The organism is Devriesea agamarum, from assembly GCF_900070355.1.
Taxonomy (GTDB): domain Bacteria; phylum Actinomycetota; class Actinomycetes; order Actinomycetales; family Dermabacteraceae; genus Devriesea; species Devriesea agamarum.
Map to the genome: position 1 here is coordinate 980415 of NZ_LN849456.1, position 115343 is coordinate 1095757.

Consider the following 115343-nt stretch of genomic DNA (forward strand, 5'->3'; position numbering starts at 1 on the left):
CTCCTCCACCGGCGAGCGTATGAACCCCTACACGTCCTTGTTCACCGGCACCACCGACGGCGACGGCCCCCAGGAATTCCACCTGGTCCTGCTGGATAACGGCCGCACCTCTGTGCTGTCGGACCCCGAGGGGCGCAGTGCACTGCACTGCATCCGCTGCTCAGCTTGCCTGAACGTGTGCCCGGTGTACGAACGCGCGGGTGGACACGCCTACGGTTCCACCTACCCCGGCCCGATCGGCGCCATTTTGTCGCCTCAGCTGACCGGTATGGAAGGCAAAAACAATCCGAACGCCTCCCTGCCCTACGCATCCAGCCTGTGCGGTGCGTGCTACGACGTCTGCCCTGTAAAGATCAATATCCCCTCGATCCTGATTCATTTGCGGTCGAAGGAAGTCGATCAGCGACGCGAAACTCGCGGCATGTTCCACGGCACCTGGGACGTGGCGATGAAGAGCGTGGGCAAACTAATGAGCTCGCCTCACCTGTATGACACTGCCGTGCGCAGCTCCGGCCTCGCAGGCAAAATTACCCGCCGCGCGAATGTCGGTAAGCTGCCGCATTTACCGGTGATCTCGGGATGGACCGACCACCGCGACCTTCCCATGCCGCGCGAGTCCTTTAGATCATGGTGGTCAGCGCGAGAAAAGCAGCAAAAGAAGACCCAGCAGAAGGGTTCTCAGCAATGAGCAACTGGACCGAGACACGACCTACCAGAACCCCGGGTCTCAGCGCCAAAGAAGAAATACTCGGTCGTATCCGCACAGCCCTGGCTGCCGATCCGAATCGGGTGCCCAGCACCGAAGCGGATGTCCCCCGCGAATACTACCGAGCTGACCATCCGCAAGAGACCGACACGAACCCAGCCAAAATCCGCGACGTGCTCGTGGACCGCCTGATCGACTACAAAGCCGGAGTTCGGCGCTGCGCACCCGATGAGGTTGCGCAGATTATTGCTGAGCTGATTGGCGATGCTCGCACGGTTCTGCGTCCCACCGGTGTTCCCGAACAGTGGCTGGCAGAGATTCCCTCGGAGCGTCTACGTGAGGACAGTTCAGACGGTCACGCACTGACCGCACGTGAACTGGACGCCACCGACGTGGTGCTCACCGGCTGCCACACCGCCATCGCCCTGACCGGAACCATCGTGCTCGACGGTTCCGAATTGAGCGGTCGGCGTGCCCTGAGTTTGGTCCCTGACCATCACATTGTGGTGGTTGAGGCCGATCAGATTGTTCTGGGAGTCCCCAAAGCGATCGAACGGATGAATGCCACCCCCACCGTTCCGTGGACCTGGATTTCCGGACCGAGCGCAACCAGCGATATCGAGTTGAACAGGGTCGAAGGCGTGCACGGCCCGCGCCGCTTAGACGTGGTGATCATCGAAACCCCTGCCGCCGAAACAGTGGCTGCGAACACCGATGAGGCCCGGGCATGAGCACCGCAAACTCATCCCGCCGGCCTGGCCCGCGCGGCGCAGAATACCTGTTGGAAGCAGGGCCATACCGGGCCCTGATCACCGAAGTGGGGGCGACCCTCGCGTCACTGACTTACGATGGGCGCCCGCTCGTGCACGAGGGTCCGCGTAACCAGCCGATGATGCATCATCGGGGCGCGATTATCGCTCCCTGGCCCAACCGGGTCGGCGATGGCCGCTACACAGTTGAGGGCACGACCTACCAGCTGCCGTTGACAGAGCCTGCGCGCAGCAATGCTCTGCACGGACTGGTCTCGTTCCAGTCGTACGAACTGCTGGCACTCGAACCGTTGCCGTCAGCGGATGGGGTGGCCAGCGCGCAGCTGCGCACCATGTTGTACGCCACCCCGAGCTACCCGTTCACCCTCGCGATCACCGTGACTTACGAGTTGCACCCACTCAGCGGCCTACGCACCACGGTCCACGCTGAGAATCTGTCCCAGCGTGGAACACCAGCAGCCCCGTATGGCTGCTGCCCCCACCCGTACCTGGTGGCAGGCGAGGACAAACTCGAAGAATGGACCCTGCAGTTTGGTGCGCATCGGGTGCTGGAAGTGCGAGAAGACCGGCTGCTTCCCACCGGCATGCTCTCGGTGGACCCGGGAACCCGCTTCGATTTCAAAGACGGCAAGGTCATCGGGGACATGTTCTTAGACCATGCCCTGACCGACCTGGTGCGCGACGGCGATGGGATCGCCCGCGTGCGCCTGACTAGCCGTCTAGGAACCGGCGTTGAAATCGCCTTCGACCGCAAACTGCCCTGGGTACAAATCCATACCGCAGACCGCCCGGAACCAGAGTGGAACCGCAAGGGACTCGCTGTCGAACCGATGACCTGCCCACCGGATGCTTTCAACTCTGGAACAGATCTGGTGCGACTCTCACCCGGCCAGAGTCATGAGGTGTCGTGGACAATTAAGGCGCTTTAAGCGCTAAGACTGCATCCAATCTGACCGGACGGTCGGTTTGACCTGCCATTCGCTTTAATCTGCCGTCCGGTTTGAGCTGCCACGCGGTTTGACTTGCCATATGGTTTAATCTGCGCAGGATGCACAACAGTGGCCCGCTCCTAACACCAGGAGCGGGCCACTGTGTTGCTCACCAAGGTCTAGCTGTCTGCCGCCTTATCCAGGTGCTGACCACTCTGGGAAGGCATCTGGTTCGTACTGGGCACGGTAGGTGTCTCGGCCCTCGCAGCCAGCGCATACTCGGCCTCAATCGCACGCTCAGCTTCACGCTGACGGCGATCAGCCCGCAGCAAAGCCCGAATCACAAACCAAAACAGCAGGCCCACCCCGATGGAGGGAACCAACGCCCCTAGTTCATACCAGATGTTCATAGTGCTTTCTCCTCAGCTCACGCCTCGTGCGGATCCTGCGCCGTCTCATCGTGCTCCGACATCCCGGCCGTGGGCTTCACCAGTGGGAAAAGAATCGTCTCGCGGATACCGAGACCAGTCAATGCCATGAGCAGCCGGTCCAGACCCATTCCCATACCGCCGCTGGGCGGCATCGCAAATTCCATGGCGGTCAGGAAATCTTCGTCCAGTTTCATAGCTTCATCGTCACCCTGCGCGGCGAGACGGGCCTGCATCTCAAAACGTTCACGCTGAACGACAGGGTCCACCAGCTCGGAGTAACCCGTCGCGAGTTCAAATCCACGCACATACAAATCCCACTTTTCCACCACGCCGGGCTTGCTGCGGTGTGCACGCACCAAAGGTGAGGTTTCAACCGGGAAATCGCGCACGAAGGTCGGCGCCCACAGTTGCTCCCCGAGCCGATGCTCAAACAGTTCCTCAACCAGTTTGCCGTGACCGTACTTCGGATGATCTAAATCCAGATCCAATCCGTGTGCGATCTGGCGCAAACGCTCCACCGAGGTGTCGGGGGTGATGTCCTCACCCAGTGATTCCGACAGCGACTCATACATCGACAACTGCGCCCATTCCCCGCCGAGGTCATATTCGCTGCCATCGGCAAGCGTCACCACCTGCCCGCCGGTGGCGCGCTGAGCCGCTTCCTGGATGATGTCTTGGGTCAGCCGAGCAATCGAGTTGTAGTCGCCGTACGCCTGGTAGGCCTCAAGCATTGCAAACTCGGGGGAATGCGTGGAGTCCGCGCCCTCGTTGCGGAAATTCCGGTTAATCTCAAAGACTCGCTCCACACCGCCTACAGCCGCCCGCTTCAAAAACAGTTCGGGGGCAATCCGCAGGAAAAGATCGAGATCAAACGCATTCATATGCGTTTTGAACGGGCGGGCAGCAGCTCCGGAGGGGATGGTCTGAAGCATCGGTGTTTCGACTTCGATGAATCCGCGGTCATCCAGAGAATCACGCAAGCTCTTGACCACCGTTGACCGCAGGCGCAGTGTATCCCTGGCCTGAGGCCGCACAATGAGATCGACATACCGCTGCCGGACCCGCGCCTCTTCGCTGAGTTCCGCATGCAAAACTGGCAGCGGACGTATCGCTTTGGCCGCCATCTGCCACGAGTCAGCAAAAACGCTCAGCTCACCCCGCTTCGACGTTCCTACCCGACCGTGGAAAAACACGTGGTCACCGAGGTCTACATCAGCTTTGTAATCAGCGAGCTGTTCTTGGCCGATCACTGCGAGACTCAGCATCACCTGCAACCGGACCCCGGCTCCGTCCTGAATGGTCGCGAAGCACAATTTTCCGGTATTGCGCTGGAAAACGACTCGGCCCGCTATGCCCACCTCATGATCGGTTTCTGTGGCAGCATCAAGATCACCGTACTTTTCACGGACCTCGGCGATGCTGGACGTGATCGGAAGCGATACGGGATACGCCTGTTCACCGCGTTCAAGCAGCCGCGCACGCTTAGCCTTACGCACTGCTATCTGGTCCGCAGTGTTGTCAACATCTAGGGCGTGGCGGTTTACGGTTTCGTTCATGCCTACGATTCTCTCATTCGTACCGGGCCGCGGCTGCATTGAGTGATCGTGATTGTGATCAGCCACAAGAACGGCAATCTAGCGACTTTTCATACACCCACACCTACGCGCGGTCGATCCTCACCACGGTGTTGTCAAGCAGACGCGTGGACCCCACCCTGGCCGCGATCATCACCAGGATCTCGCCGCGATCATCTCGCCCCGCCTCCCGCATCGTTAGCGGATCCAGCGCCGCGGCGTAATCCCAATCCACCTGGTCAGCGCTGCGACGTACGTGGTCCTCAACGGCGCGACGCACACCCCCGAGTGACGGTCCGGCCTGCTCGACCACCTCAATCAAAGCAGGTAGCACCAGCGCGCGCTCGCGTTCTTGTGGGGACAGATAAGCATTTCTGCTCGACAGGGCGAGACCGTCAACATCGCGTTGAATGGGAGCCGCTTCGATCTCGACCGGAAGATTAAGGTCAGCAACCATTCGTCGAATAATGGCGAGTTGCTGCGCATCTTTTTGCCCGAACACCGCAATATCGGGAGCCACCAGAGTAAAGAGTTTGGTGACCACTGTTGCCACCCCATCGAAATGGCCCGGCCTCTTCTCCCCCTCCCACACGGTGCCCATGTCTCCCGTGGTGACGCTGACCATAGGCGGTAACTGCGGGTACATCTCATCGACCGTGGGGCTAAAAACTAGATCGACCCCGCCGGCTTCACGGAGCATCGCCAGATCGGCGTCGAGATCGCGCGGATATCGCTCGTAATCCTCGCCGGGCCCAAATTGCAACGGGTTTACAAAGATCGACACCGCCACGTGGTCGGCGATCTCCCGGGCGCGCCGCACTAAGCTCAAGTGTCCGTCATGTAAGGCCCCCATGGTCGGGACGAAGGCCAGCGCACCGGTCAGTTTCCGCCGAGCGAGGCGCACATCCTTACACGTGTTCACGCAGATCATAAAGGGTTTCCTCCTTAAAGTTTGGGGTGGCACAGTACCCGTTTACACGGTGCGGGTTCACGAGGTGACCGTTTATGCGGTGCGGGTTCACAGGTTGTACGTCTATGCGTATGGGTTCACACTTCATGTGTTCTCTCGCGTTGGGGCATCGCATCATCTGTCCTCGACACCGCCGGGAGGTCGCTCGGTGACCGCACTCTCGTGTGGGCTACCCGTAAGCGTCTCGATGATTGCGGCGTGTGCTTGCGGTCCGATTCGACCATGTGCACGGGCAGCATCCGCTGCGGCACGGGCCATGGCGAGATAGGTCTCGGCGATGGCTTGAGGATCGTCGGTGCTGCCGGGTTCTGCCGGGTTCTGTGCTGCGAGTTCGGCTAGTGCAATGCGGTGTGCTGCGACAGTGCCCGCATCTCCGCGAGATATGGGACCGGTTAACGCATCAAAACCACGGCTTAACGCCTCGTCGAGCGCAGCGTGCATCAGGGGGGCGAGCATCGCTCCGGCATCTTCCACGCCGAGTCTCTGCAGCATGGCGCGGGCCTGGGCGACGAGGACGGTGAGGTGGTTCGCCCCGTGTCCAAGCGCGGCATGGTAGAGGGGGCGGTCTGCTTCAGCGATGGGCATCGGATTGCCGCCGATTTCCAGAGCGAGCGCCTGGGCAATCGGCAGGAAAGCGGTCCTCGCGGTCACGGCCATAGGACAGCCCTGTAAGCGGGGCAGGTCAATGCTGGTCCCGGTAAATGTCATGGCCGGATGCACTGCGAGCACCGCTGCCCCCGCGCGTTCAATTGGAGCAAGGACATCGATACCGTAGCGCCCACTGGTATGCACCACGATCTGTCCGCCGGGGACGAGTCCGGCTGCTGCTATGCCTTGCGCGAGGTCGGCGAGCTGGTCATCGGGCACCGCGAGCAGAACCACCTCGCTGCGTTCAACGATGGCGGGAACACCGAGGATGGGCACATTAGGTAGTAAGAGTTCGGCCCGTTCACGGCTAGCATCCGATACGGCGTATGCCCCGGTGATCGCATGTCCCTGGGCGCGAAGCGCAGAGCCCAGCACGGCGCCGACGCGTCCAGCCCCAATCACCCCGATCCCCATCCTGGCAGCACCGGGGCGGGCCCCGGTTGAGTTCTGGGGGTGGTTCAAGTCGGTGGATTCGTACGTCATCGGGGCACGTGGATCCGATATCTGGCTCGGCTGTTGAGGCTCGGGGGTGGACACCGTTCTAATCTAGCCGCCTCAGCCTGCGAGCACTTTCCTGAGGTCCTCTGACGCCGGTATTTAGGTGTGACCTTGAAAGCTAGCCGTCGGCCTGGGCCGCTGGACCTTCCTCAGACACGTGGTCTGTGGGCAGGGCTATAGCGGGCTGCTGCCAAGACTTTTGATCACCGTAGCGTCGTCCGTGCCGAGCCGAGGCGGCGAGCTGAGCCACGATGGGTTCAACACCTTGACACGGAAGTGCTTCACTGACGACGATGATCCCCGATCCCGCGATATTCACGTGCAAATCCACGACCCCGATCCGGTGAGCTATTGGCCCTTGTATGAGCTGGATACCTTGAGGCCGGTCACGGGGCACAATCGTCACTCTGCGGTGCCACACTCCAGACCGTATGACAAGCACAGAGTCCGTCATGGAGATTCCATGGCGCCGCCATCCCCACGGCGAGAAAAACCGTTCAATGCGCGGGGGCATTACCTGGCAAACATCGCGAGCGTCCTCGCGGAGGTGCCGCACCAAGTACTCATCGCTCTGGTGTGCCGCACTCAGATGGGTCTTATCTGAATCGTTGGGATTATCTGCATCATTGGACTCGTCTACATCACTGGGCTCATCTGCATCATTGGAGTCGTCTACATCACTGGGCTCATCTGCACCATTGGAGTCGTCTGCATCAACGGGCTCATCTGCATCATTGGATACTGGCACCAACGGGCACATGAGGTATTTGACCATGGTGAGCATTTCCTCGCGAGTTCCCACGGGCAGTACCACGGTGCGCTCAGACGTATCGATTCCGTAGCCAGCAATGGATGCTTTGACCCGGTACCAGTCTGGCCCCCGCCAGAAAAATGGCTGGGTGATCTGAAGCGCCTGAACCCGTTCGGGGATGATGTTGTTGTTATGGGTAGAGAATAGGCCGCGGCGAATTCGGATGCCGTGTGCGCTGGCCCGAGCGATAAAGCCCCACCCTGATTCCACACGCAAAAACAGCATGCTCGGCCCGGCATACAGCACACCTAGGATCACCGGAATGGACCACCAGCTCAAACCGTCCGACAACACATCGTGCACCCCGAATGCTGCTGCAACGGCCACCGTCACCACTACTCCGATGACCAAACTGATATCGCGCATGATGGAATGCAGAATGCGCTTCGAGGGAATATCCGCGATCAGCTGACCTTCGGTCACTCCATCGTGCAGCAACGAATACAGACGGCCTTTGCCCCCGGCTTTCGCAACATCCACGCTCTCAGACTCGTCGGCATAACCCAGACTCGGCGCTGCTGCCGACGCGCCTTCTGGCGCCACCGGGCCAAGGCCTGGTTCCGCATGGGTGGGCTCACCGGTGAGCCCTGCCGGTTGTTCTCCATAGGTGGCAACCGTTTTCCCACCATCGCCGTTAGCGAGAGCCTCGTGTTGAGCATTGTCGACGCTTACCGAAGCATTGGTGTCTCCGCGGGCGATCTGCATAATCTGGCGCCGGATGCGATCGGCATCAGAGCCCTTCACATAGGCGAGTTTGAGTTTGGAATCGATTCCACCCGCAACCTCAATCGTGACCGCAGCCAGCCCGAGGACCCTTGCCACAGCGGGCCGTTCTACATCCACGGCTTCAATTTTTTCGCGCGGCGCTGATTGTGTGGATCTGACCAGCATCCCTGAATGTATGCGTACCCCCGCCTGGTCAATGACGTACCGGGTGCGCCACCATGTCAAAGCAGACCATCCAGATGCCAGGATCAACCCGATGGCGAATACGCCCAGAATCCACAGCAGGCGCTGCACCGAAAACTCTGAAATCAGCTTTGTGATGCCCTGATATGCCGCCACAGCCCAGAACACGGCCAGAAGCCGCCACCCTGCCGCTGCAATCGTCAACGGGTGCAGACGCTGCCCGATAGCAGAGTCGACCGACGTGTCATTCGCGTTGCTGCTCATAGCGAGGCCATTGCGCTGACCCCGCGAGAGGTGAGCAGATCACGCACGCGCTCCGCCTCAGCTTTAGGCAGCCCTGACAAAGAGGCGGATGAATCCGAGGAGGCCGTGGTCAAAGCGACCGTCGCTAAACCGAATCGACGTTCAATGGGGCCTTCACTGACGGTTACCGTCTGGATTCGGCCGTACGGAATGATTTCAACCGAGCGAAACAAGATGCCGCTGGCCGTGACCAGATCATCCTCACGGGTGGCATAACCGAGCGCCCGCACACGCCTGGCCACAAAGATCACCGACTGAATAATCAGAAGCAAAAGTATCGCCGCAATCAGGTGCATCCACCACCAGTTTTGGCGCACCCCGAAGAAAATCAGAACCCCTGAACCCACGATAAAGAACCCCCACCACGGCAAGTTACCGATATACCGAGCCGGAATCAGACGTGGTGACACCGGGGTGAGCTCGCCGGGAGCAATATCAGGACGTCGCATGACTTCATGATGTCAGAGCCCACCGACAGACGAGAACACCTATTAGCGATAGAAGACTTCGACTAACGTCGGCGATCAGCGAGCTTAAGCTTCCGCCGTGTGCTGCTGCCCTTCCGGTCCATCCTGCGGTGGGAGCTTTCCCCAACGCTCAACAATCACGCCTACGGTCGCAAGGACGAGGCCCGCAACACCTGCACCGAGGCACGGCCAGAGCGCGGGCGGCATCCCTGAGCGCATCGCGAAGTACACCGCTTCCCCGATAAAAAATCCGCCAACGAGAACTCCCGTATATGCAGCGGCCTGAGCGAACACCACGGTGCGCCACGCAGTGATGAGGTCGAGGTTGTGCTTGCGCGGTTGGGAGGTCGGATGCTGTTTACGTTCTTCGCATTCCTGCATGTAACGCCGCATCGGCAGCCCGACGATAAACAACAGCACGGCGACGACCAGGAAAATGACCGTCGTCATCCATCCCGGCGCAGGCACCGCCTGTCCGAAGCTCGCAAAAAGCCCACTGACAGTGTTACCGAATACTGCGGCGAGGAATGCCAGCAGCACCAGCATAGGAATCGAGGTGGGTTTCATTGGGACCGTCCCTCTGCGGCGGCACCGGGCCAGTTGAGCGTACCGGCGGGCCGCACCCCGTCCCGGTCACAGGCACGCTTCACCAGGTCTGCCACAGCGCCGCCGAAAGCTCCGGGCACAACCGCCTCGGGGTTTAACGCCAGCCACGGAGACAGCACAAAGGCTCGTTCGTGGGCGCGCGGGTGCGGCAGGGTGAGCACCGGATCATCGGTGATCAGATCGCCCCACACAATGACATCTACGTCCAAGGTGCGCGGGCCCCACCGCACCAACCGTTCTCTGCGCGCATCTTGTTCCACGGCGTGGGCGAGGTCCAGCACAGCATCCGGTCCGAGCTCCGTCTCAATGGCGACCACGGCGTTAAGGAAGTCGTCTTGGTCCACACCGCCAACCGGGTCCGTTTCAAACACGGGCGAGACTCCGGTGACCCTGACCCCCGGCGCATCATCCAGAAGCTGCACCGCATGGTGTAGATGTGCGCGCCGATCCCCGAGATTTGACCCGAGTGCCAGCACCGCAGAAACCGGCGGAGCCTGTTTGCGATGCCTGACGACCACGTCGGCAAACGGCACTGGGATCGGGGCATGCGGTTTATGCACTGCCACCTCAACGCACCTAATCCGCGGGCGCCCGACAAGTACCGCGTCCGCTATCCGGTCGGCGAGAGTCTCAATCAAGTCCACGCTGCCATCGCTGACCACATCGTGCACAGTCTGAGCGACATCAGCGTAATTAACGGTCGCCGTCAGATCATCTCTGCGCGCGGCAGCCCGGATATCGACGTCCATTACCACATCGACCACGAATTCCTGGCCGTCCCGTTTTTCGTCTACCAGCACACCGTGGTACCCAAAAGCACGGACACCGAGCAACTCAATCCGGTCTGTCATCAGGTCTTTCATATGCCTACCCGTCGCCGTCAGGATATGTGGTATCCCGATGCCTTCAGCCTAGTGGCAACGGCTACCGCTGCAACAGAGCTGGGAACTTCGTGAACGCGCACCGCCCAGACCGGCCGGGATGCAACCAGCGTCGTGACCGCTGCGGTCGCCGCATCTCGATCGACGTCCAGCTGCGCCAAAAACCGTTTGCGAGAGGCACCGATCAAAATGGGAAGACCTAGTGCTTCAAGATGGTCGAGTCTGGCGAGGACATCCCAGGTTTGCTCTGTGGTTTTGGCGAAGCCCAGACCTGGATCAGTGACCACGTACTCCGTATCGACCCCGCTATCGCGCAGAATATTCAGACTTTCACTCAGTTCCTGGGCAACATCGGCAGCCACATCCTGATACTCGGTGAGTGAGGTCATGACGTCGCTATGTCCGCGCCAATGCATCGCCACGTAGACCGGTGGTTCACCGAGGCTCGTGCGGCAGGTGGCTACGGTGCGGCCCATCTGAGGATCAGCTCGGCCGCCGGACACGTCATTGACGATGAGCGCTCCGGCCCCTACAGCGTCCTCAGCGATGTCTGCGCGCATGGTGTCAATGCTGACCACAACGCCGTCCGCTGCCAGTGCCTTCACCACCGGCAGAACACGTCGGCGTTCTTCGTCCGGATCGACTCGGGCTGCACCTGGTCGCGTTGATTCACCGCCGACATCAATAATGTCTGCGCCTTCTTCTAGCAGTTCACGCGCGCGAGACAGAGCGATCTCGTGGTTAAGGTACCGCCCGCCGTCGGAGAAAGAGTCGGGGGTTATGTTCAGCACCCCCATCACCAGGGTTTTCTCCGGGTGGGTGAGAGCTTCCGGCAGCCCACGAGGACCTTTTGGCCTCCGACGCATTACAGGTAAATCCGCAGCCTGCTGTTGCAACTCTTCACGCGCGGTGTGGCCCACCAGCTTGCGTATCATCGGCGGAGGATGAGGCTCATAGCCTCTGCTCGGGTCGCAGGGTCCCGCAATTGTCCTCGGACAGCGGATGTCACAGTATTCGCGCCTGGGTTTTGCACACCACGCATCGACATACACATATGTTCGGCTTCGACTACTACGATCACGCCGGCGGCACCGAGCGCATGGGTCATGGCGTCGGCGATCTGCGAGGTGAGTCGCTCCTGGACCTGGGGGCGTCGAGCATATCCGCGCACGACCCGAGCAAGTTTGGACAATCCCGCGACCCGGCCTGCGCCACCGGGAATGTAGCCCACATGAGCTCGCCCGTGAAACGGCAGCAGGTGATGCTCGCACATGGAGAACACCGTGATGTCTCGAACCAGCACGAGTTCCTGGTGGGCAATGTCGAATGTTTTCGCCAGGTGATCGTGCGGATCTTCTGCTAGGCCGCCAAAGACCTCGGTGTACATCCGAGCGACCCGGGCCGGGGTTTCCCGCAAACCGTCGCGATCTGGGTCTTCACCAACCGCGATCAGAATTTCCCGGACGGCTGCCTGAATGCGTTCCTGGTCAACGGCCACCCTCTGATCAGCATCACCGTCGTCTCCCGCACCTGGTGCAAAGGACTGACCCTCGACCGTTGCGGGGGATCTATCGTGCGTATCTGTGCTCGGATCGCTGCTCACGCCTACTCCCCGTTCTGAGGACCCGGTGTTTGAGCGTCGGTCGCTGATCCGGGGTCGCTCGCCTCGCGCGATGAGGTGTCACGGGCGCCGGGGATGGAGGGACCGTCACCGCCGGGCTGTGGAAGCTCCGGGGGCGTCGGGGTCAGGGGATCTCCGGCGTCACCCATCTCGGTTCCGGTTTGTTCATGCGTGGTTCCGACCAGCGGTTCGTGGAAAACTGGCCGGTCGGAGGAGGACTGCCAGATTTCGCGGGGTGCGCGCTTCTTAATGTCCTTGAAAATATCGGCGAGCTCTTTTTCGCCGAGGGTTTCCTTATCTAAGAGTTCCAGCACCAAACGATCCAGGACGGCCCGGTTGTCCCTGATAACGGCCCAGGCTTCATCGAGTGCATTGTCCAATAGACGACGGACCTCTTCGTCGACGAGCCGAGCAGTCTCATCCGAGTATTGCTGGCCCTGGCCGGACTGCATTCCCACGAAGACTTCGTCCTGGCCCGAGCTGAGGGCAATTTGTCCGACCCGATCGCTCATACCGAGCTGGGTGACCATGGTCCGCGCAATCTTGGTGGCGTTTTGCAGATCTGAGCTCGGCCCGGTGGTGACGTCGTGGAAGATGCCTTCCTCTACCGCATAACCGCCCATCGCATAGGCGAGGCGATCCAGCAGTTCGTTGCGCGACTGATAGTTGCGGTCGGTGGTCGGCACCACCATGGTGTACCCGCCAGCGCGCCCGCGCGGCAAAATCGTTACCTTGGTAACCGGTGCCGAGTTCGGTAGGGCCGCCGCCACAATCGCGTGTCCACCTTCGTGGTACGCAGTCATCTGGCGGTCTCGTTCGCTCATCACTTTGGAGTACTTCTGCGGGCCCATTGAGACGCGGTCGATCGCTTCGTCCAGGGCACGGTTATCAATGATCTGGTTGCCTGATCGGGCGGTGAGCAGGGCTGCCTCGTTGAGAACATTGGCGAGGTCCGCACCGGACATCCCAATACTGCGCCGAGCAATATTTTCGAGGTCTACATCAGGGGCCAGTGGTTTGCCCTGCGCGTGCACCTGGAGGATCTTCAGTCGTCCCTTGAGATCGGGGGCGTCCACCGAGATCTGACGGTCGAACCGGCCCGGGCGCAGAAGAGCTGGATCCAAGATGTCGGGGCGGTTGGTGGCCGCGATCATGATGACGTTCTGGTGTTCTTCAAACCCGTCCATCTCGACGAGCATCTGGTTAAGCGTCTGCTCGCGTTCGTCGTGACCGCCGCCCATTCCTGCGCCACGATGGCGTCCGACGGCATCGATTTCATCAATGAAGATGATTGCCGGGGCGTTCTCTTTGGCCGTGTTGAACAGATCGCGCACACGCGAGGCACCCACGCCGACGAACATTTCGACGAAGTCGGAGCCGGAAATAGAGTAGAACGGCACGTTGGCCTCGCCGGCCACGGCCCGCGCAAGCAAGGTCTTACCGGTTCCGGGCGGGCCGTATAGAAGAACACCTTTGGGGATCTTGGCCCCAACCGCTTTGAAGCGATCGGCGTTTACCAGGAATTCCTTGATTTCTCCGAGTTCTTCGACGGCTTCATCAGCCCCGGCGACGTCTTTGAAGGTGACTTTCGGGGCTTCTTTGCTGAAGAGCTTCGCTTTGGACTTGCCGAACTGCATGGCTCGGCCACCGCCCTGTAGGCCCATCATCAAGAACCAGAACAGACCGATCAGGATCAGCAGCGGCAAAAATGTTGCGAGCAGGGATGACCACCAGGAGGGGACGGACAGCTCGTCCGTGTAGCCCTTGGGTAGTTTCGCGTCGTCGACCGCTTTGACCACGGCGGGGCCGCGCGGTGTCACGTAGGAGAACTGAACCTTTTTACCTTTGTTGTCCCCGCCGGACATGTAGTCCTTGTTCAGGACCAGATCGACGCGCTGCTGGTTGCCGTCGATGATCTTGGCCTGCTCAACCGTGTTGCCCTTGAGCAGTTCAAGACCCTGTTTGGTGTCGATCTCCTGGAAACCACTGCCCCCGAACAGGCTCGCGCCGATCAGGAATATCACGAGCAGTCCGATGATCCACACCAGGGGCCCGGTGAGGAAAGACTTCTTTTTCTTCATAAGGTTCGGGGGCCTTCGGCTCTTGAGGTCGGGTACCAAGTAGAAGCGAACCTACCTGGCTTTTCTGTGTCGCGCCTTTGTCATCGCTGCCAGCGAACGGATTAGGAGCTGTACACCGAGGGATCGAGGATACCGACGTACGGCAAGGAGCGATATTTCTCCGCGTAGTCCAGGCCGTATCCGATGACAAACTCGTTGGGGATGTCGAATCCGACGTACTTCACGTCGATGTCAACCTTGGCCGCCTCGGGCTTGCGCAGCAGGGTACAGATTTCGACGCTCTTAGGCTCACGCGACTGGAGGTTGGACAACAGCCACGACAGTGTCAGACCCGAATCGATGATGTCTTCGACGATCAGCACATCGCGGTTACTGATGTCTGTGGATAGGTCTTTCAGGATGCGAACGACGCCGCTGGATTTGGTGCCCGACCCGTAGGAGGACACGGCCATCCAATCCATTTCACAATCGAGGTCGATTGCCCGGGACAGGTCGGCCATCACCATCACGGCCCCTTTGAGAACACCGACCAAGATGGGGGGGTTATCGCGGTAATCCGCGGCGATCCGCTCGCCGAGCTCGGCAAGCCGGGACTGAATAGCGCTCTCATCGAGCAGAATTCGCGCGACATCGGGATGCGGAGTGGAACTGTCCACGCTCATAGTCCTTTGTGTGTCATGGGGATTACGTGACCGGTGCGAGGCCAAATGCGGTCGTCCCGGGTGAGAACTGGTCACGGTGTGCGCCGCCAGACAAGACGGTCACCGCACCGCAGCACCTCGATCTTACCGGGAAGGGGAACTGGTCCCTGCCCTCGCCAGGTGGTGAGAAGTGCGTCAATAGCCAAAATGTGCGAGCGGCCAAGGGTTTTACCGGGGTGGGAAGCTGCCGCTTGCCGTGAGGCGTCGCGTAAGACTCGGCGTCTGAGCGGCACTGGGGCGGCCATCAGAGTATGTGCGTCCAGGTAGAGAATGCCGCGGTCCACACGGTCGTGATCAGGTGTGGTTGGGGGGCTAGGTGATGCGGTGGCGGCTTCCAGCAGCTGCGCAGCCGAGTCTTCTAGGAAGTTGGAGTCTTCACGCAGCAGGTCAGCGCTGCGGCGTAAGTTGGCGCTGACGTGTGGGCCGAGCTGTTCATGTAAAACCGGCATCACCAGGTGCCGCACGCGAGCGCGCAGATAGGCAGGGTCTGCATTCATTGGGTCGTCCCACCACTGCACATCGTGCAGGCGACAGATTTCTTCGGTATCCGCGCGGGTGAGGGCCGTGTGTTCGTCACATCCGGTTCCAAGAAAGGGCCTTAAGAGAACCCCTCGGGTGCGGGGAATTCCCGCGAGCGCTAAGCCTCCCGATCCCCTGGCAAGTGCCAGTAAAACTTGTTCTGCCTGGTCATCTGCGGTGTGGGCGAGGAGCAGAGCGAGGGCGTCCCGCTCGTCGACAGTTCGGTTAAACGCTTCGTGCCGCGCCTGACGGGCGGCTTGTTCCACCCCGCCGGGATCATGGGTTGATACAGCCACGCTTCTCAGATGAACCGCATCGACCCCGAGGCGGTAGCAATTTTCCTCTGCGCGTGCCGCTACTGAAGCAGATCCCTCCTGCAACCCGTGGTCGATGATAATGGCCTCACAGCTCAGATCCATCCGATGCGCGACCCAGGCGGTGACGGCTGCTAGCGCTAGAGAATCGGCTCCCCCGCTGACCCCGACGAGAACCCGGGGTGCAAGTCCGGTGGGATCGGTGCGATCAGCGAGCTCAGATAGGCGGTGAGTGAGGGCAGCTCTCACCGCTAAACGGGCCCGGGCAATAACCCGCGGCGGTCCGGCGTTCACAGCGTTCCCGTGAGTTCTGCTGCCATCGCGTCCGCAACCTTCTTAGCTTCAATGCCGTCGCGTCCATCGAACCCGTACACGGCAATGGAGAAGGCCACCATCCGTCCGGAGGCCGTCATGGTGTATCCCGCCAGAGTGGTAGCCCCGCCCAAATATCCGGTTTTCCCACGGATCAGACCATCGGCCCCTTGGGCTGCCGGCTCGTGGAATCGGTCCTCTAAGGTCCCGGAAAGCCCAGCAATGGGGAGGTCATTGAGCATGGGGATGAGTCTGTGATCTTTTCCGTTGACAATGTCGGCCATTAACCCTGCAAGCAGTGCGGGAGCCACCCGGTTATCGACTCCGAGACCGCAGGTATCCACCAATGTCAGGCCGTCCGCCGGCAGGTTGTTGTCGCGGGCGAGCGCACGCACTTCAGCGGTGACCGCGTCGATTGCCCCTTGATAGGTCACGGGATGGCCGGTTTTCAGCGCGACAAGGCGGCCCATCACCTCAGCAATGGTGTTATCCGAGGTCAGCAACGTGTGACGGACAATTTCTGATAGCGGAGCTGAATGTATCTCGGTTCTCTGTCCGCCGTTTGGGGCCTTTGCTCGCGGGATTGCTTGACCGAGGGTGATGCCGCGCGCACGCAGCAACGTCGCAAAGGTTTTCGCTGCATCCATGGCGGGGTCCATGGATTTGGGGCCGTACTCCTGTGTGGTGAGGTTACCGCCGTTAATCCCCAGCGCCATGATCGGCGCTACCCAGCCGCGTTCTGGGGTGTTTCCCGCCCATCCGGGAGTGCGCGCTGAGCCTTGGAAGAAGGTGTCATCTAGGCGAAGCGACATGGCGCCAAGGCCTTGAGCGCGGACGATATCAGCTGTCTGATCGGCCAGCGTCGCCAACGATGCATGACCGACAGCTCCCGGTTGCGGTGGTCCGGCGGTGAGCAGCATATCCCCACCTCCGACCAGTGTGATCGTTCCATCCTTCACAACGGCGCTGGTCGTGAGGGTGTCACTGGAGGACCAGGTGCGCAATAGCGACACTGCGGTCAGCAGCTTGAGGGTTGAAGCCGGCGTTCGCGCGGTGCGATCGTCACGGGTTGCCAGTGGCTTGCCGCTGCGGGCGTCGAGAACCGCGAAGGCTACGTTCCCCTTGACCACTCTGCCGTCAGCCGGACGGCTCAGCCTGTCGGCGAGAGAGTGTGAATCCACGGCGGGTAGATCAGTGGGCGCGGGCTGAATGAAGGGCACCGGCGCGCTCGTGGCGTAGTCCTCCCCCACAGCGGGCGGCCGCCGATTGACCTCGGACTGTGTGGGTTTAAGCGTTAAAAATCCGGGGAAGGCATCGACCGCATCACCAAACGCATAAAAGCCGATGGGCATTGCTGCACACAAGCTCACCGCCACAGCTCTCAAAGCGCGATCCTTGCCTCGCACGTCAGCATCGTCCTTTCACGTCAATTCGTTTTCCCTGTGTGTGCCGCACGGCTACTACCGCACAGCAGATTCAGCTCGCCTCAAGCCTCAGCCAGTCCATCACGCACATATTCTGAATCAGCGTCCTTCTCACCCATCATCACTGCCATCTCTTACCCCGCCTTCAGACCCCATCCTCAGCGCCTATCCTTTATGGCCATCCTCAGTGGCCGCTGTTACCTAACCCTGAGCACTCCGCTCTCAGCCGTGCATTGACACCCCCACACGATAGGTCACCGGTACGACACACGACCCAACCGCCTCCCCCTCACCAGCGTCTTCATGAACCGTGCTGACCCGTTTTTCACCTCACATATGCAGGTCCTCCGGCGGCTGAGCGCTGCATATGTCATGATGATGGAGTCAGAGAACTTTCGTGCGCCCTACCAACACGTAGCGGCGCGGTCGGCAAGTAAGCTGCGCGGCAGCATGAGGGCAACGGAGTCAAATCAGTGGAATTCGACGTCACGATCGAGATCCCCAAGGGTAATCGCAACAAGTATGAGGTGGACCACCACAACGGTCGGATTCGACTGGATCGAATGCTATTTACAGCAACCCGCTATCCCGACGATTACGGGTTCATTGAGGGGACACTTGGTGAAGACGGCGACCCACTGGATTGCCTAGTCCTGCTTGAGGAACCCACCTTCCCGGGCTGCCTCGTCCGCTGCCGAGCTCTGGGCATGTTCCGAATGCGCGATGAATCCGGCGGCGACGACAAGATCATCGCGGTACCGGTCGGCGATAAGCGCCAGGTACGCAGGCAAGAACTCACCGATGTCTCCGAGTTTCACCGGCTCGAAATTCAGCACTTCTTCGAGGTGTACAAGGACCTAGAGCCCGGAAAGAGCGTTGAAGGCGCGCACTGGGAAGGCCGGGCCGATGCGGAGGCGGAAATTCGCCGCTCCTACGCTCGGGCGAAGGGAACTGAACACGAGAACGAGTTCACCCAGGACGTCTAATCCTCGATCCCAAAGCGGACGTGGACAATCGCCACACTGTACATACTTGAGGGCCCTTCCCGAATCCCGGGAAGGGCCCTCATTGCTATGCGCGATTGCTATGCGTGGCAGGTTGCGCTACGAGAGCGATCACATTCCTAGCCAATAGCTCATTTTGCCTCTGAGATAGTTCATCATGTCCACCACATAGCCTCTTTGTACGGGCGCAGACCCGTATGTCAGCTGCTTCCAGCTCAGACCTCAGCTCGGGTGATTCGTCTGCGAGCCATGCCCTGCCGATCCCTCCACAGCATTTCCATTGGAGACGACCTCTCCTTCAATGGTCTTCACGACGTGGCCAAATACCTCGCGCTCAGCATCGATCACGGATTTAGCGATCATGAAGTTACCCGCGCCACCAATTACGGCACCGATCCCAAATGGAATCATTCTGCCGGCCCAGACGCCACCCATGCGGGCTGCAACCCGACGCTTAATCCATTTCTTGACCTGCTTATTTACCGCGGTCATCACGAAGTCTGGAACAGTGCCAGCGAGCAGGCTGTTCCACTGCACGCCTTGTTTACCCAAGGCTTTTGTGATGATCTCCGCGCCTTTTTCGCCGCCCAGGATTGCCAGGGCTACGGTGCGTCGTTTTGCGGGATCACGCATATCGACCCCGTGCAGTTCAGCGGCAGCCAGCGTAAGGAAAGCACAGGCTTCAGCAAATGCCGCACCCTCACCCACTGTCATCGCCACTGCGGCCACCGTTCCCACTCCGGGAAGAGCCGCAGCCCCACCGATGCCAGCGCCGGTGGCGGTGAGCATTCCGCGGAACTTGCGTTCAATATTGCGCAGCAGTTCCTCTTCTGACTTCCCCGGGTTCTTTGCTCTCAGGCGGCGCACATAGGCGCGGGCCAGCGGTGCTTGCACCTGTAGTGCCCGATCGACGATCGTGAGGTGTCCATCAGTTATACCCTCGGGAGTTTGTGCGCTCTCCACCACGCTGCCGTTCCCTTCGTCTGCAGTCCGTGCGTTCACAGAGTTCTCCTCATCGGCTTGGTATCGGTCACCTACGGTCTCGACGATATCGCCGGGACGACGAGGAACCGTCAATGGTCTCGTCCTCACCTGCCACTGTAGCGGGCGTCACCGGCGACATTACCCGAGCTCTACCTGGCCCGGTTCCAGGCGGGTGATGTCGCCGTACAGGCCGAGTTGCCGCACCGCCTGGCTGAGGTCGCGGTAGCGATGCACATACCGGTTCATGATCGTCGAGCGCGGGACGGCTAAGTCGTGGCACAGTGCGCCCGCAAGGTGGTCGGTTTCGTGCTGGAAGATTCTGGCGGGCCAGCCTTCCCAGGTTCCGCTGGCGGGAGTTGCCGTTGCCTGCGCACTGTTCCAATGCAGCGCAGTCCAATCGATCTGGACGGCGCGGGGAACGATGCTCGAAAACCCTGCAACCGATAGGCAGCCTTCCCAGGCGTAGGCGCAGCGGGTGCCTCGAGCTCGGTACTCAGGGTTGAGGACAACCTGGAGGTCAAGTGGAGTACGACGCAGGAGGTTGTCGTCGGCTTCGGGCTCGAACGTGTCTTCTAGCACCGCCAGGCGCAGTGGAATCCCGACCTGTGGCGCGGCAAGTCCTACCCCGGGCGCGTCACGCATGGTGATCACCATGGCGTCGATGAGTTCGTCGAGCAGGGCCGCAGGGAGCTGCCCATTCCAGGTTTGAGCTCGCCGACGAAGAGCGGGATGTCCAGTCTGGACGATGGGAAGAGGGTCATCGCTTCCGGACCGACGTGCGAGAATTCTCTCCACAAGGGCGACGAGTTTCACATTCTTCCTTCCGCATCGCGGGTATAGTGGTATAGCCGGTGGCGTTGGCGACAAGATCGCTGCGTATCCCTTCGGGACCTGCGCACCTCATAGGTACGACATCCGGCACATCAAACAGTTCGCTACGGACTGACACTTCACAACGGATCGTCCGGCACGTACCTGCCGGTGAAGGGACAGTACGCCATCATGGCAACAGTAACTTTCGACAACGCCAGTCGCATCTACCCCGGCACCGAACGCCCCGCGGTAGATAGCCTCAACATCGAAATCGCCGACGGGGAATTCCTGGTTCTCGTGGGCCCCTCCGGCTGCGGTAAGTCAACCTCACTGCGCATGCTCGCCGGTCTGGAAGAAATTGACGCGGGCCGAATCCTGATCGGCGACCGGGATGTCACCGACGTTCCGCCGAAAGACCGTGACATTGCCATGGTGTTCCAGAACTACGCTCTGTACCCACACATGACCGTTGCGGACAACATGGGCTTCGCCCTGAAGATTGCAGGCGTCAACAAGGCTGAGATTCGCAAGCGCGTCGAAGAAGCAGCGAAGATCCTCGACCTCAGCGAATACCTCGACCGCAAGCCGAAGGCGCTGTCCGGTGGTCAGCGCCAGCGTGTGGCCATGGGTCGTGCCATCGTGCGTTCTCCCCAGGTGTTCCTGATGGATGAGCCGCTGTCGAACCTCGACGCCAAACTGCGTGTATCCACCCGTACCCAGATTGCGTCCCTGCAGCGTCGTCTCGGCGTCACCACCGTGTACGTCACCCACGACCAGACCGAGGCCATGACCATGGGTGACCGCGTAGCCGTTCTGAAGGATGGCGTTTTGCAGCAGGTCGATACCCCTCGCCGCATGTACGACCACCCGAACAATGTGTTCGTCGCAGGCTTTATTGGCTCGCCCGCTATGAACCTGATCGAACAGCCCCTCGGCCAGTCCGGTGTGCAGTTCGGCGGCGCAGTTCTTCCGGTTGATCGCAGCACTCTGTCCGACACCAATGAGTCCGCTGTCACGGTTGGCGTGCGTCCCGAGGACCTCGAACTCACCGCAGATGGCCAGGGCATCGCCGTGGAAGTTGACGTGGTCGAAGAGCTCGGCGCAGACGCCTACGTGTATGGACGCCTGGCGGGCCAGTCCGATACCACCAAGCCGATTATCGCGCGTGTCGATGGCCGCCGTCCTCCGATGAAGGGCGAGACCGTGCACTTCCGCCCCAAGCAGGGCCACGTTCACCTGTTCGACATCAAGAGCGGAGACCGTCTCGGCGACAGCACCCCTGATCGCGTCGAGGTTCAGACCGGTCGCCACGCTGCCACGGAAACCCCGCAGGCTTGATCGATTCCGCCGCCACCGTGCCGCTTGGCGACCTCTGTGTCACTCGGCACGGTGTGAGTGAAGGATTCACCTTAGCGGTGTGAAATTTCTTAGCAGATGCAGGGCACGTCACCATCTCGGTGACGTGCCCTGCGCGCTATTGAGCCGCAGATTTGCGCCCGTTCCCTTCTAGCGGGCCGCTCGAGGCCCCCCGATCATCCCCGCAAACCCCCTGATCAGACGCCCAGTCGCGCCGAAATGGGAGGCGTAAATCTCCGTCGTCAGCAATCTGGGAACGATCTGGGTTCTGTGACCATCGCGCGAAAAATCGTGGCGAACCAGATCGCGCATTCACATCGGTGCGATGCAAGAATATATACATGTCGGCTCTTGAGATCACCACGGCCCGCGCTGACCCCGCGCTGCTCGATCTGCCGTGGAACATCCCGCTAGAGGACTGGCCAGAGGACATCCTCGCAGCCCTTCCCCGTGGCATCTCCCGGCATGTCGTGCGCTTTATTCGGGTGTCGCATCGGGTACTCGCCTTAAAGGAAATAAATCATCGCCTGGCGAAGAACGAATATGATCTGCTACGCGTTCTGAACAAGCTGGAAATTCCCAGTGTGGAACCGTTCGGGGTGGTCTCTGGTCGGACCACTCCCACCGGGGAACCCTTAGATGCCGTACTGATTACCCGGCATTTGCAATTCTCTCTGCCATTTCGTGCGGTATTTGCCCAAATATCTCGGCCTGACACCGCGCGCCGCCTGATCGACGCACTCGCCGTATTGTTAGTGCGCCTGCATCTGGAAGGGTTTTTCTGGGGCGACGTCTCCCTATCAAACACGCTGTTCCGGCGGGATGCCGGGGCCTTTGCCGCCTACCTGGTGGACGCTGAAACTGGCACCTTCCACGAGAAACTGACTGACGGTCAGCGTGCCTACGATCTCGATATCGCCCGCACAAACATCATCGGCGACATGATGGACCTTCAGGCCGGTGAACTCGTCGACGAAGAGGTTGACGTGGTCGAGGTGGGAGACATGCTGGTTGAGCGCTACCGGGAACTGTGGGCGGCGCTCACCGAACGTGAGAGCTTTTCTTCCACGGAACGGTGGCGGGTCTCCGCCCGTATTGAACGTCTAAACGAACTCGGCTTTGATGTGGGCGAGTTGGAAATCACCACCGACCTGGGCGGAACAACGGTTTCTATCCAGCCGAAAGTTGTTGATGCGGGCCACCATTCGCGTCGGCTCATGCGCTTGACAGGGATTGACGCCCAGGAAAATCAGGCGCGTCGGCTGCTGAACGACCTTGACCACTACCGCGCAATTACTGATCAGCAGGCCGAGGACGAAGAGTTTGTCGCGCATGAATGGTTGCAGCGCCAATATGAGCCCGCCGTCCGGGCAATACCGCGCGATATGCGTGCCAAGTTAGAGGCCCCTGAGTTCTACCATGAGCTGCTTGAACACCGGTGGTATCTCTCGCAGCGCCGGGGCCATGATGTTCCGATGGCGGAAGCCGTGAAGTCTTATATCGCCGAGGTGCTCATGCACCGGCCTGACGAAAAATCGCTCATTACGTCGGAGACTTCAGCCATCCCTATCCTGGGCATTTAGTCGCAGGAAGGGATGTCACCGCGGATGATGTTCTCGCGGTGGCCTCGACGCACGGATTGACAAGGGCCACTGCACACATAGTCCGGGCGGACACCCATGTGGATGGGTACCCGCCCGGAATACTCCATGGACGTGATCAGCTGCGGTTTACTCGTCCGGATTCAGGCCGTCTCCCCACCACGCCATGAGGCCCCGTCGAGCTGCGCTCCATAGATCAGCCGCGACCCGCCTCAGCGCGCGCGGCGGCAAACTCGTACAACGCAATCCCTGCCGCCACCGACGCGTTCAGTGATTCGGTCGCCGCTTCAATCGGAATGGAGACAATCTCATCGCAGGTTTCGCGCACCAGACGGGACAGCCCCTTACCTTCTGATCCGATCACCAGACACACCGGCCCTGTGCTCAGGCTGCAGGAACGTACCGTGTGACTGCTCCCGGCATCCAAACCCACCACAAATACTCCGCGTGATTTCAGGTCTTGCAGAGCACGCGTCAGATTTACCACCTGGGCAACCGGAATCCGGCCTGCGGCGCCCGCCGCAACCTTCCACACTGCCGCGGTCATGCCGACGCTGCGGCGCTCAGGAATCACGACTCCGTGCGCACCGAACGCTCCTGCCGAACGCAACACAGCACCCAGGTTACGAGGATCAGTGATTCCGTCGAGGGCGATGAGTAACGGCTCATCAAATTCTTCCTGCGCACGAGTCAACAGATCGTCAGGATGCGCGTAACGGTACGGCGGAATCTTGAGCGCCACACCCTGGTGCACCGCTCCGTCCGAAAGCCGGTCCAGATCTGTGCGAGTCCCTTCCATCAGGGGAAGACGACGTTCTGCGGCAAGTCGCATAATCTCGCGCACCCGATCATCGACGTCAATGCGGTGTGCAAGGTGGAGTGAGACCACCGGAACATCGCCTCGCAGCGCCTCCAGCACCGCATTGCGACCGGCGATCACTTCGGTATCGCTGCCCGCTCTTCGGCTTCGTCCTGCGCCCGCGGAGGAGCCTCTCACCGACTCGGATGCGCGCTGAGAATCACGTCGGTCTGTGCGCCCAGCACCGGACCCGTCTGCGTTCCGATAGGCCTTGTGACCGGGGCGATTCTCTGCCTTTGGCGTCGGCCCTTTGCCTTCAAGGCCGCGCCGACGCACTCCCCCTGAGCCCACGCTGCGCGCTTTTTTAGTGCGACGAACCGCGCCGCGTCGTGAGGAGTTTCCTGCCATCATGGCTCCTTGGTTGACGTTCTTCGTGGGCACGCGCCGTACCGCCGTCTAGCGGGTGTGCTGCATAGCCCTGGATTAAGGGTACTGGGATATCTGGGCCCAGCAGCCGTGATCCCATAGGGGATCTGGCACAGTTCCCACGACACAACTGCGCAGTTCGCTAGTTCACATCGGGCTTAGCCGCGCAGGATGAGGACATCCGGATTTAGGACAGGCTCCAGCGTGCACCTTGCGGGCTATCCTCAATCTTGATCCCGACGGCGGTGAGTTCATCTCGAATAGCATCCGCGCGAGCCCAGTCTTTCTCCGCACGCGCCTGAGCCCGCTCTGCTAGACGTCCGCGAACCAGAGCATCCAAGGCGTCGTGGCTGCTATCGTCGCCGTGGTCGACTGCCCAGGTTGGATCGAGAGGATCGAGCCCGAAAACATCCAACATGGCCCGCAACCTGTGCAGTGTTCGGGCAATGTCTTCCGCCGGCGCCGACGTGTCCGCAATCAGCGCGTTGAGCGCACCTAGTTCTCGGTGAATCACCGCGAAAGCACCCGGGCTGCCTAGATCATCGTCCATAGCGGCGACAAAATCAGCGGGAAGCTCAGTCCCGCAAAGCGCCGAGGTCGGCAGCGGTTGCGTTATATCCCCCGTTGCGCCGGTCGCGACCCTCTCACCGCTGAGACGCTCGTAACCGCGCTGAACAGCCGCAGAAAAACGCGACCACACCGTCTGCGCCTCGCCAATGGCGTCGGTGTTGTATTCGACAACAGCCCGGTAATGACCGGTCACAAGGGCGAGTCGAACCACCGGTGCTGGATGGCTGCCCAGCGCATCACCGGCGGTCACAAAGTTATCGAGACTCTTACCCATTTTCAGGCCATCCACGGTGAGCACACCGGAATGCATCCATCGCTGTGCGAAGCCATACCCCGCCGCATGGGATTGTGCCTGTTCGTTTTCATGGTGAGGAAAGCGAAGGTCAAGACCGCCGCCGTGAATATCGAAGGACTCCCCCAGGTACTTCAGCGACATCGCTGAGCATTCCAGGTGCCATCCCGGACGCCCCCGTCCGAACGGGGTATCCCAGGACGCGTCCTCTGGCTCATCCACTTTCGCCTGTTTCCACAGTGCGAAGTCCAGGGCGTCCCGCTTGCCCGCTGCCGATTCTTCGCCGTTGTCCTGCATCGCCTCGACATCCTGCCGGGTGAGCTGACCGTAGGTCGGCAACGACCGCACATCAAAATAGACGCTGCCCTCACCGTCCGCATAGGCATGCCCCCGGTCAATCAGCCGCTGCATAAACGCGATCATTTCCGGGATATGCCCGGTGGCGCGCGGCTCATAATCGGGACGACGGCACCCCAAACGATCTAGCACGTCATAGAACTCCCGTTCATGCCGCAACGACCACGCCCACCAGCGGGCGTCATTTTCAGCGGCCTTGGCGAGGATCTTGTCATCAATATCCGTGACGTTGCGCACGTAGGTCACGCGGTAGCCGCTGCGTTCGAGCCAGCGCACCAGCACATCGAAGCTGAGCAGTGTCCTCAGGTGCCCCAGATGCGGGCTTCCCTGGGTGGTCGGACCGCAAACATACACGCTTGCTCGACCCTCGCGTAAGGGCGTGAAGGGGCTGGTCGTGCGCGTGGCAGAGTCATACAGGTGCAAGGTCACAGGCTAAGCCTAATCGACTCAGCCAGGGTGTTATCGGTGTGCGTCGGACAGCGCAGGATAGGCATCGGCGTATCAACACGTCGATACCTCAGCATGCGATGGCGCCCATCGCCTCATCGATGAGCTGAACCACCGCATGAGGACACTGTTCCGCTGGATAGTGCCCACCCGGCAATACCGTGGAGAGCTCGAGATAGTGCTCCGCCTCCGCTGCCCACACTTGCTGGTTTGTAGAATCATCATCGCCACCGCGGGGAACAAGCAGCGGGTCCTCCCGACCATACCCGCGGATCAGCGGTGGCGCGCCCGCTCGCCCTGCCCACACTGCCAACTCTTCACACACGCTGTTTGCTGTTCGGCTATAAAACGCCATCGGCGACGGCCAGGGCACGGAAAACCTCCTGAGCGAAGGCCCAGTCGCACCGTGCAGTGCACGAAAATACCTCCGTGCATACAGCATCGGGGCGCGCCCGCCATGGGGGCGCTGAAGCGCTGCCATGTACTCAGCATGCGCCGTGTTCCCAGCATCCGTCTTATGCTCAGCATGCGTCTTATGCTCAGCATGCGCCGTCACAGCTTCACATGATCCCTCACGATCACCTGCCCAGCCTCGCAGCAACCGCTCCCCCAAGTCTCCATATTCCAGCGCTGCACTGGGCCGACGCCACGGGGCAAGCAGCAGGTAATCCCAGGTTGCCCGGGGCCGAGCTTGCCCGCGCACACCAGGTCGCGGAGCAGCCAGACAGATCGCGCCACGCAGCGTCGGCACAGCGTGCGCCCATGCGGCATGAACCATCAATCCCCCGGCTCCGCTGCCGACATAAAGTGCCCCGTCAACCCCAATGCTCCGAACAATGGCATCGAGTTCAGTAACCAGGGCAGACCAGTGATAGCCGTTCGGTGGGCGGTCAGATTCCCCGCATCCCTTGAGGTCAACCGCCACTGCATGAACACCCCGATCATGCAGGGCACGCAAAACATGCCGCCAGGCATACCAGGTTTGCAGCGCATCGTGCAGCAACAAAACCACCGGTGCACGGTTGCCACAAGGGTCACATGGCCGAGCGACTTCCACTAGGTGAAAACCCACGCCGTGCGCGCTCACCCACCGGTGACGCCAGGGATACTCTAAGGCAGGGGAATACGCAGCCTGTTCAGATGCCACCGTATTCGCACAACCGACTCAACTATTTCGAGTTCGGAACCTGCTTACCGTAAAGATCCTCAAACACGTCGTCATAGGAGACGGAATTGGAGCTCCCGGTCCCCTTGAGCGCGTTCACGGCACTCTTGCCAGTGCGAATCGTGGTTTCCGGAGCCCGCACTGCCTTCACCCGGTTTAACCCGATGAGCGCTGCGATCAGCGACAACACAATGAACACACCAGCGATGATGAGGAACGCTGCCCAATGCGGCAACCCGAGTGCTACAAGGCCCCAGGCCGCAGCGAAGAGCAACATCACATAGGCGCTCAGGAGGAGGAACAAAGCAATCAGGAATCCTACGATTCCAATACCGGCTTTAATCGCCTGTGCTTTGAGTTCCTTCTTCGCAATGGCAATCTCTTGGTGAACAACGCCGACGAGCTCGTCGCGAATGGATCCAACCAGCTCACCAATGCTGCGCTGGGTTGAGGTCGGAGCCTTATGCCCGGGAGCAGACGTACTCCCCTGCGAAGTATCGATCATGATGAGAGCCTATCAGTCAATGTGAACCCGCTGACGGCGCGGAGCGGCTGGCCGCGGACCTGCCGAGGTTGAACGGCGGATCACCAGTTCCGGGGCAACCGCGACATCGCGCGGAGGTTCCGCAAATCCTCCGATCCGTTCCACAAGGAACTGCGCTGCTAGCGCACCAAGCCGATCCGAGTTCGGGTCAATGCTGGTGATATCCGTTGCTCCTGAGGCGGCCAGCGAGGTGTTGCCGTAGCCAGCTAGCGCCAGTTCACTGGGTACGTCGTATCCAGCATCCCTGGCCGCAGACAAAACACCCACCGCGGCCGGGTCATTGACGCAGGTGACCGCAGTCGGAACGGATGATCCACGAAGCAGCATGGAGCCTGCGGTCTGGCCCACCTGCTCGGTGAAGTCCGCGGGTTCGACCCGGGCATGATCGGTCAGTCCGTGCACTTCCATGGCTTTGCGGAATGCTTCAGCCCGTTCCTTAGCCACCTCGGAACCGACCCCACCCACATGGGCGATATCGCGATGCCCCAGGCTCACCAGGTGGGACACGATCAGGCCCTGGCCGGTTTCATCGTCAATGCGAACCGTGTCATAAGAACCGGTCCGCTCTTTCGACCCGCCAATGCTCACAATCGGGGTCGAACCAACGCAGTCCAAGATGGTGTCGATATCCGACAGCTCCGAGACCATCACAAAGCCGTCCACACCCAGTTTGCGGACTGCTTCAATAGCTTCGGTGTCCGCGGCAATGGGAAACTCGGGAAGCCGCCGACGGGTGGGAACCACCACCACCGAGCGGCCAGTTGCCGACAGTTCAATGCGAATAGCGCGCACCAGATCAGAAATCCAGGTATTGCGCATCGTGTTCACGAGGACGGCCACCACACCGTTGCGGTCCTCTTCCGCAGATACTTCCTCGAGCGGAAAGTTCAGTCGCTCAGCCTCATCGTGAACGCGACTAACCAGCTTATGGGTGATATCAGATTCCCCGCGCAGAGCACGCAGAGCCACCGCGGTGGAAATTCCTAAGCTAGCCGCCACGTCCTTCAACGTCGCTCGGCGCTGTCCGCTGGCAGTCTGTTCCGCAATTGTGCGCGCGACGGTATCGCCTTGTTCAATGATTTGGTTTGTGTGCTGAACAGAAGAGTGCTTCGTCGCGCTCTCGCTCCCCTGATCGGCATGAGCGGCAGCGTCGCCACTCAGATGCTCACGGCCCGGTTCAACACCCTCGGCGGAGGGATTCGTGTTCTCAGTCATGCGCTCCATTGTTCCTTACCCATGCGACGTGCGGGCGCACCCCGGGGAAACCCCCACGAAAAGACGGAGGCGGACCACGCGTCGAGACGGCTATGCGACCTCTAGGCTGGTGTCATGTCGCTGCCCAAGGCTCCTCGATTTGCGCCGCTTCCAGCCTGCGCAAATGTGGTGGCTTCGGGGCTGCTGTCCCTGGTCCTTCTGTGGTTATCACCCACGCTACTGATCGTCGGAATTAGCACCGTTCCAGCCCTGGGATCGGGAATATTCTTGATTCTGCTGTGGGTCCTCATGATGCGGGCAATCATTCCAGCGGAACGAATGCGGGCGGTTGCCGTCCACCGTTTAACGCTGCACGTTCCGCCGATGCAGCGATCCACCCTGACCGGGTTGCCTGGACTCGCCCATACCCTCGCACTGGATGTGATGTCGTGGTGGTTTTGGCGTGGGGTCCTCCACCACCACCTCAAGCTTATTCTCGGAGCCTTAGGTTCGGGCCTCAGCCTTTTTTGCCTGCTCGTGGCGTGGGAATTTGGTGATGCCGCCTGGCATCAGACGCATGTCAGCATATTTGGATACGGCATGGCCACCACGTCCCTTGCGCTCACCGCTATCGCGGCGATGCTGCTGTCAGTGATCTTTTTATGTATTGCTGCATTCGGTGATCGACAGCTTGACCGGGCGATGCTCCCCGGCACCGAAGCGGAGTGGTTGCGACACGAGGTTGCTGACCTGACCCGGCAGCGGCAAGGTGCGGTCGATGCCGCTGAAGAAGAACGTCTGCGCATCGAACGAGACCTTCACGACGGCGTGCAGCCGCGGCTTGTGGCCCTGGCCATGACGCTGGGAATGGCCACGGCCAAAATTGACACCGATCCAGCCGCAGCTAAGGCCCTGTTACAGGAGGGGCACCGGGAAGCGAAAGCAACCATCACGGACCTGCGGGAACTAGTTCGAGGAATACACCCGGCGGTGCTCACCGATCGCGGCCTCGACGCCGCACTGTCGGCGGTTGCGGCCCGCTCTCCCGTGCCGTGTGAGTTGGTCGTTGATCTTCCCACTCGTGTGGGGCGTGAACAAGAAGCGGTCGCGTATTTCGTGGTGTCTGAAGCGCTGACCAATATTGCTAAGCATTCCTCGGCCCAGCGAGCGCAGGTCTATGTCCGGTGGCTGCCTGACCCCGGACACAATCACGCGGACAATCAGCGAAACATGTCCGAAGCTAGGCGCAGGGCTGAAAACCCACAGGATTGTTTTCCCGGGCCGAGATACGGCACGGTCGAGGTCGTGGTGTGCGATGACGGACAAGGCGGAGCCCAGATGTATCCAGACGGTCCATCGACGGGGTTGCGCGGTCTGACCAGCCGAGTCGCCGCAGCTGGCGGAACCTTGCGCATTGATAGTCCTCCGGGTGGCCCCACCCGCCTGATCGCATTTGTGCCCGCCTCTATTTCTACAAGCCCTCGCGCCGAGTCGGCATCTCCCGCCCACACCGACGACGGCACCCACCACTCCCAGGAGCGTCCCGCATGAGAATCGTCATTGCCGAAGACTCGGTCCTGCTCCGCGCCGGCCTGGAACGTCTGCTCAGCGATGCCGGGCACGAAGTCGTTGCAGCCGTATCCGATGCCACCGGGCTCTTAGACGCGGTGTCGCGGCTGACGCCAGATCTTGCCATTGTGGATGTGCGCATGCCACCGACTTTCACCGATGAAGGAATTCGTGCCGCCCTGCTGATCCGTGCCCAGAATCCGGGCGTCGCCTTGCTGGTGCTGTCGCAGTATGTCGAAGAGCGATACGCCTCTGAACTCATCGCCGATTCTCCCGGCGCACTCGGGTACGTCTTAAAAGACCGGGTAGCCGACGTGGCCGATTTCCTCCAAATTCTCAACACCGTAGGAGCTGGGGGTACGTCGTTGGACCCCGAGGTCATCCACCAGATTTTGGTGCGTTCACGCCGGCGTTCCGGCCTCAATCAATTAACTCCGCGTGAACGCGAAGTCCTCCAGCTCATGGCTGAGGGTCGATCTAATGCCGCGATTGCCGGGGCACTGTTCATCTCCGAAGGGTCAGTTGAGAAACACATTTCATCACTGTTTGGAAAACTAGGCCTGATTCATGTGGAGGGCGAAAACCGTCGCGTCATGGCGGTTTTACGCTATCTGGAGTCCTGATGCCACGCACCCGGCCCCCTCATACCCCACTGAGAACGCAGCAGATTCCGGCACGAACCATATCGATTCCCACTCCGCAGGCAAAGGCAGTTCGCATCTCTCTGATCACAATTGCCGCCATGTGCCTAGCGACATTGGTGGGCCTGCTCAGCAGTGGATCGATACTCCAATCTGAGAACATGCGCGCCTTTCCGCAGGTCCCAGCGGTCACCAATCTTCCGGCGGGCACCGAGCAGCTGACTGTGCACTCCAATCACCGCGAAATAGCAGTACGCCCCTCCCCCGCGGTCAACCACCCGGTATTGGTTTTCATCCCGCACAATCGCTCGGCCGATGACATCCAGACTCCTCAAGACGGTGCACCGAACGCACGCGCCCACATCGAGGTCACCCAAAAGGGCCAGAAAGCAACCGTGACCGCCACCGTCCCTTACCAGCGAAGCGTTAACCTCATTGGGCTCAGCCGACAAACAGTCACCCGGGGAATCGTTCTGCTTATACCCACCCACCATCCCTCAAACATTCATCTGATCAGTGAAAATGGCGATATCAACGTGTCTGGATCATTCGAGAATCTTCAGGTAAGTTCGCAGAGCGGCGACATCGTTATCCGTCACGCAGACGCGGTGGGCGCTGTGAGCGCTGTATCGCTACTTGGCAATGTCACGGTGCAGCTCACAGATGCGTCGGGCCACGTGCCCGCCCAGGTCACCCTCGGCTCTCAAACGGGGGATCTCGCGGCGAAGCTGCCAGCCGGGCATGAGTACCGCGTCAAAACCACCACGTTCGGCGGGACGACCACCAATAGTGTGCCGTCCTCGCCGTCCGGGATCCCGGTCACCCTCAACACCAAAACAGGTGAGGTTTCGGTGTCCCTCGAGTGAGATCGGCGCACCGCACGGTGACATGCCAAGGCACCGTACGGCGCGCTCGCCCTTCCTGGTCTTTTAATTTCTTTACTTTTATTTCTTTGCTTTCAGGCCTTGCTGAATCAGGTCCATCACCGCGCTATCGGCGAGAGTCTGGGTATCACCAACCTGACGGTCTTCGGCCACATCGCGCAGCAGACGGCGCATGATCTTGCCGGACCTCGTCTTCGGCAATTCGCCCACCAGCAGCACTTTTTTCGGCTTCGCGATGGGACCGATATCGGCGCCGACGTGCTGACGCAAGGTCTCGGCCACCGCGTCGCTTCCACCCTCGTCCTCTAGGCGGTCAGTAGCATCTCCGCGCAAAATCACGAATGCGATCACCGCCTGACCTGTCGTGTCATCACTGGCGCCGACTACCGCAGCCTCAGCGACCCACGGGTGCGCCACTAGGGAAGATTCGATCTCCGTGGTCGAGAGGCGGTGGCCCGACACGTTCATCACGTCATCGACCCGGCCAAGCAGCCAGATATCGCCGTCCTCATCTTTCTTCGCCCCATCACCTGCAAAGTAGTATCCGGGAAAGCGCGACCAATACGTGTCCACAAACCGTTGCGGGTTACCCCAGATTCCGCGGAGCATTGACGGCCACGGCTCGGTGAGCACTAAATATCCCGCCTCGCCGTTTGCAACCGGCTCCCCGGCGTCGTCTACGACCTCCGCGCAGATTCCCGGGAGCGGAACCTGGGCCGAGCCCGGCTTGGTCGAGGTCACCCCCGGCAGAGGCGAGATCATGATGGAACCGGTTTCGGTCTGCCACCAGGTATCGACAATCGGGCACCGCTGGCCTCCGATCACCCGGTAAAACCACATCCAGGCCTCCGGGTTGATGGCTTCTCCGACGCTCCCCAGCAGCCTTAGGCTCGACAGATCGTACTGCGCAGGTATTTCTTCACCCCATTTCATGCAGGTGCGCACCGCTGTGGGCGAGGTGTATAGAACGCTCACCTTGTACTTCTCGACAACTTCCCACCAACGACCCTGGTGCGGAGTGTCCGGCGTGCCCTCATAAATCACCTGGGTTGCGCGGTTAGCTAACGGTCCGTACACCACATAGGTATGCCCGGTAATCCACCCGATGTCAGCCGTGCACCAGTAGATATCCTGCGACGGTTTTAGGTCGAACACATTGCGATGCGTGTAGGCCGCGCCGGTCAAATACCCGCCGGTGCTGTGCACGATTCCCTTCGGCTGCCCGGTCGTTCCCGACGTGTAGAGAATGAACAGCGGATGCTCGGCCTCAACCCAGACCGGCTCACACTCGGTGCTCACTGTCTCCCGGGCCTCATGCCACCAGACATCGCGTTCAGGATCCCAGTACACCTCGGTGTCTGTCCTGCGCACCACCAGCACCTTGCGCACCGACTTCCCACCTTCGTCCAGAGCCGTATCAACCGCGCTCTTCAACGGGAGGCTGCGCCCGCGCCGGAACTGACCATCCGCGGTGATCACTACCTTTGCCTGCGCATCGTCAATCCGCGAGCGCAACGCTGCAGCCGAAAACCCTCCGAATACCACCGAGTGCGGCGCGCCAAGACGAGCACAGGCCAGCATTGCGACGGTTGCTTCCGGAATCATCGGCATGTAGATCGCAACTCGGTCCCCGGTCTCTACTCCGAGATCGCGCAGAACATTGGCCATCCGACCAACCTCGTCCATGAGGTCCCGGTAGGTCAGCGTACGGGTATCCCCGCCTTCCCCCTCAAACAATAAAGCTGCCTGATCCCCGTATCCGGCTTCCACATGACGATCAACGCAGTTGTAGCAAGCGTTTAATGTTCCGTCGGCAAACCAGCGTGCATGCGGAGGATTCGACCAGTCCAGCACCTCCATCGGGGTTTTCTCCCAGCTCAACAGTGATGCCCGGTCTCGCCAGAACGCCAGCCGGTCGCGGGCGGCCTCGTCGTAGAGGTATGGCCTCGCATTCGCATTCTGCACAAACAGAGAGTTCGGGGCAAAGATCCTGCGTTCAGAGGAGAGCTGATCAGCTCCCGATGCGGCTGCGGACGCGCTGGTGGTGTCGGCCATGACAGTTCCTCTCAAGTCCTCAAAGATAGGCCTGGGCAGTCGGCGTGACCGGGCCGGGCGCCGCAAAGCGCACCCACCCCACACCTCACGTGCCCTGGGTCACAGAAGAGACTACAGGAGCTCCCTTTCAATTGCGTGATGGTCTCCACAATGCGTCGCGGTCCTCGCGATAAGCCACAGTCCTCACGACAGGTCAGGGTCCTCTTGACAGGTCAGAGTCCTCACGACAGATCAAGTTCTTACGACAGGTCAGGGTCCTTACGATGCACCACAGTCCGCACAATGGGTTGGGGTGTGCCCGAGACCAAACCCAGCCGCCCATGATTCACTGCTGATATGGCTCACAGTGAATTGTTCACCCCGTTAACCCTGCGCGGCCTGACCCTGCGCAACCGCATTGCACTCTCCCCTATGTGTCAGTATTCCGTCGACACCGAGGACGGCATACCCACACCCTGGCATCTTGTTCACCTAGGCGCGAGAGCCCAGGGCGGCTTCGGGCTTCTCATTGCCGAAGCCGCCGCCGTTGCCCCAGCCGGGCGTATCAGCCCTCGCGACGTCGGATTATGGAGCGATGCGCAAGCGCACGCCTGGGCCCAAATCGTAGACTTTTGCCACACGCAATCGGTTCCGGTCGGAATCCAGCTGGCACATGCTGGACGCAAAGCATCAACCTGGCCCTGGCTTCCCGCCTACGACAACGCGGACCACCCATCCGTACCCGAGTCAGAAGGCGGATGGCAACCGATCGGTCCCAGCGCCATTCCCGCCGAGGGACACCACACCCCTCGCACAATGAGCCTCGGAGAGATTTCCGGAACAGTCGCCGACTTCGCGGAGGCCGCCCGCCGCGCCGTCAACGCCGGATTCGACGTCATCGAACTGCACTGTGCCCACGGATACCTGGTCCACGAGTTTCTCTCGCCGTTATCCAACCAGCGCACCGACGAATACGGCGGCAGTCTCGATAAACGGATGCGACTTGCTTTAGAGATTGTCGAGGCCGTGCGCTCCGTTCTGCCCGATGCCATGCCGCTCCTGGCCCGGATTAGCGCAAGCGACTGGAATGCCGACGGCTGGAACATCGAAGATTCCATCATCCTGACCCGGGAGATGACCGACCGGGGCGTGGATCTCATTGACGTGTCCAGCGGAGGTAACGTTCCCGCCCCGATCCCTGCACGCCCCGGATACCAAGTTCCGTTCGCCCGCGACATTCGCCGCGCCACCGGGGCAGCAGTCGGTACGGTCGGGCTAATCACCGAACCTCACCAGGCAGAGCAAATCCTGATCGACGGGTCCGCTGACCTGATCTTCATTGGACGGGCCGCTCTGCGCGAACCGTCCTGGCCGCAAAAAGCAGCGTTTGCCCTGCGCGAACGCAATGCCAACCCTTATCCGCCGCAGTATGCGCGCGGGGCCTGGCGTTAAGCCATAACCCCGGCGCGCCCGAGCATGGGCGGGTGGTTTGTCGTCACTATGCGATGCCTTGTGATCGTGGAGTCGTGAGCTGTAGACGCTATGAGAAATAGCAGCGGTTTAACACCCCGCCGCGTTTAGCACTCCACGACATTCACGGGGAGCACGGTGACCGCGAGCCCGCCCATGGCGGTTTCCTTGTAGCGCTCGTTCATATCCTTACCGGTTTGACGCATCGTCTCAATCACGGTGTCGAGCGACACATGGTGTTCCCCGGTGCCGCGCAAAGCAAACCGGGCCGCCGTAATCGCTTTGACCGCCGCCATCGCATTGCGTTCAATGCACGGAATCTGCACCAGACCACCCACCGGATCACAGGTAAGTCCCAGATTGTGTTCCATCGCAATTTCAGCGGCGTTCTCCACCTGCGCCGGCTTGCCGCCCATCACTTCACACAATCCCGCCGCAGCCATCGAACACGCCGAACCGACTTCACCCTGACAACCGACCTCCGCACCCGAAATAGACGCACGTTCTTTGTACAGGGAGCCAATCGCACCGGCCGTGAGCAAGAAACGCACCGCCGCCTCGTCGGGATCAATCCCGTCGACATAGGTGGTCGCAAAATGCATCACCGCGGGAATCACACCCGCTGCACCGTTGGTGGGAGCGGTCACCACCCGGCCACCCGCCGCATTTTCTTCATTGACAGCCAGCGCAGCCAGTGACACCCACTCAAAAGCATTCATGGGCAAGCGCGCCGGATCCTCGATGCTGAGCGAGTCGTACCATGCGCTGGCGCGTCGTTCCACCCCGAGACCCCCGGGCAATATTCCACGGCTGCTGGTGCCCTGGTCGATGCACGCTTTCATGGTGTGCCAGATGCGCAGGGCACCCGCTCTGATCTCTTCATCGCTGCGCCACTGCCGTTCCCGGCGAAGCATGGCTTCCGAAATTGAAATACCCTCTTCGGCACACACCCGCAGCAGCTCACCCGCGGTGGTGAACACTGCCAGACCGTTATCTTCGGCGACCACCTGGGCCACGCTGAGCGCCGAATCCGCCTCATCCACGACGAACCCGCCGCCAATGGAGTACATGGTTCGCACCTGAAGCTCCTGGCCCTTGGAGTCCAGCGCGATAAAGCGCATTCCGTTCGGATGTGCAGGCAACACGGTCAGGGGGTGCAGCACCAGGTTGGATGGCCGGGTAGTAATCGGCACTTTCCCAGCGAGCATCGCCCCACCATCGGCTTCAATGGTGGCGATGCGATCTCTGCCAGCTGCGGGATCAATCGTCTCCGGGTCGGCACCCTCGAGCCCGAGGACCACTGCATCTAGGGTGCCGTGCCCTTTGCCCGTGGCTGCGAGCGAGCCGTACAGATGCACCACAACGTCGCTAACCTGCGGTCCTAGGCGCGGGTCGGCGAGAATATCCGTAGCAAATGTGGAGGCCGCACGCATGGGGCCCACCGTGTGCGACGACGACGGACCAATACCGATCTTAAATAGGTCAAATAGGCTAACGCTCATCCTTTACCCCGTCCCAGGTTGCGGCGGGAGCCTCGCGACGATCCGCCAGATCCGCGCCGGGAGGTCCCGGCATGTCCTTGACGCTGCACGCCCCCCCTTTGTGCTGCGCCGCGTTCCCTTGATTCCGAGTGCGTCCTGATGCGCCGCGTGCGCTGGTACGTGCACCGCCACGAGTAGCGCTTTGACCACCGCCACGGCCCGATCGAGACGTTTTAGGCTGGTCGGCGGCCTGCTCGTCCCAGGCGGCGCGCAGCTGTTCATTCATTCGCCGCTCGTCAGCAATGCGCGCATTCGCCCCCTTCTTGCGCGACAGATCCAGTTTGCGCGGCGCACCTTTGTACTTCGTGAGCGCCGGATCGTCTACCGGCTGACCTGACGGGGTCCGAGCGCCGACCTCACTCAAGGACTCATGCTGCTCGGTCACCTCATCCACCCATTCGGGTTCGACCTTCGCCCCAGCGAGAACTTTGCGCATGGGCTCGACCTGATGCGGAAGCACCAAGGTGGCAACCATTCCCTGCGCACCCGCCCTGGCAGTGCGACCAGACCTGTGGACGTATTCCTTAATGTCGGTAGCTGGATCGACATGAAGCACTAAAGACACGTCGTCAATATGCAGCCCGCGGGCCGCCACATCGGTAGCGACCAGCACGTCGTATCCCCCGTCATGCCCACCCTGCCGGAATCCCGCCAGCACATTGGTGCGTAGCCCCTGCTGTTTGCTGCCGTGCAGAGCAGCGGCCGCGATCCCCACTTCACACAATTCCTGAGCAACCCGCTCTGCTCCCAACTGAGTCCGGGTGAACAGAAGCGTCCGCCCCGAACGGGCCGCAATCTGAGCCGTGACCTGTCGTTTCCGCTTCGGGTCGATGGCAAACGCATAGTGCCGCATGGTTTGTACCGCCGCGGCAACCGGCACCATTTCGTGTGTGATGGGGTCCACTAAAAAACGATCCACGAGTTCATCCGCGGCGTCATCCAATGTCGCGGAGAACAGCATTTTCTGGGTGCCCATCGGGATGTGCTGCAAGATCTCCACCAGCACCGGGAAAAATCCGAGCTCGGTCATGTGATCTGCTTCGTCAATGACGGTCGTCTCGACCCGGTCCAACATGAGCGCATTGCGCTCAGCCAGGTCAACCAGCCGCCCGGGCGTAGCCACAATGATTTCACATCCGGCGCGCAAAGCCTCAGCCTGCTTATCGAGGTTCATCCCACCGGCCACCAGCTGGGCCTTAATTCCGCAGGCCCGGGCGAACGGGTGAATGGTGTCCACCACCTGTGAGGCGAGTTCACGGGTCGGCACCAACACCACGCCGAGCGGGCGGTGGCGGTGCGAGCTGCGGCCTCGGAACCTCGCGCACATGGCGAGGGTGAAGGCAAGAGTTTTACCCGAACCAGTTTCGGCACGCGCAAGGACGTCGCGTCCAGCCAGAGCGTCTGGAAGGATCGCCTCTTGAATCTCGAACGCGTGGGTTAACCCCTGCCGGGCGAGGACATCCAGAGCCTCCTGCGGCAGCGCCATGTCCTCAAATTTCGCGCTGTGGTGTCTCGCACGGCGACGGGCCTTGGGCATGGAATTCTCCTCGAAACGGGGACAGTCAGTGGCCCCGCGAGCGGTCAGGCATCCCGGGGTGTCCTTCTATCTTCTCGCATACCTGTCCGGCCCGGCGCCAACGCGGACGCTCAACGCCGCGGGAATCACGTCGGCTGCCGTGGATCACCGCCTAACCCGCGTGGAACAATGTGCCGTGATGATGCGTACTCTCATGACTTCAAAGATCCACCGCGCCACCGTGACCCAGGCCGACCTGCACTACGTCGGGTCCGTCACGGTGGATTCAGACCTGCTGGCTGCCGCGGGGATTCTGGAAAACGAACAGGTCACAATTGTCGATGTCACCAACGGAAGCCGGCTGGTGACCTATGCGATTAACGGCCCAGCCGGCTCCGGTCAGATCTGCATTAACGGCCCGGCAGCCCACCTGGTGGGTGTGGGCGATGTGGTGATTCTGATCGCGTACGGTCTCTTCACCGATGAGGAAGCACATCGGCACCGTCCTACCGTGGTCCATGTGGACGCGGACAATCGCATCACTGGGATTGGGCATGATCCCGCTGAAGCCCCTCCGGGCGATCCCACGCTGCATTCCAGTCGCTGATATTGCGACTGGAATGCAGCGTGAGGTCAGCCAAGCAGCCGGGGCCGCTGCCACGGCTCGCCGAGCACATGCTGGGCGAGGAACGCGAACACCGTCTCGTACCAGACCGCTGAATTATTCGGGCTGAGAACCCAATGGTTTTCGTCGGGGAAGTACAGGAACTTGTGCCTGCTTTCCCCCGGACCCGCATTTTCGTGGCTCAGCAGGTCGTACCACAGGCGCAGGCCTTCACCAATCGGGACCCGATAGTCCTTATCCCCGTGGATCACCAACATCGGCACCTCAATGTTTGAGGCGAACAGGTGCGGGCTGAACAGCTCATTGTGCTGGTCAGAGAGGTTCGCCGACCAGAAGTCTGCACAGTCCGTCGTCGCCCGCATCTGATCCAGTGCCCACAGTGAGGCATGGGTGATCACGCAGTTAAAGAACGTGCCCGTATGCCCGGCGATCCAGTTCGCCATATAGCCGCCGTAGGATCCGCCCATCGCGGCCTTGCGCGTGTCGTCAATGTCCTCACGGTCCAGGGCGACCCGGGTCAGGCGCATGATGTCATCAAACGGGGTGCCACCGAGCTGGCCCCAGCCGCGGTCGATCATGGCCTGACCGTACCCGGTGGAGATCGCCGGATCGGGAAGCAGCACAGCGTAGCCGCGGGCAGTTGCCGTCCACGGATTCCAGCGCCAGCTCCATCCATTCCACGACCCCATCGGGCCACCGTGAACCCACAGCAGGAATGGGGCCGGGGATTGCGGGCTGACGCCATCGGGTAGACACAGCCAGGCGCGCAGCGGCGTGCCGTCTTCTGCCGTGGTGGTGATCTCGGTCAGCTGCCCGGGCACCTGGACGGGTTCGATCGGCGTCGGGGTGGCCTCCGCTTGGATAGCCTGCCGGGGCCTCCCCGAGGCCGCAGCACCGCGCAACACCACCGGGAAGGGCGCGCGATCAATCGCATTGGCGAGGGCATGGACGTCACCGCTGGCCTCGTCGAGACTGATCGACGTGAACATGAACTTATCGTCGGTGAGCAGATACACCACGCCGCTGTCGAGGTCGCAGTAGTAAATAGCGCCGTATCCGAGCCGATCAGCGGTCAGCAGCACTCCCCGGGAGTCGGCGGTGGGGACCAGCTGCTCGGGCCAATCAGTGAACGGTTCTCCGTCGGGCGTATGCAGATCCAGTGATCGCAGCTGGCCCGAGTCGAGATCCACCACGCTCAATCCCACCGCAAGCGGGCGGTCTACCGAGGCGATGGTTTGACGAAGCAGAACTGCCCGCCGATCATCCGGGGTGATGACCGGCGCGATGAGGTCATACCCTTCCTCACTCGCCAGAATCGCGCTCATTCCGCTATTGACATCCACCGCGAGAATCTCTGACCGCCGCTGAACCCCGCGGACGGTCCGGGACACCTGCGCCACAAGTAGGGTCCCGTCGGAATTCACCGCGAATTCGCTGAGCTGTTGGTCTTGCTCCAGAGCCGTCACCCGATGCAGCGACAGCTGGGCGTCCGGATGGGCAGCATCGCGAGGATCAGCGAAGAACACCTGTGGCACGGCGGGGCCGAGGTCTTCATCCCAGGCCCGAACCGGGAACCCTTCATGCAAAATCGCGGAGGTTTTGGTCTCCCGACGATCTTTAGCGAAGTCCTCGTCGTCTGAGGCCGCGAGCGCCCGCGGGGAGGACGGAGCGATAAAGAACATGCGTCCGCCCGTGCGAGCTGGAAGCAGATGCTCAATGGAACCATCGCGGGTGAGCACCGGGAACGCTTCCCCACCGCTGCGAGGTAGAAGGTAGAGGGTCGTTTTCCCTTCGTCGTCGTTGTCCGCGCGTTTTCCGGTAAAGAGAATGTCACCTTCGGGAGTGAACCCAATCAGGCTCTCTCCCTCACGACCTCGGGTCAGCCGGACCGGGGCATCGACCGAACCGGGCCGTCCCGTCGGCAATTCCCACAGGGAAGACACGTAACTGTTCTTCTTCTCCCCGAGCTCGCTCACCACCGCGATCAGTCGGGTGCCATCGGGCGATAGCCTAAGGCCGTTGTGCCGGCGCAAGGCCACATAGTCGGACAGGGATGCGAAGCTTCCCGCCGATCCGGTGGCGGCATATCCCGGTCCTTCGGAATCCGGTCGGTTATGTGCATCCGTGCGCTGTGAATCATCCATCCCAGAAGTTCATCACACAGCGCGGGTTGATGCCTGCCTATTGAGTCCCTAGCGCGGCACAAGATGGGAACGATGCGCCACCGACTACGCCTGACGCGCACGGGATGCGGCAAGCTTTTCCTGCAGCATCGCCCGCAATTCGGGATCGTCCATCACCAGGCGCACGGTGGGACAGTCTTGTGGACCGGTCGCACCCGGTACACAGAGGGAGCACGGGTCTCCTGGACGCAGCGGACATTTAGGCATGGCTTTGCCCGACTGGTGGCGGCCACCCGTCACCGGACGGACTGAACGGGCATCGGTCCGGTTCTCCATGTCCCTGACAGTACGCCCGCTACCCGAGAGCTCACCGACAAGGTGCGCCATAAAAAAATTTTCACGTGGAGGTTGAGTGCCGCCATGACACCGCCATCACAGACCCATCACAACGATGTACCTATTTCACGTCCCGTCGGCGTGCCGAATCGTTCATGAGAGCCTCCATCGTTAGGGTTGACCTCCCGTTAAAAGGGATTTCTCTGTGTCAACGGGATCATTCATCTGCAGAGATGTGTCATTCGGAGGGATGCGAATGCCGTCACCATCCGCCACCGTGATCGATCCGCCTCGCACATCCGACTACACCCGGTCCCCTGACTTCACCCGTCTATGGTTTGCCCGCGCAGCCTCCGACGCCGCGACCGCCATTGCCATGGGAGCGATCCCTTTAATTGCGGTGCGTATCTTGGATGCATCTACTCTGATGATCTCGTTGATCACTGCGGTGTCGGGAATCGTCGGAGCCTTGTGCGCTCTCCCCCTGGGCCCTAGCGTCGATAGACGGCGTAAACGTCCGACGATGATCGCAATGGACATATCGCGTGCCATTTTGCTGATGTCGGTTCCCATCGCCTCGGGTTTTGGACTGTTGACATTCACCCACCTCCTCGTGGTTGCATCCGTGACCTCACTGGGCGCCATCCTGTTCAGCGGTGCATCCACCGCCCATCTCAAAGACCTCGTTCCATCCCGAGACCGCACCCATGCCATCGGCAAGCTTGAATCCACCTTCTGGGTTTTCAACATGGTCGGTCCAGCAGCGGGTGGAGCAGTGGTCCAAGTCCTCGGGGCAACCGCCACCCTCGCATTGCAAGCTATCGGCCTGCTGCTGTCCGCTCTAGGCGTATCACGCATACAAAAACCGGAGTCCACGCCACCCCGCACACCCACACACCACTTCTTCGCAGAGGCTGGAGCCGGATTCACAGAAATATTCCGACACCCCATTTTGCGGGCACTCTTTATCAACTCGACACTCTTTGCTGGCATGATCGCCTGGCTCAGCCCGCTAGAACTGGTGCTACTGCTGCGCGATCTTCACCTTCCGGCGTGGCAATATGGTCTCGCGTTAGCGCTTCCCAGCCTCGGCGGAGTCATCGGTTCCTGGATCGCCTCACGGTATGCGAGCCGGCACGGGCAGATACCCACTTTGATCACTAGCTCGGTTCTGCGCGGGTTGCCGGTTGTTGCCATCGCTTTTACTCCCACCGGCCTCATCGGCGTCCTCATCTATATTGTGGCGAATTCACTGCTCCTTACGGCGGCGGGGGTCTTTCGCCCCGTGTATTCGGCGGTGCGTCTGGACGCCACCCCCGACGCCTATCTCGCGCGGGTCACCACCGCATTTACCCTCGGCTCACGCGGCGCCGCTCCCATCTTCGCGCTGCTCGGCGGCATACTCGCCTCGATCCTCGGTATCCGCAGCGCACTCTTGATCGGGGCGATACTACTCATCGCATCCACCCTCATCCTTCCGTGGCGCCACCGAGCCGCCGCCTAAGGCGTCTTGTGAGCGCCCCCCTGTAATGGCTTCCGTTGATGCGTCGCACATCGACACTCCTTAGCTAAACCACCCCGTCCGCAGGTGTCCGTATGCGCTGATCCTCACGCTCTGATCCCTCCCGGTGATGCGTACACTGGGTGCATGGCCATGCTGCGACTCCTTCCGTAGCCGCGTCGAACAAAGCCCGTCCCGTTCGCCTCGCCGTCAGCTGCCGGTGGTTGATGTTCGTTATTGACACCGGCGACGCTCAGTCGGCAGAGCGCGACCCACGGTCAGTTGCGGGCATCGGCGCGGCCGACCCCTGTTCACACAGGGGTCTCTTTGTGCGATAACACTCGCCGCCAGTTAAGGACCCACCCGAGTTGAATTGCCGATGCGCGGCACGCATGGAGCCCGCCGGCGCCTGAGGACGAGGAAAAACATGACCGAGGTATCTCACCGCTACACCGCTGAGACAGCGGGCACCATCGAAGAGCACTGGCAGGAGGTGTGGGCCCGCACCGGTGCCTTCGAGGCTCCGAACCCCGTGGGTGATCTCGCCCCGTCCGATGGGTCCGCCATCCCTGGCGATAAAATGTTTATTATGGACATGTTCCCCTATCCTTCGGGTCGGGGCATGCACGTGGGCCACCCCCTGGGTTACATTGCGACCGATGTCGTCGCGCGATACCACCGAATGCTCGGCAAAAACGTGCTCTACACCATGGGCTATGACGCGTTTGGTTTGCCCGCTGAACAGTACGCGGTGCAGACCGGAACCCACCCCAGAGTCAGCACGGAACAAAACATTGAGACCATCCGCAAACAGCTGCGGCGCCTCGGACAGTCCCACGACCTGCGTCGTTCCTTCGCCACCATTGACGACGACTATGTGAAGTGGACCCAGTGGATCTTTTTGCAGATCTTCAACTCCTGGTACGACCCGGACGCAGTGCGCGAGGACGGCGGCACGGGTAAAGCGCGTCCGATTTCTGAGCTCAAAGGCGCAATTCAGGACCGCGATATCGACCCGTGGGCGCTTGCGGATCGTCTCGGCATCGAGCTGCCTAAGTACTGGCGGGGTCGTAAACCCGCCGAGGAACACTGGGATCCAGCGAAGAACACCCCGTTTGACTTCCTGGTGCAGTACGAACCGCATCACATGCGCGAATTGGTGGACTGTTTCCGATTGGCATACATCTCTGACACGCCGGTGAACTGGTGCCCGGGCCTTGGAACCGTGCTGGCTAATGAAGAGGTCACCGCCGAAGGACGCTCGGAGCGCGGCAACTTCCCGGTATTCCGCTCGACCCTGCGACAGTGGAATATGCGGATCACCGCCTACGCTGACCGCTTAATTGATGATCTAGAGAAGGTCAACTGGCCGGACGCCATTAAGTCTATGCAGCGGCATTGGATTGGTCGCAGCCACGGGGCCGAGGTGACGTTTGAGATCGCTGACACGGAGGAGAAAGCAGAGCAGAGCTCTCCTCGCGTTCAAGCCCAGGCCCGCGCACACTTTGACGTGTTCACCACTCGTATCGACACCCTGTTCGGCGCCACGTTCTGCGTCCTCGCGCCCGAGCATCCGTTGCTGGCTGACCCGGCGACGTTGCCTAAGCAGTGGCCGGCCGAGTGTCGGGATAGGTGGACCGGCGGCGCATCCAGTCCTCGCGAGGCGGTCGCGGCCTACCAGGCGCAGGCTGCGGCAAAGGACGACGACGAACGCACCACCGATGACAAAGCAAAAACCGGTGTGTTTACCGGCTTGTTCGCAATTAATCCGATGGACGGTCGCCATCTGCCCGTCTTTACTGCCGACTATGTGCTCACCGGTTACGGGACTGGGGCGATCATGGCGGTTCCCGCTGAGGACGAACGCGACTACGCCTTCGCTGAGGCGTATGACCTCGACGTGATCCGTACGGTGCAGCCTCCGGCTGACTTTGAGGGCGGCGCCTACACGGGTGACGGCGAAAAGATCAATTCCGCCAACGACGACCTAGATTTGAATGGCCTGTCAAAAGATGAAGCGAAGGCTCGCGCCACCGACTATGCGCAGGAGCGCGGTTTCGGACGTGCCCGGACCACGTTCCGGCTTCGAGACTGGCTGTTCTCGCGGCAGCGGTATTGGGGCGAACCCTTCCCGATTGTCTATGACCTGGACGACCCAGACGTCCCGATTGCTCTACCCGCTGATCAGCTGCCGTTGACTCTGCCGGAAGTGGACGACTTCTCCCCGCAGACCTTTGATCCGGAGGACGCAGATTCCGTTCCGGTCACTCCGCTCTCCCGCGCAACCGACTGGGCCGAGGTGACATTGGATCTCGGCAAAGGCCCTCGCCGCTACCGGCGCGAGACCAACACGATGCCCAACTGGGCAGGCTCGTCGTGGTACGAGATTCGATACATTGACCCCACGAACGCCGACTGCATCGTCGAACCCGCCAACGAAAAGTATTGGATGGGTCCGCGGCATGACGGCGATGTCGGCGGCGTGGATTTGTACGTCGGCGGCGTGGAACATGCCGTGCTTCACCTGCTGTATGCACGCTTTTGGCACAAGGTCCTGTTCGACCTTGGGCATTTGTCGAGCCAGGAGCCATTCCAGCAGCTGTTTAACCAGGGTTATGTACAGGCGTACGCCTACACGGATGCCCGGGGCGTGTATGTTCCCGCTGAGGAGGTGGTTGAGAGCTCCGATGGCCGCTTCACCTGGAACGGAGAAGAGGTCCAGCGCGAGTACGGCAAAATGGGCAAGTCGCTGAAGAACATGGTGGCGCCTGACCAAATTTATGCGGATTACGGTGCCGATACCTTCCGCGTGTACGAAATGAGCATGGGGCCGTTGGATATGTCCCGCCCGTGGGAAACGCGCGCCGTGGTCGGCTCCCAGCGATTCCTGCAGCGCCTGTGGCGGCTCGTGATTGATGAAGAAACCGGTGAAGTGATTGTCTCCGAGGAGGAGGCCGATAAAGCGACCAGGCAGGCTGTTCACCGTACCATCGACGGTGTTCGCTGCGATATGGACGGCATGCGCTTTAACACCGTCGTCGCTAAGCTCATCGAGCTGGTCAACTATCTGACGAAGCTGAGCGGCAACGGAACGCGTATTCCGCGAGAAGCGGTGGAACCGCTGGTGTTGATGACGGCTCCGCTCGCCCCGCATATGTGCGAGGAACTGTGGCAGCGTCTCGGGCATAAGCAGTCTTTGGTTCGTGCTCCCTATCCGGTTGCTGATCCGGAATATCTGGTGCGCGAGGCTGTGACTTGCGTGGTCCAGATCAAGGGGAAGGTTCGTCACCGGCTCGACGTGTCCCCGGAGATCAGCGAAGCAGACCTGGAGGCTCTGGTTCTTGCCGATCAAAAAGTCATCGATATCCTCAACGGTGCACCCGTGCGCAAAGTGATCGTGCGCGCACCGAAGCTCGTAAGTATCGTGATCTGATCATCGCGTAAAGCCACCAATGGTGGGCTGGGGCGCGCAGTGTTTATCACACTGCGCGCCCCAGCTGCGTATTAGGCCTCGGGGCTCTCCCCTAGATCCTTGCCCTTTGTTTCAGGCAGGGTTAGCACTGTCGCCGAGGAAATTAAGAGCAGGGCAATCGAATACCCCACAAATGCCGTGGTTCCCAGAGCCGGTAGCAAATAGCCGGCGGTGCCACCGAAGAGAGCAATGGAAATGGCGTACGGAATTCCGAAACCCGATGCCCGCTGCCCGGTCGGGAACATTTCCGCATAGGTCGCTGGAGCGTGGCTGAGGAACCCTGCGAGCAGCATCAGCTGGATACAGATCGCGACAATCAGCTGCCACAAATGACCGCCCTGAAGCAGCGTCACCAATGGCACGTAGGCCACCGCGCTGCCGAGCAGCGCAATCAAGATCGAGGGCTTGCGTCCTATACGGTCCGAGAGCGCACCCCAGAACGGCAGGGCAATAATCAGCGCGATATTGCCGATGAAGGAGGCAACAAAAGCGTCCCGGGCTGAATACCCGAAACTCTCTTGCGCTAGCGCGGGCATTGTGACCGACCATACGTAATAGGCGACCGTCAAACCAGCGGTCATACCGATGACCTGGAGGGCAACGCGCCAGTTCCGAGCCACCGATATATAGACGTTTTCGCGCGGACCGGTTTTAGCTTTTTCCTGTTCAAAGACTTCGGATTCATCCATAGAGGAGCGAATCCACAGGGCGATCAGACCCAGCACCGCACCGACTGCGAACGGAATACGCCAACCCCAGGCATTCATCTGTTCTGTGGTCAGCGAGGTCTCCAAGAGCAAACCGAGTGCGATACCGGCCAGAAGACCGATCGTTCCGGTGACATAAATGGAAGACGCCCACAAACCGCGTCGCTCACGGGGAGCATGCTCTGCTAAATAGGTTTGCGCAGACGGCAGCTCCCCACCGTGAGCAAGTCCCTGTATCAGCCTAGCGACCAGCAGTAACGCGGACGAGAACCAGCCGACTTGGTCGTAAGTGGGGCACAGTGCAATCAGCAGCGACCCCAAGGAGGCGCACACCACCGCCATGGTCAGAGCATGTTTGCGTCCGACTCGGTCACCTAACCAGCCGAACACCACACCCCCGAAGGGGCGCGCTACGAAACCAACCGCGAAAATCGCCATGGTGGATAGAAACGCCGAGGTTTTATCACCGTGGTTGAACACCTGCGTTGAGAAGAACACCGCGAAGGTCGCGTAAACGTTCCAGTCGTACCATTCGAGCGCGTTCCCTACGCCCGTTCCGAGAATAGTTTTAACCGCTGATTGGCGCGGTGGCCGAGCGGCACGTTCAGGCGGGTCACTGTGCGGCTGAACTGTACGGCTGAGCGACTGATTGGCATCGCCATTGATCTTGTCTCGTGTGCTGACGGAATCGGGTCCGGGGATAAGGGACATCGGTACCTCCGAGGGAATGAGTGTCGCACACACTACGACGCTCACCGGGAGGCGATGGCTCATGCCCACCAGTCGGACCCGGAACAGAGGATGCGGGCGGGGCGGATGGCAGCCTCGCTAAGCTCCCCAGACGCACCGGCCTCTGGGGAGCTTAGCCGAGTCGCGAGCCGATCTCGTGCTCAGATCATGACCTGCTGGACGATTCACCGTGATCACCGGCGGCGTCTGCCTTGTGATCCGGTGCATCTGCGTCGGTTGCCACAACAGTCAGGCCGTCGTGGTCGGCCGCAAGGTCAACCTGCACCGTCTGCCCGTCGCGAACCTTCCCTTCCAAAATCAGCCGGGCGAGGTTGTCGCCGATCTCCTTTTGCACCAGCCTGCGCAATGGGCGCGCACCGTAGGCCGGGTCGAAGCCCTTTTCAGCCAGCCAGGCGGTTGCGGCGTCAGACACGTCGAGGCTGATCCGGCGGTCCTTCAGGCGCTTGGCCACGTCTTTAACCTGGAGGGTGACGATCTTGCCGAGTTCGCTCTGGGTGAGCGAGTCAAACATGACGATGTCATCCAACCGGTTGAGGAACTCCGGTTTGAACGCCGAGCGGACGATTCCCATCACGGCCTCGTGTTTAGCGCTTTCGCTCAGAGTCGAATCCTGTAGCGCATGCGACCCGAGATTCGAGGTGAGAATCAGGATCGTATTGCGGAAGTCCACGGTGCGACCCTGCCCGTCGGTTAGCCGGCCATCATCGAGCACCTGCAATAGGATGTCGAAAACATCCGGGTGGGCTTTTTCTACCTCGTCCATGAGCACAACCGAGTAGGGCCGACGACGCACAGATTCGGTGAGCTGGCCGCCCTCTTCGTAGCCGACATATCCCGGAGGGGCACCGACGAGCCGAGCCACACTGTGCTTCTCCCCGTATTCAGACATGTCGATACGCACCATGGCGCGTTCATCGTCGAAGAGGAATTCGGCCAGTGCTTTTGCAAGCTCGGTTTTGCCGACTCCGGTCGGGCCGAGGAAGAGGAATGAACCGGTGGGACGATTCGGATCAGATATTCCAGCGCGTGCGCGGCGCACCGCGTCGGCCACTTCGGCTACGGCGCGCTGCTGCCCAATCAGCCGGGCACCGATGATGGTTTCCATGTCTAGTAGCTTCTGGGTCTCTGACTGCAGTAGCCGCCCGGCAGGAATTCCGGTCCACGACGAGACAACTTCCGCGATATCGTCCGGTCCAACTTTTTCGGCTACCAGCGGCCGCTCTGCGAGGTCTTCTTTTTCCTCGCGTTCTTCGGCGTTTTCCAGCTCTTTTTTAAGCTGCGGAATATCGCCGTAGAGGATCTTCGAGGCGGTGGTTAGATCGCCTTCACGCTGAGCCCTATCGGCTTGCATCCTCAGGTTCTCGAGTCTGGCTTTGAGTTCACCGACCTGGTTTAATCCCGCTTTTTCGCGCTCCCATCGGGCGGATAGTGCGTCAGCCTTTTCTTTCTTGTCGGCGAGTTGCCGCCGCACAGATTCCAGCTGCGCTTCGCTCCCGGGATCATCAGTTCCCTTAAGAGCCATTTCTTCCATCCGCAGGCGGTCTACCATGCGCCGCAGCATGTCGAGTTCCACGGGGCTGGAGTCCAATTCCATCCGTTGCCGGGAGGCTGCTTCGTCGACGAGGTCAATCGCTTTGTCCGGTAGCTGGCGCCCGGTGATGTACCGGTCTGACAGGGTGGCAGCAGCGACTAAAGCCGCATCGGTGATGGAGACTTTGTGGTGGGCTTCGTATTTGTCTTTGAGCCCGCGCAATATGGTCACGGTGTCTTCAACACTCGGTTCGCCGACGAAGACCTGCTGGAAGCGGCGTTCCAGGGCCGGATCTTTTTCGATTCGTTCGCGGTATTCATCGAGTGTGGTTGCACCCACCATCCGCAGTTCACCGCGGGCCAGCATCGGCTTGAGCATGTTCCCCGCGTCCATGGCACCCTCGGAGCCTCCGCCTGCTCCGACGACGGTGTGCAGCTCGTCGATAAAGGTGATGACCTGGCCGTCTGAATTGCGAATTTCGTCGAGCACTGCTTTCATGCGCTCTTCAAATTCGCCGCGATATTTAGAGCCGGCCACCATCGAGCCCAGGTCGAGGGATACGAGGGATTTCCCTTTCAGGGAATCGGGTACGTCTCCTTCCACGATCCGCTGCGCAAGGCCTTCTACGACTGCGGTTTTCCCGACACCGGGTTCACCGATCAGCACCGGGTTGTTCTTCGTGCGCCGAGATAGCACCTGGACAACCCGGCGAATTTCAGCGTCACGGCCAATAACGGGGTCAAGTTTGCCTTCGCGGGCGGCAGCGGTGAGGTCAACACCGAACTTTTCGAGGCTGTTCAGGGTGCCCTCTGGGTTTTGTGTGTTCATGGACTGTTCTCCTCGGATCGCGGGAATCGCCTCTCGCAATGCTTTAGTGGTGGCACCTACCTGCCTGAGCAGTTTGGCGGCGTCGTCTTTGCCCTGTGAAATACCGACGAGCAGGTGCTCGGTTGAGATGTAGGTCTGGTGGTTCTCGACGGCTTCCTGGCGGGCGTAGTCAAGTGCGTCGTAGCCGGTGCCAGCGAATGTTGGATGCTCGGGGGCACCGGTTCCGCTGACGCTCGGTAGGGCATACAGTTTGCGCATGACCTGCTGGCGCAGGTGGTCGATGTCGGCGCCGAGGTGTTTCAAAAGCGCGTATGCGATGCCGTCGCGTTGATCTAGCAGTGCGCCCAGAAGGTGCAATGCGAGAACCTGGGGGTTCCTGGATTGTTCGGCGCGTTCTGCGGCGGCCGCGACCGCTTCCTGAGACTTAGTGGTGAATTGAAATTCCACGGCGCTCCTTCGTCATGCCTTTGGTTCTCACGGGTGCTGTGGCACAGCTCCCGGGGTACACCGAGAACAACGATCCCAAGGTTGAGTCTATTCCACTCAACTATCTAGATATGAGCCGGATCTCAGGACTCCCAATCCGCCAGCCTCACCGCCTCGCGAGGCGCAAACATCCCAAACCTAGTCAATATCCACGGCGACAACACGACATGTCGTACCTCACCTTTATCCTAGATCGAGATGCCGGAGTTCTCTGTGACACATCCTCCCGATGCCCACGCCCAAACTTCGCGCGACCGACGTACCGTTTCACAAAGGACTGGTCATGCCGTTTACCCCGCTTCCCCCCGGCTATACCGGCAACCAGCCCGATACCGGTCCGCGCCAGCCAGCCGCCCCAGACCGCCTCAGGTTTACCTCCGTCAACGCAACCATCGCGGCAACCCCCCTGCGCACCATTCTGCTCTGGATCGCCGCATCCCTACTCGGCGTCGGTTTACTGATCGCCCTAGCGTTCCCTCTACTCTGGGCGGGCCTGGGCACCGTGACCTTCTTTTCGGTCATGGCATTTTTCTCCCTCGCCACAGTCACGGCCATCATGATGCTGGCAAATTTCTGGCATCCGCAGCCCATCGTGCTCACCATCTTGGCAATTCTCTGGGGAGCCGTCCCCACCGCCGGCATCGCAATACTCCTAGAAACAGTGTTAGACCTCATCGTTTTCACACTGACTAACTCCCCCGAGCTCGCCCATCAGTTCTCAATGGCGCTGAGCGCTCCCGTCATCGAAGAAGTGCTCAAGGGGCTCGGCCTGCTGGCCCTCCTCTTAGCGGCGCGGAAAAACTTTAACGGCCCTCTCGATGGCCTCGTCTTTGGAGCCCTGATCGGAGGCGGCTTCGCCTTTATCGAAAATATCCAGTACTACATCAGCGGCTATGAAGAGTACGGCGCAATCGGCGGCGGCGTTTTAATCCTGATGCGTGGAGTGGGAAGCATCTTCTTACACCCGCTATTCACCTCGTTGACGGGGCTCATCATGGGTGCGGCCACCCGCGCATGGGGCACCGTTGCGGGGGCGCTGATATTTTTTGGTGCTGTCTGGCCCGCGATTGTCTTGCACTTTGGCTGGAACCTCGCTGCCTTAACGTCCGATGGGGCAATAGTTTTAATCAGCTTCCTCGTGCTCTTCACCCTCTCCGCTCTATGGCTCGCGCTAATTGGCCTGCTCCTTTACGACCAGGCGCGCCTGATGCGGGCTCGCCTCACCGATTACGTCCATGAAGGGTGGCTCTTACCCCAGGAAGTCCACATGCTCGGCAGCTCGAAAGGGCGCCGCGAGGCCAAACGCTGGGCAGCGACATTCGGTGCGACCACGCTCATGCAAAGATTCATCAAAGACGCTGCTGAACTCGCCTTAGCCCGGCAGCGCATCCTGGCCGACGGCCCCTCACCCGCCCGCCTCACTGAGGAGCGGCACCTGCTGAGCCAGGCCATCGCCGACCGTCAAGAATTGCTGTCCCGAGCATCTTCAATGACGATCCAGCAACCGGTCCAGCTCCCGCCGCTCCTTCTTAGTGGGCCGCCCACTACCGGGATCACGCCGCGGGGGCCGAGCCAGCATCTGGGGCAGTGGCGGGGGCGTTAAATCCTCATAAGCAGTCACGGCAATCGGAGCCCCTACACGGCGGGCAATGATCCGGCGCACCCGATAAATATGCTCAACACCGGGTTTCCGCAGCCGCACCTCATCACCGACCCGGACCGCCTGAGCAGCCTTCACCGGAGCACCATTTAACCGCACATGGCCGCCCCGGCACTGCGCCGTAGCCGCAGACCTGGTCTTCGTCAGTCTCACCGCCCACAGCCAAACATCTAGCCGGACGCTTGCGGGGTCACCCGGCAACGGGCCTGGACTCGGTTCGAGCGCGGACACCTCGGACGGCTGTTTCACATCCCCACTCACAGCGCCCACTGCACCGCCCCCACGGCCAGGATCCTGCCCAAGCCCGTGACTGCTAGGGCCACCGTGTCTCGACGCACTCATGCTGCTGCCTTTCCATCAACGCCAGGCTCTAATACTTTGCCGTCAACCGCTAGCCTTCTAACACCAGTCCCCGTCTCTGTGCCACGAATAACCGTGAACCTTGAGCTCCAATCCCCACAAACTAAACCAATCCAGCGACAGGCCGGGGGTTAACGGCCAACGCGTGCGCCCGCCCCATCGCCGAAAGCTACTCCAGGTCCGTCGGTGGACACCACCCCATCGCCAGAGACCTCCTCGTCACCAGATGCACAGTCAGCCTGACTCACGAGGTCTATCACCGCGGGACGCATCGCGCCCAACCACACCGCCCGCAGCGACCGAGTGAGATCCAACCCAGGAACCTCCAGCGCAACCAGATTCCCGGCAGCGACCGCACCATCTACCGCCGAAATACCGAGCACTGCCGGAGCTGTGCCCGCCAGCGCCGCGGTGCGCACGGCCTGGTTACTGGACACTTCCAATGCGGGCGGCACGGGATGAAACGGCGCAAGTTCCTCGTCGAGAACCTGCCTGGTCCCACTTCCTTCCTCACGAACAATCAAAGGCATCGACGCGACCTCGCTCGGACTAACCCATTCCCGATGTGCCCAGCGATGAGTCGGGGCAACCACCAGCACCAGCCGATCCGTCGCCACGATTTCAGAGGACAACCCCTCCAAAGTGCCCCGATTTTCGACGAATCCAAGGTCGCACTGCTTAGAGCGCACCTTATGGAGAACCGTCGCGGAATTGTGGACGGCCAGGTCTAGGCACAGATGCGGCGAGCGCGCTCGCAACCGGGCAAGGAACGCCGGGACCAAATGGTCGGCAACAGTTTGACTCGCCGTGACCCGCAACCTGCCCGGACCCGATGCACCGGAACACTCATCCGCAACAGCGAGCAGAGCCTCCATCGCCTCCAAAACGGTTCGCGCCTCAGCAATAAGACGACGACCCGCAGGCGTCGGGGCAGCGCCCCGAGCATGTCTGGTCATGAGCTCCACGCCGAGTCCCCGTTCTAGTTTGCGCAGAGCACGCGAAGCATTAGGTTGAGCGATTCTCAGTGCACGGGCAGCACCCCCGACCGATCCGGTGTCCGCGATAGCGACCAGAAGCCGCAGTTCCATCAGGTCGGGACAGCGAGTAGGCATACCTAAATGATATGCCTAACATGGCAAACCGAGGACTACTGCTGGTCATTGCAAACCGTCAAGCTTGACCGCATGACCGATACCCAATTAGCGACCCGACCCGCACCCCCAACTCAAGCTGCTTCACCCATACCCGGCCTTATTTTTTGTGCACTTGGCGCCATCGCCAGTGTTCTGATCAACCACTGGGTACCATCCGTCAGCGCCCTGCTCGTGGCCATTTTGCTCGGTGCAATCCTCGCCAACCTGCGCCCGTTACCCACGGGTTTCGCCCCGGGGATCGCCATCTCATCGCGGCGCCTGCTCCGGCTCGGAATTGTCCTATTGGGTTTAAATCTCCTTCTCACAGATGTTTTAGCGCTGGGATGGGCCATGATCCTGGTGGTCATCGCCATCGTGGGGATCGGCCTACTCACCGGCATCATGGTCGGACGAGCTCTCGGCCTGAGCCCAACCCAGTCCCTTTTGATTGCGTGCGGGTTCTCCATCTGCGGCGCAGCCGCCGTCGCCGCAGCCGACGGGGTGTTAGTCGATGAGTCAACGCGCACCCACCACAGCGCTCGCAGCAACCAAGCAGCCTCGGCCACAACCCGCATCACCTCCAAGGAAGAAGAAGTGGTGACGGCCGTCGCCCTCGTGGTGATCTTCGGCACAATCATGATTCCGCTCATCCCCCTGCTCTCCCACCTTCTCGGGCTCAGCTCCGAGCAAGCCGGACTGTGGGCGGGCGGATCCATCCACGAAGTGGCCCAGGTGGTGGCCGCCGGAGGCATTATCAGCGGCGGGGCGCTGGCGGTTGCGGTCGTCGTCAAACTAGCTCGCGTGCTGATGCTCGCCCCCGTCATGACCATCATCGCGGTGCGGCAAAGACGCAAAATCGGCGACAACCCCGCTATTCGCAAACCGCCATTGGTTCCGCTTTTTGTGATCGGTTTTTGCTGCGCCGTCGCGGTACGCTCATTCGGCCTAATTCCAGTGGGGTGGCTGGGCCCCGTATCGGTAGTGCAGACCTTTCTTCTGGCCGCCGCTATGTTCGCGCTCGGCACCGGGGTCCGGATATCCACTCTGCGCGGGGTCGGACTTCGCCCGTTCGTACTCGGCGCTATCGTGACCGCGGTGGTCTCCGCGGTATCACTGGGCGGGGTGCTGCTTACCCACCCTTAAATAGCCGGGCCTAGCACTCACAATGAGTGCGCACGTAGTCAACAACCCCGGCGACTGCCGGACGAAGAACCGTCAGCGTACGCTCGAAATCTTCTGAACCGCCGTACCAGGGATCACGGATCCCGAGATCAGCACCGGGACCCGACGGCGCCTCAGGATCAAAAGAACGCATGAGATGGATCCGCCCGGCCACCGAATCGGCCTGCGGTCCGAGCGAATCCGTGAGGGCCCGCAGGCCGTCCAGATGATCGTGATCCATTGCCAAAATCAGATCGCGTTCTCGCAGCATGTCAGCAGATACTTCCCGTGCCCGGTGCGCCAACGTATCAATACCGAGCTCATCCATAACAGCTGCCGCCCGGCGGTCAATGGGGTTGCCAACTTCCCAGTGGGAGGTCGCCGCGGAATCAATTTCAACCTGATCAGCCAGCCCTGCCTCGTCAAAAGCGCGGCGCAACAGATATTCAGCCATAGGTGAGCGACAAATATTGCCGGTGCACACGGTCACGATGCGAAAGGTCATAGCAGCATCGTAAAAGGAAATGCGAAACCAGCGCGATCAGTACACTGTCGGGGTGCTGCCGCTCTCATCTGATCGCGCCACCCGCCGCAAAGTCCTCCTTGACTGCGACACCGGGATCGACGACTCCCTCGCGCTGTGTTATCTGCTCGCGCGTGATGACGTTGATCTCCTCGGCATCGCATGCACGGCGGGTAATGTCCCGGTGGATGCGGTCGTGCGCAATAACCAAGGCTGGCTTGAACTCACCGGGAATACCGGAATTCCAATCGCCCGCGGCAGCGAGCAACCACTCGCCTGCGCGCTCATGACCTGCGAAGATACCCACGGCCCCGAAGGGGTCGGATACGCCCATCTGCCACCTGGACGCAACCCCCTCGATTCGCGCAGCGCCGCTCAGCTGTGGGTCGATACGGTGCGAGCGTATCCCGGTGAGGTCACCGGAATCGTGATCGGCCCCACCACGAACCTCGCACTAGCCCTAGACCTCGAACCAGACCTGCCGCGGCTATTAAAAACACTCGTCATCATGGGCGGGGCCATCAATCATCGCGGCAATACCATGCCCACCACAGAGTGGAATGTCGCCGTCGATCCAGAAGCGCTAGCCCGGGTTATCGACGCATTTTCTGTTCTGCCACCGCAACGGCTCCCGATCCTCGCGCCCCTGGATGCTACCGAACGGATTGAACTCTTGCCAGAGCACCTGGATGCTCTTGCCCCCACCGGACAGGACGGCACCCCCCTGCCAGAATCCGAGGTGCTCACCGCCCTGCGAGATGCGTTCCGCTTCTATTTCGCGTTCCATGAGGCCGACGGGCTCGGATATCTCGCTCACGCCCACGATCCGTTCGTGACGGCTGTCGCCACGACTCTCTCCGAGTCCGGTAAGACACCGTTTGCGCGCACGACGCCGGTGGCCGTCGGGGTTGAACTCATCGGTACGTTGACCCGGGGGCAGGTGGTGGCTGATTGGCTCGGACGCTGGAACAAGCCCGCGACCCTGCGCATTCTGGTTAATCCCAACCCGGAAGCTTTTTTTGTCCACCTCACCGATACTGTGCGGCCCTGGCTCGCTGACCAGGCACAGTCTGCCTCTTCGGGGTATAATCCCTCACCCCTTGCGCCAGCACCTCGCGACTATAGGTAGGATCCCCTACCGACCTCTCGCTCTTCTCTCTCCCCCCACCACCAGGAGGACCAGCCATGACAGTGAACACCAGTAACTCAGAGGAACCTGCCTCTGGATGGGGGCCACGGAGTGTTCGCTCCTGGCCCCTCATCACCCTCGGTGCGGTGATCATCGCCGCCACTTACCTGGGGATCATCCTCACCCAATCGACGACCCTCGGACACGATCTCGGCCCCACCACGCTGGTGGTGCTCGCGGGCTACCTGGCGGGCGCTGTGCTGATTGCGATGGGCACCTTACCCACCCTGACAACCCGCACCTTGGTGCTGGTGCCCGGCGCCATCGCAACCAATATTGTCGCTGGTCAGATCGTGGGGGTGAGTCCTCTCCCGCTGTATCTCGATTCACTCGGCACGGTGCTCGTGGCGATTCTCGCCGGTCCTGCGGCCGGTGCCGCAACCGGGGTCTTGACCAATCTGCTGTGGGGTCTGGTGACTCCCAGCGCCATTCCTTTCGCGGCTGGATCTGCGCTGGTGGGTTGCGCAGCCGGTTTATGGGCTCGCCTGCTGTTGCGGCGTAGGATCCAAAGCCACATCTTGCGCCTTGGCCTGTTTACTGTGGCCGGTGGACTCACAGGGGTCCTCACCGGGATGCTGTCGGCGCCAGTGGCGGCCTTTGTGTTCGGCGGCGGCCTCGGGGTTGGAACCGGTTCGCTGGTGGCGGTACTGCAAGCAAGTGGACAGTCGATGCTCGAGGCAGCCACCGTGCAATCACTCATTTCTGATCCGCTCGACAAAGCCCTTTGCTTCCTGATCGCCGTAACCGCTGCCGGGCTCTTGCCGACCCGGCTACTCGCCCGGTTTCCAGCTCCCGCCCGCGGCATATACCTGCGGTAGTTCGGTGAATACTCGCTCCACGTCGGCAGATCCCGACCCTCAAGCCCCAATACCTGCCGCAGCCAGCACCAATGCCCCCCGCACCGGTGGGCCCGATCACAACGATCCACTGCGCCTTGCCCTTGCGCGATGGCACCCGGTCACCCCTGCGGTGGCTGCGCTCAGCGGTGCTTGTGCCGCGTTCGCCCCAGGTCCATGGTGGGTGCCCCTTCCGTTTCTAGGCGGGGCGCTGATTGTGGCTATGCGGACGAGGCATCTGCGCGCGGTGTTCGCAACCCTAGTGATTCTGACGGGACCGGTCATGGTGATGCTGACCCTAATCCAGGGATTCACCTATCCTGAGGCGCGCACCGTCCTGGCGCATCTTGGCCCCATTCGCCTCAATGTCGAGGGGTTATTACTGGCCGCAGGTTTGTCATCGCGTCTCGCCACGGCGAGCGCTTGCCTCATCCTGGCGGGGCTGTGCACCCGTCCCGCAGATCTTTTCGCCGGTATGCGCAGCATCGGGTTCCCCCCTCGATTCGCACTGCTGACCGCGACCACCATGGGGCTGATCCCCCAATACCGAGAGCGACTCACCGCGATTCGTCAGGCTCGCATCGCCCGAGGACTTCTCCCACCGGGAAAGGTCCGTCTGATCGGACGCCTTCGTTCTCTGCCGTCTCTTGCGGCGCCTTTGCTGGTGGGGGCGGTCCTCGATCTGGATCAGCGGGTAGATGCGCTCATCGCCCGCGGTGTCGTACCCCCGCCGGGAACCCGCAGTCAAGCTGAAGGTGCCCTCTCTCGTTCTTTCTCGCGGGTTATCACCCTGCGCCCCTACCCCATCCGCCGACGCGACCGGATAGTGATGTGGGGAACTGCCCTGTTCGCGTGCCTGTGGCTTGCCCTCTGGCTCATCATGACGTCGCTATCCGGAGGTTCTTGATGAGTGCACACTTCCCTGATGGCCCCGGGCCTCACAGCGGGCCGGTGCTCGACCCTCCGCCAGTGGCATGGTGCCGTCAGCTAGTGCTGACGCCAGCGGGAATGGACAATCCGCTGATCACCGGTGCGGACCTGGTGATTCCGCGGGATCGCCTAACCGTTTTAGTCGGCGATGACCATTCGGGGCGCGAGCTCTTGATCCGTCACCTCGCGGGCCTGTTTGACCCTCACGACGCGACCATCGCCGGTGAGTTGCATCCCGCTCGCGGTGCTTGTCTGGTGGGGCCTGATCCTGCCAACCAGTCGACTGGTCTGGCGCGGACCGTGGCGGAAGAACTTGCATTGCCACTGATGACGTCGGGGCTAAGCCGCGACGATATGCGTGAGCAGATCTCTCGTATCGCCCATACGCTGGGGATTCAGGCGTTGCTTGGGCGCAGTCCGGCAACCCTATCGGGAGGCGAACGTCAGCTCATGGGTATTGCCACGGCTGTGCTTGGAATGGGTGACCTGCTGGTGCTGGATAATCCGACGGCGGCTCTGGATGCGCGGGCTGAAGAGCGGGTGGCGAGGTTACTGAGCAATCTCCTCGGTGATTCCGAATCGCGCTGCGCCATTTTATTAACGGGTAGTGACCCGTCAGCACTCGCCCGGCTAGTCGGGCCACAGCAACCAGCGACGGTGCTGTCTCAGGGGCAGTGCCACTTAGCGCCTACCCTTCGCGATGCTATCGCCGCGTTAGGAGACTTCGCTGGTGTGTATGCAGCAGGGTATGACTCTCATTCTGCTGCCCCGCACAGACCCCCACGCGACCAGGTCATATCCTGCGCGCCGACGCCGCACGCCCACGACATTGCTCTGGCTGTGCACGATATCCGCTACACCCACGCCGGCGCACAGGGTGATACCTCCTCCCCTGGTCACCGAGCGCCCGCGCTGCGCGGAGTCGATCTCACGCTGCGGCGCGGGTGCGTCACGGCGTTGCTGGGGGCAAATGGAAGCGGGAAGTCGACATTGATCGGCTATCTGGCCGGGATCTTTGACGCATCCCCGCAACTGCGCTCGCGACCCTCACGGCGGTGGCCCGGCCTGCGTCGAAACTCCCACCAAAACCCTGCTGACAAGCGTCCGACGGTCCTAGCCGTCATGCAAAATCCCGATGTTCAGATCACGACGTCACGGGTGCTGTCGGAAGTCATGGCGGGATGGCGAAGTCGCTGGCGGCGTCGGGCCGAGGCCGAACAGGCCGCCCGAGCGGCCCTTGACCTGTGCGGTTTACGCGATCTGATCGATGCCCATCCGCACGATCTCACCCGTGGTGAACGCGTTCTGATTCTGATGGCCGCGACCCTTGCGCGGCGCCCCGATGTTCTCATCGTGGATGAGCCCACCGCGGGGTGCGATCAAATCTCGCGTGCGCGGATCGCGGAGGCTATTCTGCGGGCACGGCAACAGGGCATCGCGATACTGGTCGCTACCCATGATGTCGAGTTCGCCGCTGTTATTTGCGGCGATGCTGTAGTGCTGAAGGACGGTACGGTGATTGCCAGCGGAGTTGCCCGCGACATCACCGCCCGCCCTCATCCCGGGGTGCGAGCCTGTGGTGAACTCGCCTAGGGTGCGTCTTAGCCCTTGGTAACTGGCTGGCTGGTCTGCCTCGAGGTAGAGCCGTCATCAGATAGGCCCACATCAGCCTTTTCCCAGCACTCGATACCTTGCAGATCAGGCATCGTGGAGCTGAGGAAGACGGGTTCGCGACCCGCGCGTTTCTGGCTCGTATAGTCCTTGAGCAGCCGCATGGCGATCCCAGACAGCAGCGCGATGGATACCAGGTTCAACAGGGCCATGACGCCCATGACGGCATCTGCGAGATCCCACACCACGCTCACCGATAGCATCGCGCCGACCAGGATCGCGATCACCGCGCAGCAGCGGAAGACGAACATGACCTTCGGCGACGTGGAGATGAAGAAAACGTTCGACTCCCCGTAGTAGTAGTTACCGAGGATTGACGAAAACGCGAGCAGGAAGATGATCAGGATGAGGAGATAGGCGGACCACGGTCCGAGTGCTTCCACCAGCGCGGACTGGGTGAGCTGGACACCGCCTGCATCTGCGGCAATGGCATCTTGGGATACCAAAATGATGAACGCGGTAATGGAGCACACCAGGAAGGTATCGAAGTAGACCCCGAGGGTTTGCACAAGGCCCTGTTTCACGGGGTGGGAGACCGCAGCGGTAGCACCGGCGTTCGGGGCCGATCCGAGACCTGCCTCATTGGAGAACATACCGCGTTTTACGCCGGTCAGCAGCACGCTAGTGAACCAGCCTGCGAAGCCACCGGTCGCTTCCCGCAGCCCGAAAGCGCTTTCGATAATGCGCACGAACATGTCTGGCACATGCTCAATGTTTACCGCGACCACCACGATCCCTGCGAGCAGATAGATCAGCGCCATAACCGGGACAATGGTTTCCGTCCAGTGCACGATGCGCCGGATACCTCCGAACACCACGAGACCGGTGAGCAGGGCGAGCACAATACCGATGCCGAAGGCGAGCGGTCGCGAGGCTTCCCCTTCGGGAAGTGCTCCGCCGATGGTCGCCACGATGGTGTTGGCCTGGAGCATGGAGAAAGCAAATGGGAAGCACACGATCAAAACGATGGCGAAGATGATCCCGAGCCACGGCGCTTTGAGCCCCTGGCGCATGTAGTAGGCCGGGCCGCCGCGATATGAACCGTCGCGGTCGCGGACCTTGTACAACTGGCCGAGGGTGGATTCAACGAAGCTCGATGCGCCGCCGATGAAAGCCATCACCCACATCCAGAACACTGCACCCGCGCCACCGGTGGCAATGGCGGTGCCGACGCCCGCGATGTTTCCCACCCCGACACGACTGGCGGCAGAGACGGTGAAGGCTTGGAACGCCGAGATGGTCTTGCGGCCGGCAGCATCCGGAAGAGCCTTGTCTCCCAGGCTCGTGAGCATCGCGGGAATCAACCGAGCCTGGACCACACCGGAACGCACCGTGAAGTACAGGCCGATGATGACTACAACAGGCAGCACCACAAAGGTCCACATGACAGACCCAGTGTCGATGATCCACTCGATAACGGGGGTGATGAAATCGGGCATGAGCCGTACCGTACACGGCAGAACGTCCTGGTCGCACGCGGGTACGTCCTGTGGCCAGGTTTAGGTTAGGCGATCAGGTCCGCATATTCAGGGTGACGATCGATCACGCCAGCAGCAAACCAGCAGGTAGTTCTGGCTTTTAGACCATCTGCCCGCACCCCATCGAGCACGGCCCGCACCAGGGTGCTGCCGTGGCCCTCGCCACTATAACGAGGGTCAACGACGGTGGAGCGAATATCACGCACGATAACGCCGTCCGGACCCTCGGTGTCGACGTAGGCGAGGATGGCGATCAGGTCACCGTCCGCAGATCCTGCCCGCAATTCGTAGCGGTCTCGTTCGGTGGTGTGAACCACGACGGTGGAGGGTTCCATGTCCTTACGTTACTCCCGGGCCGGCATGTTCATCGGGGTTCGCCCGTAGACTGGCCAGATCCGGGCGGTTCTCCTCCCGCCACGGTCTTGTAACTCCTGAACAACCCGACCCAGCCGACCGGGAGGCGTAGGTATGAGTTCGCTTGATCGACCGTGGCTTAGGCATTACCAAGACGGGGTTCCGGCAGATATTGTCCCGCCGGACAGCTCGGTGGCCCAACTCGTTCAGGAGTCGGTCGCCAAATTTGCTGATCGTCCCGCGTTGGAGTTCTTCGGGCATCGGGTGAGCTACGGCCAATTTGGCAACCGAGTGTTGCGGCTTGCGGAATGGTTGCGTCGCCGTGGGGTGCAGGCCGGGGATCGAGTCGCGTTGGTGCTTCCAAACTGTCCTCAGGCGGTGATCGCATTTCACGCGGTGTTGCGGTTGGGAGCCGTCGCGGTGCAGCATAATCCGCTGTATACGGAACCGGAGCTGCGAGCCCTGTTTTCCGATCATGGCGCCAAGGTGGCGATTGCGTGGACCTCAGCGGTTCAGGCGTTGCAGCAGCTTCCGCACGGGATCGGCCCTGAGACTATCGTAGCCGTAAATCCGATCGATGCGATGCCGTTGAAGACCCGTCTGGCGCTGCGGGTACCGGTAGCCAGAGCTAAGGCCATGCGGGCAAGGCTGACAACCCCGGTTCGGAACGCGGTGTCGTGGCGCACTGCTCTGCGCACCACGTCTTTAGCGACGAGCCACCCGCACCCAGGCCCGGATGATCTCGCGGTTATTCAATACACCTCAGGCACGACCGGTGAGCCCAAAGGTGCCATGCTCTCCCACCGCAATCTGGTGGCTAATGCTCGTCAGGGCGAGGCGTGGATGCACGGGGCGGTGGATGGGCAGGAAGTCTCGTACGCGATTTTGCCGCTCTTCCACGCGTTCGGTATGACGCTGTTTCTCACGTTCGGTATTTCCAAGGGAATGTTGCTGGTTCTCTTCCCAAGTTTCGATGTCGGGCTGGTTCTCCAGGCGGCTCAGATTTCTCCTCCGACGGTATTCTGTGCGGCGCCTCCTATTTACGATAAAACAGCCACGGCAGCGAAGAAACAGGGTGTTGACCTCAGCTCGGTGCGCTACGCGATTTCTGGCGCCATGACTCTTCCGCAGCGGGTGGTGGAGGAATGGGAGGCGGTCACCAGTGGATTACTGGTGGAGGGGTACGGTCTGACCGAGTGCTCTCCGGTGGCGTTGGGGAACCCGTTTGCTCCGGGTCGACGCACCGGAACGATCGGGGTTCCTTTTCCATCGACCTGGATGCGGGTTGCGGCCCTGGATGATCCGGTGCGGGAGGTCGCCCCTGGTGAACCGGGCGAATTGTGGGTGCGGGGGCCTCAGGTGTTTCAGGGGTATTGGAATAAGCCGGAGGCAACCGCCGAGGTGTTGTCGGCCGATGGGTGGCTGCGCACGGGCGATGTGGTCACCGTCGATGCTGATGGATTTGCCACCATTGTGGACCGCAAAAAGGAAATTATCATTGTCGGCGGCTTCAATGTGTCACCGTCCGAAGTGGAGGCACAGTTAGACACCCTAGATGACGTCGCAGAGTCGGCTGTGGTGGGTGTGCCGACGGCTAATGGCGATGATCGTTTAGCGGCGGCGGTGGTTGTAAAAGAAGGGGTGACTTTGCATCCCGGGCAGCTGCGCAAGCAACTTAAAGATAGGCTCGCCCCCTATAAGATCCCGGTGAAGTTCGTGGCGGTGGATTCACTGCCGCGTAATCTGCTCGGCAAGGTGTTGCGACGCGAGGTCGCTGAGCTGGTCACGCGTTCGTTAGGGCGGGACCAAAGTTCATAACCTTGGGCCTGGGCAAGGTCGGGTCCTACACTGAGGTATGGCTCGCTATCTGGACGTGCATCCCGTCGACCCCCAGCCTCGGCGTCTCGAGCAGGCCGTATCGGTGCTGCGCGACGGAGGTTTGATCGCCTATCCCACGGACTCGTGCTACGCACTCGGCTGCTCCCTGGGTGCGCACGAAGCGCTGGAACGTATCCGACGGATTCGACAGGTTGGCAAGAACCACCATTTTACGCTGGTGTGCAGTGATTTTGCTCAGCTTGGGCAGATGGTAGTGGTCAGTAATCCAATGTTTCGACTGGTCAAGAACGCCACCCCGGGCCCGTATACGTTCATCTTGCCTGCGACCAAAGAAGTCCCGCGCCGTATGCTCCACCCGAAAAAGCACACGGTGGGGGTGCGTATCCCTGATCACCGGGTGGTCTCGCGCCTGCTAGACGCGTTAGGGGAACCGGTGGTCTCCTCCACTCTGCTTCTGCCGGGGTATGAGGAGCCTCCCACTGATGGCTGGGAGATCAAGGAGCTTCTGGATCACCAGGTGGATTTGGTGATTGACGCGGGTGAATGCGGGAAGGATCCGACCAGCGTCATTAACTTGTCCGGAGGAACCGTGGAGGTTGCACGCGAGGGTGCAGGGGATGTGTCGCGGTTTATGTAGGCCAGCGCATGGTGTCCTGGACGACTGTTGGACCCACCAATCGTGCCCACACAGAGCTCATTGTGTTCGTACCGCTGATCGCGTTCATACCGTTAATCGTGTTCATGCCGTTAACCGTGTTCATAACGCTAAAGTTCAGCTGCCGACGGGCACCTTCCGCTGTTGACGGGGCGCTAAAACACCCGACGTCATGAAGACGCCGACCGCGTAGATGGGCACTAGCCAGAGCGCATAACGCAGTGTCAGCCGGTCCGCGATGGCACCGACGAGTGGCGGGGAGACCAGAAAACCAACCCTGGTTACCCAGCCCACGAAGGTGATCCCCACTCCGGGCGCCAGATCAGATCGTTCGTCTGCGGCGTGGAAAACGGCGGGAAACAGCGTGGCCACGCCCCACCCTGCGCAGGCGAAACCGATAATGGTGGTGGGTACGGAGGGGACGAGCAGGGCGAGACTCATGCCTCCTGCGGACACCACGGCCCCGATCCGCGCCATTCCCCGGTCACCGATACGATCCACCAGTGCGTCACCGGTGAGCCGGCCCACGGTTTGCGCTCCTTGCAGAGCGACGAACGCGAGGCCTGCGACCAGCGGCGCAGCCTGGAATTGCCCCTGCATGTACAGAGCTCCCCAGGTGTTACCGGCATCTTCTGTGGCTCCGGCGAAGACTGCGGTGGTACCGAGCACGATGAACACGCCGAGGGTGTGCAGGCTCAGCGTTGGGATGATGCGGCGCAGCCCGCGCGATGTGCTCGTGGGCTTGTTGGGGTCAGAAAGCTCAGCCGCGGTGTCGGGCACCGGCGAGTTCGCGGTGCGTTCTGTGTTATCCGCCCCCGGGAGGATCATGGTACGCGCCCACAGCGCAATGGCCGCAAAAACCACGAGGCTGCATCCGGCTTGGATTGAGAGCGGAATCCCCACCTGGGCTAGCCCTGCCCCGATCAGACCACCGCAGACCGCGCCGACACTCCACCATCCGTGGAAGGAATTGATCACGCTGCGTCCGTAGCGGCGTTGCACTCGCATACCGTGTGCGTTCATGGCGATGTCGGTGACCGCATCACACGCGGATGCGATGAAGAAGGATGCGGTGAGCATCCACCAGGCGGGCGCCAGCACGATGAGCAGGATCGATGCGCTGGCCAATATTTGAGTGAACACGCTCAGCGGGCCGGAGCCGAATCGACGCATGAGCCGGGCGGCCGCGATCCCCGCAATCAATCCGCCGATCGGTCCGATTCCGACGGCCAGGCCGAACATTGTTTTGTCGAGCCCGAGCGCCGCCACGATTTCTGGGTACCGGGGCATGATCGCGCTCATTGACGCCCCGTTGATCCAGAAAATGATGGTGACTGCGAGGCGGGCCCGCCGCGCATCGATGGGGACGGATGGTCGCGCCGTAGTATCGGGCGTGGATGGGTAGGGGGAAGACATGACGTGCGTGATCCTCGGGCGCGGGACTAGTAGCTGCGGACTATCGGTGTGCAGGGTGTCATGCAGGATTCAGGTATCGGTTTGAGGTCCACAATATGCAGGATTTACAACCGGGAGGACTGACACGACCTTGCCAGCAGCGCACCCGCGAGTCCATAGCCTACGTCGTTGTCCCGCATAGTCGACCTGTACCGACATCACAAAAAGGTAAGCCATCCGGAATCATAGAAACCGGATGGCTCAGTGAGGACTAGGGTCCTGGATTGTCGCGGAATACGGAATGCCAGCGTCAGTATGCCGCCCTCGATGCCATGGTCACCGTGGCGGCTGGATTTTGCGCAGACAGTTCGGCCTATCGCGCAAAAACCTCACATCGCAACAAGGGCCTTACTTCGTAAGGAATTTCGGCACTAGCGCAAATACCCCAAACAAAGCGATGAGGTCAATGATCATCCCCGCCACAAACCAGTACGGGTTCGGGAATAGACCTAGAAAGTACAGGCCGAGCACAAACAGCCCGAAGAGCAGAACAAAAAGAATGATACTGACGGCAAGATTGTTGCCCTCGGAGATCTGGGCAACTTCGGCGTCGCGCTGGACCCCTGCTTGCACCGAGGTGGAATGGGGGCCGTCTGTTGCCGGTTGGGACATGGTTCCTCCGTGATCCGTGTTGCGCAACGAGGTGACCCTTCTATCTTAGGGCACGTTTAGGACACCGTGCAGGCGTTTGCCTCCGACTGGGTGGTCACGGCGTGATGAACGAAATGCTCTAGAAGGGCACACGAGCCCGGGTTTGTTTCCGGATGCCACTGCACAGCGAGCACCGGGCTGCCCGCTTCGGCTTCGAGCGCCAAGATCACGCCGGATGCGTGCCGGGCTACCGCGCGCAGCGTCGGTGGCACCTGGTTCACGGCCTGGTGGTGAAAACAATTCACGCGGGCGCGGCTACCCAGGGCCAGCGCGAGGTCACTAGCGGCATCGATGTCCACATCGACCTGGGTGAGCCGGTTCCCGGTTGATGGATAGGCGGGTACATCGTGCGGAACATGCTGGTAGAGCGTTCCACCTTCGGCCACTGCAATGATTTGGAGGCCTCGGCAGATGCCTAGCACCGGGATGCCTGCTTGACGAGCACAGCGATACAGACCGAGTTCAAACTCATCTCGCTGAGCATCCACGCCGACGGTGTGGATGCTGGCGCGGCATCCGTACTGGGCGGGGGCGATATCTCCTCCACCGGTTAACACTAGTCCGTCGAGGTCGGCGAGTTCTTCAGCGGTCCAGGTCTCCTGCGGGGCCAGCACCACCGGTCGGGCTCCAACCGCGCGCAGCACATCAATGTAGGCAGAGGTGAGGGAGAGTCCTCGCTCACCCCTCCAGGCACCGTGGGTGATCTCGGCGTTTCCTGCGGTCACCCCGATCAAGGGCCGACGACGGGGACGCGACATGGTGGCGCGCTCCGAAGCGAGCGTGGTCTGGCTATCCATGGCGTCTCTCCCTTCGGGCACGTGACCAGGCGCGGTGTTCGCAGGTCGCTGATACCCCTATCTGATACCGCCGGGGATATCTCGGCAAAGTGGCGTGACCGTTTGTGAACCAGATCCGCAACACAGCGCGGAGAGTCCGGACGCGTTCGCCAAACCCCGCTTGGCGATCTGCCGGAGGTCAAGAGTTCGTGCTCGGTGACCAGTCGGTGCCGATCCCCACACACCTAGCGCCGCCAAATCACGGCTATGACCTGGCCGGTCACCACCGGGTATGTGGTGACCGGCTCCCCTGTGTCAGTTCTACGACTGGTTATGGGAGGCGTCGAGACGGCGAGTGCGCTCGGCTTCGGAGACTGCGCGCCCCAGGCAGATCAGCAGCAAGGCGAGCCCGACGGCCAAGGCGATGTGACCCAGACCAGCAATTCCCGACAGGGCGGGCAGAGGGGATTCATTACCGAGTGCTTGCAAACATCCGCGGACGGTCATGAGCGCGGTCGTGAGGATGAGACCGCCGTTGTACACCCAGAAGAACCCTGAGAAATAACGGGTGCGGTCGAGATCAAAGACCTTGACCAGAAGCAGGACGATCAGGAAAACGAGCGTTCCTAGTGCCAGGAAGTGGGTGTGAAGAGTTGCGAGCTGAGTGTGCCCGGTAAATCCGAGAGCTTTGGTGAACTCCCGGTAAAACACCCCGGCGACCAGGCCGAGCACGGTGTACAGAACAACGGACCAGTAGATGCGTTTCATAGTCCCATCCTTGCGTGTCGTGGCAGTTGCGCGCTCAACCGTTCGATGGACGTACGGTGTGAGCTACAGCATGACAGGACGCTGCAGGATTCGTGCGATCGCCCACACCGTCTGAACCAGATGTCGCCGCCCGCCCGGTATCGAGCTTGCCTGACGTCTAGCATCATCCACCCGATGGGATCACGCGAATCACACACAGCCCCGTCATCACGGCGATTGGGGGCGCCGAATACTCATGCAGGGGCTACCGAATACACCGGCGGGGAGCGCCGAAGCGTCCTGCGAGGAGAATCCGAAGTGTGGCTTTGGCACACTGAAGTGGTGTCCGAGCCCTCTCGCCCTTCAGCGCGCCAGATTCCTCCACCATCCCACGCTGCCGACGAACCGTGCCACCACAGCCCTGCGCAGATTGCACGGTGGCGTCGATATCTAGCCGATGAAATCGCTGAGGCAGAGATATACCGGACCTTCGCAGCCCACCGAACGGGCGAAGAACGAGAGATTCTGCTTGCAATTGCTGACGCTGAGAAGCGTCACGAGGCCCATTGGCGAACACTGCTTGGACCTCACGCTGATTCCCTTCCCCGGATCCGAGTCCGCAGGAAACTGTATGCCCTGCTTTCTCGCCTGTTCGGGTCTTTATTCGTCCTGGTTTTGCTACAGCGCGCCGAAGCTCGTTCCCCGTACGAAAGCGAAAATGATGCGACGGAGCAGATGGCTGCCGATGAGCGGATCCACAGTGAGGTCATCCGGGGTTTAGCGGCACGCGGCCGATCCCGACTGTCTGGCACGTTCCGCGCCGCTGTGTTTGGCGCTAACGACGGTCTGGTCTCGAACCTCGCTCTGGTGATGGGTATGGCGGCCACCGGGGTGTCATCGTCCATTGTCCTGGCCTCAGGTATTTCGGGCCTGCTCGCTGGCGCCTTATCGATGGCAGCCGGCGAGTACGTGTCGGTGTCTAGTCAGCGGGAATTGTTAGAAGCATCCTCCGCTGACCCTGAGGCGTCCGATGCCATTCCCTATCTCGACTTGGACCGCAATGAGCTCGCACTGGTGTACCGGGCCCGCGGCATGAGCGAAAGTGAGGCCGATGCGCATGCCAGCAAAGTCATTGCCGGGCAGCAGGCCATGCACGAGGCTGCTGAACTGAACACGAATGATCTGGAGGAGATTGGATCAGGCCGCGGGGCCGCTCTGTCATCCTTCCTTTTCTTTGCGTTGGGTGCGATTATTCCTGTCCTGCCCTATCTTTTGGGGCTCACGGGCACCGCGGCCCTGATCGTTGCCCTGGTCCTGGTCGGGATTTCCCTTCTGGTCACGGGTGGTGTCGTCGGAGTGTTGTCCGGCGCGAGTCCTCTCCGGCGCGGGCTGAGGCAGCTGGCTATTGGATACGGCGCAGCGATTGCCACCTACATTCTGGGGCTACTATTTGGCACGACGTTGAGCTGAATCGCTCGACATTGAGTTGAGTTACACGACATTGAACTGACTTACATGATTCGGTCTATTCTCAGGACTGTCCAAGCCAATTAGTCCTCATCGCAGCACGAGATTGCACCCATCTAGCGCAAAGATCAGGTTGCTACGGTCCTCCCAGAGCCGGGAGGATAACGATGACATCACATGCGATGCAGGAGCCTCTAGATCACGCTTGTCGCGCTGTGACTGGCCCGCATTCCCCTTTAGCGTGGGAAAACTATCCAGCTAGGGCACGCGATGATCAGCCGTTGCCGGCATGGCGCACCACGACCCTTCTCACCACGAGCGATTTTTGGCGAAACGCCGCCCATCGTTACGCCGTAGCCATTGGCGCCCGCCATGATCCACCCGGTGCTGCGTGCGCACTTCAGCATTACACAGGACGGCTCATCCCGATTGTGCTGAGCCTTTGGTGGCGGACCGGGATCATTCCCGATCTTCATCACCACCTGTGGAAGGCATGTCTGGATACCGGAGCAGCAACCAGGGCTATATCCGCCGACCTGGTCCACACGAACACACGCACCTCAGCTGCTGGACCGCGCGAGGTCGCGGCTGCGCTCTATACCCATATTGACCATATGGCGCAGGCGTTGCTTGCCGTCTCACCATTGCGCCCGCGAGTTGCCTGGGGCGGACCGGCCGCTTCCCTAGCTGGATCATGGCAGCTTCTCGTGCGCTCTCTTCCCGCACAGGAGCGCGATATAGCCATTGCCTCAGCGCACGAATGTGTTGACGTCTGGGCCCGCGATCTCGTGCAGCTACATGAGATCCGAAGCGAGCAGGGCCCACGACTTTGGCATGAACGCACTACCTGCTGTCTTATGCGCCTGGGCTCTGACAAGGAAGCATGTGCATCCTGCAGCAATTTGCCAACCACTACGCGTCGCCAACGAGCGCCCTCTGAGGAGCTCGCCTGCCGCCGGAGTATTCCAGGTCTGACCAAAGCGCCCTATGAATCGGTTCTTCACACCGCCCATACACCGCCGCACAGCCAGCACCATAAACCCACCGGCGGCACAAAGGTTTAAGCAGCACCGTCGAACTCACAATCGGCGCGACATATTCCTCAGGACAACCACCGCTAGCGGGATGGTGCCGGACTATGCGGATTCGACGGGACGACGACCAAAAATAATCCGGTCATCCAGCCACTGCCATATCTGCGCGGTTTCAACAAAGCCCGCGGCGCGCAGGGCAGACAGATGGAATTGCACACTCACGGGGATCGTCATGTGTTTTTCGCTCCACCGCTCATGCCACTGCGCGGCTTCCTTTTCCCAACCCGGTTGTGAGCGAGCCACCTCCCACCATTCATCCCACCCCATCGCCCCATCGTTGAGGTGTTCCCGCTGCACGCGGTCTCGGTCGGCCTGGGAGAACTTATCCAAAAATGGTTGGTGCACCTGATCAAAGAAAAGGTGATCGGCATTCATGAATACGGCGCCGTCTCCTAAAAGAGAACCTAGCCGTTGATAGAGGGCTACTAACTGGTCCGGGCCGAGCCAGTGCAGGGCCGTGGCGCTGATGGCGGCGTCATAGGTCCCGTCGGGGACGGCGGTCACCCAATCCGGTCCGGCCAGGTCAGCGTCAATGAAAACATGCTGGTCACCGTGCCGGTTGGTCTCCTTGGCAAGGCGCAACAGGATCGGATCTCGATCCACGGCCACAACCTGAGCATCGGGCATCCGGTCGAGAACGGCGGTGCCTAACGAGCCAGGCCCGCATCCTAAATCGAGAACTCGCACGGGTCGGCCACGCTCATCGGCTAGACCAGACAACACATCCATCATGCAGCGAGTGCGCTGGGCCCGAAACTCAATGAATGCGGTCTGCTGAATATGCCAGGCCGCGAGAAGCTCATTCGGAGTCATACGTGTATCAGTGCTCATGGTGTCCTTTCCAGTGACATAGGGGTCGCCGGTGTGACCGGCACATCATCGAGCGGATCAAACAGAAGGTGCGGACGATCGCCGTGATCGAGACGATGAACCCGAACCTGATAGACCGGTTCCAGGATCTGGGGCCTGAGAACCTCATCGGGGGTACCATCGGCCACCAGCTGACCAGCATGTAATAGCGCAATCCGATCGCAGCAGCGCGCTGCAAGGTTCAGGTCGTGTAACACGATGATGGTGGTGGCACCGATTGTCCGCACTAGCTGGAGCAGTCCGAATTGGTGGCGTAGGTCTAGGTGATTCGTCGGTTCGTCGAGCAGCAGATGCCCTGCGTCCTGAACAATGGCGCGGGCAATCATGACCCGTTGTTTTTCGCCGCCGGACAGTTCTGTGATCAGCCGATCAGCCAGCTCCGTGAGGCCGACTCTGGCTAAGGCCGCATCAACGAGCGCCTGATCTGCCTGGTCTCCATACCTGAGCAGTGTGCGGCTGGGCAAACGACCTAGGCCGACCGCATGTCGCACGGATAAGGGTATAGACGAGTCTGTTTCCTGGGCGACGACGGCGATTTTGCGGGCGATGTCGTGCCGGCGCATACGAGCCAGGTCGTATCCGTCCACGACAATGGCGCCGCTATCAATGCTTAGTTCTCGGTACAGCACCTGCAGGAGTGTTGATTTACCCGCACCGTTAGGCCCGACGATTCCGATCACCTCGGACTGGTGCGCGCACAGGTCGACACCACCGAGCACAAGCTGTCCGCCCCGACGGGCAATCAGGTGATGCGCGGTGATCATTGAGCCGTCAGCAGTTTTGAGAGTTCGACGGCACCTTTGACGGACAGCGGCGAGGGTGGATCGGTCCAGGCGAAGGGCAGAACCACAACATGCTGTTCGCGCACGGCTTTAAGGTCTTGTACTCCGTTGAAGCTCATAAAGGTTTCGCGTGCTTGTTGCGCGTTGCCCTGGTCAGATAGCAGCACAATCCAATCCGGGTTCCGGTCGAGCAGGTTTTCCATGGAGGCGTCGAACACTCGCTTATTCTCATTCCCATAACTATTGGCTAAGCCGTTTGCAGTGAAAATGGGGTCGACCATGCTCGCGGTGCCGTAGGCGTAAAAGGTCGAGACACCGGGCATGACATAGAGCGCAGCCGCCGTGCGGCCTTTCCCTCCTGGGGTCATCGCAGAAATCTGGTCCGTCAGTTTTTTCGTGAGTTCAGGGATCTTATTCTTCATCCCGAAGATTGTGGCCACGCGCTCAACTTCGTCGTTCACGAGCGCAAAGCTAGCCTTTTTCACCGAGTAGTTGGGGCAAAACGCCTCCGGTGAATAGAGGCTGACGCCTGCTTTGCTGAGCTGTTCGCGGTTGACACCGGCGTCGTAGCCGAGCACCAGATCGGGTTTGGCCGACAGCACTGCCTCCGTGGACACTTTTGCACCACCGGTTCCGGTGCCGACGCTGGGCAGCAGCGGAATCTCGGTGAGCTTCTGTTCGGTCACAGCGTCATAGGCACCCGGGCGAACCGTTCCCGCCCTAGCGACTACTCGGTCGAGTAGCCCCAGATCGAGGAGGATTGATGCGTCTGTGGTGTCCAGCATGACGATTCGTTCGGGTGCTTTGTCGAAGCGAATGGTCTGGTCACAGCTTTTTACCGCGGCGGGGAATCCGCTTGCTGCGCCGGTGTGGACCGTTGACGGGGCGGGTGATTGTTGTGCACGGTCGGCGCTAGAGGGTCCGCATCCGGTAAGAGCCAGTGCCACCGCTACCAGGAGCGGGGCAAAGCAGCGCAGGCGCGCCCGGGAGGGGGCCTGAGACTGTGTGTGAGCTGGAGTTTTCATAGCGTCCTTTCGACGATAGCGCGGCACGCCGCTGTGGTCTAGGTAACACCCGGTGGCGGTCAGATTAATAGCCAAGGACTACTGCGATCAGGCTCGCGAGCGTTGCTCAAAGCCCGTCTCGATGGGCGAAAGCTTCGCCCGATGTCGAAGCGAGCTCGGATGGATAGCAGGACGGGTAGCAAGTCATCCAACGGGGTTACATCCCCCTATTCAGGCGTCGGATCAGCACCAGCAAAAAAGGGGCTCCGATTAGTCCGGTCATGACTCCGATCAGGAGTTCTGCCGGGGCAAAGACAATGCGCGCCACCGCGTCTGTCCAGACCAGGAAAAGGGATGCAGCCAGTGCAGATCCGAGGATGAGAACGCGATGAGAGTGTCCGAGGAGGTGGCGGATGACGTGCGGAATAATCAACCCGACAAACCCGATGCCGCCGGCAACAGCCACGGACGCGGCGACCGCGCCAGAGACGGGAATCAGTAGCAGAAGTCGAGCCTTGACGGGGTTAACGCCGACGGCAAGCGCGGTGCGATCACCGCTGCCTAAGGCGTCGAGGATCGGGCCGCAGATCGCCATCAGCAGCGCAAGCACGAGACCGATCACGAGAATGGTGAGTGCATCGGACCATTGCGTGCGCGCTAGTGAACCGAGGGTCCAAAACATGACCGCCCGCGAGGTTTCTGCGTTGTCACTGGAAAACACGATGATGTTGGTGAGCGCTTGGAAACCGAACCCGATGGCGAGGCCGGCCAAAATCAGGTGCAGGGCTGTGCTGCGGGAACCTCCCGCGATGAGCAGCACCAACATGGTTGCAATCAAAGCGCCACCGAACGCGAAGAGGCCGACTGACCAGCCCGCTGTTGCCCCAAGCATGATCATGGCGATGGCTGCGCCGGTAGATGCGCCAGAGCTCACGCCGAGAACGTATGGTTCCGCCAGCGGATTCCTGATGATCGCCTGCAACACAACCCCGCTCACCCCAAGCACGGCTCCCACTCCGAGGCCGGAGACGATCCGGGGTAGACGAGTCTGCCAAACAATCGCATCGGTAATACGATCCCAGGTGATCTCGACGTTCAGCCCGGGGATGTGACTTGCAATCACTCCGATGACGTCAGACAGCGGAACGGAGGCGGGGCCCACGATGATGGTCAGTGCCGGGGTGATGAGCACAAGCAGGGCAAGAATAGCCAGCCGTCCGATAGGTCGTCGGGGGTGCGCGGCGTCCGAGCTGGCCCCTGTTGTGAGCGCGGACGGCGCTGTGGTTTTCACACCCTCATCGTTTCTCGGCCAGCCTCGGCGACGAGCTGATTTGTCGTACAACGATGGTGTATCAACATCATGAGATCCCTTCCCAATAGGCGGCCTATGCTAGCGACGCACAACCGGGCTGTCGGCAACATCTCATCAACGCGTCCCTACGACCCGACGGGCACAAAACCTCACACATGGCTATATTCTCTCTGGCTCGGATGCAGATAATGCGCCCCGGCGGTGGCACCTTCCAACATTTGCCGCATAAGCCTGGACGCACAGCCCGGGAAAATCCGATTCTTAACATTGATGTAGCTTGTTTATTTAATGATTGCGCATATAAGAACAACCGTGTTGCGTTCATCACTCATCGAGCGCTTATGTGCCGGACGATAGATATCCCGCAGCCTGCAGGTCGAACGCCTCTCGATACCACGCAGAGTTTTGGTAGACCTCACGGGGCGTGCCGCTAGCGGTGATGCGCCCCTCCTCAACCACAAGCACCTGGTCAGCGCGGGCCGCATGCGATAAACGGTGGGTTACCAGCACGAGCGTTCCGTCGGAATCATTGCGTCGATCCCCCGAAACAGCCATGCGCTCCCCGCAGATCTCACTCTCGATAAAATCCAGCAGATCTGATTCGGCATATGGATCCAACGCCGAGGTTGGTTCGTCGAACAAGGCCAACCCGGTATGCCGGGCATGTAAAACCGTCCGGGCAATCGCCAGGCGCTGCCATTGACCGCCGGAAAGATTCGTTCCGTTACCGTCGGCGTCAATGTACATGTAGGAGTCCAGACCGTTCAGGGTCCCACGGGCAGTCTTTGCCTGCTCAGCATCTTTTCGGATAACCGACGCAAGGGTGACCTTCTGTTTTTTCGACTTAAAAACATTGGTTGATCGTGCCTCACGCAGTTCTCCGAGCCCCACCCGATCCAGCAGTTCATACAGTTCCTCGTCATCGATCCCGAACTCGTGCCCGCAGGTCAGATTCTCGCGCAAGCTGAGCGGGAACCTGGCAAAATCTTGATTCATCACGGCAATGCGCTGTATATCCTCACTCTGGCGGATTAGCCCATGCGTAGGTTGATAGAGCCCGATCAACAGTTTGATCAGCGTCGACTTTCCCGCCCCATTGGGGCCGACGATACACGTCATGCGCCCGCGTGGAACTATTCCGGTAACACCGCGAAGCACCTCTTGAGAGGTACTCGGGTAGGCGTACCGCACTGCCTCCAGCTCAAGAGCATTACCCTCGTGAAGGGTGACCTGACGCAATGGGGGCGCAGACAGCTGAGCTTTGGAGAAGGACATTAACGACGCGCACGGCGCTTGGAAGGCGACCAGCTGATTGAGCCCGTTCACCAGCCCGTAGATCAGGTGGAAAATATTCACCAAAACCCCGAGCACCAGCACAATCGTAGAAGGATGCGCAGGATCGATGTACAGCACGCACGCCGCGATTGATCCGGCAGACGAAAACAGCGACGATGCCGCGAGGTAGAGCGCAGCGCGATTGCGCAGCCGGAACACAGCCGCCAGAACGCGGAACTGATCTCGGTACCACTGCCGCGGCGCCCATTTTTGCATGCCGAAAGTGCGCAGATCTTTCGCATACATCGGCTCCATGGCCACGTCGGAGACGGACCCGATCCGCTGATGCACACCCGCAAATGTTTCGTCGAGCCTCCAGATAAGACGATCAAACTTCACATGAATAAACGCGGTCGGAACCATACCAATCAGCAAAAGCACCGGGAACCACACCCCGACGCTGAACGCGAGACCGAGCATGGGCACAAGGGCCACCAGCGACTCCAGCATGAAGGTGAAAGACCAAACCAGCTGCCCAGATCTATCCAGAGCCTGCTTGGCCTGGGTTTTCTTCCCCACGATCTCGGGATGCTCGTGCACACTGATATCCGGCCAGGTCGACACCACCGTTTGATACATCTCGTGCATACGGGCCCGCATGAGATCACTCGCGTTGGTTTGCATCGGCTGACTAAAGGAGTTGAGGATTCCGTCAGCCACGAACATGCTGCCGAGAATCACAAGCAAAACCATCAGCCCGTAATGATCTGCTATGTTCGCGCCCTGGCTGAGGAGGTAGACGAACCCCGCAGGCAAAATGCCCTTGACGAACATGAGGCCGATGTTCACCCAGAACTGCCAGCCCGCGAATCGAATCAGCTTCAGCAGACACCGAGTCATCGCAAAAGGAATCGGGCGGAAAAGTTTATCTATGTCGATCTGAGCAGCAGCGACTTGGGTGTCGCGGCCTGTGGCATCGACCGAGGAAGCTGTTGAGGATACGGACTTAGAAACGGACACACCACTGTGATTTGAGACAGCCACGAATGGTAAGCGTAATAGATTGGACCCATGATCCATAGAGGACAGACTCAGGTCTCACACCATCATGGAAAAACTTCGACTACTTCAGCCAAGCTGCGTCGGCGCGTGCAAAGCTGTCACCGAAACCTTTGATGCAAGTCCTCGTCGGCCCCAGCCGCCTCGACTGCGCACGGCACCAATGCCCCAGCACACGAGGTAGATAGCAAATGACACGCTCGTAACGTACGGGCTGATCGGTAGTCCTGGGCCAAGAGAAAGTAAGATGCCACCTACGGCTGAGACCACAGCAAATACCACCGATAGCAACCATTGCAGGCCAGGGCGAGCACTCACCCGGGCGGCGGCAGCAGCCGGAGTAATGAGCAGACTCATGACCAGCAAAGCGCCCACCATTTGCACAGCCATCGCGCATACCAGGCCGAGCATCAGCATAAACAGCACCCCTAGGGCACGGGTATGCACCCCGCGAGTGCGGGCAAACACTGGATCGATGGCCGCAAACCACATCGGACGTCCCACCAGAATCAACACGATGGCGATGCCCAGCGTAATCGCGCAAAGGGCATCTAAACTCTGCTGATCGACGGACACAATTTGCCCCGTGAGCAATCCGAATTTATTAGAGGTTCGACCTTTATAAAGGGAGAGGAACAACAGACCGAGCCCCATACCAAACGGGAGCAAAATACCAATCACCGAGTTTCGCTGGCGCGCGCGTACACCCATGAAGGCCAAGAGTAGAGCTGCTACTACCGACCCGATAATGCTTCCCCAGGTCACCGACACCCCGAGAAACAGAGCCGATCCTGCTCCAGCGAACGACAGTTCACTCACCCCATGGACCGCGAACGCCAGATCGCGAGCCTGAATCATGGGCCCAATCAAACCCGCCGCAATACCTAAAACAGCTCCGGCGATGAGAGACTCCCACACCACCGGAACGAGGGTGGTAAAACCGTCGAAGTTGAGAATGCTATGCAGCATGTCAGCCTTCTTCCAATACGTCGAGGCCGTGAACGTGTGGTTGGTCAGGGCCCGCGCCTCGAGCCAGCACAATGATGGAACCTTCATGCCGAAGCACGTCCACCGGCTGCCCGTACATGTGCGACAGCACGTCTGAACGCATCACCTCATCCACGGATCCAACGCGAAGACTTCCCCCCGCGATATAGATGACGCGGTTCACATACGGTAAAACCGGCGTGATTTCATGGGTAACGAAGAGGACAGCGATCCCGGCTTTCAGATCAGCACTCCCGCACCGTCCGGCAATAATCGCACTCAGTGCATTCTGATGGCCCGGATCTAGGCTTGCCAGCGGCTCATCACATAGCAGCAGGTCAGGATCAGACACTAAAGCGCATGCGACTCGAAGACGCTGCAATTCTCCTCCGGAAAGCATGGAAGTAGGAGCATCGGCGTACCCGGCGGCTCCCACTTCTTCAAGCACGGTGTCGATCCGTTCGCGCGCACCGCGTGAACGCAAAAGCCCGGCTCGGTGTCCGTCGAGCCCTAGACCCACTAGGTCACGCCCACGCATCGGGGCAATTGGGGCTTCCTGTCGTGCTTGTGGCACGTACCCGACACCCATCCCTTTATGGATAAGAGCTTTCCCGCTCGCCAGTGGCCGCTCGCCGAGCAGCGCCTTCAACATTGTGGTCTTACCTGCGCCATTTGGACCGAGCACAGCGATGAATTCGCCCGGTTGAATGTCAAGACATACATCTTCCCATAGCGTACGATTTCCGATGCGGAAAGTAGCGTGCTGAAATGAGGCGACCGGCGCACTGGCGTTGGGATCAAGCATGATCGTCACTTCGCAGCGTCTTCAATAGCTTTCTGAGTGTTCTTGTAGAAAGAGACGTAGTCGCTCACACCATGAGGGAACGTCTCGTATACCTTGACTATGGGGATGTGCTTATCCTGCGCGACCTTCTCCAAAGTGGTCGTGGTCCGGTCTGCAGTCTGGGCGTTCAGCACCAAAATTTTTGCTGACCCGTTCTCCAGGAGTTTTTGGGTATCGTTGACTGCTTGAGCAGAAGCACCAGCCTCAGTCTCCGACTGCTCGACGAATTCCGCAGGAGTGAGGTCTTTAATCCCCATGTCTTCCAGCAGATAGCCAACCACGGGTTCGGTAGCGACAGCAGTCATTCCTGGGTGAGCATTCGCAAATTTTGAGTTGGTATCGCGCAGCTCACCGAGCTGATTTTCAAATGCGCGCTCATTATTTTTGAAGTCGGCGGCATGTTCGGGAACAGCTTTTTCCAAATCGTGCTCGACGGCTTGGGCGACCTTCGTAGCAGCATCTACATCAAAGAAGACGTGCTCATTGAAATCTTTGGCGTCGCCGCTCTTGAGGTTGGACGCCTTGACCGCGTCGACAATAGTGGTTTTGCCTGCTGACTGGGCGAGCTTACTTGCCCAGTCATCGTAGCCACCGCCGTTGACGATGATGATCTGCGAATCATTCACCTCGGCTTTTTGCTTTGCAGACGGTTCGAAGTCGTGAGGATCTTGGGAAGGATCGTTCACCCCGGAGACCACGGTGGCATATTTTCCGCCCACTGACTTCGCCACTGAACCCCACACATTGGTGGAAGCGAAGATCTTTACGGTGCTTTGAGAGGATGACTTGGCAGAACTGGATGATGCAGAGGGGTTGGCTCCTGATGAGCACGCGGCCAAACCTAGCGGCACCAGGGAAGCAACGGCGAGCGCCATCGCCACCCGGGTTCGCCGACTGCGACGATGCAGTTGGTGAACAGCTGGGGTGTCAGGTTCGGACGTGGAGAGGACCGGCTCGGTGGACTGATGGGAGCGGCGGGAACGGAACGTCATGTGTGCCTCGGTTCTTCTGAGCGGGTCGACACTTCCGTGTCGATAATGATTCCCTGTGCGGGATGTCCGCGAAAAGCATGCTCCTCAAAACTGGATGCAGTCCGACAACTACCTGACTTGTCCCCGATAAACCCTTCGACCTCGGCGGTGTCCTCAGCCCCATCAACCCCGTCTCAGCATCAGGGCAGGTGAACTGGGATATCCCAGCTCACCTGCCCTGATCTATATACGCCGCCGCGTTTTAGACGCTGTCGTCAAAGGCCTCCGGCGACGGACACGAACACACCAAATTCCGGTCGCCATACGCGTTATCGATACGCCGTACCGGCGGCCAGTATTTCGACTGGATGCGCATCTGCTCGGTCATGTACATAGAGTGCGACGGCGCATCAGATTGCGTGTCTGCCTCGATTCCCGGGTACACAGCGACAGTGCGGGAGTAGGGGTGGTCCCACTCCCCCATCGCCACGGAGGCCGCAGTGTGCGGGGCACCCACCAACGGGTTATCCCCTGCTGGCCAGGTACCGTCGGCGACCGCGTCAGCTTCGCGGGCAATGGCGAGCATCGCATCGCAGAAGCGGTCGAGTTCTGACAGATCCTCCGATTCTGTGGGCTCCACCATCAGCGTCCCCGCCACCGGGAACGACATGGTCGGTGCATGGAATCCGTAGTCGATCAGCCGTTTGGCCACGTCATCAACCGTGATTCCCGTCCGGGCCGTGAGCGGCCGCAAATCGAGGATGCACTCATGCGCCACAAAACCGTGATCACCGCGGTAAAGAATATCGTAGGCGCCATCCAACCGAGCCGCGACATAGTTAGCCGCCAGCACCGCCGACGCAGTCGCGTAGCGAAGCCCCTCTGCACCCATCATCCGAATGTATGCCCACGGAATGGGCAAAATTGATGGCGAACCGTAGGGAGCCTGCGACACCGGCGCACCCGCGTGCACCGTATCTGGACCGCCCGCTACCGGATGGCTGGCCTCCTGAGCTTTCGGATGGCCCGGAAGGAACGGCGCCAGATGAGCTTTCGCCGCCACCGGACCCACCCCAGGGCCGCCACCACCGTGCGGAATGCAGAACGTCTTATGCAGATTCAAATGGGATACATCCCCGCCGAACTCGCCGGGACGCGCCACCTGCAATAGGGCGTTGAGATTCGCCCCATCCACATACACCTGACCACCCGCGTCGTGAACGAGCCGGCAAATCGTGCGGACTTCCTCCTCGTACACACCGTGTGTGGACGGGTAGGTGATCATAATCGCCGCGAGCTGATCGCCGTGATCCTTGATCTTGGTTTTCAGATCATCTAGGTCGATATTGCCCCCGGCGTCAGAGGCAACCACCACGACCCGTAGACCCGCTAGAACAGCAGAGGCCGCATTCGTGCCGTGCGCCGAGGATGGAACCAGACATACTGTTCGGTGCCCCTCGCCGCGCGAGGCGTGATAGGCCCTAATCGCGAGCAGGCCCGCATATTCTCCCTGGCTACCCGCATTGGGCTGCAACGAGACTGTGTCGTAGCCAGTGACTTCGGCGAGCCAGGTCTCCAGCTGATCGATCAGTTCTAGATAGCCGCGCGCATCATCAGCGGGAACAAACGGATGCAAAGCGCCGAACTCAGGCCAGGTAATGGCCTCCATCTCGACAGCCGCATTCAGTTTCATCGTGCATGACCCGAGCGGAATCATGCCCCGATCCAGGGCATAGTCCTTATCCGCAAGACGCCGCAGATAGCGCATCATCGCGGTTTCGCTGTGGAATGAGGAGAACACCGGGTGCGTGAGGATCTCTCCGCTCCGATGCAGCTGATCCGGCCAGGCCGCCCCGATCTCGGTCGGCTCTTTGACATCCTCAAAATCTGCGCGGTGATCGGCATCTGCCGCTTCGTTGGTCGGCTCAGCGAACGGTTCAAACACGCTGAGCAACACGTCCACGTCCTGTGCCGTGGTCGTCTCATCCAGAGAAAGCCCAATCACATCGTCATCCACCTGATGCAGGGTGTATCCGAGATCCCGAGCAGCCTGCCAGACCTCAGCTGCACGACCGGGGACAACCACCCGCAAGGTATCGAACACGCTGCGGTGCACCAGGCGATGCCCCGCAGCGCACAGAGCAACGGCCAGATCTTCGGTGTGGGCCGCTACTTGCCGGGCAATTGCCCGCAGCCCGGCTGGACCGTGGTACACCGCGTACATTGACGCCACCACGGCCAGCAAAACCTGCGCGGTGCAAATGTTACTGGTCGCCTTATCGCGCCGAATATGCTGTTCACGGGTTTGCAAAGCCAGCCGGTAGGCAGGATTGCCGTCGACATCGCGGCTCATTCCCACCAGACGGCCGGGGATCTGACGTTCAAGACCCGCACGCACCGCCATATAGCCCGCGTGGGGTCCGCCGAAACCGAGCGGTACACCAAAACGCTGTGACGTCCCGACAACCACATCGGCTCCGAGTTCACCGGGTGGGGTCAGCACGGTGAGCGCGAGTAGATCGGCCGCAACCACGGCAAGCGCCCCCGCTTCGTGCGCGGCAGCAATGACGGGGCTCACGTCACGGACTGCTCCGGAGGCAGAGGGATACTGCACGAGCACGCCGAACGCACCGGCTTTGAGCTCAGTGGCCAGAGCCTCAGAGTCGGTGGCGTCTACCTCGACCAGCTCAATTCCCACCGCATCTGCGCGACCTCGCATCACGTCGAGCGTGGCCTCAAAAACATCCTGATCGACGATGAAGCGCGCGGTCTTTGCCCGGCAAGCCCGCCGGGTAAGCAGCATAGCTTCGGCAGCTGCCGTGGCTTCATCTAACATGGATGAATTAGCCAGTGGCATCCCGGTGAGGTCACCGACCATGGTCTGGAAATTCAGCAGGGCTTCGAGCCGTCCCTGCGAAATTTCCGGCTGATACGGGGTGTATGCCGTGTACCACGCTGGGTTTTCCAGCACGTTGCGCACAATCACCGCTGGGGTATGGGTTCCGTAGTACCCCTGTCCGATCAGCGGAGTGGTGACGGTGTTGCGCCGGGAGAGTGCTCTGAGTTCGTGGAGTGTTTCCTGTTCAGTGGCAGGCGCGGGAAGAATCGCATCTAGACCTTGCCCGGTTTCTTTATCCAACAAGATGGTGGCCGGGACGGCCTGCTGCAGGAGATCATCCAGGCTCTCGACTCCGAGAGTTGTCAGCATGTGGGCCTGCGCGGCGGAATCGGTGCCCACATGACGGCGCACAAAGGCGTCGTAGGGAACCGTTTGATCAGCTGCCTCGGCCATAGAAGGGCGGGAGTTCACGGAGGCCGAGCTCATGCGCCGATGAACTCCGTGTACTGGTCGGCGTTCATGAGGTCCTCTGGAATGTCTGTGTAGGACGCCTTAATCAGCCATCCTTCGTCGAACGGATCGGAGTTGACGAGCTCGGGCGATGACACGACCGCATCGTTGACCTCGATCACTGATCCGCTGATCGGCGCATACAGGTCCGAGACGCTCTTGGTGGACTCGATCTCGCCCATGGTCTCGCCTGCGGCGATGTCTGAGCCCGCCTCAGGCAGGTCGAGATACACCACATCGCCGAGCTGTTTAGCGGCGTAATCCGTCACGCCAATGGTCGCCGTTTTGGCGTCCTCGTCGAAGCGAACCCACTCGTGTTCGCTGGTGTAGGAGAGGTTGGTATCCATGATGTGCCCTTCGTGTCCGGTGCAGGTTACTTCGCGTGTCGTAAGAGATGTGTTTGGTGTCGCGGGCGCCGGGGTGTCCTCAGGGCTCCGGGGCCAGCGGGATGGATCTGTGCGAACGGGCACCTCACAGATGCTCCGTGCACGAGTCCTGTGTGCGCGGGGCGTTCGCTCAGATGGGTGGTTCAGGCGCGCTTATAGAACGGCAGAGCGACGATACGAGCGGGCAACGCTTTGCCTCGGACGTCGATCTGTACCTCGGTGTCGGGCTCACGGTATGCCGGATCGATAAACGCCATGGCGATCGGATAGCCCAGGGTTGGCGATAGCACGCCGGAGGTGATCTCGCCAATGCGCTGGCCGTCAGCATTCAGCACGGGGTAGCCTGCGCGACCTGCGCGACGCCCTTCCGCTGTCATCCCCACGAGAACCGGGCGGCTGGATGCGTCGGTGTTCTCCACTGCGGAGCGGCCCACGAAATCGCCTTTAGAGGTCAGCGCGACAACCGGTCCCAAGCCGGCTTGGACGGGTAGCGTGGAGCGGCTGAGTTCATGTCCGTACAGCGGCATGCCCGCTTCCAGACGCAAGGTGTCGCGGCAAGCTAAACCGCAGGGGACAAGGTCCTCGCCACCGGCTTTAGTCAGTAGCTCCCACAGCGCTTCGGCGCGGTCGGCAGGAACGTACAGCTCGAATCCGTCTTCACCGGTGTAGCCGGTACGGGCGACCAGGAGCGGGGCGTCGTGGAAAGATCCGATCAGGCAGCGGTAGTACTTCAGCTGAGCGATATCTTGCGGTGCGATCTGAGAGTGGGCGGCGGCGAGTGCTCGCGTCACCACATCGGCGCTGGTGGGGCCCTGAACAGCGATCAGAGCGGTGTCGTCAGATTCGTCGGTGACCGTGCAGTCGAAACGTTCGGCTCGCTCGGTGAGTTCACGAAAATCGACATCCTTGTTCGCGGCGTTGGCGACCACCAGGTAGTCAGTTTCATCCACGCGATAGACGATGAGGTCGTCGATGACCCCGCCCTCAGGTGCCAGCAGGAGCGAATATTTGGCGCGTCCGATACTGATCGCTGAGATCCGTGACGCCAGGGCATAGTCCAACGCCTCTGCCGCGTCCGGACCGCTGATGCGGATCTCTCCCATATGGCTGAGGTCGAACAATCCGCTGCGCGTGCGCACCGCAGCGTGTTCTTCGAGATCGGAGGTGTACCTCACCGGCATTTGCCAACCGGCAAAGTCCGTAAACACCGCTCCGAGCCGTTCGTGGGTTGACACGAGCGGACTGCGTCGATTGTCGTGCATCGTCGTCGATTCTCCTCGCTGCCGGATCGCGGCGGTCGGGGTGAGCGTAGCCAAGGCCACTCTACCGCCGTCGAGGACCCATCGCGGCTGGTTCGTATTTCGGATCGGCGCCCGTCGTTTAAGGGCACTGCACGCAAGCCTGTCATCTCAGCTGAGGTCCGGGGAGTACCCAAAATCCGCCCTGCAACATTCCAGTTATCCCGATTCGGGCAACATCCCGATGACCTCGGGACCGAAAGCGCTAAGCTACCGACCGTGACACGAGAGGGAACGACGACGTGGCCCGTAGAGATCAGAACGGAGCGCCTGCTCGTCAGAGCTCCTGACGATCGCGACCGCCACGATGTCATCCGGCTATTGACCGACCCACAGACCCGCACCTACCTGGGCGGCTCCATCGACTACGCCTCCCGGCAAGCGCTTGAACTCTCACCTTTGGGGCTGACGTGGGGAAACTGGGTGATCTGCTCGGGCGAGGACGACACCATGATTGGCTCGATCATCTTAGGGTACGACCGTGGCGAGCTGGAATTGTCCTATGCTCTGCTACCCGAATACGTTGGCCTCGGCTATGCGGCAGAGGCGTGCCAGGCAGTTTTGCGTTGGGCGCGAGACAACCTCGAAGACGATCAGGTCATCGCCGTGACGCAGTCTCGTAACAAGCGCAGTATTCAGCTGCTGAAGCGACTCGGTTTCACCGTGCGCAAGGGCTTAGAAGAGTTTGGGGAGCAGCAACTGTTAATGGAACTGCCGTTCACCGCGTTGGTGACAGATCCCGAGGCCGCGTAGCGCCGCCAGCGACGTACACCACCGCTGGCGGGCTGAGCACGTCCTGACCCACGATGCTTGCGCTCATGAGGCCTCGGGCTTCTAGCTCTCGAGCTCCTGGCGGGAGACCCGCGAGCCCTGCCGTCCACCGGACATGCCTGTTTTATCGCGCTCCCCTGTTTCCCCTGCTGCGCTGAGTGCGAGAACGCTGTCGTGCAGGGCCGCAATCTGCTGACGCAACTGGGCAGTGGCACGATCGAGGTCCGCGCGCGAGACACTTTGTTCTTCCGGACGCAGATCCACCGTGATGCTGCCGCCTGGCTCGATCTGGGCCAGCTCCACCTCTTGAACGGTATCGGCACCTTGCCGTCGAAGGGCAGTGCTCAGTTCACCACGGGTGAGCCCTAACCGCGCCAGCGCACGATCATCGACAGCACCATCGCGGATCACTGTGCTCGAGGGGCCTTCGATAATGTGACGCAGAGGACGCCACCTGCGCGCTGAACGCTCCACGAGCGAGTTAAACAGCACCAGCACCACCGCGCCGACAATGCCGCCGAGCAGAGAATTATCTGGACCGATGATCGCATTTTGCACAACGTTGGATAGTAGGAGCACCACTACCAGGTCCATGCTGTTCATTTGCGCGAGCAACCGTTTGCCCGCTACGCGCACAATGATTAACACCCCGAGGTAGACGAGCACCGTGCGCAGCACTTTGTCAACGAACCCCACCCCGGGCACAAATAGGTCGGTCATCAGCGCAGTTATCCAGTGGTCCATAGTCCTCTCCCGCATTTGTCGCTGGCCCATGGTAGGACTAAGGATGTGACAACCGATCCGTTCTTTCCGTACGCCGTTAGCGCAGTGCGGTGCCGTAGGAGGCTTCGATGACCACCAAATCGCTCTCCATTCCGACTCTGACGCTGCCTGATTCTGCTCCCGGACAGGGCTCGCGCGAGATCCCGCTGATCGGTTTCGGCACCAGCAGTCTGAAAGGCACGGCGGCTGTCGACGCTGTGGCTTGCGCGCTTCGTTCGGGTTACCGACTCATTGATACGGCCTCACAGTATGGGAATGAGGCCTCAGTGGGTGAAGGTATCCGCCGCTCCGGCATCAAACGCGAAGATGTCATCGTGACCACCAAAGTTGCCGGTGGCGACCAAGGCCAGGAGGCTACGCCCACAGCTGTCCGCGAGTCGCTGCGCAGGCTTGGCCTCGACTACATCGACATCTTGCTCATCCATTGGCCTAACCCGTCGCGTGGCCTGGCAGCGCAGACGTGGCAGGCAATGCTCAAGCTGGTGGACGAGGGCCTGGTACGTATCCCTGGGGTCTCGAACTTTCGCCCGGACCAGCTCACTGAATTGCATCGGGCAAGTGGGGTGTGGCCGGCCATGAATCAGATCCAGTTGTCTCCGGCTTTGCAGCGACATGATGCGGTGGCATTCCATGCTGAGCACGGCATCGTCACGGAGGCCTGGGGGCCGCTCGGTGGGCGTGAGGGCCTGTCCTCACAGTTTGTGATGAAGCGGCTCGCGGCCAAATATGATGCGAGCACCGCGCAGATCGCATTGCGGTGGGCAATTGATCGCAACATCGTGGTGATCCCCAAGTCGACCAACCCCGAACGGCAGCTGGCCAATGCGTCACTGGATCATGTGCGGTTTGACCAGTCCGATCTCGACCTCATCGCAACGCTCGACTTGGGTGAAGAGGCAGCCTGGGATTCGCGCGAGCACGAAGAGTGGTGAGCAGTGCCATCTAGTCGAACGGGTCAAGGAAGGGATTGCGCGAGCGGCGCCGGGTGATTCCCACCCATGACGGAAGCACCTGTTGTGCATCGTGTCTGATCACGTGGTCAAAGATCGCTTCGGCACCGGAATCTGCGGCCGGGTCTATGCATACGGTTTCCGCGCCGTTATCGCGTGCGAGTGGCGCAAGCAAGCTCGCCGGGGCCACCGTTCCGGACGTTCCTACCGATACGAACAGGTCGCAGGTACGGGCCCGGCGCATCGCGGTCAGCATGGCCTCTTCGGGGAGCATTTCCCCGAAGAGCACCACATCGGGTCTGGTGGGAGCCGAGCACAGCGGACATAGGTTCGGTACGCCGAAGTCTTGAGCGGTGGACCCGTCGCCGGGTCCTTCCCCTGCTACTTCCATCGACCAGCCACACCGGGGGTTGAGGCATACCGCACGGGCCGCGGTGCCGTGCAGCTCGATCACTTCGTCGCTGCCTGCGTCCTGATGCAAGTTCTCCACGTTCTGGGTGATCACCGGCGCACCCATCGCCGCAATCGCCCGATGCCCGGCGGTAGGGCCCGCCGCATGGGCACGCCGCCTCATCCCGGCCCACACGTGCCACAGCTGCGGAAGACTACCCGGCAGGCGTTCGGCATACATCGCTGCTTCTAGTTCCGGGGCTAACGCCCATAGACCATCTGGCCCGCGGAAAGTGCTCAGGCCCGCGGCAACGCTGAGCCCCGCACCGGTCAGGAACACAATGCGGGAATGATGTTCGGTGGGCCGGAAGTATGTCCTTGGTAAGGAGGTCTCCCCCTCCTGCCGTTCCACCGGCCGATCACTCGAAGGACTCACTCCGACACTGTAACGCCAGCGTGGTATGTCTCGTCCACCTCGGATATCTCGCGAGTGAACAGAACTCTCGCACAGAGTCAGAACCGTGCCAGACCAGACATCTCCTATCTAGCCAATGCAGAGTTCTGCTGGCTTGCCATCCAGTTAAATCCAGATCGCCGGGTCCACATGCTCGTCATGTCGGGCGGAACTGTCCCGTATTTGAGCTGGTACTCCCACCGCTGTGGCACCGGCTGGAACATCTTTCACGACCACGGCGTTCGCCCCGATTTGAGAGCCCGCCCCCAGGGTGACCGGTCCGAGCACTCGCGCACCGGCCCCGATCACAGCGCCATCTTGCACGGTGGGATGACGTTTGGTTTTAGCCAAGCTCCGTCCGCCCAGAGTGACGCCGTGGTACATCATGACGTCATCACCCACCTCTGCCGTCTCTCCGATCACCACCCCCATGCCGTGGTCGATGAAGAACCGCCGACCGATTTGGGCGCCGGGGTGAATCTCGATTCCTGTGACTGATCGCGAGAACTGTGACAGGCAGCGGGCCACGAATTTGCCGCGCGGACGCTGCCACAGGGCGTAGCTCAGCCGGTGGATCCAAATTGCGTGCAGACCCGGGTAGGTGAGGGCAATTTCGTATGCAGACCGAGCTGCGGGGTCGTGCCGCCGAGCATTGTTGATGTCTTCTTGGCATCGGGCAAGGACGCTAAGCGCACCGTGGCCTAGCGCCGACAGCGGAGTTCGAGATCGCAGCATGCCCACCGGATTAGTCCAAATACTCGGCGTATAGCGGGGTCGAGAGATACCGTTCGCCGTACGACGGAACGATGACGACGATGAGTTTGCCTTTCATCTCGTCGCGTCGGCCAACCTCGATCGCTGCAGCAATGGCGGCGCCGGAGGAAATACCGACTAGCAGCCCTTCGGTCCGAGCAATGCTACGAGCCGTCTGCATGGCGGTCTCACCGTCGATGTCGATGACCTCGTCATACACGGTGGTGTCGAGCACCGAGGGCACGAAGTTCGCACCGATTCCTTGAATTTTGTGCGGCCCGGGTGCGCCGCCATTCAAGATGGCCGATTCCTGCGGCTCGACGGCGATCACTTTCACGTCGTCCTTGCGTTCCTTGAGCACCTGGCCGACTCCGGTGATGGTTCCACCTGTTCCGATGCCTGCAACCAGAGCGTCCACGTCACCGTCGGTATCGGACCAGATTTCTTCGGCGGTGGTTCGACGGTGAATATCTCGGTTCGCCGGATTATCGAACTGCTTGACCTGCACGGCGCCGGTTTCTTCGGCAATCTGCTCAGCCTTGGCGACCGCACCTTTCATACCCTCGGCCGCCGGGGTGAGCACCAGCTCGGCTCCAAAGGCGCGTAGCAGGGCGCGGCGCTCTTTGGACATCGATTCGGGCATGGTCAGGATGACCCGATAGCCACGGGAGGTTCCGATCATTGCGAGCGCGATCCCAGTGTTTCCACTGGTGGCTTCGACGATAGTGCCTCCAGCCTGGAGGGCGCCGGATTGTTCGGCGGCGTCGATCATGGCCACGCCGATCCGGTCTTTCACCGAGTTGCCGGGGTTGTAGAACTCAAGTTTCACGACGATGGTGGCGCCGACGTCCTCGGGCAGGCGGTTGAGCCTGACGAGCGGGGTCCGACCAACCAGTTCGGAGACGTTGTTATAAATCGGCATGGGTGGGTGTTCCTTCCGCAGGATGGCCGCGTCACGGGCAAGACGCCAGGCTAGGGCAGCTGCTCCAGCCTGGGAGCCAGATCCACGCTTTCATCTTTGGTGTGTCCTAAGTATTTCTTAGCATAGGGAGATCGGCGCGCTCCCGCCAGTCCGAGCCATCTGAGTTCATTCACAGCTCAAAAGAGGTGCCCACACAGAGATCGCCCCCTGACCAGATCACAGGTCAGGGGGCGATCCTCGGCTCGCACGTGTGGAATCAGTAGACCATCCCCATCACCTCACGCACGCGCGCCAACGTCTTGTCCGCCTGCTCATTGGCCCGGGCGTTACCGCGGCGAAGCACCTCGAACAGATAATCCGGGTTCTTTTCCAGCTCCGCGCGACGAGCCCGTATCGGCGCCAGGTGCTCATTAAGCGCCTCAGCACACAGCATCTTCAAGGTACCCGCGCCCTTATCACCGATCTCGTCGGCAATCTCGGTCGGCGTGCAATCACTGCACAAACTGGCGATCATCAACAGATTCGCGACCTCCGGACGATTCTCCGGATCGTAGGTAATTACACGATCAGAATCGGTCTTCGCCTTCTTAATGAGCTTCAACGTGTCATCGGCGCTGGCTTTGAGCATGATGGTGTTCCCGCGGGATTTGCTCATTTTCTTCGAGCCATCCAACCCCAAAATCAACGGCGCATGAGATAGGAGCGCATCCGGCAAGGGGAATACTTTCTCCCCACCGGCGTACCGCTCGTTAAAGCGACGCGCGATCAGACGGGTCTGCTCAATGTGCGGCAGCTGATCCTTACCCACCGGAACCAGGTTGCCACCGCAAAACAAAATGTCGGCAGCCTGGTGTACCGGATACGTCAGCAGCAATCCACCGAGGGCAGACTTGCCTGCATCCTGAAACTCCGCCTTAACCGTGGGGTTGCGCTCTAGCTCCGGCACGGTGACAAGCGAGAGGAACGGCAGCATCAGCTGGTTCAGCGCAGGCACCGCAGAGTGGGCAAATATGGTGGTGCGCTCAGGGTCGATACCAATCGCGAGGTAGTCGGTCAGGACATCGCACACCCGACCCCGGATATCGCCCACCACGTCTCTGTCGGTGATGACCTGGTAGTCAGCGATTAAAACCCAGGTATCGATACCGCGTTCCTGCATGAGCACCCGGTTTCGCAGGGTGCCAAAGTAATGCCCAATATGCAGGGAACCGGTCGGACGATCGCCGGTGAGCATCCGGAAACCACTCGGATCCTCAGCAATCTGGCGTTCGATGTCGGCGCTGCGACGAAGGGCGGTGTCGTAGCTGGCGCGGGAAATCTCGGCATCGTTCATCTGGTCATGGTATCGCCCTTACACCGGCACTTATGACTCGTGCACAGGGTGCTTCGGCGCCGCCCCGGTGGAACCGCGTACCACCAGTTCGGGCTGCATCACAATTTCCGATCGGACCGGGCGCCGCGAACCTTGTTTTTGCTGGACCACGGCATCAACCGCTGCCCGGGCAAGGGCCGCGAGCGGTTGTCGAACGCTGGTGAGCGTCGGATAGCTGAATCGGGACGACGGAATATCGTCATACCCCACCACCGACACATCTCCCGGCACGGTTAACCCCCGTGAGCACACTCCCTCCACTGCGCCGCGCGCCATCACATCCGATCCGCATACCATGGCTGTGCACCCGTGAGACAGCAATTCAATAGCGGCTTGAAATCCTCCCGCGTGAGAGAAGTCGGTGTATGCAATTTTTCGGGCGGAGGAGGAATTCTGATCGATGAGGTCCTGGAAGGCCCGGGTTTTCTGGCGCACCGGGTAGGTGTGGACGTCCCCCACCGCCAAGCCGATGGTTCTATGCCCTAACGCTTCGAGGTGATCGACTGCCATCCGGGTGGCCAGTGCATCATCCGTAGAGATGAAAGTCCCTGAAACTTTCTCACACACGCCGTTGATAAATGCGAACTTCATACCTTGCGCTGTCAGCTCGCGATAGTGCCCGACGTCTGAGGTGGCGTTGGCGTGGTGTCCGGAGATCATGACCACCCCGCGCACACCGGCACCGTATAAACGCTCTAGCGCGATCCGCTCTCTGTCTGCCGAGCGAGACCGAGTGCCGACCAGAGAACCGATGCCCCGCGAAAAGAGTTCCGCTTCAATTTTTTCGACGAACTGTGGGAAAACGGGGTTCTCCAGGTCTGGGACGACGATCCCAACGGCCGGTTCCACGGGTCGGAGCGCAGGACCGAGGTCACGTCCGAGCCGGGCCGCAATATCCAGCACTCGAGCGCGAGTGTCGTCTTCCACCCCGGGTTTTCCATTGAGAACGCGGGACACGGTGGCTTCGCTGACCTGCGCCTGACGGGCGATATCGATGAGTCGCGCCTTCATCTGTCCTCCTCGTGTCGCAGTTTGTTGAATCGGTGCATCCACCCTGAGGTTTCACCGTGCTCTGCCGGGACCAAGACCCGTGCCAACGGCCATGACAGCGGCAGTCACAGCGCCAGCGACCGCGGCAACCCGTGCAGACCGTGCGGTTGCACCGGTGCATCATCGCTCGCCGGTAAACCCGCGAGTAATCACAACCGCTTAGCCTGCCACACCCCTCCCGCGCGCCTTCAAGTTTGTCCGCGGTCGGTCGGGGCAATTTCTCACCTAGTGCGAACGCATGAAATTTTTTCATATTCTTGCACGAGGGACTGTTTAGGCCCTACTGTGTGCTCTACCGGGACCCCATGCGCTGCGTCCAGGCAGCCAACCTGTCAAAGGAGAATCAGGTGACTCTTCGTCGAAAGTCCTTCCTCGCCCTATCCGCTGGCCTGCCCGTCGCCATTGCCACGGGATGCGGATCCTCCTCCTCACACCCCGACTCCGCCGGATCCACACCCAAACCTGGCTCGGACAAAGGCGCGGACCTCACAATCTGGGCCGATGGGAAGAAAGCCCCCTCGCTCACCAAGGCGGCCACCGAATGGGGGCAGCGCAACGGCCTGACCGTATCCGTGCAAACCGTGGCCAAAGACCTGATGACCAACTTCGTCACGGCTAACCAAGCCGGTAACGGACCCGATATCGTGATCGGCGCCCATGACTGGATCGGAAACCTGGTTCAGAACTCCTCGATCACCCCGATGCAGCTGGAGCAGGACGCCACCAAAGACATCGCGCCGACGGCGATGAAAGCCGTCACCTACCAGGGACAGGTCTACGGCTTGCCGTATTCCGTCGAGACCCTAGTGATTTACGCGAATAAGAAGCTCACCAGCGTTGCCGAACCGACCACGTTTGAGGAGATGATCGCCGCAGGGAAAGCCGGGGGCGCCGAATTGCCGCTGAGCCTGCCCGTGGGCCAGGAGGGCGACGCCTACAACATGGAGCCCATCTATACCTCAGCTGGCGGCTACCTCTTCGGAGAAAAGGACGGCAACTACGACCCCAAGGACCTCGGAGTCGGTAAAGAAGGTTCCATCGCAGCCGCGGAAAAGATACTGGAACTGGGCAAGCAGGGAATCCTAAAAACCTCAGTCACCGTAGACAACGCCATCTCGCTGTTCACCGATGGTAAAGCCGCCTATCTTTCCTCCGGGCCGTGGGCACTGTCCGATATTAAAAAGGCCGGTATCGACGTCTCATTGGTGGCATGGCCTCAGCTCCAGGGAATGCAACCAGCCCGCCCGTTCGCAGGCGTCAATGCCTTTTATGTGGCATCCAAGGCCAAAAACCCCGGGAACGCGAACCAGTTCATCGCTGACCTGGCGGCCAGCACCGAGATTTTCCATGCCATGTTCCAGATCAACCAATTGCCGCCGGTGAACTCTGCGCTGCAAAAGCAACTCGCCGCCGACAACCCAGAGATGGTCAAAATCGCGCAGCTAGCTGAATCGGCCCAACCTATGCCCGCTATCCCCGCCATGGCTGCTGTGTGGAAGCCGCTCGGCCAAGCGCAGGCGAGCATTATCGGCGGAGCCGACCCCAAGACCACCATGATGTCGGCAGGCGAGCACATCGCCGCACAGATCAAGTAAGGCTCGCTCCCGATGACCTCGATCCCCGTGTGCCGGGAACGTTCCACGACGATTACCAGCGTCATCGTCAGGGTGCTCGTGCTGGGAAGCGCTCTCGCCCTGGCGGCGTATCTGCTGCCCGTTCTCATCGGACAGCAGATGTGGACCTGGGCACTTGTTGTCGCCCTCGCAACGATCTGCCTGTTTGTTCTCTACTCCACCAAGCGCTTCATCCCGGGTAAATACATTTTCCCCGGAACATTCTTCCTCGGGCTGTTCCTTGTCATCCCCGTCATCCTCACCGTGGGCTATTCGTTCACGAATTTCGGCGACGGTGCTCGCGGCTCCAAAGAACAGGCCATTGAAGCCATCACCAGCAGTTCTGTGAAACAGCTCCCTGGTTCTCCGCGATACAACCTCACGGTCGCGACCAAAGCCTCCGTCGCCAAGGGGCCGTTCGAGTTTTTCCTAGTCGAGCAGAAAACCGGTGCGGTGTACCGCGGCAGTTCCGAACAACGCCTATCCCCGGTCACTCCCGGTGAGGTCGAGCTCAAGGGTCGCAGGGTGAGCGGGGCGCCCGGATACACGATTCTTACGCCGCGAGAAATTAATGCGGTCTACCGGGACCTACAAAATGTCGCGGTCCCCGTTGACAACGAGTCGGCGATCAGAATCTCCGGGGTCAACCAGGCGTTTCGGGGAACGAAGACCCTGCGCTATGACGCCTCCCAAGATGCCATCGTGAACTCTGCAACCGGCGAAACCTTCCGGGTGGGGATGGTCGGCACCTCGGAATATTTCGTCAATGCCGACGGCAAGCCGGCTTTCCCTCAGTCCTGGTTACAGGGGGTCGGGTTCGCCAACTACACGCGGCTATTTACCGACGCCAGCATCGGCTCCCAGTTCGCACGAGCCCTGGGATGGAACCTGATATTCGCCTTCGGATCCGTTCTGCTCACCTTCGCGCTTGGGCTCTTTCTAGCCATCGTGCTCAATGATGACCGTATCCGAGGCAAACGGGTGTACCGGTCCTTCCTGCTGCTGCCCTACGCGGTGCCCGGATTTATTGCCCTACTGCTGTGGGCAAACTTCTATAACCGCGATTTCGGGCTGATTAATCAGACGCTTGGCCTGCATATTGACTGGCTCGGGGATCCCACCTGGGCCAAATGTGCCGTCCTGCTGACGAACTTGTGGATGGGTTTTCCTTACATGTTTATCGTCTCCACGGGTGCGCTCCAGGCTATTCCTCAAGACGTGCGCGAAGCCGCCCGGATCGACGGCGCGAGTGGGCTTCAAACCACCCTGCGGGTTGTTACCCCGCTCTTGCTGGTCGCGGTCGCACCGCTGCTGATTTCGAGCTTCGCCTACAACTTCAATAACTTCAACGCGATTCAGCTGCTCACCGGGGGCGGGCCCTTCCCGCCGGGTGAGTACACGCGCGGTGGCACCGACATTCTCATTTCGATGGTGTACCACATCGCCTTCGGTGGTTCCGGCGCAGAATTCGGCTTCGCTTCGGCGGTATCGGTGGCGCTCTTTGTTCTCACTGGGTTCCTCGCAGCCGTCCAATTCCGCATGACCCGGCTGTTAGAAGACGTCAATTGAGTGCCGCATGAGGAGCACAACCATGACCACATCACACACCCCGGCATCCTCGGACACACCAGCCCGCCCCACAGCATTGCGCCAGCGCAAGCTACCGCTGGGCCGCTGGATGCGCGAAGTCGGATGGCGCCACCTGGTCGGGCTCATCGCCCTGGCATTCGCTATTTTCCCCATTCTGTACGTGATCTCGGCGTCGCTTAATCCCTTGGGGACGATCTCCAGCACTCAGATCATTCCCCGGGAGGTGAGCTTCGAGAATTACTCCAAACTGCTTTCCGGTCAGCATGGGCCATTCTTGTCCTGGTACCTCAACACGGTGATCGTCTGCGTGGTGGTATCGATCATCCAAGTGTTTCTCTCGGTTCTCGCGTCCTACGCGTTTAGCCGTTTCCGGTTCACTGGACGTCGCGGCGGCCTGCTCTGCCTGCTGTTAATCATGATGTTCCCCGCGATCCTCGCCATGATCTCGATCTACTCGATGATCTCGGACATCGGCCAGGTGATACCACTGTTCGGTTTAAACACCTTGCCGGGCTATATTCTCGTGCTACTCGGCGGCTCCCTCGGGCAGGTATGGCTGATCAAAGGATTTTTCGACACCGTTCCCAAAGAGCTCGACGAAGCGGCCATCATTGACGGTTGCTCGCACTGGCAAGTTTTCAGCCGCATCCTGCTACCGGCGCTCACCCCGATTCTCGCCACCACGTTGCTGCTGAGCTTGGTGGGTGTGATGAGCGACTTCCTTTTAGGTTCGCTCCTGCTCACCGACGATTCGACGAAGACGCTCGCCGTGGGCATGTACGGGCTGCTCAACGCCGATAAATCCAATAACCTGGGGGTGTTCGCCGCCGGATCCGTGCTCATCATGATTCCGGTCATCGCGCTTTACCAGTTCCTACAGCGCTACATTATCGGCGGCTCCACCGCAGGGGCTGTGAAGGGGTAGAGGCAGAAACCACTCCAATGCGCTGTCCTCGCAGGCGGCCATCCCCATAGCTCAATGACAGGAGAACTCCCTATGTCCCATGAATGGTGGCGCGACGCCGTCGTATATCAGGTGTATCCACGCTCTTTTGCCGACCACAACGGTGATGGCATGGGCGATCTCCCAGGGATCACCGAAAAACTCCCCTATCTCAAAGAACTGGGGGTCGATGCCATCTGGATGTCACCCTTCTACACCTCGCCCCAAAACGATGCGGGGTACGACGTCGCCAACTACACCGATGTTGACCCTCGGTTCGGCACCCTGGGCGATTTCGATACGCTCATGGAACGGGCGCGCGAACTCGGAATTAAAGTTCTCGTCGACATCGTCCCCAACCATTCGTCCTCTGAGCATCCGCTGTTTCAGGAAGCGCTCGCCGCACAACCCGGGTCGGCGGCGCGAGATATGTATATATTCCGCGACGGCACAGGCGAATCCGGCGAGCTTCCCCCCAATAACTGGCAGTCGATCTTTCACGGCGATGGCTGGACCCGCGTGACCGAAACCGACGGCTCACCTGGCCAGTGGTACCTGCATCTTTTCGACACCACCCAGCCAGACTGGAACTGGGATAATCCACGCGTCCATGAGCTCTTCCACGATGTGCTGCGCTTTTGGTTAGATCGCGGCGTCGCCGGGGTACGCGTAGATGTGGCGCATGGACTAGTCAAAGCCCCCGGGTTACCGGATGCGGTCAGCAATCAGGAAGGCCTGATTGACACCGATGAGAACCAGACGCCCCCGTTCTTCGATCAGGATGGCGTGCACGACATCTACCGCGAGTGGCGAAAAATATTCGACTCCTACGACGGTGACCGCATGATGGTCGGTGAATGCTGGGTGCCGGTTGAACGCATGGCCCTATATGTGCGCCCCGGTGAAATGCATCAGATCTTTAATTTCTCGTTCCTGCTAGCCCGCTGGGATGAAGAGAAGATCCGCAGTGCTATCGACACGCCTCTGCGTGACGCTACGGCGGTCGGGGCGCCGACCACCTGGGTGCTGTCCAATCACGATGTGATCCGTCATGCCTCCCGGTACGGATTCAGCCCGGATCGCATTCTGGGTGAAGGCCTCGGCCCTGATGAGGACCAACCAGATCGCATCCTTGGGTTGCGGCGGGCTCGCGCCATGACCGTGCTCATGCTGTCCCTGCCGGGTTCTGCATATATCTATCAGGGCGAAGAGCTCGGGCTGCCTGAGGTTCCCGAGATCCCCGACGAACTGCGTGAAGATCCCGCGCATAAGCGTGCAGGTGTGCCGGGCCGCGACGGATGCCGGGTCCCGATTCCCTGGGAGGCTGACGCCCCGGCGTTCGGCTTCTCCCCCACCGGCGCGTCGTGGCTGCCGCAGCCGGAGTATTTCCGCCAGTACGCTGCCGACTCACAAACCGGCGTGGCGGGATCGACGCTTGAAATGTATCGGCAAGCCTTGCGTCTGCGCCGCGAATATCGGCTCGGATCTTCGGATATGACCTGGTGCGATGACCTTGCCCCCGGCGTGCTCACGCTTCAAGTTGGTCAGATCACGGTCTACCTCAACACCTCTGAGCATACTGTTCCTCTTCCCGACGGGGCACAAGTCCTTTTGACCTCGGCCGATCAGGAACAGCCCAAGCGCGACCACGCCCCACAGCTAGCACCCGATACAGCGATATGGGTCCGCGGATAACCCCGTAGGAGCACCTGACCCCATGCCCGCACCTTCATCGTCCCCTAGCCTTCCTACCGAGTCTGGGGGACGATGAGGGCCTGGCCCCTGGTAGATTGTTTTGGTCCTCGTGCACCTCGCCTCATCCCGGCAGCTCGCGGTCAGTGACGCGTACCGTCGCGTTCTCGCCGAATGCACGCATCGCCCGAGAACAGTCCAGAGAGCAGAAAGGCCCCGCCCTCATGTGCGGTTTCACCGGTTTCGTCGATCCTACGCTCGCGGATAAGCAACCCGTGATCTCCGCGATGGCTGCGCAGATCATTCACCGCGGCCCCGACCAGGAGGGGTATTTCACCGACGACGACATCGCCCTGGGTTTTCGGCGACTATCGATTATCGACCTCAGCCACGGCGACCAGCCCATCGTCAGCCAGGACGGCACGAAGGTCATCGTTTTCAATGGCGAGATCTACAACTACCGGGAACTGCGAGCCGAACTGGTCGAGGCAGGTCTCAGCTTCCGCACCCACTCAGACACCGAAGTCATTCTGCGCGGTTTCGAGCACTGGGGCCAGGATGTTCTGGCTCGTCTACGCGGAATGTTTGCTTTTGTCATCTGGGATACGCAAACCAAGACGCTTTTTGGCGCCCGCGACCCCTTCGGCATCAAACCGTTCTATTACCAGCACAACGACGATGTGTTGATCTTCGGTTCGGAAATTAAATCCTTCCTCCCGCAGCCGAACTTCACCAAAGAAGTCAACACCTCCGTTCTTCCTGACTACCTCTCGTTCGAGTACATTCCGTTCCGCGAAACCCTCTTTTCGGGCGTTCATAAACTGCTCGGCGGCGAATGCTTCACCTTCACCGACGGCAACCTCAGTATCCGTCGCTACCACTCGCTCGAATTCGATATTGACGACAGTAAGTCGCTCGACGACTGGACGCGCATCATCCAGGACGCCGTCGAAGAGTCGGTAGCCGCACACCAAATCGCCGATGTCGAGGTGGGATGCTTCCTGTCCTCTGGTATCGACAGCTCCTACATCACCAAGGAGATGACGAAAACCGGGAACCGGATTAAAGCGTTTTCGGTTGGCTACGCGGAAGAAAAGTACAGTGAGCTGTCGTACGCCCGGGACTTCGCCCAGAAGATAGATGCTGAGTTCCACGAAAAGCAGATCACCGCGGACGAAACTTTCGCTGCCGTGCCGCGGATTCAGTATCTGATGGATGAACCGCTGCCGAACCCATCAGCGCTGCCCCTGTTCTTCCTCACCCAGGCCGCCGCTGAACAGGTCAAAGTCGTCGTCTCCGGCGAAGGCGCCGACGAATTGTTCGGGGGGTACAACCAGTACCGGGAACCACTGGATTACTCCACCTACCAGAAGGTACCTGCCCCGGTGCGCCGCGGCATTGCAGCTATCGCATCCCGGCTCCCCAATTTCCGCGGTAAACGCTTCCTTCTGCGCAACGCCACATCGCTGCCCGAAAGATTCTTCCGCAATAACTACGTCTTTTCGCCGGAGGAACGGCAAAAAGTTTTGCGGGCGCCAATTCCCGCACCCAGTTCAGCCTCAAGGACCAAACCGCTGTTCGATCATGTGGCCCATCTCGACGATGTGACCCAAATGCAGTACGTGGATATCCACACCTGGATGCTGTACGACATTTTACAAAAGGCGGACAAGATGTCGATGGCGCACTCTTTGGAACTGCGGGTTCCTTTCCTCGACCTGCGCGTCTTTGACGTCGCCCGACGCATTCCCAGTAGATTCCGAGTCACCAAAGAGAACACCAAAATTGCGCTGCGCCGCACGGCATTGCGCGAGATTCCCGAACGCACTGCGAACAAGAAAAAACTGGGTTTCCCGGTTCCGCTGAATGATTGGCTGCGCCAGGAACCGTACGTCAGCGAGGTGCGGGCACGCTTTTCCAGCGATGAGGCGGGACTCTTTTTCAACCGCGACTACATTCTCGGCATGCTGGAGACGCACCAGACCGGGGTGAACGGCTATATGAAACGCATCTGGTCGATCTACTGTTTCCTAGTGTGGTACGACGAGTTTTTCGTCAAACGCTGACAGTGTCTAGGTCCTCTGCTCGCAGATCAATCCAAAGGTTTCTCATGCACCGTACCCCTGCCCCCAGCGACGCCCCCTTCGACGTTGTTTTACTTGGCTCGGGCCTTGGCATTTACGCGCTATCTCGCGCATTCCACGAAGCGTACGGCGTAGTCAGCACTGTCGTGGCAGTCGGCGCACCCGAACCGTTTAGGCGCAGCATCACCTGCCAGGTGCATGACCTTCCCTCCGGCAGCACCGATGAGGACCGACTCAAGACCCTGCTTGCGCTCGCTGAGGCTCGCGGGTACTCGTCGGCTGGATCAGCTCAGTCCGGATCTGAGGATTCAGAATCGGCTAAGGCCGACGATGCAAAGGTCACCGGGAGTGATGATTCCGGTGTGCCGGGAACAGGCAGGCGCGAGGCGGCCCAGACCGGCGGAGCCGAAGCAACCTATGGTGCCGAGCCGGGGATATCTGGCGCTTGTGATCACGGTCGGCCTGCGGTGCTGATGTGCAATACCGACGGAGATATCGCTTTTATTGCGCGTCATGCCGACGCTTTAGCCCCTTATTATGTGCTGCGCCTGCCCGACCTCACCACGGTCGAACGCCTATCCGATAAGGCCGAGTTCACGGCTCTGTGCGGTGAGCTCGGTATCGATGCACCGCGCACCCTGACCCTCGATTTCAGGAACGGCCAGCGCCCGGAGATTCCGCATATCGACGCTGGATTCCCCGTCGTCGCCAAGCCAGCTGTGAGCGAACCCCATGTGCGTCTGCGCATGGACGGGAAGAAAAAGGTGTATTTCCTGTCCGACGAAGGGCAACTGCGCGAATTGGTTGATCGTCTATATGAGGCTGGATTCCGCGACCGTTTCGTGGTGCAGGAGCTGATCCCTGGTGACGACACCTATATGCGCTCCATTACCGCTTATCGCGATGCCCGCGGAGTGGTAACACTTGCGGCAAGTGCCGCTGTGCTGCTGGAAGAGCACACTCCAGACGCTTTAGGGCGGCCCGCCGCCATGCTGACTCACACCTATTCCGAGGCTCTTACTCAGGCCCGGGCCATCTTGGAGGCAACCCAGTACATCGGGTTTGCCAACTTCGATATTAAAGAAGATCCTCGCACGGGAACGCTGCACTTTTTGGAGGTGAACCCGCGCATCGGCCGCAATAGTTTCTACGTCACCGGGGCAGGAGCCAATATCGCCCGCTTCATTGTGGAGGATGGCGTCTTTAACCGCGCGGTAGAACCGGTGTTCGGTGTTCCCGAGATTTTGTATTCGATGGTGCCAACCGGCTTGCTCATGCGGTATGTCACCGACCCTGAGCAGCGCAGGCATGTACGTGCAATCGCTCACCGTGGGGTTGTTGATCCGTGGCTATACAAAGCCGAAGGCGCGTGGATGCGCACCTATGCGCGGGTCACCCGATTCAACCATGTCCGGAAGTTCTTGAAGTATTACCCGCGCCCAACCTCTACCGGTTTTTAACTGTCGATGCTAGGGTCGCTGCTAGGTGTACAAAGCGGAAGCTAAGTACACAAAAGTGGCAGTCTAGGCTTACGACTAGCAGCCATGCCATCATCAGCAATGAACGGTCTGCGAGGTAAGGACATGAGCGTTTTTGCTTTACAAGCATCTGAGATTATTTTTCTCTGCGCAATTATTGCGGTCTTCATCGTTGCTATCGCATTGATCATTTATTTCGTGCGCCGGTGAGTAACGGGGGGAGGACGCGATGGGGCGGATGCTGCGCTCTAGTAATGGATCGCTCGGCTACTAAGCAGCTGGCACATTGACCACGCTTCACGTAATCCTATTCATATAGCCATATAACCATATAGCGATACTCACTTAGATTGAGAGCCGCTTTCCAGAGTAGCGCGATCCAGATCTTTAACTCTTTCCGCATCCCGACTTAGCGTGGCGGTTCTTCTCATGGGCCGATAGGTAAGCGCGCTGAGGAGGACACCTGTCACCACGAGAGCCGCCCCGGTAACTTCACCGATACGGACAACCTCGTGAAAGATGAGCCAGGCTGTCGGCATGCCAAAAATCGGCACGAGAAGCGAGAAGGGTGCAACTGATCCCGCCGGGTGCCGCGACATGAGCCACGTCCAGATACCGGATGCAATCACCGTCGCCACGATCACGGTAAACAGAAGACCCAGAGTCGGACCAATACCTTCGGGAGTAACTGCCACCCGAAGTGCGTTTGCGATCCGTTGCGGCCCTTCACATATCCAGCTGAGCACAAACATCGGAATCGGCGGAATCACGGTCATCCACAGCATCAAGCGGAACGGCTCTGTGGTGCGCGCCTGACGGTTGCAGATGTTCCCAATCGCCCAACCGAGGGCACCGATGAGAGTGAGCAGGAAGGGAAGAAAAGTTGCGTGTTCAGCGCGTTGCCACCCGACCAGGGATAGCCCGGCAATAGCGATTACGATGCCGACTGCGCGAAATAGCGTGATCGACTCCTTGAAGAACAAGGCACCCAAGATCACGGTGAACGGCGCGGAGGCTTGGAGAACAAGGGAGGCAAGTCCCGCCGGCATTCCGACTGACATACCCCAGTACAGGAAACCAAATTGGAGAACCCCAAAGCCGGCACCGTATCCGAGGAGCCACCTCCACTTAACCTGCGGGCGGGGAATAAACAGCACGGTCGGAACCGCAAGCAGGCCGAATCTAATAGCGGCAAGCAGTAATGGCGGGTAGGTTTCGAGGGAAATGTCGATTGCTACAAAGTTGATTCCCCAAAGTGCGGCAACCAGAACGGCGAGTGGAACATGACGTACGGGCATACGCCCATCGTCACAGCAAATTTATTAAAGGACAACTGAAACTTTCAACATATACATTGTAGGTTACCTACATGGATATACGGCATCTTCAACTGCTCCGTGAACTCGCCGACCGCGGCAGCATCACCGCGGTAGCGGAGGCAACACACCGCACTGCATCCGCCGTCTCCCAGCAGCTCCGGACCGCTCAACGAGACGCAGGCATGCAGCTTGTCGAGCCGGAAGGACGCGGCGTGCGACTCACCGACGCTGGGCGAATCCTCGCAGCAGGCGGCGTCGAGATCGAGACAATTTTGGCGGCAGTACAAGCTCGCTGGGATGCATACCGACAGGACCCGGGTGGAGCTGTATCTATCGTTGCGTTTCCAAGTGCTGCCACTTTACTTTTCCCTCGCGCCTTACAAGCTGCGGCACACGCCGGAATAGATCTACACATTACTGATCTCGATCCAGCCGAACACGAGTTCGCCGAGCTCACGAGGGATTACGACATTGTGATCGCCCACAGCCTGAATCACCCGGAACCCACCGGCACAACCGGTCTTACTGTTCGTAAACTGATACAGGAACCCCTCGACATCGCATTAGCAGCTACCCATCCTCTCGCCTCACGCACAGCTCTACGCTCCAAAGACGTTGCAGACGCGAACTGGATTGGTGTACCCGAGGGATATCCATTCGATACCGTGCTCACATCTATCGCTACACGACTCGGAAAACCTCTCAACATCACACAGCGAGTCCGCGACAATCGCCTGATCGAAGCGCTTGTCTCCGCGAGCAATCAGCTTGCGGTGCTACCCCGCTTCACTACCCCTGCCAGCGACAGGCTAAAACTGATCCCGATCGTTGATGTATATACCAGCCGCTATCTGTCAGCGATCATGCGACCTGACCGCGCTCAGCGCCGAGCAGTTCAATCAATGCTGAGGGCTATTACAGAGGCTGCACAACAAGCTTCGCACCGATCATCACTGTGACCTGACGGGTCCTGAGTGGTGGATGATGCTTTTCAGCAGGTCACAGTCGTGTACCGCGTCCAGAGCACTAGTGTCCAAGCTCTCGCACCGTGTCCTTCCCTGCCATGTCTAGCAACCGTGTCGGGGATAGCTCATCCCCGTTCACACTCTTGGTAGCAAGAAATTTCGATCGGGTTCACGCATATCAAGACCCGGCATCGACGTACGTACATCGGGCATGTCGATCTTCGGACGCATCTCAAGATCGGCCTGGAGTCCACCTTGAATCAGGCCACGTTTTGCCCGGTCTAGGCTTCTTTTGATAGATCCCGCACTAGGTAGATCTCTGGCACTCGCGGATCAGCTACTCCCCCGCCTCACTACCAGCGTGCTGCGCATCAAGTGGCCAAAAGCATCAGGAAAAAGCGGGGCTGAGTTCTTTGCCAACCGCCCGCACAGTTGCTCGAGCAAGCTCCGTCAAGGAATCGACGAGCCGTTTATCGCCTCGGTAACCGTACTGGTCAAAAACTACCGACAGCTCCGTGCACCCCAGAATGACTGCTCCCGCCCCGGCATCAATCATCTGCGCCACCGCATCATCGAACAGACCTAGATCCACCGGCTGGCCCGCCTTGACCTGGTCGTAAATAACGGTATTGATCATGTCCTGAACGGGGCGCGAAGGAAGCATGGGGGTGCTTCCGAGAGCATCCAGATCGCGCTGATACACCTCCGCGCGCACATTGCCTTCGGTAGCAAAAATAGCGACCGGCGCACCCGAGTGCGCCACAACCTCTGCCGCACTGTGGGCGGTGGTTTCCACAATGCTGAGCAGGGGAATATCGATAGCGCGCATAATGTGCTCGCTGTAGTGGTGGGCGGTGTTACACGGTAAAACTAACAGGTCCACTCCGGCTGCCTGCAACATGCGCGCATCCTGTGCCAGCACAGGCCCAGGGTCCGGGTGGTTGTCGGGATCGAGAATGTGCGCGGTACGGTCCGGAACCGTTGAATGCTGGGCAACTAACGCGTCGATATGCCCCTGATCTGTGGAAGATCGGGTAGCCCTCACCAGCACGTCAAGAAAAGTTGCGGTCGCAGCTGGCCCCACCCCGCCGAGCACGCCCACGACCGGATTGCTCCAGCCTTTACCAAGCTGGGCTAACTGATTCGGATCAGACGCCAACATATTCGCTGCACCCTCAGGCAGGTCCGAACTCACGCCTGGCCTCGTACCGGATGCGGACGGTAGTAGCGACGGAACTTCTTCACATAGTTCATTTGAGATAGCGCAATATATGCCCAGCGTTTCGGATCAGTTTCAACCCCGCGATACACCAAGGGGTTCTTCACCTTCTTCGCAGCGAGCACACGATCTAACTGTTCGCGGGCATCCGGCAGTGTGGTGTAGTGCCGCACGAGCCGGGCGGGAACCACCGTGTACAGCACTTCGTCCTGTTCCTGAATTAGCGAGGTTCCCTCGGGCAACGTTCTGCGGATCAGCTCGTCGACGTAATAGGTGACCGGGTTATGGCCGCCTGCGGTGACGTAGTAATTCGACCGACCCAAACGCGGATTCAGTTCAAAAAACTTGGTTTTTCCATCTCGCGGATCATATTTGAGGTCAAAATTCGCGTATCCAGTCCACTGCAATTCGGAGAGTAGTTTTTGAGCCTGAGCCACCATCTCAGGATTCACGCCAGTCACAATAGCTGCCGGGTTGCCAATGGCGCCGGGGCTGTGTTCTTCCAGCAAGGTCCGCCCCCACGACGCAAAGCGAACCTGCGAGGTGCGATCGCAGTAGCAGGTGAGGATCCGCATGTTTTGGTCATCGCCCGGGATCATGTCCTGGACGATTATGCTTTCGCGATAGCCCGCAGCTCGGATGGTGCGCAGCAGCGCTAAAAGGTCGTGCCGGGATGCCACCGTATGCACTTTGGACTTACCCTCAAAGGAAATCTTTTTCCATTCCGAGACTTCCGCAGGCTTGGCTATCACCGGGTAGATGAAGGGGATCTCGAGATTCGGATCCACATCCTCGGCCAGATTGACAACCCGAGTTGCAGGATGGTCAATCCCGAGCCGTTCGCACAGCGCTGTGAAGTTTTGTTTCTGGGTCCCAGCGTCGAACTGTTCCCGGGAGACATAGGGAACCACCCAACGCTGATCCAGACGATCCCTCAGGCCAATAATGGCTTTCACGGTTGCATCTGCGGAGCCGAGCAGAAGCAGTTTTCCATCCGGGTGGGTTCGCCCGACGTCCTCTAGGACGGGTAGCAACGCCTGAGAATCGAACGGGTCTAAGCAGGTGACGTTGTCGATGATCCGTGAGCGGTCAACGTGCCAGCCTCGCAGCTTAGAAATGACGACGGTGCTCTTCCCATAGGCTTCGTGGAACGCACGCGCCAGGGAATAGGCACCGATATCTCCTCCGACGACGACGGGGGTGAAGTCCTGATCGTGTGCCTGGTCCATGGGGCGAGTCTAGTGGCGATATGGGCCCGCTAGCCCGCAAGCACGGGTGTGACAGCCGACTCTGCCGCTCGGAGTCCAAACAGATCTAGTCGTGTGTGTGCTTCACGGTCACCAACCCGCCAAGTGCACCCTTGGGGGCATCTTTTAATCTCTTTGTAGTTTGCTGCTGTTTATATTTTTTAATATCCCCGAACCTGTTCCGGCCTCCTTCGGTATCTACCCACATATCCTCGTCGGACGCGACAACCTACTCGACGAGTAAGGCAGAGACCAGCAGGTCCCGCCAGTGGCCGTTTTCTCGCATCGGCGCGGCTCGGTGACTAGGGTTGATGACATGGCTCCTGACACCGTTTCGCACGAAAAATTCACCGTGGCATCCAACGCCGTGACAGAGGGCGAGGTTATACGTCCGGCGCAGCTGGTTGCGGACCTCGGCGGGGAGAATCTCTCACCCGACCTTGCCTGGTCCGGCGCTCCCGAGAATGCCCGCTCCTTTGCGGTGACATGCTTTGATCCAGATGCCCCCACGGGCTCGGGTTTCTGGCATTGGATCGCGTACAACATCCCTGTCGAAACCACGGCCCTGAGCACCGGCCAGCCGCGCTCCGATACGGGATATGACCAGGCCAGTAATGATTACGGGACCAAAGGATACGACGGGCCGCATCCGCCCGAGGGCGAGGACCATCGCTATATCTGGACGGTGCATGCACTGTCGATTCCGCACATTGACCTGCCCGAAGATACTCCGCATGTGCAGATTCGCTTCATGATCCACACGCATGAGGTGGCACGGGCGCAGGTTTCCGGGCATTTCCGCAACGCCTGAGGCTACTTGCCCGGCAACCGGCGTGAAAGTCGAATGCGGCGACCGATCTCTAGTCCCGGGGGTGGCCTGGTTTCCAGACCACCAGTGCCCCTCCCGGGCGTCGCTGGGGACGCTGCCCGTACCGCATTACGGTGGTTTCGCCATCGGGACCGGTTGCAAAGATGCGCCGCCCGGCCCGGTTTTGGGCTTCTTTGATGGCTGTATGCACCGCAGCTAGCTGGTTTTGGAGATCCTGGACCTGATTTTCGAGTTCCAGGATTCGTTTAATCCCCGCGAGGTTGATGCCTTCTTCCTGGGATAGCTTTTGCACTTGACGCAGCTGAGCAATATCGCGAGCGGAGTAGCGCCGTCCGCGGCCAGGGGTTCGGCGCGGGCACACGATGCCGAGACGGTCGTATGTTCGCAGCGTCTGCGGGTGCATGCCCGACAGCTCCGCCGCGACGGATATGACGAATACCGGGGCGAGATCGTCCATCATCATGAGCCATCTCCTTCCTTATATTCAGTCCCTCACTGTGCTTACTGCCTGCACTGTCACTGCGCTTACTGCCCTGCGCTAACTACCTTGCGTCTAGTTCGCTGCACGGTTTGCTGAGCTCTAAAAGCCTCTGCCCAATCCGCCGCGCTACCGGTCATGCGGCACTGTCGGGTTGGGGCATTCCCCGACGTTCGGCGCTGCCTACTCGACAACCTACTCGGCAGCGCCACCAATCTGATCGTCTCAGGCGGATGCTGCGTCAGCCAGGCCCACTCTCGGGTTTTCATCTTTGGTGGCTTCACGGAAGGCCACCACGGCCTCTTTAGCCGCTTTGCTGAGGTGAGTTGGCACCACGACGTTTATCACAACCAGCAAGTCACCGGTGCCCTTCTTCGTGGTCAAACCTTTACCGCGGACCCGCAATGTGCGACCCGACGGGGTGCCGGCAGGTACCTTCACCTTGACTGTTCCTCCGTCTAGCAGCGGAACGTCGAGGACTGCCCCGAGCGCGGCTTCATCAAAGGAGACCGGCACCGTGATCTTGAGGTCCTTACCCGACATCGAAAATACCGGGTGCTCGGTCACGGCCACGGAGATCACCAAGTCTCCGGCGGCACCGCCATACGGGCTGGGTTGGCCTTTTCCACGCAAGCGGATTTTCTGGCCGTCGTGGACCCCGGCGGGAATGCGGGCGGTCAGGGTTTTGCCACTGACATTGATCCTGACCTCGCACCCTAAAGCGGCGTCACGGAAGGACAGGGTGGTGCGTGCGGTGAGGTCCTGGCCTTTAGCGGGTGCACCGCTACCGCCATAGGAGCCTGCTCCGGCAAACGGGCTGCCGCCGGGATATCCACCGCCGGGACCTGATGCGGCACCCTGCTGACCAAAGCCTCTCAAAATATCTTCAAAACCGGCTCCGCCCCCACCAGTGTCGAACCGGAAGTTACCGCCGCGCTGGCCGAACATCGCACCGAGGATGTCCTCGAATCCGCCTGCTCCGCCCGAGCCGGATGGACCCGCTGTGAACCGAGCACCTCCGGATCCCAGCGCACGGATCGCGTCGTACTGTTTACGCTGTTCGGCATCTTTCAGGACGGCATAGGCTTCGCCGACAGCTTTAAACCGCGCTTCGGCTCCGGAGTCCCCCGGATGCCGATCCGGGTGCAGTTCCTTAGCTTTTTTGCGGTACGCCTTTTTAATCTCGTCGGCAGAGGCGTCCTTGGAGACACCGAGGACCGCGTAAAAGTCCTTGTCGAGCCAATCCTGACCTGACATTTTGTCTCCTGATCTATTGACGATGTAGTGGGTGGCCGGTCATCACAATCGGCGAAAAGTCTGCGGGGTGCCAGGCACCCGGTGATAGCGTCGTCGGGCCGCTCCGGCAACGAAGCGACCCGACGACGCTCAAAGCATGATCACTCAGGACCATGGGTTGCAACCCGTGCGGGCCGCAACACTTTGTCGTGCATTTGGTAGCCGGGCTGAAGCACCGTCTTAATGGTGTTGACCTCGACCTGATCGGATTCCTCATGCATAAGGGCCTCGTGCAGGGCCGGATCAAACTCCTCCCCGACCGCCCCGTACCGAGTCAGGCCGTGCGAGCCAAGCGTGTCCTCAAGCTTGGTGGCAATCGCGTGGAAGGGGGTCCCTTCTGTCACGTCGCCGTGCTGGCGCCCGAGCTCGATGTCGTCGAGCACGGAAATAAGCGAGCTGAGAACCTGGCCCACGGCTGACGAAACTCGCTGATCTGCGGCCATTTCGATCCGTCGGCGGGAGTTCACGTACTCCGCTTGAGCCCGTTTGAGTTCCTCCTGAAGTTCAGCAACCTGGGAGGTGAGCTCCGCAATCTGTGCATCTTTGGGATCGGCTGTGCCGTTCTCGGCGTCTTTCGCCTTTTCCTCAGCGACGAGCTTTGCCGCTTCGCGGTCTACGTCGTCGAGGTCGGGGCCCGAGGACCGGGGTTTTCCGGTCGCCGGATCCACTTTCCTCTTATCGACGAAGGAGAACCGCGGCTCACCCTCAGGCTCGGGTGCTCCATCGTTGGCGGTCACTTCTTCTCCTTGCCCTCGTCCTCGTCCACGATTTCGGCGTCGACAACATCTTCATCCTTAGCGGACGAGTTTGCCGGCTCCTCGGTGCCAGCGCCGGGGGTGGCACCTTCGGTCTGTGCCTGCGCGTAGATCGCAGCACCCACCTTCTGAAGAGCCTCATCCAGTGCGTCGCGCTTTGCCTCCAGATCCGAGATCGGAGCGTCCTCGTTCTCGAGCGTTTCCTTCGCGGACTTGATCGCATCCTCAACGGGGGTCTTGATGTCCTCGGAGACCTTGTCGCCGTTGTCCTTGATCAGGCTCTCACCGCGGTAGACCAGCTGCTCAAGAGTGTTGCGAGCGTCAGCGAGCTTGCGGCGTTCCTCGTCCTCGGCGGCGTGTGCCTCGGCGTCCTTGACCATGCGCTCGATGTCTTCTTTAGACAGGGCCGATCCACCGGTGATCTGAATGGACTGCTCGTTACCAGTGCCACGGTCCTTAGCGGAGACGTGCACGATGCCGTTGGAGTCAATGTCGAAGGTGACCTCGATCTGCGGCACACCCTGGGGTGCGGGCGCGATACCGGTCAGCTCGAAGGTGCCCAGCAGCCGGTTATCCCGGGTGAAGTAGCGCTCGCCCTGGAAGACCTGGATGGTCACCGCGGGCTGGTTGTTTTCAGCCGTGGTGAACATTTCGGAGGCTTTGGTCGGGATAGCGGAGTTGCGCTCGATGAGCTTAGCCATCCGCCCGCCCTTGGTTTCGATGCCGAGGGACAGCGGGGTGACGTCCATGAGCAGAACGTCTTTGCGCTCGCCCTTGATAACGGCAGCCTGCAGAGCAGCGCCGACGGCCACGACCTCATCCGGGTTTACACCCTTGTTGGGGTCCTTGCCACCGGTCAGGGACTTCACGAGGTCGGTCACAGCCGGCATACGGGTGGAACCACCGACCAAGATCACGTGGTCGATATCCGAGATCTTAATTCCGGCATCGCTGATGACCTGGTGGAACGGAGCCTTGCAGCGCTCCAGCAAATCGGAGGTCATGTCTTCAAACTGCGCCCGGGTGAGCTTCTCATCCAGGTGCAGCGGACCGTTTTCGGTCATCGACAGGTACTGCAGGGAAATGTTGGTCGATGACGAGGAGGAGAGTTCCTTCTTGGCCTGCTCTGCTGCTTCCTTCAGGCGCTGCAGGGCGATGCGGTCTTTCGACAGATCCACGCCATCCTTGGACTTCACCTGCTTGATCAGCCAATCCACAACCCGCTGATCCCAGTCGTCACCGCCGAGACGGTTATCGCCTGCGGTGGCCTGAACCTGGATGGTGGCGAATCCGTCATCATCCTTGGAGACTTCCAGCAGGGAGACGTCGAAGGTGCCGCCGCCGAGGTCGAATACCAGGATCTTCTCGTCTTCCTTGCCCTTTTCCAGGCCGTAGGCGAGGGCAGCCGCGGTGGGCTCGTTGATGATGCGCAGGACGTTCAGTCCGGCGATCTGCCCGGCGTCCTTGGTGGCCTGACGCTCAGCATCGTTGAAGTATGCGGGCACGGTGATGACGGCGTCGGTCACGGTCTCGCCGAGGTATGCTTCGGCGTCGCGCTTGAGCTTGCCGAGAACGCGGGCGGAGATTTCTTGCGGGGTGTACTTCTTATCGTCGATCTCTTTGGTCCAGTTGGTGCCCATGTGGCGCTTCACGGACGCAATGGTGCGGTCAACGTTGGTGACCGCCTGACGCTTGGCAACTTCACCGACCAGAACTTCTCCTTGCTTGGAGAAAGCGACCACCGACGGGGTGGTACGCAGGCCCTCCGCGTTGGCGATGACGGTGGGCTGGCCACCCTCAAGGACGGCAACGCAGGAGTTGGTGGTGCCGAGGTCAATGCCTACAACTCGAGACATTAGGGGTTCCTTCCTGATCGGGTGCCGACGGCCAAGGCGGTCCGCCGGTCCGGCGTGCGGGGCGAGAACGGCTGCGGTAGTGCTCAGGCTGAGCCTTAAGCAGCTATCCGTTCGTTCCCGTTAGCAGCCGGGAAGACTTGAGCTTTCGAGACTCAAGTAGATACAGGTGCATCGCACTTGTCAATGATCACCTCAATCAACCTGAGTACATCAGACTCAACTCTTGGGGCGGGGTCGATATTCCCACCGTCCACACTCACCTCGCATGGCGTGCATCACATGCCGCATCGCTACCGTCACTCCTCGTTCGACACACGCCCCCGGCACCGACCACCACTCAGACACCTGAGCGGATTGACCCATCGATCAGCACGATGACATGTGGACTACATCCCGACCTCGACCCGAAAGCCTCACATGTCATACCAACCCCGTACGCTCATACCCATGATGCGCAACCTACCCGCGGCGAAAGCCTCTATCTCCTTCGCCCTCGTGAGCCTTCCGTCATGCCCCCAGCCCCTACGCGACAACCAGGCAGGAGCAATTCGATGAGCGGAGGTCTCGCCGGACTGTTGGATGACGTTGCCGTGCTCGCGAAAATGGCGGCGGCAAATATCGATGATGTCGCTGTGGCGGCAGCCCGGGCCAGCACTAAGGCAGCCGGGGTCGTGGTGGATGACACCGCTGTCGCCCCTCAATACGTGCGCGGGGTGCAGCCCAGTCGTGAACTGCCAATCATTAAGAAGATCGCCATCGGCTCACTGCGCAACAAGATTCTTTTCATCCTGCCCGCAGCCCTGCTCCTCAGCCAGTTTTTACCATGGTTACTCACCCCCATTTTGATGCTCGGCGGCACCTACCTGTGCTTCGAGGGCGCCGAGAAAATCTGGGCGAAACTGCGAGGGCACCACGATGACACCCCGGCGGTTGTCAAAGGGGCGGATGCCGAAAAAACCATGGTCTCCAGCGCCGTGCGCACCGACTTCATCCTCAGCGCCGAAATCATGGTGATCGCGCTCAACGAGGTCGCTAACGAAGGTCTCATCAGTCGGGCGGTGATCCTCCTGGTCGTGGCCGTTTTCATCACTGTTCTGGTCTATGGCGTGGTGGCTCTGCTCGTCAAAATGGACGATATTGGGCTCCATCTCGCCGGTAAACCGTCACAGGCCTCGCAACGCATCGGGCGCGGACTGGTCACGGCAATGCCGAAGGTGTTGAACGCAATTTCCTTGATCGGCATGGCCGCAATGCTGTGGGTTGGCGGCCACATTATTTTGGTCGGGGTCCATGAGCTCGGATTGCACGCACCCTACGAATGGGTGCATCACCTTGAGCACGGCGTGCATGGAGTACCGGTTATTGGCGGTCTGTTGGGTTGGCTGATCAACACATTCTTTTCTGCGATTCTTGGCCTGATCTGGGGCGCCATCATCGTAGCGGTGATGCACGTGCTCCCCTTCGGCAAAAAGAGTGGGACACACTAGCCAGAACCTGGGCCAGGTCCGGGTCTGCGCGAGGCTCAGCACTCTGTCTCCTGTACGGGGCCCAGCTCGAGGCTCAACTCGGGCGCCAGCGCGGCGCGCGCCCGACACGGATATCCATGCATGGCCTGGGACTGGCTCTCACACGCTCCGGATCAAGATCTACCCAGGCCGGGTTTCACCTCGGTCGGCATCTCAACGGCAGCCATATGATTTTCGCGATGCTAACGTTACGAAATTCACTACACCTTGCATTCGCCTACTTAGGTTTGCATAACCTTATGTCGTTGCTACCCGGGCATGATGGTGCGCCAAGTCCCATCTTGGATACCATCTGCGCCCTACCGCTGCGCCCTCGCGCGCTCAGCCCAAGGATCCGCACATGACCAATATCGCCGTCGTCACCGGGGCCGCCCGCGGGATCGGACGCGCCGTCGCTGAACGCCTACTGGCCGACTATCCAGATCTCATCGTTGTCGCCGCAGACATCCTCCCCATTGACTGGGCCACTCACCACCCGCAAAAAACGCCCAGCAACCACACAGCATCACCACTGACCCCCTGCTCCCGCGTGCGGGCCCGCCACGTCGATGTGACCGACGAACGCGCCGTCGCCGAGCTTTTCACCGAAGCCGCTGAGCTCGGCCATATCCAAGCGGTCGCTCACGTAGCCGGAATTTTCACCCTCCGCCCAATCGTCGATACCCCGCTCAAAGAGTACGAACGAATCCAGCGGGTCAATAGCACCGGAACATTCCTGGTTCTTAGGGAAGCTGCCCGAGCCATGAGCGCGCAAAGCATCCCTCAACCTGTCTCTGATACTCCCCACACGGTGTCTAACTCCGACACTGTGCCTAATCCCGACACCGCGCCACTATCTATAGACCGCAGTGCCTTACCTGCAGGGCACAACCAACCATCTACAGAGCGCAACGCCGCCCCACCTGCTGCCCACAACGATCGGGCAATTGTTGCCGTCACGTCTAACGCCGCCCGAGTGCCACGGATCGGTATGGGAGCATACGGAGCCGCCAAAGCTAGTGCCTCATCACTGGCCACCACCCTGGCGCTAGAACTCGCTGACCAGCAGATACGATGCAATGTCGTGTGCCCAGGATCAACCGACACCGCCATGCAACGAGAGTTCTGGGGGGAGAACCCCGATGCCGGCCACAAGGCCGCCGTCCACGGCGATGCCGCCCAATACCGTCTGGGAATACCACTCGGACGCCTAGCCTCTCCCGAGGATGTAGCCGATGCCGTCGCGTATCTGCTCTCTCCGGGTGCCCGTCACCTGACGATGCAGGAACTATATGTAGACGGAGGCGCTAGCCTCCGGGCCTAGCATCCGACACTGCTGACCACTCCCCCGAAAGAACGTGATGAACCCGCTTGCTCTCAGCTCCGCCCCCACCGCCTTCCGGCGCGCCCGACTCGGCGACGTCCAGGTCACCGGGGCGCCCACGATCGTGCCGGTCGCCGTACTGACGGATATGCTCGCGCCCTCCACCACGTCTTTTGTGTTGGCCCGCCCCTTTTCTGCAGATGATGACGCCGTGCTGGTCTGCGACCACGCGGAAGCCGGCAACCCCAGCGGTTTAGCACAAGGGGCCCCATCCGCTGTGACGGAGCAGATTCCCACTGAGTCAACACACCGCACGACCACCGGTACCACAGCTTTAGATTTCCCGGATTCCACGCCTACACAGAACACGGACCCAAGCGTCGCCGCCGGCAGTCGCGCAAGCACAACCCGTATGGGCGGCGACGACCCATGTCAGGTTCCCACCCGGGCCGAATACGCCCGTCGAGTAGCCCAGGCGCGCGATCTCATTCAGGCTGGAACGGTCAATAAAGTCGTGCTTGGTCGACGCATGTGCCTCGCCCACAACA

The 115343-nt window shown here is 60.4% G+C and carries 97 protein-coding genes (2 of these 97 cut by a window edge); 36 read left to right on the forward strand and 61 right to left on the reverse strand.

Translation table 11 applies throughout. The features are described 5' to 3' along the window. The 3 genes in view from BN1724_RS04375 to BN1724_RS04385 are tightly spaced (each overlapping or abutting the next) and all read left to right on the forward strand, a layout consistent with a single transcriptional unit that may run on beyond the window. Nucleotides 1-688: the final stretch of a LutB/LldF family L-lactate oxidation iron-sulfur protein gene (locus tag BN1724_RS04375; RefSeq protein WP_058234386.1), read on the forward strand. The gene continues 851 nt to the left of window position 1, outside the view; the window shows 688 of its 1539 coding nt (coding positions 852-1539); its start codon lies beyond the left edge, outside the window; it ends in the stop codon at nt 686-688. Beyond that, nucleotides 685-1437: a LutC/YkgG family protein gene (locus tag BN1724_RS04380; RefSeq protein ID WP_058234387.1), complete on the forward strand. Its 753-nt coding sequence runs from the start codon at nt 685-687 to the stop codon at nt 1435-1437. The genes BN1724_RS04375 and BN1724_RS04380 overlap by 4 nt, the downstream gene beginning before the upstream one ends. Further along, nucleotides 1434-2405: an aldose 1-epimerase family protein gene (locus tag BN1724_RS04385; protein WP_058234388.1), complete on the forward strand. Its 972-nt coding sequence runs from the start codon at nt 1434-1436 to the stop codon at nt 2403-2405. Before BN1724_RS04380 ends, BN1724_RS04385 begins: the two co-directional genes overlap by 4 nt. Before the next feature lie 179 nt (nt 2406-2584). Here BN1724_RS04385 and BN1724_RS04390 read toward each other — a convergent pair whose 3' ends face one another. The 14 genes from BN1724_RS04390 to dacB form a co-directional block, all read right to left on the reverse strand. Beyond that, nucleotides 2585-2815 carry a hypothetical protein gene (locus BN1724_RS04390; protein ID WP_058234389.1) on the reverse strand — a complete coding sequence of 77 codons (231 nt, stop codon included), beginning with the start codon at nt 2813-2815 and terminating at the stop codon, nt 2585-2587. Nucleotides 2816-2832: 17 nt separating this feature from the next. Continuing rightward, on the reverse strand, nt 2833-4392 hold the full coding sequence (lysS, locus tag BN1724_RS04395; RefSeq protein WP_058234390.1) for a lysine--tRNA ligase: 1560 nt from the start codon (nt 4390-4392) through the stop codon (nt 2833-2835). Between the two features lie 103 nt (nt 4393-4495). Continuing rightward, on the reverse strand, nt 4496-5341 hold the full coding sequence (gene panC / locus BN1724_RS04400) for a pantoate--beta-alanine ligase (protein ID WP_058234391.1): 846 nt from the start codon (nt 5339-5341) through the stop codon (nt 4496-4498). A 153-nt stretch (nt 5342-5494) separates the two neighbouring features. Beyond that, complete coding sequence (locus tag BN1724_RS04405) at nt 5495-6511, reverse strand: Rossmann-like and DUF2520 domain-containing protein (protein ID WP_084252751.1); 1017 nt, start codon at nt 6509-6511, stop codon at nt 5495-5497. Nucleotides 6512-6644: 133 nt separating this feature from the next. Further along, entirely contained in the window at nt 6645-8510 is a 1866-nt protein-coding gene (locus BN1724_RS04410) for a PH domain-containing protein (protein WP_058234392.1), read from the reverse strand. Continuing rightward, a complete protein-coding gene (locus tag BN1724_RS04415; RefSeq protein WP_058234393.1) occupies nt 8507-8998 on the reverse strand; it encodes a PH domain-containing protein in 492 nt (163 codons plus the stop codon). The genes BN1724_RS04410 and BN1724_RS04415 overlap by 4 nt, the downstream gene beginning before the upstream one ends. Nucleotides 8999-9082: 84 nt before the next feature. Continuing rightward, nucleotides 9083-9583 carry a DUF3180 domain-containing protein gene (locus tag BN1724_RS04420; RefSeq protein ID WP_058234394.1) on the reverse strand — a complete coding sequence of 167 codons (501 nt, stop codon included), beginning with the start codon at nt 9581-9583 and terminating at the stop codon, nt 9083-9085. Next, nucleotides 9580-10473 (reverse strand): 2-amino-4-hydroxy-6-hydroxymethyldihydropteridine diphosphokinase, encoded by an 894-nt coding sequence (gene folK / locus BN1724_RS04425; protein ID WP_058235753.1) that lies wholly within the window; start codon nt 10471-10473, stop codon nt 9580-9582. Before folK ends, BN1724_RS04420 begins: the two co-directional genes overlap by 4 nt. 29 nt (nt 10474-10502) lie before the next feature. Further along, nucleotides 10503-11438, reverse strand: coding sequence for a dihydropteroate synthase (gene folP, locus BN1724_RS04430; protein WP_231928150.1), 936 nt, complete (start codon nt 11436-11438; stop codon nt 10503-10505). Next, on the reverse strand, nt 11435-12001 hold the full coding sequence (gene folE, locus BN1724_RS04435) for a GTP cyclohydrolase I FolE (RefSeq protein ID WP_058235755.1): 567 nt from the start codon (nt 11999-12001) through the stop codon (nt 11435-11437). Before folE ends, folP begins: the two co-directional genes overlap by 4 nt. Before the next feature lie 107 nt (nt 12002-12108). Further along, complete coding sequence (gene ftsH, locus BN1724_RS04440) at nt 12109-14205, reverse strand: ATP-dependent zinc metalloprotease FtsH (protein ID WP_084252752.1); 2097 nt, start codon at nt 14203-14205, stop codon at nt 12109-12111. 101 nt (nt 14206-14306) lie between these two features. Next, entirely contained in the window at nt 14307-14861 is a 555-nt protein-coding gene (hpt, locus tag BN1724_RS04445; RefSeq protein WP_157085759.1) for a hypoxanthine phosphoribosyltransferase, read from the reverse strand. 77 nt (nt 14862-14938) lie between these two features. Continuing rightward, nucleotides 14939-16033, reverse strand: a complete 1095-nt coding sequence (gene tilS, locus BN1724_RS04450; RefSeq protein WP_058234396.1) for a tRNA lysidine(34) synthetase TilS — start codon at nt 16031-16033, stop codon at nt 14939-14941. Beyond that, entirely contained in the window at nt 16030-17457 is a 1428-nt protein-coding gene (dacB, locus tag BN1724_RS04455; RefSeq protein WP_058234397.1) for a D-alanyl-D-alanine carboxypeptidase/D-alanyl-D-alanine endopeptidase, read from the reverse strand. Before dacB ends, tilS begins: the two co-directional genes overlap by 4 nt. 491 nt (nt 17458-17948) lie before the next feature. Here dacB and BN1724_RS04460 point away from each other — a divergent pair, with 491 nt between their 5' ends. Further along, nucleotides 17949-18461 carry an inorganic diphosphatase gene (locus BN1724_RS04460; protein WP_058234398.1) on the forward strand — a complete coding sequence of 171 codons (513 nt, stop codon included), beginning with the start codon at nt 17949-17951 and terminating at the stop codon, nt 18459-18461. 240 nt (nt 18462-18701) lie between these two features. Here BN1724_RS04460 and BN1724_RS04465 read toward each other — a convergent pair whose 3' ends face one another. Both BN1724_RS04465 and BN1724_RS04470 read right to left on the reverse strand, forming a co-directional pair. Beyond that, entirely contained in the window at nt 18702-19481 is a 780-nt protein-coding gene (locus BN1724_RS04465; RefSeq protein ID WP_058235756.1) for a hypothetical protein, read from the reverse strand. A 120-nt stretch (nt 19482-19601) separates the two neighbouring features. Further along, nucleotides 19602-20276 carry a peptide deformylase gene (locus BN1724_RS04470; protein ID WP_058234399.1) on the reverse strand — a complete coding sequence of 225 codons (675 nt, stop codon included), beginning with the start codon at nt 20274-20276 and terminating at the stop codon, nt 19602-19604. A 189-nt stretch (nt 20277-20465) separates the two neighbouring features. On the opposite strand from BN1724_RS04470, the gene BN1724_RS04475 reads away from it, so the two are divergent. Together BN1724_RS04475 and BN1724_RS04485 are read left to right on the forward strand one after the other, a co-directional pair. Next, the gene (locus BN1724_RS04475; protein WP_058235757.1) at nt 20466-21614 is read left to right on the forward strand and encodes an ABC transporter ATP-binding protein; all 1149 of its coding nucleotides are present in this window, start codon (nt 20466-20468) and stop codon (nt 21612-21614) included. Nucleotides 21615-21973: 359 nt separating this feature from the next. Then, nucleotides 21974-23215 (forward strand): DUF4032 domain-containing protein, encoded by a 1242-nt coding sequence (locus BN1724_RS04485; protein ID WP_058234401.1) that lies wholly within the window; start codon nt 21974-21976, stop codon nt 23213-23215. Between the two features lie 214 nt (nt 23216-23429). Here BN1724_RS04485 and rlmB read toward each other — a convergent pair whose 3' ends face one another. The 5 genes from rlmB to BN1724_RS04510 form a co-directional block, all read right to left on the reverse strand. Then, a complete protein-coding gene (gene rlmB / locus BN1724_RS04490) occupies nt 23430-24440 on the reverse strand; it encodes a 23S rRNA (guanosine(2251)-2'-O)-methyltransferase RlmB (RefSeq protein ID WP_058234402.1) in 1011 nt (336 codons plus the stop codon). Between the two features lie 205 nt (nt 24441-24645). Beyond that, entirely contained in the window at nt 24646-26106 is a 1461-nt protein-coding gene (cysS, locus tag BN1724_RS04495; protein ID WP_058234403.1) for a cysteine--tRNA ligase, read from the reverse strand. A gap of 88 nt (nt 26107-26194) precedes the next feature. Continuing rightward, nucleotides 26195-27136 carry an alpha/beta fold hydrolase gene (locus BN1724_RS04500; protein ID WP_058234404.1) on the reverse strand — a complete coding sequence of 314 codons (942 nt, stop codon included), beginning with the start codon at nt 27134-27136 and terminating at the stop codon, nt 26195-26197. 157 nt (nt 27137-27293) lie between these two features. Then, nucleotides 27294-27794 (reverse strand): phage holin family protein, encoded by a 501-nt coding sequence (locus tag BN1724_RS04505; protein WP_058234405.1) that lies wholly within the window; start codon nt 27792-27794, stop codon nt 27294-27296. Nucleotides 27795-27806: 12 nt separating this feature from the next. Then, nucleotides 27807-29048, reverse strand: coding sequence for a LacI family DNA-binding transcriptional regulator (locus BN1724_RS04510; RefSeq protein WP_084253097.1), 1242 nt, complete (start codon nt 29046-29048; stop codon nt 27807-27809). A 114-nt stretch (nt 29049-29162) separates the two neighbouring features. On the opposite strand from BN1724_RS04510, the gene BN1724_RS04515 reads away from it, so the two are divergent. From BN1724_RS04515 to BN1724_RS04525, 3 genes are read left to right on the forward strand one after another with little or no spacing between them, the layout of a single operon-like run. Beyond that, nucleotides 29163-30578, forward strand: coding sequence for a sensor histidine kinase (locus tag BN1724_RS04515; RefSeq protein ID WP_058234407.1), 1416 nt, complete (start codon nt 29163-29165; stop codon nt 30576-30578). Then, nucleotides 30575-31219, forward strand: a complete 645-nt coding sequence (locus BN1724_RS04520; RefSeq protein ID WP_058234408.1) for a LuxR C-terminal-related transcriptional regulator — start codon at nt 30575-30577, stop codon at nt 31217-31219. Before BN1724_RS04515 ends, BN1724_RS04520 begins: the two co-directional genes overlap by 4 nt. Further along, nucleotides 31219-32103, forward strand: coding sequence for a DUF4097 family beta strand repeat-containing protein (locus BN1724_RS04525; protein ID WP_058234409.1), 885 nt, complete (start codon nt 31219-31221; stop codon nt 32101-32103). Before BN1724_RS04520 ends, BN1724_RS04525 begins: the two co-directional genes overlap by 1 nt. A 78-nt stretch (nt 32104-32181) precedes the next feature. Here the strand turns inward: BN1724_RS04525 and acs are convergent, their stop codons facing one another. Continuing rightward, on the reverse strand, nt 32182-34176 hold the full coding sequence (gene acs, locus BN1724_RS04530; protein ID WP_058234410.1) for an acetate--CoA ligase: 1995 nt from the start codon (nt 34174-34176) through the stop codon (nt 32182-32184). A 336-nt stretch (nt 34177-34512) separates the two neighbouring features. On the opposite strand from acs, the gene BN1724_RS04535 reads away from it, so the two are divergent. Then, entirely contained in the window at nt 34513-35607 is a 1095-nt protein-coding gene (locus BN1724_RS04535) for an NADH:flavin oxidoreductase/NADH oxidase (RefSeq protein ID WP_058234411.1), read from the forward strand. Nucleotides 35608-35732: 125 nt separating this feature from the next. Here BN1724_RS04535 and BN1724_RS04540 read toward each other — a convergent pair whose 3' ends face one another. Together BN1724_RS04540 and BN1724_RS04545 are read right to left on the reverse strand one after the other, a co-directional pair. Next, nucleotides 35733-37127: an L-serine ammonia-lyase gene (locus tag BN1724_RS04540; RefSeq protein ID WP_058234412.1), complete on the reverse strand. Its 1395-nt coding sequence runs from the start codon at nt 37125-37127 to the stop codon at nt 35733-35735. Further along, complete coding sequence (locus tag BN1724_RS04545; protein ID WP_231928151.1) at nt 37117-38703, reverse strand: DEAD/DEAH box helicase; 1587 nt, start codon at nt 38701-38703, stop codon at nt 37117-37119. The genes BN1724_RS04540 and BN1724_RS04545 overlap by 11 nt, the downstream gene beginning before the upstream one ends. A gap of 178 nt (nt 38704-38881) precedes the next feature. Between BN1724_RS04545 and panD the strand changes: the two genes are divergently transcribed. Next, nucleotides 38882-39289: an aspartate 1-decarboxylase gene (panD, locus tag BN1724_RS04550; RefSeq protein ID WP_058235758.1), complete on the forward strand. Its 408-nt coding sequence runs from the start codon at nt 38882-38884 to the stop codon at nt 39287-39289. 26 nt (nt 39290-39315) lie between these two features. On the opposite strand, the gene BN1724_RS04555 is transcribed toward panD, so the two are convergent. Next, nucleotides 39316-41451, reverse strand: a complete 2136-nt coding sequence (locus tag BN1724_RS04555) for a S9 family peptidase (protein WP_058234413.1) — start codon at nt 41449-41451, stop codon at nt 39316-39318. An 84-nt stretch (nt 41452-41535) separates the two neighbouring features. Continuing rightward, the gene (locus BN1724_RS04560; RefSeq protein ID WP_058234414.1) at nt 41536-41766 is read right to left on the reverse strand and encodes a DUF6767 domain-containing protein; all 231 of its coding nucleotides are present in this window, start codon (nt 41764-41766) and stop codon (nt 41536-41538) included. Between the two features lie 256 nt (nt 41767-42022). On the opposite strand from BN1724_RS04560, the gene BN1724_RS04565 reads away from it, so the two are divergent. Continuing rightward, nucleotides 42023-43270 carry an MFS transporter gene (locus tag BN1724_RS04565; RefSeq protein ID WP_172797074.1) on the forward strand — a complete coding sequence of 416 codons (1248 nt, stop codon included), beginning with the start codon at nt 42023-42025 and terminating at the stop codon, nt 43268-43270. Nucleotides 43271-43694: 424 nt separating this feature from the next. Continuing rightward, the gene (gene leuS, locus BN1724_RS04570) at nt 43695-46700 is read left to right on the forward strand and encodes a leucine--tRNA ligase (RefSeq protein ID WP_058234415.1); all 3006 of its coding nucleotides are present in this window, start codon (nt 43695-43697) and stop codon (nt 46698-46700) included. A gap of 71 nt (nt 46701-46771) precedes the next feature. On the opposite strand, the gene BN1724_RS04575 is transcribed toward leuS, so the two are convergent. Further along, a complete protein-coding gene (locus BN1724_RS04575; protein WP_231928152.1) occupies nt 46772-48220 on the reverse strand; it encodes an MFS transporter in 1449 nt (482 codons plus the stop codon). Between the two features lie 121 nt (nt 48221-48341). Then, nucleotides 48342-51002, reverse strand: a complete 2661-nt coding sequence (gene clpB, locus BN1724_RS04580) for an ATP-dependent chaperone ClpB (RefSeq protein WP_058234416.1) — start codon at nt 51000-51002, stop codon at nt 48342-48344. Nucleotides 51003-51324: 322 nt separating this feature from the next. On the opposite strand from clpB, the gene BN1724_RS04585 reads away from it, so the two are divergent. Then, entirely contained in the window at nt 51325-52644 is a 1320-nt protein-coding gene (locus BN1724_RS04585) for a PrsW family intramembrane metalloprotease (protein WP_058234417.1), read from the forward strand. On the opposite strand, the gene BN1724_RS12530 is transcribed toward BN1724_RS04585, so the two are convergent. Both BN1724_RS12530 and BN1724_RS04590 read right to left on the reverse strand, forming a co-directional pair. Then, nucleotides 52528-53043, reverse strand: a complete 516-nt coding sequence (locus BN1724_RS12530; protein ID WP_084252757.1) for an RNA-binding S4 domain-containing protein — start codon at nt 53041-53043, stop codon at nt 52528-52530. The two genes, BN1724_RS04585 and BN1724_RS12530, sit on opposite strands and share 117 nt — an antisense overlap. A 149-nt stretch (nt 53044-53192) precedes the next feature. Further along, nucleotides 53193-54173 carry a LysR family transcriptional regulator gene (locus BN1724_RS04590; RefSeq protein WP_084252758.1) on the reverse strand — a complete coding sequence of 327 codons (981 nt, stop codon included), beginning with the start codon at nt 54171-54173 and terminating at the stop codon, nt 53193-53195. A 72-nt stretch (nt 54174-54245) separates the two neighbouring features. Between BN1724_RS04590 and BN1724_RS04595 the strand changes: the two genes are divergently transcribed. Continuing rightward, nucleotides 54246-55337 carry a YeiH family protein gene (locus BN1724_RS04595; RefSeq protein WP_058235760.1) on the forward strand — a complete coding sequence of 364 codons (1092 nt, stop codon included), beginning with the start codon at nt 54246-54248 and terminating at the stop codon, nt 55335-55337. 10 nt (nt 55338-55347) lie between these two features. On the opposite strand, the gene BN1724_RS04600 is transcribed toward BN1724_RS04595, so the two are convergent. Further along, on the reverse strand, nt 55348-55860 hold the full coding sequence (locus tag BN1724_RS04600) for a low molecular weight protein-tyrosine-phosphatase (RefSeq protein WP_058234419.1): 513 nt from the start codon (nt 55858-55860) through the stop codon (nt 55348-55350). A 19-nt stretch (nt 55861-55879) separates the two neighbouring features. Between BN1724_RS04600 and BN1724_RS04605 the strand changes: the two genes are divergently transcribed. From BN1724_RS04605 to BN1724_RS04620, 4 genes are read left to right on the forward strand one after another with little or no spacing between them, the layout of a single operon-like run. After that, nucleotides 55880-57007 carry a nucleoside hydrolase gene (locus BN1724_RS04605; RefSeq protein ID WP_084252759.1) on the forward strand — a complete coding sequence of 376 codons (1128 nt, stop codon included), beginning with the start codon at nt 55880-55882 and terminating at the stop codon, nt 57005-57007. Between the two features lie 56 nt (nt 57008-57063). Beyond that, the gene (locus tag BN1724_RS04610) at nt 57064-57885 is read left to right on the forward strand and encodes a hypothetical protein (protein WP_058234420.1); all 822 of its coding nucleotides are present in this window, start codon (nt 57064-57066) and stop codon (nt 57883-57885) included. 4 nt (nt 57886-57889) lie between these two features. Further along, nucleotides 57890-58810 carry an energy-coupling factor transporter transmembrane component T family protein gene (locus BN1724_RS04615; RefSeq protein ID WP_058234421.1) on the forward strand — a complete coding sequence of 307 codons (921 nt, stop codon included), beginning with the start codon at nt 57890-57892 and terminating at the stop codon, nt 58808-58810. After that, on the forward strand, nt 58810-60426 hold the full coding sequence (locus BN1724_RS04620) for an ATP-binding cassette domain-containing protein (protein ID WP_058234422.1): 1617 nt from the start codon (nt 58810-58812) through the stop codon (nt 60424-60426). The genes BN1724_RS04615 and BN1724_RS04620 overlap by 1 nt, the downstream gene beginning before the upstream one ends. Before the next feature lie 8 nt (nt 60427-60434). Here the strand turns inward: BN1724_RS04620 and BN1724_RS04625 are convergent, their stop codons facing one another. Continuing rightward, a complete protein-coding gene (locus BN1724_RS04625; protein ID WP_058234423.1) occupies nt 60435-61943 on the reverse strand; it encodes an alanine/glycine:cation symporter family protein in 1509 nt (502 codons plus the stop codon). Nucleotides 61944-62008: 65 nt separating this feature from the next. Beyond that, complete coding sequence (locus BN1724_RS04630; protein WP_058234424.1) at nt 62009-62317, reverse strand: GNAT family N-acetyltransferase; 309 nt, start codon at nt 62315-62317, stop codon at nt 62009-62011. A 133-nt stretch (nt 62318-62450) separates the two neighbouring features. Here BN1724_RS04630 and BN1724_RS04635 point away from each other — a divergent pair, with 133 nt between their 5' ends. Both BN1724_RS04635 and BN1724_RS04640 read left to right on the forward strand, forming a co-directional pair. After that, nucleotides 62451-64154, forward strand: a complete 1704-nt coding sequence (locus BN1724_RS04635; protein ID WP_058234425.1) for a long-chain-fatty-acid--CoA ligase — start codon at nt 62451-62453, stop codon at nt 64152-64154. A 37-nt stretch (nt 64155-64191) separates the two neighbouring features. Next, nucleotides 64192-64812 (forward strand): L-threonylcarbamoyladenylate synthase, encoded by a 621-nt coding sequence (locus BN1724_RS04640; protein ID WP_058234426.1) that lies wholly within the window; start codon nt 64192-64194, stop codon nt 64810-64812. A 135-nt stretch (nt 64813-64947) separates the two neighbouring features. On the opposite strand, the gene BN1724_RS04645 is transcribed toward BN1724_RS04640, so the two are convergent. From BN1724_RS04645 to BN1724_RS04660, 4 genes are all read right to left on the reverse strand, one after another. Next, nucleotides 64948-66246, reverse strand: coding sequence for an MFS transporter (locus tag BN1724_RS04645; RefSeq protein ID WP_058234427.1), 1299 nt, complete (start codon nt 66244-66246; stop codon nt 64948-64950). 387 nt (nt 66247-66633) lie between these two features. Beyond that, nucleotides 66634-66897: a hypothetical protein gene (locus BN1724_RS04650; RefSeq protein WP_231928153.1), complete on the reverse strand. Its 264-nt coding sequence runs from the start codon at nt 66895-66897 to the stop codon at nt 66634-66636. A 56-nt stretch (nt 66898-66953) separates the two neighbouring features. After that, entirely contained in the window at nt 66954-67733 is a 780-nt protein-coding gene (locus tag BN1724_RS04655) for a gamma-glutamyl-gamma-aminobutyrate hydrolase family protein (protein ID WP_157085760.1), read from the reverse strand. Nucleotides 67734-68033: 300 nt separating this feature from the next. Continuing rightward, the gene (locus tag BN1724_RS04660) at nt 68034-68480 is read right to left on the reverse strand and encodes a DUF2871 domain-containing protein (RefSeq protein ID WP_058234428.1); all 447 of its coding nucleotides are present in this window, start codon (nt 68478-68480) and stop codon (nt 68034-68036) included. 321 nt (nt 68481-68801) lie between these two features. Between BN1724_RS04660 and BN1724_RS04665 the strand changes: the two genes are divergently transcribed. Then, complete coding sequence (locus BN1724_RS04665) at nt 68802-69929, forward strand: VIT1/CCC1 transporter family protein (RefSeq protein WP_407919297.1); 1128 nt, start codon at nt 68802-68804, stop codon at nt 69927-69929. Nucleotides 69930-70093: 164 nt separating this feature from the next. After that, the gene (locus BN1724_RS04670; protein WP_157085761.1) at nt 70094-70990 is read left to right on the forward strand and encodes a hypothetical protein; all 897 of its coding nucleotides are present in this window, start codon (nt 70094-70096) and stop codon (nt 70988-70990) included. 72 nt (nt 70991-71062) lie between these two features. On the opposite strand, the gene BN1724_RS04675 is transcribed toward BN1724_RS04670, so the two are convergent. The 11 genes from BN1724_RS04675 to gcvT all read right to left on the reverse strand — a co-directional run bounded on the left by BN1724_RS04675 (nt 71063) and on the right by gcvT (nt 85121). After that, entirely contained in the window at nt 71063-71851 is a 789-nt protein-coding gene (locus BN1724_RS04675; RefSeq protein ID WP_157085762.1) for a class I SAM-dependent methyltransferase, read from the reverse strand. Further along, a complete protein-coding gene (locus BN1724_RS04680) occupies nt 71848-72654 on the reverse strand; it encodes an ABC transporter ATP-binding protein (protein ID WP_058234430.1) in 807 nt (268 codons plus the stop codon). Before BN1724_RS04680 ends, BN1724_RS04675 begins: the two co-directional genes overlap by 4 nt. Beyond that, complete coding sequence (locus tag BN1724_RS04685) at nt 72651-73697, reverse strand: ABC transporter substrate-binding protein (protein WP_058234431.1); 1047 nt, start codon at nt 73695-73697, stop codon at nt 72651-72653. The genes BN1724_RS04680 and BN1724_RS04685 overlap by 4 nt, the downstream gene beginning before the upstream one ends. Nucleotides 73698-73893: 196 nt before the next feature. Continuing rightward, nucleotides 73894-74967, reverse strand: coding sequence for a FecCD family ABC transporter permease (locus BN1724_RS04690; RefSeq protein ID WP_058234432.1), 1074 nt, complete (start codon nt 74965-74967; stop codon nt 73894-73896). A gap of 360 nt (nt 74968-75327) precedes the next feature. Then, nucleotides 75328-77283, reverse strand: a complete 1956-nt coding sequence (locus tag BN1724_RS04695; RefSeq protein WP_172797075.1) for an ATP-binding cassette domain-containing protein — start codon at nt 77281-77283, stop codon at nt 75328-75330. Nucleotides 77284-77391: 108 nt separating this feature from the next. Then, complete coding sequence (locus tag BN1724_RS04700) at nt 77392-78291, reverse strand: metal ABC transporter permease (protein WP_058234434.1); 900 nt, start codon at nt 78289-78291, stop codon at nt 77392-77394. 1 nt (nt 78292) lies between these two features. Continuing rightward, nucleotides 78293-79114 (reverse strand): metal ABC transporter ATP-binding protein, encoded by an 822-nt coding sequence (locus tag BN1724_RS04705; RefSeq protein WP_084253099.1) that lies wholly within the window; start codon nt 79112-79114, stop codon nt 78293-78295. Between the two features lie 5 nt (nt 79115-79119). Beyond that, on the reverse strand, nt 79120-80028 hold the full coding sequence (locus tag BN1724_RS04710) for a metal ABC transporter solute-binding protein, Zn/Mn family (protein WP_058235766.1): 909 nt from the start codon (nt 80026-80028) through the stop codon (nt 79120-79122). Between the two features lie 358 nt (nt 80029-80386). Beyond that, nucleotides 80387-83416 carry an aminomethyl-transferring glycine dehydrogenase gene (gcvP, locus tag BN1724_RS04715; protein WP_058234436.1) on the reverse strand — a complete coding sequence of 1010 codons (3030 nt, stop codon included), beginning with the start codon at nt 83414-83416 and terminating at the stop codon, nt 80387-80389. A gap of 29 nt (nt 83417-83445) precedes the next feature. Continuing rightward, nucleotides 83446-83820 (reverse strand): glycine cleavage system protein GcvH, encoded by a 375-nt coding sequence (gene gcvH, locus BN1724_RS04720; protein ID WP_058234437.1) that lies wholly within the window; start codon nt 83818-83820, stop codon nt 83446-83448. Between the two features lie 182 nt (nt 83821-84002). After that, the gene (gene gcvT, locus BN1724_RS04725; RefSeq protein ID WP_058234438.1) at nt 84003-85121 is read right to left on the reverse strand and encodes a glycine cleavage system aminomethyltransferase GcvT; all 1119 of its coding nucleotides are present in this window, start codon (nt 85119-85121) and stop codon (nt 84003-84005) included. On the opposite strand from gcvT, the gene BN1724_RS04730 reads away from it, so the two are divergent. Next, on the forward strand, nt 85116-85910 hold the full coding sequence (locus tag BN1724_RS04730; protein WP_231928154.1) for a GNAT family N-acetyltransferase: 795 nt from the start codon (nt 85116-85118) through the stop codon (nt 85908-85910). The two genes, gcvT and BN1724_RS04730, sit on opposite strands and share 6 nt — an antisense overlap. Before the next feature lie 81 nt (nt 85911-85991). On the opposite strand, the gene BN1724_RS04735 is transcribed toward BN1724_RS04730, so the two are convergent. Beyond that, entirely contained in the window at nt 85992-86672 is a 681-nt protein-coding gene (locus BN1724_RS04735; RefSeq protein WP_231928155.1) for a DUF421 domain-containing protein, read from the reverse strand. Between the two features lie 107 nt (nt 86673-86779). Here BN1724_RS04735 and BN1724_RS04740 point away from each other — a divergent pair, with 107 nt between their 5' ends. Further along, nucleotides 86780-87643, forward strand: a complete 864-nt coding sequence (locus tag BN1724_RS04740; RefSeq protein ID WP_058234439.1) for an aldo/keto reductase — start codon at nt 86780-86782, stop codon at nt 87641-87643. Nucleotides 87644-87653: 10 nt separating this feature from the next. Here BN1724_RS04740 and BN1724_RS04745 read toward each other — a convergent pair whose 3' ends face one another. The 5 genes from BN1724_RS04745 to BN1724_RS04765 form a co-directional block, all read right to left on the reverse strand. Further along, a complete protein-coding gene (locus BN1724_RS04745; RefSeq protein WP_231928156.1) occupies nt 87654-88487 on the reverse strand; it encodes an SIR2 family NAD-dependent protein deacylase in 834 nt (277 codons plus the stop codon). 144 nt (nt 88488-88631) lie between these two features. Further along, entirely contained in the window at nt 88632-89240 is a 609-nt protein-coding gene (epsC, locus tag BN1724_RS04750; protein WP_058235769.1) for a serine O-acetyltransferase EpsC, read from the reverse strand. A gap of 10 nt (nt 89241-89250) precedes the next feature. After that, nucleotides 89251-90180 (reverse strand): cysteine synthase A, encoded by a 930-nt coding sequence (cysK, locus tag BN1724_RS04755; RefSeq protein ID WP_058234440.1) that lies wholly within the window; start codon nt 90178-90180, stop codon nt 89251-89253. Nucleotides 90181-90436: 256 nt separating this feature from the next. Continuing rightward, nucleotides 90437-91513 carry a tryptophan--tRNA ligase gene (gene trpS, locus BN1724_RS04760; RefSeq protein WP_058234441.1) on the reverse strand — a complete coding sequence of 359 codons (1077 nt, stop codon included), beginning with the start codon at nt 91511-91513 and terminating at the stop codon, nt 90437-90439. Nucleotides 91514-91543: 30 nt separating this feature from the next. Then, nucleotides 91544-92563, reverse strand: a complete 1020-nt coding sequence (locus BN1724_RS04765) for a LacI family DNA-binding transcriptional regulator (protein WP_058234442.1) — start codon at nt 92561-92563, stop codon at nt 91544-91546. 386 nt (nt 92564-92949) lie between these two features. On the opposite strand from BN1724_RS04765, the gene BN1724_RS04770 reads away from it, so the two are divergent. The 6 genes from BN1724_RS04770 (at nt 92950) to BN1724_RS04795 (ending at nt 101984) form a co-directional block, all read left to right on the forward strand. Next, nucleotides 92950-94197, forward strand: a complete 1248-nt coding sequence (locus BN1724_RS04770; RefSeq protein ID WP_058234443.1) for a sugar ABC transporter substrate-binding protein — start codon at nt 92950-92952, stop codon at nt 94195-94197. A gap of 12 nt (nt 94198-94209) precedes the next feature. Continuing rightward, the gene (locus tag BN1724_RS04775) at nt 94210-95784 is read left to right on the forward strand and encodes an ABC transporter permease subunit (protein WP_058234444.1); all 1575 of its coding nucleotides are present in this window, start codon (nt 94210-94212) and stop codon (nt 95782-95784) included. Between the two features lie 22 nt (nt 95785-95806). Next, nucleotides 95807-96730 carry a sugar ABC transporter permease gene (locus tag BN1724_RS04780; protein ID WP_058234445.1) on the forward strand — a complete coding sequence of 308 codons (924 nt, stop codon included), beginning with the start codon at nt 95807-95809 and terminating at the stop codon, nt 96728-96730. A gap of 72 nt (nt 96731-96802) precedes the next feature. Continuing rightward, nucleotides 96803-98443, forward strand: a complete 1641-nt coding sequence (locus tag BN1724_RS04785) for a glycoside hydrolase family 13 protein (RefSeq protein WP_058234446.1) — start codon at nt 96803-96805, stop codon at nt 98441-98443. Nucleotides 98444-98586: 143 nt separating this feature from the next. Next, complete coding sequence (gene asnB, locus BN1724_RS04790) at nt 98587-100506, forward strand: asparagine synthase (glutamine-hydrolyzing) (RefSeq protein ID WP_197671757.1); 1920 nt, start codon at nt 98587-98589, stop codon at nt 100504-100506. Nucleotides 100507-100550: 44 nt separating this feature from the next. After that, nucleotides 100551-101984, forward strand: coding sequence for a carboxylate--amine ligase (locus tag BN1724_RS04795; RefSeq protein ID WP_058234448.1), 1434 nt, complete (start codon nt 100551-100553; stop codon nt 101982-101984). Nucleotides 101985-102343: 359 nt separating this feature from the next. Here BN1724_RS04795 and BN1724_RS04800 read toward each other — a convergent pair whose 3' ends face one another. Further along, nucleotides 102344-103300 (reverse strand): EamA family transporter, encoded by a 957-nt coding sequence (locus BN1724_RS04800; RefSeq protein ID WP_058234449.1) that lies wholly within the window; start codon nt 103298-103300, stop codon nt 102344-102346. 71 nt (nt 103301-103371) lie between these two features. Between BN1724_RS04800 and BN1724_RS04805 the strand changes: the two genes are divergently transcribed. Continuing rightward, nucleotides 103372-104280 carry a LysR family transcriptional regulator gene (locus BN1724_RS04805; protein WP_058234450.1) on the forward strand — a complete coding sequence of 303 codons (909 nt, stop codon included), beginning with the start codon at nt 103372-103374 and terminating at the stop codon, nt 104278-104280. 394 nt (nt 104281-104674) lie between these two features. On the opposite strand, the gene cuyB is transcribed toward BN1724_RS04805, so the two are convergent. Then, entirely contained in the window at nt 104675-105481 is an 807-nt protein-coding gene (gene cuyB, locus BN1724_RS04810) for a cysteate racemase (protein ID WP_231928157.1), read from the reverse strand. Then, nucleotides 105478-106734 (reverse strand): carboxylate--amine ligase, encoded by a 1257-nt coding sequence (locus BN1724_RS04815; RefSeq protein ID WP_058234451.1) that lies wholly within the window; start codon nt 106732-106734, stop codon nt 105478-105480. The genes cuyB and BN1724_RS04815 overlap by 4 nt, the downstream gene beginning before the upstream one ends. A gap of 334 nt (nt 106735-107068) precedes the next feature. Between BN1724_RS04815 and BN1724_RS04820 the strand changes: the two genes are divergently transcribed. Then, entirely contained in the window at nt 107069-107563 is a 495-nt protein-coding gene (locus BN1724_RS04820; RefSeq protein WP_058235771.1) for a YbhB/YbcL family Raf kinase inhibitor-like protein, read from the forward strand. 49 nt (nt 107564-107612) lie between these two features. Here the strand turns inward: BN1724_RS04820 and BN1724_RS04825 are convergent, their stop codons facing one another. The 4 genes from BN1724_RS04825 to dnaK form a co-directional block, all read right to left on the reverse strand. Then, on the reverse strand, nt 107613-108044 hold the full coding sequence (locus BN1724_RS04825) for a heat shock protein transcriptional repressor HspR (RefSeq protein WP_058234452.1): 432 nt from the start codon (nt 108042-108044) through the stop codon (nt 107613-107615). 240 nt (nt 108045-108284) lie between these two features. Next, on the reverse strand, nt 108285-109316 hold the full coding sequence (locus BN1724_RS04830) for a DnaJ C-terminal domain-containing protein (RefSeq protein ID WP_058234453.1): 1032 nt from the start codon (nt 109314-109316) through the stop codon (nt 108285-108287). Between the two features lie 140 nt (nt 109317-109456). After that, entirely contained in the window at nt 109457-110092 is a 636-nt protein-coding gene (locus tag BN1724_RS04835; protein WP_058234454.1) for a nucleotide exchange factor GrpE, read from the reverse strand. Beyond that, entirely contained in the window at nt 110089-111966 is a 1878-nt protein-coding gene (dnaK, locus tag BN1724_RS04840) for a molecular chaperone DnaK (protein WP_058234455.1), read from the reverse strand. Before dnaK ends, BN1724_RS04835 begins: the two co-directional genes overlap by 4 nt. Nucleotides 111967-112517: 551 nt before the next feature. On the opposite strand from dnaK, the gene BN1724_RS04845 reads away from it, so the two are divergent. From BN1724_RS04845 to BN1724_RS04855, 3 genes are all read left to right on the forward strand, one after another. Beyond that, nucleotides 112518-113453 carry a DUF808 domain-containing protein gene (locus tag BN1724_RS04845; protein WP_058234456.1) on the forward strand — a complete coding sequence of 312 codons (936 nt, stop codon included), beginning with the start codon at nt 112518-112520 and terminating at the stop codon, nt 113451-113453. A gap of 379 nt (nt 113454-113832) precedes the next feature. Continuing rightward, nucleotides 113833-114795: an SDR family oxidoreductase gene (locus tag BN1724_RS04850; RefSeq protein ID WP_058234457.1), complete on the forward strand. Its 963-nt coding sequence runs from the start codon at nt 113833-113835 to the stop codon at nt 114793-114795. A 37-nt stretch (nt 114796-114832) separates the two neighbouring features. Beyond that, nucleotides 114833-115343, forward strand: partial view of an isochorismate synthase gene (locus BN1724_RS04855; protein ID WP_058234458.1) — the start only. It continues 746 nt past the right edge of the window; the window shows 511 of its 1257 coding nt (coding positions 1-511); its start codon is at nt 114833-114835; its stop codon lies off the right edge, out of view.

Coding starts and splice junctions, on each gene's coding strand:
- BN1724_RS04595 (WP_058235760.1), top strand. CDS start 54,246: ATGACCGATACCCAATTAGCGACCCGACCCGCACCCCCAACTCAAGCT.
- BN1724_RS04765 (WP_058234442.1), bottom strand. CDS start 92,563: ATGAAGGCGCGACTCATCGATATCGCCCGTCAGGCGCAGGTCAGCGAA.
- lysS (WP_058234390.1), bottom strand. CDS start 4,392: ATGAACGAAACCGTAAACCGCCACGCCCTAGATGTTGACAACACTGCG.
- BN1724_RS04625 (WP_058234423.1), bottom strand. CDS start 61,943: ATGCCCGATTTCATCACCCCCGTTATCGAGTGGATCATCGACACTGGG.
- dnaK (WP_058234455.1), bottom strand. CDS start 111,966: ATGTCTCGAGTTGTAGGCATTGACCTCGGCACCACCAACTCCTGCGTT.
- BN1724_RS04830 (WP_058234453.1), bottom strand. CDS start 109,316: ATGTCAGGTCAGGATTGGCTCGACAAGGACTTTTACGCGGTCCTCGGT.
- BN1724_RS04685 (WP_058234431.1), bottom strand. CDS start 73,697: ATGAAAACTCCAGCTCACACACAGTCTCAGGCCCCCTCCCGGGCGCGC.
- BN1724_RS04585 (WP_058234417.1), top strand. CDS start 51,325: ATGCCGTTTACCCCGCTTCCCCCCGGCTATACCGGCAACCAGCCCGAT.
- BN1724_RS04565 (WP_172797074.1), top strand. CDS start 42,023: ATGCCGTCACCATCCGCCACCGTGATCGATCCGCCTCGCACATCCGAC.
- cysK (WP_058234440.1), bottom strand. CDS start 90,180: ATGCCGATTTATAACAACGTCTCCGAACTGGTTGGTCGGACCCCGCTC.
- BN1724_RS04680 (WP_058234430.1), bottom strand. CDS start 72,654: ATGATCACCGCGCATCACCTGATTGCCCGTCGGGGCGGACAGCTTGTG.
- trpS (WP_058234441.1), bottom strand. CDS start 91,513: ATGAACGATGCCGAGATTTCCCGCGCCAGCTACGACACCGCCCTTCGT.
- BN1724_RS04560 (WP_058234414.1), bottom strand. CDS start 41,766: ATGGAGAACCGGACCGATGCCCGTTCAGTCCGTCCGGTGACGGGTGGC.
- folK (WP_058235753.1), bottom strand. CDS start 10,473: ATGACAGACCGGATTGAGTTGCTCGGTGTCCGTGCTTTTGGGTACCAC.
- BN1724_RS04380 (WP_058234387.1), top strand. CDS start 685: ATGAGCAACTGGACCGAGACACGACCTACCAGAACCCCGGGTCTCAGC.
- BN1724_RS04385 (WP_058234388.1), top strand. CDS start 1,434: ATGAGCACCGCAAACTCATCCCGCCGGCCTGGCCCGCGCGGCGCAGAA.
- folP (WP_231928150.1), bottom strand. CDS start 11,438: ATGATACGCAAGCTGGTGGGCCACACCGCGCGTGAAGAGTTGCAACAG.
- BN1724_RS04785 (WP_058234446.1), top strand. CDS start 96,803: ATGTCCCATGAATGGTGGCGCGACGCCGTCGTATATCAGGTGTATCCA.
- rlmB (WP_058234402.1), bottom strand. CDS start 24,440: ATGGCAGGAAACTCCTCACGACGCGGCGCGGTTCGTCGCACTAAAAAA.
- BN1724_RS04650 (WP_231928153.1), bottom strand. CDS start 66,897: ATGTCCCAACCGGCAACAGACGGCCCCCATTCCACCTCGGTGCAAGCA.
- BN1724_RS04845 (WP_058234456.1), top strand. CDS start 112,518: ATGAGCGGAGGTCTCGCCGGACTGTTGGATGACGTTGCCGTGCTCGCG.
- BN1724_RS04805 (WP_058234450.1), top strand. CDS start 103,372: ATGGATATACGGCATCTTCAACTGCTCCGTGAACTCGCCGACCGCGGC.
- BN1724_RS04415 (WP_058234393.1), bottom strand. CDS start 8,998: ATGCGACGTCCTGATATTGCTCCCGGCGAGCTCACCCCGGTGTCACCA.
- BN1724_RS04705 (WP_084253099.1), bottom strand. CDS start 79,114: ATGCTTGATCCCAACGCCAGTGCGCCGGTCGCCTCATTTCAGCACGCT.
- BN1724_RS04420 (WP_058234394.1), bottom strand. CDS start 9,583: ATGAAACCCACCTCGATTCCTATGCTGGTGCTGCTGGCATTCCTCGCC.
- BN1724_RS04660 (WP_058234428.1), bottom strand. CDS start 68,480: ATGAAACGCATCTACTGGTCCGTTGTTCTGTACACCGTGCTCGGCCTG.
- BN1724_RS04795 (WP_058234448.1), top strand. CDS start 100,551: ATGCACCGTACCCCTGCCCCCAGCGACGCCCCCTTCGACGTTGTTTTA.
- BN1724_RS04605 (WP_084252759.1), top strand. CDS start 55,880: ATGCGAAACCAGCGCGATCAGTACACTGTCGGGGTGCTGCCGCTCTCA.
- BN1724_RS04825 (WP_058234452.1), bottom strand. CDS start 108,044: ATGATGATGGACGATCTCGCCCCGGTATTCGTCATATCCGTCGCGGCG.
- BN1724_RS04600 (WP_058234419.1), bottom strand. CDS start 55,860: ATGACCTTTCGCATCGTGACCGTGTGCACCGGCAATATTTGTCGCTCA.
- BN1724_RS04655 (WP_157085760.1), bottom strand. CDS start 67,733: ATGGATAGCCAGACCACGCTCGCTTCGGAGCGCGCCACCATGTCGCGT.
- panD (WP_058235758.1), top strand. CDS start 38,882: ATGATGCGTACTCTCATGACTTCAAAGATCCACCGCGCCACCGTGACC.
- BN1724_RS04405 (WP_084252751.1), bottom strand. CDS start 6,511: ATGACGTACGAATCCACCGACTTGAACCACCCCCAGAACTCAACCGGG.
- BN1724_RS04510 (WP_084253097.1), bottom strand. CDS start 29,048: ATGACTGAGAACACGAATCCCTCCGCCGAGGGTGTTGAACCGGGCCGT.
- BN1724_RS04520 (WP_058234408.1), top strand. CDS start 30,575: ATGAGAATCGTCATTGCCGAAGACTCGGTCCTGCTCCGCGCCGGCCTG.
- BN1724_RS04410 (WP_058234392.1), bottom strand. CDS start 8,510: ATGAGCAGCAACGCGAATGACACGTCGGTCGACTCTGCTATCGGGCAG.
- BN1724_RS04780 (WP_058234445.1), top strand. CDS start 95,807: ATGACCACATCACACACCCCGGCATCCTCGGACACACCAGCCCGCCCC.
- BN1724_RS04545 (WP_231928151.1), bottom strand. CDS start 38,703: ATGCCCAAGGCCCGTCGCCGTGCGAGACACCACAGCGCGAAATTTGAG.
- BN1724_RS04610 (WP_058234420.1), top strand. CDS start 57,064: ATGACAGTGAACACCAGTAACTCAGAGGAACCTGCCTCTGGATGGGGG.
- leuS (WP_058234415.1), top strand. CDS start 43,695: ATGACCGAGGTATCTCACCGCTACACCGCTGAGACAGCGGGCACCATC.
- gcvH (WP_058234437.1), bottom strand. CDS start 83,820: ATGGATACCAACCTCTCCTACACCAGCGAACACGAGTGGGTTCGCTTC.
- BN1724_RS04630 (WP_058234424.1), bottom strand. CDS start 62,317: ATGGAACCCTCCACCGTCGTGGTTCACACCACCGAACGAGACCGCTAC.
- BN1724_RS04675 (WP_157085762.1), bottom strand. CDS start 71,851: ATGAGCACTGATACACGTATGACTCCGAATGAGCTTCTCGCGGCCTGG.
- BN1724_RS04800 (WP_058234449.1), bottom strand. CDS start 103,300: ATGCCCGTACGTCATGTTCCACTCGCCGTTCTGGTTGCCGCACTTTGG.
- BN1724_RS04535 (WP_058234411.1), top strand. CDS start 34,513: ATGGCTCACAGTGAATTGTTCACCCCGTTAACCCTGCGCGGCCTGACC.
- BN1724_RS04505 (WP_058234405.1), bottom strand. CDS start 27,794: ATGATCGATACTTCGCAGGGGAGTACGTCTGCTCCCGGGCATAAGGCT.
- BN1724_RS04525 (WP_058234409.1), top strand. CDS start 31,219: ATGCCACGCACCCGGCCCCCTCATACCCCACTGAGAACGCAGCAGATT.
- BN1724_RS04575 (WP_231928152.1), bottom strand. CDS start 48,220: ATGAGCCATCGCCTCCCGGTGAGCGTCGTAGTGTGTGCGACACTCATT.
- BN1724_RS04590 (WP_084252758.1), bottom strand. CDS start 54,173: ATGCCTACTCGCTGTCCCGACCTGATGGAACTGCGGCTTCTGGTCGCT.
- BN1724_RS04775 (WP_058234444.1), top strand. CDS start 94,210: ATGACCTCGATCCCCGTGTGCCGGGAACGTTCCACGACGATTACCAGC.
- BN1724_RS04515 (WP_058234407.1), top strand. CDS start 29,163: ATGTCGCTGCCCAAGGCTCCTCGATTTGCGCCGCTTCCAGCCTGCGCA.
- BN1724_RS04540 (WP_058234412.1), bottom strand. CDS start 37,127: ATGAGCGTTAGCCTATTTGACCTATTTAAGATCGGTATTGGTCCGTCG.
- BN1724_RS04740 (WP_058234439.1), top strand. CDS start 86,780: ATGACCACCAAATCGCTCTCCATTCCGACTCTGACGCTGCCTGATTCT.
- BN1724_RS04635 (WP_058234425.1), top strand. CDS start 62,451: ATGAGTTCGCTTGATCGACCGTGGCTTAGGCATTACCAAGACGGGGTT.
- acs (WP_058234410.1), bottom strand. CDS start 34,176: ATGGCCGACACCACCAGCGCGTCCGCAGCCGCATCGGGAGCTGATCAG.
- BN1724_RS04710 (WP_058235766.1), bottom strand. CDS start 80,028: ATGGCGCTCGCCGTTGCTTCCCTGGTGCCGCTAGGTTTGGCCGCGTGC.
- gcvP (WP_058234436.1), bottom strand. CDS start 83,416: ATGGCCGAGGCAGCTGATCAAACGGTTCCCTACGACGCCTTTGTGCGC.
- BN1724_RS12530 (WP_084252757.1), bottom strand. CDS start 53,043: ATGAGTGCGTCGAGACACGGTGGCCCTAGCAGTCACGGGCTTGGGCAG.
- epsC (WP_058235769.1), bottom strand. CDS start 89,240: ATGCTGCGATCTCGAACTCCGCTGTCGGCGCTAGGCCACGGTGCGCTT.
- BN1724_RS04645 (WP_058234427.1), bottom strand. CDS start 66,246: ATGTCTTCCCCCTACCCATCCACGCCCGATACTACGGCGCGACCATCC.
- BN1724_RS04640 (WP_058234426.1), top strand. CDS start 64,192: ATGGCTCGCTATCTGGACGTGCATCCCGTCGACCCCCAGCCTCGGCGT.
- BN1724_RS04555 (WP_058234413.1), bottom strand. CDS start 41,451: ATGGATGATTCACAGCGCACGGATGCACATAACCGACCGGATTCCGAA.
- BN1724_RS04820 (WP_058235771.1), top strand. CDS start 107,069: ATGGCTCCTGACACCGTTTCGCACGAAAAATTCACCGTGGCATCCAAC.
- BN1724_RS04850 (WP_058234457.1), top strand. CDS start 113,833: ATGACCAATATCGCCGTCGTCACCGGGGCCGCCCGCGGGATCGGACGC.
- BN1724_RS04735 (WP_231928155.1), bottom strand. CDS start 86,672: ATGGACCACTGGATAACTGCGCTGATGACCGACCTATTTGTGCCCGGG.
- BN1724_RS04620 (WP_058234422.1), top strand. CDS start 58,810: ATGAGTGCACACTTCCCTGATGGCCCCGGGCCTCACAGCGGGCCGGTG.
- BN1724_RS04670 (WP_157085761.1), top strand. CDS start 70,094: ATGACATCACATGCGATGCAGGAGCCTCTAGATCACGCTTGTCGCGCT.
- ftsH (WP_084252752.1), bottom strand. CDS start 14,205: ATGAAGAAAAAGAAGTCTTTCCTCACCGGGCCCCTGGTGTGGATCATC.
- BN1724_RS04485 (WP_058234401.1), top strand. CDS start 21,974: ATGTCGGCTCTTGAGATCACCACGGCCCGCGCTGACCCCGCGCTGCTC.
- panC (WP_058234391.1), bottom strand. CDS start 5,341: ATGATCTGCGTGAACACGTGTAAGGATGTGCGCCTCGCTCGGCGGAAA.
- BN1724_RS04390 (WP_058234389.1), bottom strand. CDS start 2,815: ATGAACATCTGGTATGAACTAGGGGCGTTGGTTCCCTCCATCGGGGTG.
- BN1724_RS04700 (WP_058234434.1), bottom strand. CDS start 78,291: ATGCTGCATAGCATTCTCAACTTCGACGGTTTTACCACCCTCGTTCCG.
- BN1724_RS04475 (WP_058235757.1), top strand. CDS start 20,466: ATGGCAACAGTAACTTTCGACAACGCCAGTCGCATCTACCCCGGCACC.
- gcvT (WP_058234438.1), bottom strand. CDS start 85,121: ATGCACGACAATCGACGCAGTCCGCTCGTGTCAACCCACGAACGGCTC.
- BN1724_RS04815 (WP_058234451.1), bottom strand. CDS start 106,734: ATGGACCAGGCACACGATCAGGACTTCACCCCCGTCGTCGTCGGAGGA.